Annotated in this window: 96 protein-coding genes (2 of these 96 cut by a window edge); 31 read left to right on the forward strand and 65 right to left on the reverse strand. The window is 73.2% G+C overall.

The window, feature by feature from the left end; all coding sequences use genetic code 11:
* The 9 genes from ACTWM8_RS20395 to ACTWM8_RS20435 all read right to left on the reverse strand — a co-directional run.
* Positions 1-4,924: the 5' portion of a golvesin C-terminal-like domain-containing protein gene (locus ACTWM8_RS20395; protein ID WP_446210444.1), read on the reverse strand. 3,686 nt of this gene lie to the left of the window's left edge; only the first 4,924 of its 8,610 coding nucleotides appear in the window; the start codon lies at positions 4,922-4,924; its stop codon lies beyond the left edge, outside the window.
* Positions 4,925-5,140: 216 nt separating this feature from the next.
* Positions 5,141-5,341: a hypothetical protein gene (locus ACTWM8_RS20400; RefSeq protein ID WP_446210445.1), complete on the reverse strand. Its 201-nt coding sequence runs from the start codon at positions 5,339-5,341 to the stop codon at positions 5,141-5,143.
* Positions 5,342-5,408: 67 nt separating this feature from the next.
* A complete protein-coding gene (locus ACTWM8_RS20405; RefSeq protein ID WP_446210446.1) occupies positions 5,409-5,753 on the reverse strand; it encodes a hypothetical protein in 345 nt (114 codons plus the stop codon).
* Positions 5,754-5,876: 123 nt separating this feature from the next.
* A complete protein-coding gene (locus tag ACTWM8_RS20410; protein ID WP_446210447.1) occupies positions 5,877-6,659 on the reverse strand; it encodes a S1 family peptidase in 783 nt (260 codons plus the stop codon).
* A 186-nt stretch (positions 6,660-6,845) separates the two neighbouring features.
* On the reverse strand, positions 6,846-7,547 hold the full coding sequence (locus ACTWM8_RS20415) for a L,D-transpeptidase family protein (protein ID WP_446210448.1): 702 nt from the start codon (positions 7,545-7,547) through the stop codon (positions 6,846-6,848).
* Between the two features lie 466 nt (positions 7,548-8,013).
* Positions 8,014-8,805 carry a DUF4184 family protein gene (locus ACTWM8_RS20420; RefSeq protein ID WP_446210449.1) on the reverse strand — a complete coding sequence of 264 codons (792 nt, stop codon included), beginning with the start codon at positions 8,803-8,805 and terminating at the stop codon, positions 8,014-8,016.
* Positions 8,806-8,832: 27 nt separating this feature from the next.
* Positions 8,833-9,531, reverse strand: a complete 699-nt coding sequence (locus ACTWM8_RS20425; RefSeq protein WP_446210450.1) for an HAD family hydrolase — start codon at positions 9,529-9,531, stop codon at positions 8,833-8,835.
* A gap of 109 nt (positions 9,532-9,640) precedes the next feature.
* Positions 9,641-10,282 carry a TetR/AcrR family transcriptional regulator gene (locus tag ACTWM8_RS20430; protein ID WP_446210451.1) on the reverse strand — a complete coding sequence of 214 codons (642 nt, stop codon included), beginning with the start codon at positions 10,280-10,282 and terminating at the stop codon, positions 9,641-9,643.
* Positions 10,283-10,328: 46 nt separating this feature from the next.
* Positions 10,329-13,037, reverse strand: coding sequence for an MGH1-like glycoside hydrolase domain-containing protein (locus tag ACTWM8_RS20435; protein WP_446210452.1), 2,709 nt, complete (start codon positions 13,035-13,037; stop codon positions 10,329-10,331).
* A 45-nt stretch (positions 13,038-13,082) separates the two neighbouring features.
* On the opposite strand from ACTWM8_RS20435, the gene ACTWM8_RS20440 reads away from it, so the two are divergent.
* From ACTWM8_RS20440 to ACTWM8_RS20465, 6 genes are all read left to right on the forward strand, one after another.
* A complete protein-coding gene (locus tag ACTWM8_RS20440) occupies positions 13,083-15,023 on the forward strand; it encodes an amylo-alpha-1,6-glucosidase (protein ID WP_446210453.1) in 1,941 nt (646 codons plus the stop codon).
* A gap of 146 nt (positions 15,024-15,169) precedes the next feature.
* The gene (locus ACTWM8_RS20445) at positions 15,170-16,501 is read left to right on the forward strand and encodes a glycosyltransferase family 4 protein (RefSeq protein ID WP_446210454.1); all 1,332 of its coding nucleotides are present in this window, start codon (positions 15,170-15,172) and stop codon (positions 16,499-16,501) included.
* 78 nt (positions 16,502-16,579) lie between these two features.
* The gene (locus tag ACTWM8_RS20450) at positions 16,580-18,559 is read left to right on the forward strand and encodes a protein kinase domain-containing protein (protein WP_446210455.1); all 1,980 of its coding nucleotides are present in this window, start codon (positions 16,580-16,582) and stop codon (positions 18,557-18,559) included.
* An 85-nt stretch (positions 18,560-18,644) separates the two neighbouring features.
* Positions 18,645-20,417: a protein kinase domain-containing protein gene (locus tag ACTWM8_RS20455; RefSeq protein ID WP_446210456.1), complete on the forward strand. Its 1,773-nt coding sequence runs from the start codon at positions 18,645-18,647 to the stop codon at positions 20,415-20,417.
* Positions 20,418-20,518: 101 nt separating this feature from the next.
* Positions 20,519-21,328 carry a metal-dependent hydrolase gene (locus tag ACTWM8_RS20460; protein WP_446210457.1) on the forward strand — a complete coding sequence of 270 codons (810 nt, stop codon included), beginning with the start codon at positions 20,519-20,521 and terminating at the stop codon, positions 21,326-21,328.
* Positions 21,325-22,251: an amidohydrolase family protein gene (locus tag ACTWM8_RS20465; protein WP_446210458.1), complete on the forward strand. Its 927-nt coding sequence runs from the start codon at positions 21,325-21,327 to the stop codon at positions 22,249-22,251. The genes ACTWM8_RS20460 and ACTWM8_RS20465 overlap by 4 nt, the downstream gene beginning before the upstream one ends.
* 61 nt (positions 22,252-22,312) lie before the next feature.
* Here the strand turns inward: ACTWM8_RS20465 and ACTWM8_RS20470 are convergent, their stop codons facing one another.
* The 3 genes from ACTWM8_RS20470 to ACTWM8_RS20480 form a co-directional block, all read right to left on the reverse strand.
* Positions 22,313-22,813, reverse strand: a complete 501-nt coding sequence (locus ACTWM8_RS20470) for a hypothetical protein (protein WP_446210459.1) — start codon at positions 22,811-22,813, stop codon at positions 22,313-22,315.
* A 95-nt stretch (positions 22,814-22,908) separates the two neighbouring features.
* Positions 22,909-23,502: a nucleotidyltransferase family protein gene (locus ACTWM8_RS20475; RefSeq protein ID WP_446210460.1), complete on the reverse strand. Its 594-nt coding sequence runs from the start codon at positions 23,500-23,502 to the stop codon at positions 22,909-22,911.
* Positions 23,503-23,635: 133 nt separating this feature from the next.
* Positions 23,636-25,345, reverse strand: a complete 1,710-nt coding sequence (locus ACTWM8_RS20480) for a bifunctional 3'-5' exonuclease/DNA polymerase (RefSeq protein ID WP_446210461.1) — start codon at positions 25,343-25,345, stop codon at positions 23,636-23,638.
* A gap of 203 nt (positions 25,346-25,548) precedes the next feature.
* Between ACTWM8_RS20480 and ACTWM8_RS20485 the strand changes: the two genes are divergently transcribed.
* A complete protein-coding gene (locus ACTWM8_RS20485; protein ID WP_446214611.1) occupies positions 25,549-27,309 on the forward strand; it encodes an ABC transporter ATP-binding protein in 1,761 nt (586 codons plus the stop codon).
* Entirely contained in the window at positions 27,306-29,036 is a 1,731-nt protein-coding gene (locus ACTWM8_RS20490) for an ABC transporter ATP-binding protein (RefSeq protein WP_446210462.1), read from the forward strand. The genes ACTWM8_RS20485 and ACTWM8_RS20490 overlap by 4 nt, the downstream gene beginning before the upstream one ends.
* A gap of 104 nt (positions 29,037-29,140) precedes the next feature.
* On the opposite strand, the gene ACTWM8_RS20495 is transcribed toward ACTWM8_RS20490, so the two are convergent.
* Genes ACTWM8_RS20495 through ACTWM8_RS20515 form a run of 5 tightly spaced genes read right to left on the reverse strand, consistent with a single transcriptional unit; the run spans position 29,141 to position 34,206 of the window.
* A complete protein-coding gene (locus ACTWM8_RS20495; protein WP_088961348.1) occupies positions 29,141-30,097 on the reverse strand; it encodes a carbohydrate ABC transporter permease in 957 nt (318 codons plus the stop codon).
* 13 nt (positions 30,098-30,110) lie between these two features.
* A complete protein-coding gene (locus ACTWM8_RS20500) occupies positions 30,111-31,052 on the reverse strand; it encodes a carbohydrate ABC transporter permease (RefSeq protein WP_088961347.1) in 942 nt (313 codons plus the stop codon).
* A 23-nt stretch (positions 31,053-31,075) separates the two neighbouring features.
* Complete coding sequence (gene ngcE, locus ACTWM8_RS20505; RefSeq protein WP_446210463.1) at positions 31,076-32,488, reverse strand: N-acetylglucosamine/diacetylchitobiose ABC transporter substrate-binding protein; 1,413 nt, start codon at positions 32,486-32,488, stop codon at positions 31,076-31,078.
* A 24-nt stretch (positions 32,489-32,512) separates the two neighbouring features.
* Positions 32,513-33,262 carry a sugar isomerase domain-containing protein gene (locus ACTWM8_RS20510; protein ID WP_088961345.1) on the reverse strand — a complete coding sequence of 250 codons (750 nt, stop codon included), beginning with the start codon at positions 33,260-33,262 and terminating at the stop codon, positions 32,513-32,515.
* Positions 33,259-34,206 carry a MurR/RpiR family transcriptional regulator gene (locus ACTWM8_RS20515; RefSeq protein WP_346533176.1) on the reverse strand — a complete coding sequence of 316 codons (948 nt, stop codon included), beginning with the start codon at positions 34,204-34,206 and terminating at the stop codon, positions 33,259-33,261. Before ACTWM8_RS20515 ends, ACTWM8_RS20510 begins: the two co-directional genes overlap by 4 nt.
* A 200-nt stretch (positions 34,207-34,406) precedes the next feature.
* Here ACTWM8_RS20515 and ACTWM8_RS20520 point away from each other — a divergent pair, with 200 nt between their 5' ends.
* Entirely contained in the window at positions 34,407-35,396 is a 990-nt protein-coding gene (locus ACTWM8_RS20520; protein WP_446210464.1) for an N-acetylglucosamine kinase, read from the forward strand.
* A 41-nt stretch (positions 35,397-35,437) separates the two neighbouring features.
* On the opposite strand, the gene ACTWM8_RS20525 is transcribed toward ACTWM8_RS20520, so the two are convergent.
* The 6 genes from ACTWM8_RS20525 to ngcE (ACTWM8_RS20550) form a co-directional block, all read right to left on the reverse strand.
* Positions 35,438-35,869: an SRPBCC family protein gene (locus ACTWM8_RS20525; RefSeq protein WP_446210465.1), complete on the reverse strand. Its 432-nt coding sequence runs from the start codon at positions 35,867-35,869 to the stop codon at positions 35,438-35,440.
* Complete coding sequence (locus ACTWM8_RS20530; protein ID WP_154936109.1) at positions 35,862-36,182, reverse strand: ArsR/SmtB family transcription factor; 321 nt, start codon at positions 36,180-36,182, stop codon at positions 35,862-35,864. The genes ACTWM8_RS20525 and ACTWM8_RS20530 overlap by 8 nt, the downstream gene beginning before the upstream one ends.
* Entirely contained in the window at positions 36,175-36,549 is a 375-nt protein-coding gene (locus tag ACTWM8_RS20535; protein ID WP_346533172.1) for a glyoxalase superfamily protein, read from the reverse strand. Before ACTWM8_RS20535 ends, ACTWM8_RS20530 begins: the two co-directional genes overlap by 8 nt.
* A gap of 123 nt (positions 36,550-36,672) precedes the next feature.
* Positions 36,673-37,572, reverse strand: a complete 900-nt coding sequence (locus ACTWM8_RS20540) for a carbohydrate ABC transporter permease (RefSeq protein ID WP_446210466.1) — start codon at positions 37,570-37,572, stop codon at positions 36,673-36,675.
* Positions 37,569-38,477: a carbohydrate ABC transporter permease gene (locus tag ACTWM8_RS20545; protein ID WP_446210467.1), complete on the reverse strand. Its 909-nt coding sequence runs from the start codon at positions 38,475-38,477 to the stop codon at positions 37,569-37,571. The genes ACTWM8_RS20540 and ACTWM8_RS20545 overlap by 4 nt, the downstream gene beginning before the upstream one ends.
* Positions 38,478-38,540: 63 nt before the next feature.
* The gene (gene ngcE, locus ACTWM8_RS20550; RefSeq protein ID WP_446210468.1) at positions 38,541-39,956 is read right to left on the reverse strand and encodes an N-acetylglucosamine/diacetylchitobiose ABC transporter substrate-binding protein; all 1,416 of its coding nucleotides are present in this window, start codon (positions 39,954-39,956) and stop codon (positions 38,541-38,543) included.
* 192 nt (positions 39,957-40,148) lie between these two features.
* On the opposite strand from ngcE (ACTWM8_RS20550), the gene ACTWM8_RS20555 reads away from it, so the two are divergent.
* Positions 40,149-41,600, forward strand: coding sequence for an acyltransferase family protein (locus tag ACTWM8_RS20555; RefSeq protein WP_446210469.1), 1,452 nt, complete (start codon positions 40,149-40,151; stop codon positions 41,598-41,600).
* On the opposite strand, the gene ACTWM8_RS20560 is transcribed toward ACTWM8_RS20555, so the two are convergent.
* Positions 41,572-43,062 carry a CoA-acylating methylmalonate-semialdehyde dehydrogenase gene (locus ACTWM8_RS20560; protein WP_446214612.1) on the reverse strand — a complete coding sequence of 497 codons (1,491 nt, stop codon included), beginning with the start codon at positions 43,060-43,062 and terminating at the stop codon, positions 41,572-41,574. The two genes, ACTWM8_RS20555 and ACTWM8_RS20560, sit on opposite strands and share 29 nt — an antisense overlap.
* Before the next feature lie 74 nt (positions 43,063-43,136).
* Positions 43,137-44,444: an aspartate aminotransferase family protein gene (locus ACTWM8_RS20565; protein ID WP_446210470.1), complete on the reverse strand. Its 1,308-nt coding sequence runs from the start codon at positions 44,442-44,444 to the stop codon at positions 43,137-43,139.
* Between the two features lie 266 nt (positions 44,445-44,710).
* Between ACTWM8_RS20565 and ACTWM8_RS20570 the strand changes: the two genes are divergently transcribed.
* Positions 44,711-45,604, forward strand: a complete 894-nt coding sequence (locus tag ACTWM8_RS20570; protein WP_446210471.1) for a glutamate cyclase domain-containing protein — start codon at positions 44,711-44,713, stop codon at positions 45,602-45,604.
* Between the two features lie 16 nt (positions 45,605-45,620).
* On the opposite strand, the gene ACTWM8_RS20575 is transcribed toward ACTWM8_RS20570, so the two are convergent.
* Both ACTWM8_RS20575 and ACTWM8_RS20580 read right to left on the reverse strand, forming a co-directional pair.
* A complete protein-coding gene (locus ACTWM8_RS20575) occupies positions 45,621-46,511 on the reverse strand; it encodes a hypothetical protein (RefSeq protein ID WP_446210472.1) in 891 nt (296 codons plus the stop codon).
* A gap of 37 nt (positions 46,512-46,548) precedes the next feature.
* Positions 46,549-47,421: a hypothetical protein gene (locus tag ACTWM8_RS20580; RefSeq protein WP_446210473.1), complete on the reverse strand. Its 873-nt coding sequence runs from the start codon at positions 47,419-47,421 to the stop codon at positions 46,549-46,551.
* A gap of 86 nt (positions 47,422-47,507) precedes the next feature.
* Here ACTWM8_RS20580 and ACTWM8_RS20585 point away from each other — a divergent pair, with 86 nt between their 5' ends.
* Positions 47,508-48,476, forward strand: a complete 969-nt coding sequence (locus ACTWM8_RS20585; RefSeq protein WP_446210474.1) for a hypothetical protein — start codon at positions 47,508-47,510, stop codon at positions 48,474-48,476.
* A 51-nt stretch (positions 48,477-48,527) separates the two neighbouring features.
* On the opposite strand, the gene ACTWM8_RS20590 is transcribed toward ACTWM8_RS20585, so the two are convergent.
* Positions 48,528-49,313: a poly-gamma-glutamate hydrolase family protein gene (locus ACTWM8_RS20590; protein ID WP_446210475.1), complete on the reverse strand. Its 786-nt coding sequence runs from the start codon at positions 49,311-49,313 to the stop codon at positions 48,528-48,530.
* Entirely contained in the window at positions 49,310-50,656 is a 1,347-nt protein-coding gene (gene murD / locus ACTWM8_RS20595) for a UDP-N-acetylmuramoyl-L-alanine--D-glutamate ligase (RefSeq protein ID WP_446210476.1), read from the reverse strand. Before murD ends, ACTWM8_RS20590 begins: the two co-directional genes overlap by 4 nt.
* Before the next feature lie 91 nt (positions 50,657-50,747).
* Here murD and ACTWM8_RS20600 point away from each other — a divergent pair, with 91 nt between their 5' ends.
* Positions 50,748-52,097 (forward strand): hypothetical protein, encoded by a 1,350-nt coding sequence (locus ACTWM8_RS20600; RefSeq protein WP_446210477.1) that lies wholly within the window; start codon positions 50,748-50,750, stop codon positions 52,095-52,097.
* Between the two features lie 104 nt (positions 52,098-52,201).
* On the opposite strand, the gene ACTWM8_RS20605 is transcribed toward ACTWM8_RS20600, so the two are convergent.
* The 4 genes from ACTWM8_RS20605 to ACTWM8_RS20620 all read right to left on the reverse strand — a co-directional run bounded on the left by ACTWM8_RS20605 (position 52,202) and on the right by ACTWM8_RS20620 (position 56,082).
* Entirely contained in the window at positions 52,202-53,944 is a 1,743-nt protein-coding gene (locus ACTWM8_RS20605; RefSeq protein ID WP_446210478.1) for a PucR family transcriptional regulator, read from the reverse strand.
* A 72-nt stretch (positions 53,945-54,016) separates the two neighbouring features.
* Positions 54,017-54,595 carry a hypothetical protein gene (locus ACTWM8_RS20610; protein ID WP_446210479.1) on the reverse strand — a complete coding sequence of 193 codons (579 nt, stop codon included), beginning with the start codon at positions 54,593-54,595 and terminating at the stop codon, positions 54,017-54,019.
* Between the two features lie 38 nt (positions 54,596-54,633).
* Complete coding sequence (locus ACTWM8_RS20615) at positions 54,634-55,443, reverse strand: TrmH family RNA methyltransferase (protein ID WP_446210480.1); 810 nt, start codon at positions 55,441-55,443, stop codon at positions 54,634-54,636.
* Positions 55,444-55,512: 69 nt separating this feature from the next.
* Complete coding sequence (locus ACTWM8_RS20620; RefSeq protein WP_446210481.1) at positions 55,513-56,082, reverse strand: dihydrofolate reductase family protein; 570 nt, start codon at positions 56,080-56,082, stop codon at positions 55,513-55,515.
* Positions 56,083-56,202: 120 nt separating this feature from the next.
* On the opposite strand from ACTWM8_RS20620, the gene ACTWM8_RS20625 reads away from it, so the two are divergent.
* Entirely contained in the window at positions 56,203-56,835 is a 633-nt protein-coding gene (locus ACTWM8_RS20625) for a dTMP kinase (protein WP_446210482.1), read from the forward strand.
* A gap of 10 nt (positions 56,836-56,845) precedes the next feature.
* Positions 56,846-57,265 carry a GNAT family N-acetyltransferase gene (locus ACTWM8_RS20630; protein ID WP_446210483.1) on the forward strand — a complete coding sequence of 140 codons (420 nt, stop codon included), beginning with the start codon at positions 56,846-56,848 and terminating at the stop codon, positions 57,263-57,265.
* A gap of 63 nt (positions 57,266-57,328) precedes the next feature.
* On the opposite strand, the gene ACTWM8_RS20635 is transcribed toward ACTWM8_RS20630, so the two are convergent.
* From ACTWM8_RS20635 to ACTWM8_RS20650, 4 genes are all read right to left on the reverse strand, one after another.
* Entirely contained in the window at positions 57,329-59,494 is a 2,166-nt protein-coding gene (locus ACTWM8_RS20635) for a transglycosylase domain-containing protein (protein WP_446210484.1), read from the reverse strand.
* Positions 59,495-59,782: 288 nt separating this feature from the next.
* Positions 59,783-60,574 (reverse strand): hypothetical protein, encoded by a 792-nt coding sequence (locus ACTWM8_RS20640; RefSeq protein WP_446210485.1) that lies wholly within the window; start codon positions 60,572-60,574, stop codon positions 59,783-59,785.
* Between the two features lie 152 nt (positions 60,575-60,726).
* Complete coding sequence (locus ACTWM8_RS20645; protein WP_154936089.1) at positions 60,727-61,833, reverse strand: SPFH domain-containing protein; 1,107 nt, start codon at positions 61,831-61,833, stop codon at positions 60,727-60,729.
* Positions 61,834-61,838: 5 nt separating this feature from the next.
* Positions 61,839-62,312, reverse strand: coding sequence for an NfeD family protein (locus tag ACTWM8_RS20650; RefSeq protein WP_377612117.1), 474 nt, complete (start codon positions 62,310-62,312; stop codon positions 61,839-61,841).
* A 90-nt stretch (positions 62,313-62,402) separates the two neighbouring features.
* On the opposite strand from ACTWM8_RS20650, the gene ACTWM8_RS20655 reads away from it, so the two are divergent.
* Positions 62,403-63,716: a serine hydrolase domain-containing protein gene (locus ACTWM8_RS20655; RefSeq protein ID WP_446210486.1), complete on the forward strand. Its 1,314-nt coding sequence runs from the start codon at positions 62,403-62,405 to the stop codon at positions 63,714-63,716.
* 67 nt (positions 63,717-63,783) lie between these two features.
* On the opposite strand, the gene ACTWM8_RS20660 is transcribed toward ACTWM8_RS20655, so the two are convergent.
* Positions 63,784-64,596 carry a DUF3097 domain-containing protein gene (locus ACTWM8_RS20660; protein ID WP_154936086.1) on the reverse strand — a complete coding sequence of 271 codons (813 nt, stop codon included), beginning with the start codon at positions 64,594-64,596 and terminating at the stop codon, positions 63,784-63,786.
* Positions 64,597-64,969: 373 nt separating this feature from the next.
* Here ACTWM8_RS20660 and ACTWM8_RS20665 point away from each other — a divergent pair, with 373 nt between their 5' ends.
* Positions 64,970-65,764, forward strand: a complete 795-nt coding sequence (locus tag ACTWM8_RS20665; protein ID WP_154936085.1) for a hypothetical protein — start codon at positions 64,970-64,972, stop codon at positions 65,762-65,764.
* 73 nt (positions 65,765-65,837) lie between these two features.
* On the opposite strand, the gene ACTWM8_RS20670 is transcribed toward ACTWM8_RS20665, so the two are convergent.
* The 7 genes from ACTWM8_RS20670 to ACTWM8_RS20700 form a co-directional block, all read right to left on the reverse strand.
* The gene (locus ACTWM8_RS20670; protein ID WP_238450956.1) at positions 65,838-66,617 is read right to left on the reverse strand and encodes an HAD-IIA family hydrolase; all 780 of its coding nucleotides are present in this window, start codon (positions 66,615-66,617) and stop codon (positions 65,838-65,840) included.
* Positions 66,618-66,651: 34 nt separating this feature from the next.
* Positions 66,652-67,683 carry a ferrochelatase gene (locus ACTWM8_RS20675; protein ID WP_446210487.1) on the reverse strand — a complete coding sequence of 344 codons (1,032 nt, stop codon included), beginning with the start codon at positions 67,681-67,683 and terminating at the stop codon, positions 66,652-66,654.
* A 70-nt stretch (positions 67,684-67,753) separates the two neighbouring features.
* Positions 67,754-68,521: an enoyl-ACP reductase FabI gene (fabI, locus tag ACTWM8_RS20680; protein ID WP_358004063.1), complete on the reverse strand. Its 768-nt coding sequence runs from the start codon at positions 68,519-68,521 to the stop codon at positions 67,754-67,756.
* 40 nt (positions 68,522-68,561) lie between these two features.
* The gene (gene fabG / locus ACTWM8_RS20685) at positions 68,562-69,266 is read right to left on the reverse strand and encodes a beta-ketoacyl-ACP reductase (RefSeq protein ID WP_154936081.1); all 705 of its coding nucleotides are present in this window, start codon (positions 69,264-69,266) and stop codon (positions 68,562-68,564) included.
* 678 nt (positions 69,267-69,944) lie between these two features.
* Positions 69,945-70,895, reverse strand: coding sequence for a VWA domain-containing protein (locus ACTWM8_RS20690; protein ID WP_179805714.1), 951 nt, complete (start codon positions 70,893-70,895; stop codon positions 69,945-69,947).
* Complete coding sequence (locus ACTWM8_RS20695; protein WP_446214613.1) at positions 70,892-71,896, reverse strand: DUF58 domain-containing protein; 1,005 nt, start codon at positions 71,894-71,896, stop codon at positions 70,892-70,894. The genes ACTWM8_RS20690 and ACTWM8_RS20695 overlap by 4 nt, the downstream gene beginning before the upstream one ends.
* The gene (locus ACTWM8_RS20700; protein ID WP_377612130.1) at positions 71,875-72,996 is read right to left on the reverse strand and encodes an AAA family ATPase; all 1,122 of its coding nucleotides are present in this window, start codon (positions 72,994-72,996) and stop codon (positions 71,875-71,877) included. Before ACTWM8_RS20700 ends, ACTWM8_RS20695 begins: the two co-directional genes overlap by 22 nt.
* Before the next feature lie 238 nt (positions 72,997-73,234).
* On the opposite strand from ACTWM8_RS20700, the gene ACTWM8_RS20705 reads away from it, so the two are divergent.
* From ACTWM8_RS20705 to ACTWM8_RS20715, 3 genes are all read left to right on the forward strand, one after another.
* Positions 73,235-73,465, forward strand: coding sequence for a hypothetical protein (locus ACTWM8_RS20705; protein ID WP_088961310.1), 231 nt, complete (start codon positions 73,235-73,237; stop codon positions 73,463-73,465).
* Between the two features lie 13 nt (positions 73,466-73,478).
* On the forward strand, positions 73,479-74,006 hold the full coding sequence (locus ACTWM8_RS20710; RefSeq protein ID WP_446214614.1) for a PH domain-containing protein: 528 nt from the start codon (positions 73,479-73,481) through the stop codon (positions 74,004-74,006).
* 401 nt (positions 74,007-74,407) lie between these two features.
* Positions 74,408-75,781 carry a PH domain-containing protein gene (locus tag ACTWM8_RS20715; protein WP_446210488.1) on the forward strand — a complete coding sequence of 458 codons (1,374 nt, stop codon included), beginning with the start codon at positions 74,408-74,410 and terminating at the stop codon, positions 75,779-75,781.
* Between the two features lie 58 nt (positions 75,782-75,839).
* Here the strand turns inward: ACTWM8_RS20715 and ACTWM8_RS20720 are convergent, their stop codons facing one another.
* Positions 75,840-76,946: a phosphatase PAP2 family protein gene (locus ACTWM8_RS20720; RefSeq protein WP_446210489.1), complete on the reverse strand. Its 1,107-nt coding sequence runs from the start codon at positions 76,944-76,946 to the stop codon at positions 75,840-75,842.
* Between the two features lie 160 nt (positions 76,947-77,106).
* Here ACTWM8_RS20720 and ACTWM8_RS20725 point away from each other — a divergent pair, with 160 nt between their 5' ends.
* Positions 77,107-77,511: a thioesterase family protein gene (locus ACTWM8_RS20725; protein WP_154936076.1), complete on the forward strand. Its 405-nt coding sequence runs from the start codon at positions 77,107-77,109 to the stop codon at positions 77,509-77,511.
* A complete protein-coding gene (locus ACTWM8_RS20730) occupies positions 77,508-78,338 on the forward strand; it encodes an MBL fold metallo-hydrolase (RefSeq protein ID WP_446210490.1) in 831 nt (276 codons plus the stop codon). Before ACTWM8_RS20725 ends, ACTWM8_RS20730 begins: the two co-directional genes overlap by 4 nt.
* A 21-nt stretch (positions 78,339-78,359) precedes the next feature.
* Here the strand turns inward: ACTWM8_RS20730 and ACTWM8_RS20735 are convergent, their stop codons facing one another.
* On the reverse strand, positions 78,360-78,806 hold the full coding sequence (locus ACTWM8_RS20735) for a MarR family winged helix-turn-helix transcriptional regulator (protein WP_446210491.1): 447 nt from the start codon (positions 78,804-78,806) through the stop codon (positions 78,360-78,362).
* Between the two features lie 79 nt (positions 78,807-78,885).
* On the opposite strand from ACTWM8_RS20735, the gene ACTWM8_RS20740 reads away from it, so the two are divergent.
* The gene (locus tag ACTWM8_RS20740) at positions 78,886-80,103 is read left to right on the forward strand and encodes a multidrug effflux MFS transporter (RefSeq protein WP_446210492.1); all 1,218 of its coding nucleotides are present in this window, start codon (positions 78,886-78,888) and stop codon (positions 80,101-80,103) included.
* Between the two features lie 185 nt (positions 80,104-80,288).
* Here the strand turns inward: ACTWM8_RS20740 and ACTWM8_RS20745 are convergent, their stop codons facing one another.
* A complete protein-coding gene (locus ACTWM8_RS20745; RefSeq protein WP_446210493.1) occupies positions 80,289-81,221 on the reverse strand; it encodes a PfkB family carbohydrate kinase in 933 nt (310 codons plus the stop codon).
* 337 nt (positions 81,222-81,558) lie between these two features.
* On the opposite strand from ACTWM8_RS20745, the gene ACTWM8_RS20750 reads away from it, so the two are divergent.
* Positions 81,559-82,638, forward strand: coding sequence for a lytic polysaccharide monooxygenase auxiliary activity family 9 protein (locus ACTWM8_RS20750; protein WP_446210494.1), 1,080 nt, complete (start codon positions 81,559-81,561; stop codon positions 82,636-82,638).
* A 109-nt stretch (positions 82,639-82,747) separates the two neighbouring features.
* Here ACTWM8_RS20750 and asnB read toward each other — a convergent pair whose 3' ends face one another.
* Positions 82,748-84,709, reverse strand: coding sequence for an asparagine synthase (glutamine-hydrolyzing) (gene asnB, locus ACTWM8_RS20755; protein ID WP_446210495.1), 1,962 nt, complete (start codon positions 84,707-84,709; stop codon positions 82,748-82,750).
* A gap of 110 nt (positions 84,710-84,819) precedes the next feature.
* On the opposite strand from asnB, the gene ACTWM8_RS20760 reads away from it, so the two are divergent.
* The 3 genes from ACTWM8_RS20760 (at position 84,820) to ACTWM8_RS20770 (ending at position 91,591) form a co-directional block, all read left to right on the forward strand.
* Complete coding sequence (locus ACTWM8_RS20760; RefSeq protein WP_446210496.1) at positions 84,820-86,301, forward strand: aminopeptidase P family protein; 1,482 nt, start codon at positions 84,820-84,822, stop codon at positions 86,299-86,301.
* Between the two features lie 303 nt (positions 86,302-86,604).
* Entirely contained in the window at positions 86,605-88,893 is a 2,289-nt protein-coding gene (locus ACTWM8_RS20765; RefSeq protein ID WP_446210497.1) for a hypothetical protein, read from the forward strand.
* 337 nt (positions 88,894-89,230) lie between these two features.
* Complete coding sequence (locus ACTWM8_RS20770; protein ID WP_446210498.1) at positions 89,231-91,591, forward strand: hypothetical protein; 2,361 nt, start codon at positions 89,231-89,233, stop codon at positions 91,589-91,591.
* Positions 91,592-91,668: 77 nt separating this feature from the next.
* Here ACTWM8_RS20770 and pulA read toward each other — a convergent pair whose 3' ends face one another.
* From pulA to ACTWM8_RS20795, 5 genes are all read right to left on the reverse strand, one after another.
* Complete coding sequence (gene pulA, locus ACTWM8_RS20775) at positions 91,669-97,167, reverse strand: pullulanase-type alpha-1,6-glucosidase (protein ID WP_446210499.1); 5,499 nt, start codon at positions 97,165-97,167, stop codon at positions 91,669-91,671.
* A 163-nt stretch (positions 97,168-97,330) separates the two neighbouring features.
* Positions 97,331-98,014 (reverse strand): cellulose binding domain-containing protein, encoded by a 684-nt coding sequence (locus tag ACTWM8_RS20780; protein ID WP_446210500.1) that lies wholly within the window; start codon positions 98,012-98,014, stop codon positions 97,331-97,333.
* 103 nt (positions 98,015-98,117) lie between these two features.
* Complete coding sequence (locus ACTWM8_RS20785) at positions 98,118-98,786, reverse strand: cellulose binding domain-containing protein (protein WP_446210501.1); 669 nt, start codon at positions 98,784-98,786, stop codon at positions 98,118-98,120.
* Between the two features lie 187 nt (positions 98,787-98,973).
* Positions 98,974-99,363 (reverse strand): hypothetical protein, encoded by a 390-nt coding sequence (locus tag ACTWM8_RS20790; protein ID WP_441146789.1) that lies wholly within the window; start codon positions 99,361-99,363, stop codon positions 98,974-98,976.
* A 37-nt stretch (positions 99,364-99,400) separates the two neighbouring features.
* The gene (locus ACTWM8_RS20795; RefSeq protein ID WP_446210502.1) at positions 99,401-100,057 is read right to left on the reverse strand and encodes a hypothetical protein; all 657 of its coding nucleotides are present in this window, start codon (positions 100,055-100,057) and stop codon (positions 99,401-99,403) included.
* A 69-nt stretch (positions 100,058-100,126) separates the two neighbouring features.
* Between ACTWM8_RS20795 and ACTWM8_RS20800 the strand changes: the two genes are divergently transcribed.
* Positions 100,127-100,306, forward strand: a complete 180-nt coding sequence (locus ACTWM8_RS20800) for a hypothetical protein (RefSeq protein ID WP_179806561.1) — start codon at positions 100,127-100,129, stop codon at positions 100,304-100,306.
* Between the two features lie 15 nt (positions 100,307-100,321).
* Here ACTWM8_RS20800 and ACTWM8_RS20805 read toward each other — a convergent pair whose 3' ends face one another.
* Positions 100,322-100,702 (reverse strand): ArsC/Spx/MgsR family protein, encoded by a 381-nt coding sequence (locus ACTWM8_RS20805; protein WP_446210503.1) that lies wholly within the window; start codon positions 100,700-100,702, stop codon positions 100,322-100,324.
* 101 nt (positions 100,703-100,803) lie between these two features.
* On the opposite strand from ACTWM8_RS20805, the gene ACTWM8_RS20810 reads away from it, so the two are divergent.
* Both ACTWM8_RS20810 and ACTWM8_RS20815 read left to right on the forward strand, forming a co-directional pair.
* Positions 100,804-101,526, forward strand: coding sequence for a hypothetical protein (locus ACTWM8_RS20810; protein WP_446210504.1), 723 nt, complete (start codon positions 100,804-100,806; stop codon positions 101,524-101,526).
* Positions 101,527-102,111: 585 nt separating this feature from the next.
* Entirely contained in the window at positions 102,112-102,774 is a 663-nt protein-coding gene (locus ACTWM8_RS20815; protein WP_446210505.1) for a C39 family peptidase, read from the forward strand.
* Between the two features lie 72 nt (positions 102,775-102,846).
* Here the strand turns inward: ACTWM8_RS20815 and ACTWM8_RS20820 are convergent, their stop codons facing one another.
* Both ACTWM8_RS20820 and ACTWM8_RS20825 read right to left on the reverse strand, forming a co-directional pair.
* Positions 102,847-103,503 carry a DedA family protein gene (locus tag ACTWM8_RS20820; RefSeq protein ID WP_446210506.1) on the reverse strand — a complete coding sequence of 219 codons (657 nt, stop codon included), beginning with the start codon at positions 103,501-103,503 and terminating at the stop codon, positions 102,847-102,849.
* 125 nt (positions 103,504-103,628) lie between these two features.
* A complete protein-coding gene (locus ACTWM8_RS20825; RefSeq protein ID WP_446210507.1) occupies positions 103,629-103,988 on the reverse strand; it encodes a VOC family protein in 360 nt (119 codons plus the stop codon).
* A 160-nt stretch (positions 103,989-104,148) separates the two neighbouring features.
* Between ACTWM8_RS20825 and ACTWM8_RS20830 the strand changes: the two genes are divergently transcribed.
* Entirely contained in the window at positions 104,149-107,001 is a 2,853-nt protein-coding gene (locus ACTWM8_RS20830; protein ID WP_446210508.1) for an aconitate hydratase, read from the forward strand.
* Positions 107,002-107,090: 89 nt separating this feature from the next.
* On the opposite strand, the gene ACTWM8_RS20835 is transcribed toward ACTWM8_RS20830, so the two are convergent.
* The 8 genes from ACTWM8_RS20835 to ACTWM8_RS20870 all read right to left on the reverse strand — a co-directional run.
* Complete coding sequence (locus ACTWM8_RS20835) at positions 107,091-107,693, reverse strand: GTP-binding protein (protein WP_088961285.1); 603 nt, start codon at positions 107,691-107,693, stop codon at positions 107,091-107,093.
* A complete protein-coding gene (locus ACTWM8_RS20840) occupies positions 107,674-108,057 on the reverse strand; it encodes a DUF742 domain-containing protein (RefSeq protein ID WP_154936056.1) in 384 nt (127 codons plus the stop codon). The genes ACTWM8_RS20835 and ACTWM8_RS20840 overlap by 20 nt, the downstream gene beginning before the upstream one ends.
* A 5-nt stretch (positions 108,058-108,062) precedes the next feature.
* Positions 108,063-108,485, reverse strand: coding sequence for a roadblock/LC7 domain-containing protein (locus ACTWM8_RS20845; RefSeq protein ID WP_446210509.1), 423 nt, complete (start codon positions 108,483-108,485; stop codon positions 108,063-108,065).
* Between the two features lie 85 nt (positions 108,486-108,570).
* Positions 108,571-111,096, reverse strand: a complete 2,526-nt coding sequence (locus ACTWM8_RS20850; RefSeq protein WP_446210510.1) for a nitrate- and nitrite sensing domain-containing protein — start codon at positions 111,094-111,096, stop codon at positions 108,571-108,573.
* Between the two features lie 91 nt (positions 111,097-111,187).
* The gene (locus tag ACTWM8_RS20855; RefSeq protein WP_446210511.1) at positions 111,188-112,801 is read right to left on the reverse strand and encodes a prenyltransferase; all 1,614 of its coding nucleotides are present in this window, start codon (positions 112,799-112,801) and stop codon (positions 111,188-111,190) included.
* On the reverse strand, positions 112,798-113,700 hold the full coding sequence (locus tag ACTWM8_RS20860) for a terpene synthase family protein (RefSeq protein ID WP_446210512.1): 903 nt from the start codon (positions 113,698-113,700) through the stop codon (positions 112,798-112,800). The genes ACTWM8_RS20855 and ACTWM8_RS20860 overlap by 4 nt, the downstream gene beginning before the upstream one ends.
* 5 nt (positions 113,701-113,705) lie before the next feature.
* Entirely contained in the window at positions 113,706-115,088 is a 1,383-nt protein-coding gene (locus ACTWM8_RS20865) for a cytochrome P450 (protein WP_446210513.1), read from the reverse strand.
* Positions 115,089-115,269: 181 nt separating this feature from the next.
* Positions 115,270-115,343, reverse strand: the 3' end of a protein-coding gene (locus ACTWM8_RS20870; RefSeq protein WP_446210514.1) for an N-acetyltransferase family protein. Its footprint extends 847 nt past the window's final position; the window shows 74 of its 921 coding nt (coding positions 848-921); the start codon falls outside the window, past its right edge — the gene reads right to left on this strand; it ends in the stop codon at positions 115,270-115,272.

The following is a 115,343-nucleotide window of genomic DNA, read 5'->3' on the forward strand; positions in this document are numbered from 1 at the left end:
TCTGGTCCTTCGGGACCCGGTTCTCCCGCGGACGTCCGAACGTGTCGTACGTCTGCGTGGTCTCCTTGCCGTACGCGTCGGTGACCTTGGTGACCTGGCCGCGCAGGTCGTAGACGAACGTCGTCTCCTTAGTCTTCGCGTCGATGATCTTCTGCGGGTAGCCGTTCGCGTCGAAGAGGTCGTTCTTGGTGGTGTTGCCGTTGGCGTCGGTCGCCGTCAGCATCTGCCCGAACGCGTCGTACGTGTAAGAGGTCTTGTAGTCCTCCGGGTCGGACGTGGTGTTGCCCTTCGGGTCGACCACCCAGGAGAGGTCACCGTCGTTCTCGTAGCCGAAGGTCCACTTTCGCCGTTCCGGGCTGAGTTTCTCGACCAGGTCGGCGACGTACCCGTTCAGCTGGAACTGGTACTTCAGCTCCGTTCCCGGGGTGCCGTTGGCGACCGCCTCGGCGTCCTTGATCAGCGTCGGGTAGCCGGTCTTGGCGTCGTAGACCCAGGTCGATGTGGCGCCGTTGTCCTCGATGAGCGTGGTGACGTTGTGGTCGTCATCCCACCCCAGCGTGGTTTTCTGCTGCTTGGCGTTGGTCGTCTCGATCGGCCGGCCGAAGACGTCCATCAGGTACTTGGTTTCGCGGAGTTCGGCGTCCCTGACCGTGGTCAGGATGTTGTCCGTCGCGTCCGGGTCGGCGTACGTGAAGGTGGTGAGGCGTTCGTCGGTGTGCCGATCGTCGTAGGACTTCGTCCTCCAGTGCCACTTCGGGTCGTCGCCCGCCTGGGGGTAGTAGTACGCCAGCTTGGTGGAGTGATTCCGTGGGTCGGTGACCTGCACCATCTTGACGTTCTTGTTCCCCTGCGTGGCGTCGTAGCGGAACTGGAACTTCTTCTCCAGGCCCATCTCGCCGCTGGAGCCGACGCCGTCGATGAGCTGGGCGAGCAGCCCCTTGTCGGTGTAGGCGAAGGTCAGCTTCCGGCCGGAGATGTCAGTGATCTGTGAGACGTGGTCGATGATGTGCGGGTTGGTGAGGTTAGTCCCGGACCTCGGCAGCCAGTCCGTGTCGTCGATGTAGTCGTAGTCCTGGCCCTTGGCGTAGTAGTCGATGGTCAGGGTGGTCCGCCCGGCCGGGTCGGTGATGTACCGGAGGAACTTGGTCGGCTTGTTGTTCGACCGGCGCTCCTCGTAGGTGAACACCATCTCGTTCTCGTTGTTGTCCACCACGCTGGTGAGGAAACCCTCGCAGTCGTAGTAGAACCGCGTCCGGTCCGGCTTGGTCAGCAGCCAGGCCCGCCGCTCCTGAGTGTTGGGCTTGCAGTCCAGGCTGGTGACCTTCTGCAGGTAGAGGTGGACACCCTTCGGGCTGATCCACTCCCCCGTCTGGTCATTGCGGGTGAACCGGTGGGCGGTGCCGTCACCGTCGGTCAGCGTGACCTTGGTCGGGTTCGGGTTGGGGTGGAAGTCCAGCGGGGTGCCCAGGCGCATCATCGACGACGCCTGCAGCGACCAGCCGTAGCCGGCCACCGAGTCGCTGGTGTCCAGCGAGTTGTACGCCAGCCGGACGAAGGTCGACAGGCCCCGCGACGGGTTGTTGAACGTGTTGTACGACCAGACGGTGTTGCCGGCGAACAGGTTGTTCATCACCGTGCCGCCGGCGCCGGTGTTCTTACCCGCGTAGGAGTAGAACTTCTCCAGGCCGAGCTGGTCGGAGGTGGGCTCCTCCACCGCGATGTCCTGCGCCAGCGCGCCGACGCCGGTCAGCTTGGTGCCGTCGGCCTTGCTCAGCTCCCACTTGAGGGTGTAGTTGTTGCGCCGGTTGCCGTCGGCGCCGGTTGCGGGGGCCTTCACCTGGGCGGTGACGTCCACGCTGCTGGTGCCGGTCTGGCCGATCGGCACCACGTCCACCGGCAGTGCCGTCCGCAGCGAGGTGCCCGCGGTCGGGACCGCCGTGCCGTCCGGCAGCGTCCAGCTGTACGACAGCGCCCAGTCGCTCTTGAGCCAGGTGGCGGACGTCGTGTTGGCGATGGTGACCGGGACGCTGTAGGTGCCGTCGGTGGTCATGGTCGACGGGGTGGTCGGCGCGTAGTAGGTCTGCGCGGCGTCCGGCTGGGTGTAGATCACCTGCAGCTGCGGGCGCAGCGCCTCGGTGCCCTCACTGGAGGTGAAGAGGCTGTGGCCCTTGAGCCGGCCTGGCTCGTCGGTGTACTTGACCAGGAAGCCGTTGTTGGTGGTCGGGTTGCTGATCCAGTTCTGGGCGGCGTCCTTGACCGCCCAGCGCCGCCACTGCGGCGCGTCGTCCACGCCGAAGTTGGCCAGCGAGCTGGCGGGCGTGGCGGAGTAATCACCGCCGGCGGTGGTCCAGTTGGTGGTGCTGGTGGCCTTCACCCAGGTCGCGGCCGTCGGGTCGAACGCCTTGTTGAGGGTGTGCACCGAGTAGCTGGACTGCTGGGATGTGCCGATGACGGTGCTGAAGCCCCACAGGTTCAGCGAGCCGGACAGCACTTTCGCATTCGCCGGGATGGACGAGGTGTCGAAGCGCAGCAGCGACCGGGCGGAGTTGTAATCGACGGAGTTGTTGCCCGCCATCAGCTGCGTCTTGCCATTCAAGGTGTTGAGGTTGGTGGTCTGCTTGTCGGGGTGGGAGGAGAGGGTCACGTCGGCGGCGGCCTGGATGGTCTGCACCACCTGCCCGGATTTCGGCAGCTTGGCCGTTACTGCGGTGGACGGGACGACAGCTCCGCCGGTGGTCTTGACCGCCACCTGGTAGTAGTAGGTCGGCCCGTACGGGTCGGTAGCCGCGGTGGGCGTGGCGGTGGTGTCGGTGAACGACGTGACCGCCTTACTCACCGGCGCGACCAGGGTGGCCGCCGTCGGGGTGAAGTTCGGGGTGGTCGACCGGTGCACCTGGTACTCGGTGATGTCCGTGCCCTGGTACCCCGACCAGCGCAGCGCGGCACCCGTCGGGTAGAGGTTGCGCGGGGTGTCGACGACCACGCCCGGGTTGCCGTAGGTGACGATCAGCTTGGGAGCATTCTCGGTCTCGCCGCCGTAGGCGTTCTCCGCCGCCTGGTAGCGGGGGCCGCCGTGGCCGAGCCGGGCCTCGTCCACCGCCTTGACCATGAAGCCGTTGTTGGTGCCCGAGCCGTTGACCCACTTCTGCACCAGGTTGGTCGCGGCGAAGGAGTGCCAGACGTTGGCTTCCTTGGCCCGCATCAGACCGCCGGACTTGGTCAGCCGCACCGCGTCGGCGATCACCGGGGTGGTGCTGTTCGTGTTGGCGTCGCTGAGCATGACCCGGCCGGTGGTGCCGGCCTTGAACGGGTACTGGCCGAGGCTGGCCCAGTCGGCGTTGGCCGGCAGCTTCTGGTTGATCGTCTTCGAACCGACGCCACCGTCGTGGGTGACGGTGTACTGCGCCTTGTCGGTCCGGTCATTGGCCGGAAGGTAGTGGGCCTCCACGGTGTACGTGCCGTCCTCCGGCACGGCCGGCACCCAGGTGTAGGTGTCCCCCGCGATGGTGTCCCTGTTGTACAGGTAGGTCAGCTTGATGGCGTCCTTGCTCAGGGTGGCGTTGTCCGAGACCGGCCAGGCGCCCTTGGCCGCGACCTTGGCGGTGTCGGTGTCGTCGACCATCTCCACGGTCGCCGCGCCGGAGCCCATGGCGTCCTTGACCTGGGTCCAGTTGACCGTGGACTCGTCCCACGCCGTGGTGACCTCCCGGACCTCGATCGGCACGTCGTACGCGTCCGTGGTGTGGGTGGTGTCGTAGTACATCTGCAGCGAGGCGGAATCGATCGTCGTGTTCGCCGGAATCGAGGCCAGGTTGAACTTGACCAGGCCGCGCGCCGCCCCGAAGTTGGTGGTGCCGACCGACAGGTGCCAGCCGGTGCCGTAGTTGGAGCTCGGGCCATCGGAGACGACCATCGCGTCCTGCGCCCCGGCTTGGTTGTCCGGCTGGACCTTGATGGTCGGGTCGACAGTTACCGGGTACACCCGCTTCGGATCGGCCAGCCAACCCTTGTCCGCCGCCACGTCGATCGCCCACCGGCCGCCGTCGGCCCGCAGGGTCTGCGTCACCTTCGTGCTGTAGGCGAAGCCGTACGGCGAGGACTTGTCGGCCTTGGCGTCGTACATGAACGGCGCCGGCATCACCAGCAGCACCCGGTTGTCCGACGGCGACCGGAACTCGATCGAACCGTCCTTGCCCTGCGCGACCTTCAGCGTGCCCGCGTCGAGGGTGAACCTCATCGCCGCCGCGGCGGACGGGGCGCGCAGCACCAGCCGCTCCTTCAGCGAGGTGGCGGTCACGTCGTACGCCAGGTCCACGCCCTCGGCGATGCCGGGGTAGGTGACGGTGTGGCCGTTCAGCACCGGCTTGAGCGCGCGCGGCGCGCCGGCCAGGCCGAGGGTGACCTGCTGGCCGTCCAGCTCGAACCGGGTCAGCGCGGTGGTTGAATCACCGAAGCGGCTGGTGAAGGTGTTGGTGGTGTTCGCTGCGGCGAACCCGCCGGCTTTCGAGGGCGAGACCGTCGTGTCGATCGGCTTCCAGGCGCCCTTGGCGTCCTGGTAGAACTGCGGCGTCGCCGACACCTCCGCCTGCAGGCGGCCGTCCGACATCTTGTACACCCGGGTGGTCGCCGACCGGCGACCGGTCAGCTCCTTGACCCGCTTCGCGGGCTGCTTCCGCACACCGGCCGGGAGCTTCTGCTCCACGTAGAGCCCGGCGCGGACCGCCTCCGCCGGCGCTTTCGCGGCCCCGCCGCCGACCAGGCCGCGGGCGGCCTTGCCGAGCCGGGTCAGGATGTCGTCGTCACCGGCCGAGGCGGTGGCCGCCGGGTTCGGTTGGTACTGGCGGAGTGTCTCCATTCCGCCGAGCGTCGCCACCAGGGCCAGCACCAGGGCCACGATCAGCGGCCCTCGCAGTCTCTGTCTCACCCGTAACTCCCCGAGGTCAGGTATTCACATGTAGGTAGGAAGCTAGGGACACGGCATACATCAGCGGCTATCGTTTGGATACTTGGCCGCGGTACTGCCGGCGGGCGGGCCGGGGCGCGCACGGCGATTCCGCCGTTCGCGGGCACACTGAACGGCGCTGGCGCCCGGGGGTCACCCCCGGACGCCACCACGGCCTTCGTGAATCAGGACGTCAGATCACGCCGTGGTCTGGCGGATCCAGTCGGCGAGCCGGTCGACCCGCTGCGTGGTCTCCCCCTGCGAGTGCGGGCAGGCCGGCCCGTCCGACTCGATCGAGACCAGGGTCTGTGTGCCGTCCGCGTTCTCGCGGAAGTACGGCGCGCCGGAGTCCCACAGGCAGGCGCTGGTGTCCGCGGCCGGCGCGTAGCCGACGGCCATGAGGGAGGAGCCGGCGACCCGGTTGATCTTGACCTGGCCGCCCTGCAGGAGCTGGTCGGGGTGGCGTTTACCGAACTGGTGGCGCCGGCATCACCAGCAGGACTCGGTTGTCCGGCGGGGACCGGAACTCGATCGAACCATCCTTACGCTGAGCCACCGCCAGGGTGCGCGCGTCCAGGGTGAACGCGAACGTCGAAACGGCGGCGGCGCTGCGCAGCAACATCCGCTCCTTCATCGACGTCGCCGTCACCTCGTACGACAACTCGACGCCGTCGACAATGCCGGCGTACGTGACCGTGTCACCCTTCACCGTCGGCGTCACCCGCCGCGGCGCGCCAGCCAGGCCGAGGGTCACCTGCTGCCCGTCGAGCTCGAAGCGGGCCAGCGTGGCCGTCGAGGCAGGCACATACATCGACAGCTATCTTTTTGATACATCACAGCGGGTACAACGCACCCCTTTTGCCCGCCGCACAGCACTACGCCGGTGGTGTCCGGGCGCTGCCCGGACACCACCGGCGTCAGTGGAGATATGAGGTCAGACGGCGGTCTGCCGGATCCAGTCGGCGAGCCAGTCGACCCGTTCGGTGGTCTCCTCCCGCGAGTGCGGGCACGCCGGCCCGTCCGACTCGACCGACACCAGCGTTTGGGTCCCGTTGGCATTCTCCACAAAGTACGGCGCGCCGGAGTCCCAGAGACAGGCGCTGGTGTTCGCCGCCGGCGCATAGCCGACGACCATGACTGAGGCCCCGGAAACTCGGTTGATCTTGAACTGGCCGGTCTGCAGGCGAGTGGTCGGGGTGGCATTGACGGAGCTGGTGGCGCCCCAGCCGGTCATCCGCACGATCGTGCCGGTCTTCGGCGCGGTGGCGCTGACCGGGAGCGGCGTGATGTCGGTGATCGGGGTGGCCAGCTTGGCGAGCGCCACGTCCTGCCGGGACGCCTGACGGACCTCCACCACGTCGACCACGTACCCGGTGGTGGCGCTCAGGTCCGCTTGGCCGAGGGTCGCGGTGGTCGCGTACGGAACGGCGCCGCTGACCCGACGGCCGGCGGTGTCGTGGAAGCAGTGACCCGCGGTGATGATCCACTGCGGGGCGACGAGCGCCCCGGAACACGCGCTGTCGTAGGTGGTCCCGTCCGAGCGCGGGATGTTGGTCATGGTGAGCTTGGTGGAGAACCGGTACTGACCCTCGGCGACGTCGGTCCCGTTGGCCACGGCGTTGGCGGTGCCGGGGACGGTCAGCACGGCGGACAGGCCCATTACGGCGGTGGCGGCGCAGACCTGGAGGAGGCGCGCGATGCCGGACGAACGATTCATGCGGTGAAGGCTACGAATGGGTGATACTCCGCTGGCTATCGCCGGGCTACTCCGACGGGGACGGTGACCGGCCGCCGGGGACGGTTCAGGACCTTGTCCGCAACTCCCAGGCACCGCGTCGCAGGTCGGAGAACGGAAGGAGCCTCCGGCCGTTCGGCCGGAGGCTCCTGGTGGACCCGGAACCCGCTAGTAGCGGCCCAGGTTCTGCACCGGGCACATGACGATGCGCGGCGAGCGGGCCGGGTCGAGCCAGGTCAGCACCGAGACCAGGTTGGCGTGGGACATGCTCACGCAGCCCGCGGTGGCGTTGCCGCCGGAGGTGCTGTACTCGTGCAGGAAGATTCCGCTGCCCGCCCCGGCGACCGGCGTGGCCACGTTCGGCGGCATGTTGTACGTGATCACCGCGAAGTGGGTGTACGCCGGCGTCTCGGTCCACAGCGCCTCGCTGTAGCCGCCCGGGTTGGTGGCGGTGTGCTGGAACGTGTTGTACGCCGACGAGTTCGGGTTCTCGTTCCACCAGTCGTACTGCACCACCTGGTGGTACGGGTAGCGCACGCCGGGGTTGGTGCCGATGCCGTACATGGTCGGGCCGAACGAGTAGACCCCGGTGGGGGTGGTCGGCACGCCCTCCAGGTGGTTGTCGCTGAAGCCCTTCGAGCCGATCCGGGCCGGCAGCGGCGCCGACACCGCCACCCAGTGGCCGTTGACCTTGTGGAACGTCTCCAGGGTGGCGTAGGTGGTGCTGTAGCCGTCGCCGGTCACGACGACCACCTGCGTGGTCGCGGCGGGCAGGGTGGTCAACCGGGAGGCCCGGTTGGGCGGCGGGATCGGCTTCGCCCGGCCCGTCGTCGTCCCGACGGGGCCACCGGCGATAGGAGTTGGTTCCATTCGCCAGATGATCGCATCCCGGCCGCCTTTCCGGGGTCCCGGAAATGGTGACGGATCTCGTCGCACAATTTCGGCGGGTCGATGTAACGCGGGAGAGGCTCGCGACGCTTTCACTTTCCCGGGAGAAGCGGGAGCGGCGCGTAAACAGTTCTGGTGGCGGGTCAGGACCGGGTCCGCAACTCCCCGGCCCTGACCACCAGCCGTCCGGTGTGGTAGCGGAATCGCCGATGCGAGCACGGCGGGCGTGGCACGCCGCCCACGCCGGGCTCAGCACGGCGAGCCGGCCCGCCTGCACTCAGCTCCACGGTGCCCAACTACCGGACTTCGGTGCGTTCCCGACTCACCCCGAAGAGCCGTGAACGCGGGCCCAGGTTAGGCATCCGGCCGCCGCTCGGACAAGCATTCCGGGGCTCCGCCGAATGTGATTGATACCAATCCTGAAATGCGGCATGTCCGCGTAACGCGGCTACCCGGGTTGACGCTGTTTTTCCTCGAAGCGACCCGTCCGGCCAGGGGACGTCCGGCCGACCGAGAGCGCTCCCGCCGCGCCCGCGCCGGCGACGAGCGCGAGGGCCGCCAGGTGCAGCAGTCGGACCCCGGCGGGAGCGGGCACGGTGGCGGCCGGCAGCAGCGGCAGCACCGTCGCCCCGGCGGCGGTGACCGGCAGGGCCACTGCCCAGAAGACGGCGGGCCGCGCCGGCGGCGGAGGCGGTCGTACCCCTTGGAAGATCTCACCCCGGCGGGCCGCCCGCAGCGCCAGGGCGACCACCACGACGCCGCCGACGGCGGTGCTGACCAGGTCCGAGAAGAACCACCAGTACATGCCGGTGTGCGCGTGGAAGTCCTCGATCCCGACCAGGCGCAGCCAGCGCTCGGTGTGCGTGGCCCGGTCCCAGAGCACGTGACTGGCCGCGCCGATCAGCGCCGAGCAGACCGTGACCTGCCAGGGGTGCCGGACCGCGCCGAGGGCGGCGTGATCCCGCCAGGCGAAGAGCCGGTCGCCGGGCAGGTGCACCGCGATCCCGGCCACCGTGCGGCGGACGATCCAGGCGTAGGCCAGCGCGACGGGCAGGCCCCACCAGAGCACCCCGCCCGCGGTGTGGGTGTGCACGCCCAGCTCGATCCCGGTGCCGGTGAACAGGTAGGCGACGTCCGGCGACACCGCGCCGGTGGCCAGCGCGACCCCGTCGAACCAGCGCGGTCGCCACAGCTTGAGCGGCAGCACCGGCGCCAGGTGCGACGGGAACGTCAGGGGCACCTACCGGACGTTACCGGCCGCGCGCGCTCAGAAGTGCCGAAGCAGGTCGGTGAACTCCGTCAGGCGTAGCACGCCCTCGTCGGCCGGGTCGAGTTCATCGTGCTCCAGCACCCAGGTGTTGTCGTTCGGGATGAACACCGCGTTCATGCCCGCGGCCCGGGCCGGCAGGATGTCGGACTTCGGGGAGTTGCCGATCATCCAGGCGCGGGCCGGGTCGAAGCCGTGCTCGCGGGCCAGCCAGCGGTAGGTGTCGACGTCCTTCTCCATCACGATGTGCGCGGCGTCGAAGTGGTGCAGCAGCCCGCAGGCGTCGAGTTTGCGCTGCTGCTCCTCCCGGTCGCCCTTGGTCAGCAGCAGCAGGTCGTACCGGCCGGCGAGGGCGTCCAGGGTGTCGGCGACGCCGGGCATCAGCTCCACCTGGTGGGCGACGAGCGCGGCGGCCAGCTCGTCGATCTCCCGGCGCTCCCGCTCGGTGGCGGGCCGCTCGCGCAGCCGCTCCAGGCACTCGCCGAGGCTGCGCAGGAAGACCTTGCTGCCGTACCCGTGGGCCACTGCGTTAGCGCGTTCGATGTCGTCCAGCACCGCCCGGATCTGCGCCCGGTCCAGCGTCGGGTGCTCCAGCCAGTCCAGGAAGTCGTCGATCACCCGCTCGAAGACGACATTGTTCTCCCAGAGCGTGTCGTCGGCGTCGAAGACGAGCACCGCCGCGTCCCGGCGCTGTTCCATCGGTTCCCCTCCCGGTCTGGCGTCCGGGACACGCTACTGCGCACCGCCGGCGAAGGTCATCCGGGTTACGCCGCCGCGTGGCGCCCGACACGAGGTCGAGCCCGCCCGGTCAAGGCGCGGCGAACAGCCCGGCCGCGATCAGCTCCTCCCGCTGCTCCTGGGTCTCCGGTCGCAGCCGGCCGCCCCGGGTCAGCATGACCGTGCCGTGCAGGAGGGCCCAGCCGATCTCGGCGAGCGTGTCGGGGTCGCGGCCGGCGGCCAGCGGCGCCAGCGCGGCGCGCAGTTCGGCGAAGGCGGCGCGGGGCGCGCCGGGCGCCGGGTCGCGGCCGAGGGTGAGGTCCGGGGTGTGGGCGAGCATGGCGTCGTACACCTCTGGGTTGGCGTACGCGAAGTCCAGGTACGTCGTCACCACCGCCGGCCAGGCGCCGTCGTCGCCGGCCGCTCCCCGGGCGGCGGCGAGGGCGGCGGCCAGGTCGGCGAAGCCGCGCAGGGCCACGGCGGCCACCAGCGCGGCCGGATCGGGGAAGCGGCGGTACAGGGTCTCGATGTCGATCCCGGTCCGCTCGGCCAGCCGGCGGCGGGTCACCCCCGCCCACCCCTCGGCCTCGGCCAGCTGCCGGGCGGCCGCCACGACCCGGGCCGGCTCGGCCGGCTCGTTCGGACCAGCCGGCTCTGTCGGCTCGTTCGACTCGGCCGGCTCGGCGTGCGGGCCGTCGGTGGGCGACACCCGGTCGATGCTAGCGATGGTCACCTCTGGTCACCGTCCGGTGACGGATTGGCGACTCTCCCCCGGCCGATCAGCGTCGCAGGGTGAGGATGAGGTCCGCGACCAGCGCGGTCCACCCGGTCTGGTGCCAGGCCCCCAGGCCGGCGCCGTTGTCGCCGTGGAAGTACTCGGGGAAGGAGATCAGGTCCCGCCAGTCGGGGTGGGTCTGGAAGAGCTGGGCGGCGCCGTAGATCGGCCGTCGCCCCCAGTCGTCCCGGGTGAACAGCGAGATCAGCCGGGCCGACAGGTCGTCGGCGATCTCGTCGAGGGTGCACTTGCGCCCGGAGCGGGTCGGGTACTCCACCTGGAGGTCGTCGCCGAAGAACGCCGCGTAGTCGCGCAGCGCGCTGATCAGCAGGAAGTTGGTCGGCATCCAGATCGGGCCCCGCCAGTTGGAGTTGCCGCCGAACAGGCCGCTGGTCGACTCGGCCGGCTCGTACCCGACGGCGAACTCCTGCCCGCCCAGGGTCACCGAGAAGGGCTTGTCCAGATGGGCGCGGCTCAGCGTGCGCAGGCCGTAGTCGGAGAGGAACTCGTCGGGGTCCAGCATCCGGGCGAGCAGCCGGACCACCTGGTCCGGGCCGACCATGGAGAGCAGCCGCTGCTGGCGGCCGTCCGGGCCGAGCCGGCGGGCGCCGATCACGTCGGCGTACTCGGGGCGGTGGGTGAGGAACCAGCGCAGCCGGGCGCCCAGCTCGGGCAGGCGTTGCAGGGTGCGCGCGGTGAGCCGGGTGGTGGCGGCCAGCGGCAGCAGGCCGACCACCGAACGCACCCGCAGCGGCACCTGGCTGCCGTCGGCCAGCCGGAGCACGTCGTAGAAGAAGGCGTCCTCGTCGTCCCAGAGCCCCTGCGAGTACGCGGCCGCCGCGATGTACGCGAAGTGCTCGAAGAACTTGGTGGCGGTGTCGACGTAGGCGTGGTCGTGCTCGGCCAGCACGATGGCCATGTCCAGCAGGTTGAGCGCGTACATCGCCATCCAGCCGGTGCCGTCGGACTGCTCCAGCACCCCGGCCACCGGCAGCGCGGCGGACCGGTCGAACGGGCCGACGTTGTCCAGCCCGAGGAAGCCGCCCTCGAAGACGTTGTTGCCGCCGGTGTCCTTGCGGTTGACCCACCAGGTGAAGTTGAGCAGCAGCTTGTGCATCACCCGGGCCAGGAACTCGTGGTCGCGCCCGCCGTCGATCTCGAACACCTTCAACGCCGCCCAGGCGTGCACCGGCGGGTTGACGTCGCCGAACGCCCACTCGTACGCCGGGATCTGCCCGTTGGGGTGCAGGTACCACTCGCGGAGCAGGAGCAGCAGCTGGTCCTTGGCGAAACCCGGGTCGACCCGGGCGATGCTGACGCAGTGGAAGGCCAGGTCCCAGGCGGCGTACCAGGGGTACTCCCAGGGGTCGGGCATCGAGATCACGTCGAAGCTGTTCATGTGCCACCAGGCGCTGTTGCGCCCGTGCCGGCGACCGGCCGGCGGCGGCGCGGAGCCGGGATCGCCCTCCAGCCACCGCTTGACGTCGAAGTGGTAGAACTGCTTGCCCCACATCAGCCCGGCGATGGCCTGCCGGGCGATCAGGGCCTCGTCGGCACTGGCCGCCGCCGGGATGACCCCGGCGAAGAACCGGTTGGCCTCGGCCCGGCGGGCCCAGAGCACCGCGTCGAAGCCGTCGCGCAGGTCCGCCGGGGGCGGCGGGGCGGTGCCGGGCGGCGGGGCGGTGCGGGTCAGCCGCAGCCGGATCTGCCGCTGGCCGCCGGCGGGCACGTCGAGGACGTAGTGCAGCGCCCCCTTCGTCCCCTCGCGCGCCGGGTTGACCGTGGCGGCGCCGGTCACGACGTGGTCGTTGATGCCGTCCTTCGGGTACGGCGACCGCCCCGGCAGCCCCCAGAGCCGCTCGGCGTTGGTGTCGTTGTCGCAGAGCAGCGGGGTCGGCGCGCCGTCGCCCTCCAGCAGGACCTGGCCCAGCACCCAGTGCTCACCGACCAGCCGGGAGCCCTCACCGGCCAGCCGGGGCACCCGGTCGGCGCCGGGCAGCCCCCAGGCCCAGGTGTTGCGGAAGAACAGGTGCGGCAGCACGTGCAGGGTGGCCGCCTCGTCACCCCGGTTGGCGACCGTGACGAGGATGCACATGTCGGTCGGGGACGCCTTGGCGTAGTCGACGGTCACCGCCCAGTACCGGTCGTCGTCGAAGATTCCGGTGTCGACCAGCTCGTACTCGGTCTCGTCCCGCGCGCGCAGCGCGTTGACCGCGACCAGCTCGTCGTACGGGAAGGCGGCCTGCGGGTAGTGGTAGCGCCAGCGCATCCAGGAGTGGGTGGGCGTGGAGTCCTCGTACCACCAGTACTCCTTGACGTCCTCGCCGTGGTTGCCGCCGTCGCCGCCGAGGCCGAACATCCGCTCCTTGAGGATCGGGTCGACGCCGTTCCAGAGCGCGAGGGAGAAGCAGAAGGTCTGCCGGTCGTCGCAGACGCCCGCCATGCCGTCCTCGTTCCACCGGTAGGCTCTGGACCGCGCGTGGTCGTGGGGAAAGTAGTCCCACGCCGTACCGTGCTCGCTGTAGTCCTCCCGTACCGTCCCCCACGCCCGCTCGGACAGATAGGGACCCCATGCGCGCCAGTCCTGCTCCCCGGCGTCGGCCTGGGCCAGCCGGAGCCGCTCAGGGTCGGGGGACGGTGCGTCGGAGGGCGACCTGTCGGTGAACACGTGCACATCTTCGACGCCGCCGGGGTACTTCACCACAAGGGCCATTGTCGTCGTGGCGCGTCACACCTCGCGGCCGCAGGAGGAAAGTAGTTGATCGAGATCGGTTTCGGTCCGCAGGTCTGCGGCGAACTGGCCGGCGGGGCAACCCGGGAGTGGCTGGTCACCGACGGCCTGGGCGGGTACGCGATGGGCACGGCGAGCGGGTTGCGCACCCGGCGCTACCACGGCCTTCTGGTGGTGGCCGGCGAGACGCCGGCATCCCGCCGGGTGGGGCTGGTGAGCCTCGACCCGGCGGTGACCCTGCCCTCCGGGGCGCGGGTACGGCTCGGGGCGCACGAGTGGTCCTCGGGCGTGGTCGACCCGCGCGGCTTTGAGCTGCTGGAGCGCTTCGAGCTGGTCGACGGGCTGCCGCGCTGGCGCTGGCGGATCGGCGACGTGGTGATCGAGCGGGAGCTGGCGATGACCCACGGCCGCTCCGGCGTGGCGGTGGTGCACCGGCTGATCGCCGGCGGCCCGGTCCGGCTGGAGCTCGCGGCGGCCTGCACCTGGCGGGACGCGCACGGCGAGCGCCGCGCGGACGGCCCGGCGCCCCGGATGGAGCCGGTCGACGGCGGCGCGGTGGTGGAGGGCTCGTTCCGGCTGGCCGGGCCGGACTGGACGCCCGCGGGGCAGTGGTGGCTCGGCGTGCACCACCGCGAGGAGGCCGCGCGCGGGCTGCACCCGGAGGAGGACCTCTGGTACGCGGGCCGCTTCGCCGGCGCGCTGGACCGCCCCGGCGAGACGGTGTCGGTGCTGGCCTGGGCCGGCGACCTCGCCGACCAGCCGCCCCCGGCGACCGAGGTGATCGCGGCGGCCCGGCGGCGGCACCGGGCGGTGGTGGCGGCGGCGAAGCCGGCCGACCCGGTCGAGGCCACCCTCACCCTGGCCGCGGACGCGTTCGTGGTGCGCACCGGCGCCGGGCCCGACGTGGTGGCCGGCTACCCCTGGTTCGGGGCCTGGTCGCGGGACACGATGACCTCGTACGAGGGGCTGTTCCTGTGCACCGGGCGGGCCGACGAGGGGCGGGCGCTGCTGCGGTCGTACGCGGCCACGCTGTCGGAGGGGATGCTGGCGAACACCGCCGACACCGGCCGGGTGGAGTACAACACCGTCGACGCGACGCTGTGGTTCCTGCACGCGGTGAGCCGGCACGTCACGGTCACCGGCGACACCGACCTGGGCGACGAGCTGCTGCCGGCGCTGCACGCGGTGGTCGAGGCGCACCTGGCCGGCACCCGGTACGGCATCGCGGTCGACCCGGCCGACGGCCTGCTCACCCAGGGCGGCACCCCGGGCACCGCGCTGACCTGGATGGACGCGCGGGTCTACGGAGTGCCGGTGACGCCGCGCACCGGCAAGCCGGTCGAGGTCAACGCGCTCTGGGTCAACGGCCTGGCCGGCCTGGCCGAGCTGACCGAGCTGGCCGGCCGGGACGCGGCCGAGCTGTGGCGGCTGCACGCCCGGGCCCGGGAGGCGTTCGGCAAGCGGTTCCCGTCGCCGGCCGGCTGGCTGCACGACGTGGTGGACGCGCCGGCGCCGGCCTATCCGCTGGGCGGGGCGGCGTACCACGACGACGACCTGCTGCGCCCCAACCAGCTACTGGCCTGGTCCCTGCCGTACGCCCCGCTGGAGCCGGACCCGGCGGTGCTGCACCGGGTGGCGGCCGGGCTGTTCACCCCGCTCGGCCCGCGCAGCCTCTCCCCCGACTCCCCCGACTTCGCCGCCCGGCACCGGGGCGGGCCGGCCGAGCGGGACACCGCCTACCACCAGGGGACCGTCTGGCCGTGGCTGATCGGACCGTTCGTCGACGCGTACCGCAAGGCCGGTCTACCCACCGATGACCTTTTAGTCGGACTTGAGGGCCATTTGGGCGATTATGGCCTGGGATCGGTCAGTGAGACGGCCGACGGCACCCCGCCGCACGCCGCCACCGGCTGCCCGTTCCAGGCGTGGTCGGTGGCCGAACTGCTGCGGGTCCGCCGGCGACGATAGGCACGCGTTACACACCGGCAACGACGGCGTCTCCGCTGGTTATCCAGCGGGCGGCAGGATGGGCCCCAACCCAGGCGAGACGGCGGGCACCCCGGTGGGGGGTGCCTTCCGCCGCACGTACGGGCGACAACTCCAAGGGGGCCTTCATGTCACCTGACGCCGACGTGATCGACATCCACCCCGCCCGGCACCAACGGGTGCTGATCCTCTCCTGGGAATACCCGCCCGTGCTCGTCGGTGGACTCGGCCGGCACGTGCACGCACTGTCGGTGGCCCTGGCCGCCGCCGGGCACGAGGTCACCGTCGTCACCCGGCACGCCGAGGGCGCACCCCTGGAGGAGTACGCCGACGGCGTGCGCGTGCTGCGCGCCGCCGAGGACCCGGTGACCTTCCCGCTGGCCACCGGCTCCCTACTGGCCTGGACGATGGCCTTCAACCACACCCTGACCCGCGCCGCCCTGCGCGCCGCCGAGTCCGGCTCGTACGACGTGGTCCACGCCCACGACTGGCTCGTCGCGCACACCGCGATCACCCTCGCCGAGCACCTCGACCTGCCCCTGGTCACCACCATCCACGCCACCGAGGCCGGCCGGCACCAGGGCTGGCTGCCGGCGGAGATGAACCGCACCATCCACGGCGTCGAGCACTGGCTCAGCAACGCCTCCGCCCGGGTGATCGCCTGCTCGGGTTACATGCGCGACCAGGTCACCCGGCTCTTCGAGGTGCCGGCCGGGCGGGTCGACGTGGTGCCCAACGGCGTCGACGACCGGGCCTGGCACGCCCGCCCCCGGGCGGTCGCCTCGGCCCGCGCCCGGTTCGCCGGGGACGGCCCCCTGGTCGGCTACGCCGGCCGGCTGGTCTACGAGAAGGGCGTCCAGCACCTGGTGCACGCGGTGCCGCACCTGCGCCGGCGACACCCCGGGCTGCGGGTGGTGATCGCCGGCGACGGGCCGTACCGGGAGGAACTGGTGGACCAGACGCGGCGGCTCGACCTGGGCGACACCGTCCGCTTCGCCGGCTTCATGGACGCCACCCAGCTCCCGGCGGTGCTGGCCGCCACCGACGCGACCGTGGTGCCGAGCCTCTACGAGCCGTTCGGCATGGTGGCCCTCGAAGCCGCGGCGGCCGGCGCGCCGCTGGCGGTCGCCAGCACCGGCGGGCTGGCCGAGATCGTCGAGCCCGGTGTCACCGGGGTGACCTTCCCGCACAGCGACCCGGACGCCCTCGCCGGCGCGGTGGACCAGCTCCTGCGGGACGAGGTCTTCGCCCGCCGGGTGGCCCGCCGCGCCCGCACCATGGTCAGCCGGCGGTACGGCTGGGCGACCATCGCGGCCCGCACCGCGGGCAGCTACGCCGCCGCCCAGCGCGAGCACGGCACCTTCCAGGCGCGGCGGGCCGCCGCGCTGCTGGCCGGCGGGCGAGCACGGATCGCCATCCCGGAGGGCAACCTGCTGGCGATGGACGGGGCGGCCTGCTGAACCACCGGATCCCGACGACGGATAGGTCTCCCCCGATCCATTGGCTACGGTGTACGTCGGCCAACGGTGAGGAGAACGGTGCAGCAGGAAGTGATCGCCGGCCGGTACCGCTTGGTGGAACTGGTGGGCCGGGGCGGGATGGGCCGCGTCTGGCGGTCCCGGGACGAGATCCTGCACCGCGAGGTGGCGGTCAAGGAGGTCGTCCCGCCGCACTGGCTGGCCGAGGCGGAGCGCGACGAGCTGCGGCTGCGGACGCTGCGCGAGGCGCGCACCGCGGCCCGGCTCAACCACCCCAACGTGGTCCGCGTCTACGACGTGGTCCAGGTCGACGACCGCCCCTGGATCGTGATGGAGTACGTCCCCTCCCGGACGTTGCAGGCCGTCCTGGAGGACACCGGCCCGGTCGATCCGGTGCGCGCGGCCGGCATCGGGCGGGCGCTGCTGGCCGCGCTGCGCGCCGCGCACACCGCCGGGGTGCTGCACCGCGACGTCAAGCCGCAGAACGTGCTGATGGCCGACGACGGGCGGGTGATGCTCACCGACTTCGGGCTGGCCACCTTCGACGGTGGCGACGGGTTGACGACCCGGCCCGGGATGGTCCTCGGCTCGCCGCAGTTCGTCGCCCCGGAACGCGCCGCCGAGGGCGTGTCCAGCGTGGAGGCCGACCTGTGGTCGCTCGGCGCCACCCTGCACGCCGCCGTCGAGGGGCGCTCGCCGTACGCCCGCAGCACCGCGATGGCGACCCTGGCGGCGCTGGCCACCGAGCCGCCCGACCCGGCGCCGCACGCCGGCCCGCTCGGGCCGGCGCTGGAGGGGCTGCTGCGCCGGGACCCACGCCGGCGGATCCGCCACGACGAGGCCGACCGGCTGATCGCGGCCGCCGCGCACCCGCCGGCCACCGAGCCGCCCGCCGTGGTGCGCCCCGGCGCCCGCTCGGCGGCCATCGTCACCCCACCGCCGCCCTGGCCCGGCGTGCCGGACCGGTCCGGAGCCGGCAGCGGCGGCACGGGACCGTCCGGCGGACTGTCGTCGCCGTACGCCACGCCGGGCCGCTCCCGCGCCGCGCTGCCCACCGCCGATGAGAGTCCGGCCGGGTCCGACGAAGCGGAGCGCGGGGCCACCCGCGCCGCCCGGGAGGCGGCGGCCGCCGACCCTGCGCCCTGGGCGACCGGCTCCGGGGAGGCGGAGCGCCCAGCCACCCACGCCGCCCGCACCGGCCAGGCCGCCGCCACGGCCGGCGACCGTCCGGCAGCGCGGGCCGACCTCGGCGCCGTGCTCGCGCGCGTCCTGGGCTGGCTGCGGCTCACCCCGCGCCGGGTGGCGCTGGTGGTGACGGCACTGGGCGTGGCGGCGGCCACCGGGATCGGCACCGCCTTCGCGATCGTCGACGACCAGCCGGGCGGCTCGCCGACCGCGACGCCGCCCAGCGGATCCACCTCCACTGCGGACGGCGGGCCGGACCGACCGTACGGCCGGGAACCGGACCGACCGCCGCCCCCGGACGGCGGCCCTCCGCCGAACCCCCCGCCCTTCCCCTGCCTGCGGCCCCACCCGGTCGGCGAGCCGATCGTCGCCCGGCCCGGCACCGCCGACGGCGGCTTCCGCCCGCCGGCCGGCTGGACCTGGTACGTGCAGGAGGGCTGGCGGGTCACGGTGCCCGTCGGCTGGCTCCGGTTCACCCACAACGGGGTCGCCTGCTTCCGGGACCCGTCCAGTCGACGCACGCTCAGCGTGGAGCCGGTCACCGCCGAGCACCCCGACCCGGTCGCCTGGCTGCGGTCCGAGGAGCGCCGGCTGGTCGACGCCGGCACGCTGCCGAACTACGCCAAGGTGCGGATCGGCACGGCCGGCGGCCGGGGCGCGCAGTGGGAGTGCCGCTGGACGGCCCCGTTCGGCGAGCGGCAGCACGCGCTGCGGCTGCTGCCCGGCGACGACACCGGCGGGTGGCTGCTCGGCTGGAGCACGGCGGACGACGACTGGGCCGCGGCGACCGGGCAGTTAACCGTGGTGCGCCAGAGCTTCAACGGCCGGGTCACCGAGGTGGTCTCGCCGACCTGACGGCACCCCCGGACCGGACCGCGCTGTGGATGAGAAACCGCAGGCCGCTGGATATCGTGTATCGGGGTAGCCGAGGGGGAACGTCGTGCAGCAACTGCTGGTCGCCGGGCGGTACCGGCTGCTCGACCTGGTCGGCAGCGGCGGGATGGGCCGGGTCTGGCTGGCCCGCGACGAGATGCTGCACCGGGACGTCGCGGTCAAGGAGGTCGTCCCGCCCAACTGGCTCGACGAGGCCGAACGGGACGAGCTGCGACTGCGGACGCTGCGCGAGGCGCGCACCGCGGCCCGACTGAACCACCCCAACGTGGTCCGGCTCTACGACGTGGTGCACGACCGGGACAGCCCGTGGATCGTGATGGAGTACGTGCCGTCCCGCTCGGTCCAGCAGATCCTCACCACCGATGGACCGCTGGAGCCGCGGCGGGTCGCGGGGATCGGGCTGGCGGTGCTGGCCGCGCTGCGCGCCGCGCACACCGCCGGGGTGCTGCACCGCGACGTCAAGCCGCACAACGTGCTGGTCGCCGACGACGGGCGGGTGATGCTCACCGACTTCGGGCTGGCCACCTTCGACGGTGGCGACGGCCTGATGACCGGCCCGGGCCTGGTGCTCGGCTCACCGCAGTTCGTCGCCCCGGAACGGGCCCGGGAGGGCGTCTCCGACTCGCGCACCGACCTGTGGTCGCTGGGCGCGACGTTGTACGCGGCCGTGGAGGGCCAGTCCCCGTACGCCCGGCCCACCGCGATGGCGACGCTGAGCGCGCTGGCCACCGAGCCGCCCGACCCGGTCCGCCGGGCCGGGCCGCTCCGGCCGGCGCTGGAGGGGCTGTTGCAGCGCGACCCGTGGCGGCGGCTAACCGCGGTCGAGGCCGAACGGCTGCTGCGGGCGGCGCTCGCCGCCGCCGACGCCGGGTCGCCGCCGGCGGGCCGGCGCCCCGAGGCGATCGACCGGCCGGCGTCCCACGACACCCGCCCCGCCGCTCCGGACGCCCGGACGCGGCCGGGGGGCGTCCCGGCCGCCGCGCTGCCCGGGTCGTGGGCCGCCGGCCGGCCGGCGGCGGGCGACGCACCGACGCCGACGGACACGCCGGTCGGGGACGGCGAGCGGGCGGCGGGCCCGGCACCGGGGGACGCCGTCGTGCCGTGGGCCGCCGCCGTACCGGCCCCGGTCGTCCCGCCGCGCCGGGGCGGCGCGCGCCGTCGGCGGCAGGGGCTGGTCGCGGTGGCCGTGGCGAGCACGCTGCTGGTCGCCGCCGGGGTCGCGGCGGCGCTGCGCGGCGGCGGCGACCGGGCGTCGCCCTCCCCCGGCGGCGGCGGGGGCGCGACCGCCGTCCGGCCCGTCGCCTTTCCCTGCGGCACGCCCGCCCCGGCGGACGCCACCCCGGTCCCCTCCGTGCCACCGCCGACCGGCGAGCCCGCGCTGGTTGCGGGGTGGACCTGGTACGAGGACGCGACCGGCTTCCGGATCGCCGCCCCGGCCCGCTGGCTGCGCTTCACCGACGGCCCGGTGACCTGCTTCCGGGAGCCGGGCGGCGGACGGGTGCTCAGCGTGGCCCCCGGCGTCGCGCCGGCGGACCCGGTCGCCCACTGGCGGGCCGAGGAGCGACGGTTGACCGGCGACGGGGCGCTGCCCGGCTACCGCCGGGTCGACATCTCCCGGCTGGACATGTTCCGGGGCGGGGCGCTGTGGGAGTGCTCCTGGCTCAACGCCGCGGGCGTGCAGGTGCACACCGCCCGGTTGATCGTGGCGGTCGCGGCGGGCCGGGCCTACACCGTCTCATGGTTGACAGAAGAGTTCGACTGGCAGGTCAACGCGACATACTTCCTGATGATCCGGCAGAGCTTCCGGCCCGCCGCCTGACGCCCTCCCCTGTGGACCGTCCGGGTGATTGCCCCGTCGGCGGGGGCTCTGACACAGTGGCGTAGCTTTGTCGATCAAGAACCTGGGGAGGGCGACGCGACATGATGGGACCGTCCCACGCGCTGTCCGGCGCGGCGGTGTGGCTGACCGGCTCGTGGGCGCTGGACCAGTTCGCCGACTACCACCAGTCGCCGCTGGCGCTGGCCGTCGGCACCGCGGTCTGCGCCGGCGGGGCGCTCTTCCCCGACCTCGACCTCTCCGGCAAGGTCACCCGCAACCAGGGTGGCGCGACGGTGGCCCGCACCTTCGGGGTCTTCTCGCTCTTCATCGCCGAGGTGATGGAGAAGATCTCGCTCGGCGTCTACTACGCCACCAAGCTGAGCCGGGACCCACGCCGCAACAACGGCCACCGGACGCTGACCCACACCCTGCCGTTCACCGCCCTCGTCGGCTGGGGCACCACCGCGCTCTGCGCGGCGTACGGCAAGTGGGCCGTGGTGAGCATCCTGTTCTTCATGATCGGTCTGGCCCTGCGCGGGCTCTTCGACGAGTGGGCCGAGCGCGCCGGCTGGGTCATCGTCACGCTGGCCTCGGCCGCCGCCGCCTGGTTCACCTTCGCCAACCTGCCCGGCGACCGGGGCTATCCGATGATCGGCCTGGCCGTCGGGGTGGGCTGTTTCGTGCACATCCTCGGCGACATGATCACCAAGGCCGGGGTGCCGATCCTCTGGCCCATCCCGATCAAACGGCGGATGTGGCTGATGGTCGGCCTGCCGAACGGCATCGCGCTGCGGACCGGCAGCAAGGCCGAGGTGATCGTGCTGCGCGCCGCGCTGACCGTGCTCTCCGTGCTCGCCGCGGTCGGGCTGGTGGCGCCGTCGGTGCTGCACCGGTTCAATATCGAGGTGTGACCACCAGCGGGCCGGTGCCGGCCGACGACGACGATGTCCCGGCGTTCTGCCGGCACCTGGGCATTCCCGGGTTGGCCGACGTGCACGTGCACTTCCTGCCGCCCCGGCTGCTGCGCCGGGTGTGGGCGTACTTCGACGCGGCCGGGCCGCTGGTGGGCACCGAGTGGCCGATCCGGTACCGGTGGAGCGACGACGACCGGGTGGCGCACCTGCGGCGGATGGGCGTACGGGCGTTCAGCGCGCTGGCGTACCCGCACCGGCCCGGCATGGCGACGGAGCTGAACCGGTGGACGCTGGACTTCGCCCGGGCCACGCCGGAGTGCCTGCCCTCGGCGACCTTCTTCCCCGAGCCGGACGCGCCCCGGTACGTCGCCGAGGCGCTGGACGGCGGCGCCCGGGTGTTCAAGGTGCACGTCCAGGTCGGCGGGTTCGCACCGACCGACCCGGCGCTGGACAAGGTGTGGGGGCTGCTCGCCGACGCGGCCGTGCCGGTGGTGGTGCACGCCGGGCACGCCCCGGTCGGCACCACGCACACCGGGCCGGCGGGCTTCGCGGCCCTGCTGGCCCGGCATCCGCGGCTGAGCGCGATCGTGGCCCACCTGGGCGCGCCCGACTACGCCGCGTTCCTCGACCTCGCCGAGCGGTACGAGCGGGTGCGGCTCGACACCACCATGGCGTTCACCCCGTTCTTCGACCGGTTCGTGCCCTTCCCCGCCGGTGAGCTGCCCCGGCTGCGCGAGCTGGGGCTGGCCGGCAAGGTGCTGCTGGGCAGCGACTTCCCGAACATCCCCTACCCGTACGCCGAGCAACTGGCCGGGCTGGCCCGGCTCGACCTAGGCGACGACTGGTTGCGCGCGGTGTGCTGGGACGGCGCCGCCGCCCTGTTCGACCTGGACCGAACGATGGTGCCACCCGTCTTGTGATCCACTCCGGATCGCTGAGGCGGCGCTTATCCGGCGAGTGGACCGGCGGGGCGCGGAGGCGTCAGCGCGTGGCGACCGGCGGCGGCTCGGTGCCGGCCGCCCCGGTCCGGCGGAGCCGGGCCAGCAGTCGGGGCACCTCCCGGGCGCCCCGCACGATGCCGACGTGCGTCAGGGTCGGCGGGAGCACCAGCAGCACCCCCACGGCGCAGGCCACCGCGAAGCCCAGCGGTGAGCCGCGGTCCACGAGTGCGACACCGACGACGGCGAGCAGGGTGAGTACGCCGGCCACGCCGGCGGCGGCCAGCGTCCCGGCCAGGCCGCCGCGACGGCGCCCGGTCAGCTCGGCGACCACCCCGGCCGGCACGACGACCAGCGGCACCACGACCAGGCCGGCCAGCGCGGCCACCAGCACCATCACCGGCCCGGCCAGCGGGCCACCGGCGCCAGCGTCGGTCACCAGGGCGTAGCCGAGCAGCAGGAGGTAGCAGGCCAGACCTTCGACGGTGAACACGACCCAGGCGACCACCGCCCCGGCGATGTGCCGGCCCACCGCAGCGACCATCGACCGCACCTCCCCCGCGCCGCGCGCCCACCGAAGGGGCGTCTCGTGCGGCGAACCGTAGCGCAGCGGGTGGCGTGCCGGTTGCCGAGGCTGGCTCAGACGCCGACGCGCTGCGGCGGGACGGTCAGGCCGTAGAGCGCCATCAGCTCCGGGGTGTCGACCCGGCTGCCGTCGGCCACCGAGTCGCACGCGATGTCGACGATCTGGTCCTTGTGCGCCAGCAGGTACGGCCGGGCGCCGACGTCGGCGCTGGCCAGGGTCGCGATGCCGGACCAGTGCCGGCGGCCGAAGAGCATCGGGTAGCCGCGGAGCCCGTCGTAGGTGGCGCAGACCAGCACGTCCGGGTACGGCAGCGCGGCCACCCGGCGTACCGCGGCGGGCGTGAGGCCCGGCATGTCCACCGGGACGACCACCACCGCCTCGACCTCCTCGTCGGTGAGCGCGGCCAGGCCGGCACGGATCGAGGAGCCGACCCCGGTGCCCCAGGCACGGTTGACCACCACCGTGACGCGGCTCAGGTCGGCGGTCTCCCGCACCTGGTCGGCGGCCGCGCCCAGGACCACCACGATCTGCTCGCAGCCCGCCTCGGTCATCGTGTCGATCATCTGGTTCACCAGGGGCGTGCCACCCTGGTGCAGGAGCGCCTCGGGTCCGCCGATCCGGCGTCCCCCGCCCGCTGCGATGATCATCCCTGCGATCCGGTTCAGCTGCGCCACCTCCGTCGTGAAGACGGACCGAGCAGAGCTGCCCGGCCCGTTGCGCACACCGGACCCAACGAGCGCCCCCGGCGCCGGGTAGCGGGGCAAATGGGAAAATTGTGCGCTATGCCGCGTCGGCGTAGCAGTCGACGATGGACAGATCCAGCGGGAACCGGACCGGAGTGTCTCCGAACAGCAGCGCCGACGCCCGCTCGCCGGACCGGCCGACCGCCGCGGCGACCGCCTCGGCCTGCTCGGCCGGGCAGTGCACCATCACCTCGTCGTGCTGAAAGAACACCAGCTCGGCGGCGGTGCCGGCCAGCTCGCCGCGGAGCGTGGCGAGCAGCGTCGAGGCCCACTCGGCGGCGGTGGCCTGGATGACGAAGTTGCGGGTGAACCGCCCCCGGGACCGGGCCGCCCGGGCGCGCGGGGACTGCGGGTCGGCGCCGGCGTCCGGGTCGACGGCCGCGTCGTCGCCGTCGACGAACCCCGCCGTGCCGGGCGGGCAGGTGCGCCCGAGCCAGGAGCGGACCAGGCCGCCCGCCTCGCCGGTGCGGGCCGCCGCCTCCACGTAGCCGAACGCGGTCGGGTAGCTGCGCTTGAGCACCGCCAGCGCGGGCACGGCCGACCCGCCGGTCTGGCCGTACATCGCGCCGAGCAGGGCCACCTTGGCCCGGGCCCGGTCACCGGCGAAGGAGTCCTGGGCCAGGGCCGCGTAGAGGTCGCCCGCCCCGCCGGCCGCGGCGAGCCGGGCGTCGCCGGAGACCGCCGCGAGCACCCGGGGCTCCAGCTGGCCGGCGTCGGCGACCACCAACCGCCAGCCCGGATCGGCCACCACCGCCCGCCGGATCACCTTGGGGATCTGCAACGCGCCACCACCCCGGGTGGCCCACCGGCCGGAGACCACCCCGCCGGGGACGTACTCCGGCTGGAAGCGGCCGTCCCGGACCCAGGCGTCCCGCCAGGCCCGGCCGTGCGCCGTCCAGATCCGGTAGAGCTCCTTGTATTCCAGGACCAGCGGCACCGCCGGATGGTCGACGCCGCGCAGCACCCAGGCCCGGGTGTTGGGCAGCTCCACCCCGGCCCGGGCGAAGGCCCGCAGCAGCTCCGCCGGGGAGTCCGCGTGCACCTGACGTACGCCGAAGGCGTCGGCGATCCGGGCGGCCAGCTCGGCGAGCCGGCGGGGCGGCCCGCCGACCGGGGACGCCTCGCCGAGCAGCTCGTCGAGGATCGCGTCGTGCACGTCGACGCGCCAGGGCAGGCCGGCGGCGCCCATCTCCACCGCGATCAGCGCGCCGGCCGACTCGGCGGCGACCAGCAGCCGGAACCGGCCCGGGTGCTGCGTGGCCGCGATCCGGGCGAGCTGGTCGGCGTACACCTCGACCAGGGCGTCGATGCCCGGGCCCGGCGGCCCGGGGACGGCGTCGAAGAGTGCGCCCTGGCCGTGCCCGGGCGGCGCGGGCGCCCGGGGCGGCGGGTCGGGCGGCACGGCGGCCCCGGTGAGCCGGGCGTGCGCGGCGGCGAGCGAGCGCGGCTCGCCCCAGCGGCCGGCGTGGCCGAGCAGCAGGGCCTCGGTCAGCTCGACGTCGTGGCAGCGCTCCACCCGCACCCCGGCGCGCAGCAGCGCCGGATAGAGCGCGACACCCGAGGCCCAGACCCAGCGCGGGTGCTCGGCGGCCTCCCGGGCGGCGATCGCGGCGGCGAGGTCGGCGACGGCGCCGGCCGCGCCGGCGGGACGCCCATGGGCGTCGAGGGGCTGGAGGACTCCCCCGCCCCGCTCGTCCGCCACCACCGCCACCAGCACGGATGCGATTCTGCCTCGCCCGTGTGACACCGACCGATCCGCACGCCCGCACCGCTGCCCCCGGCCCTCGGCGAGCCCCGCCCCCGGCCGGCCGGAGAGGGCCGGCGATGCTGGCCGGGAAGCCGACGGACGGGTCAGTGGATCATCGGCGCAGTCGGTAGCGTGGGCGGGTGCCCCCGCAGATTCCTCATTCCGAGCCTGGCACTCCGGACACCAGGGGGCCGTTGCGCTACATGTGGTGGCTGGTCCGCTGCCAGCCCTGGCGGGTGCTGCGCGGCAGCCTGCTCGGCACGGCCTGGATGATCGGGCTGTCGGTGCAGCCCTGGCTGGTCGCCCGCGCGGTCGACGACGGGTTGCGCGCCCACGACAACCGCGCCCTGTGGCTCTGGGTCGCGGCGATCGTCGTCGCGGGGGTGGGCCTGTCCTACCTGGGCATCATGCGGCACCGCACGATGACCTTCATCCGGGAGGACGCCAAGGCCCGCTCGGCCGCCGTCGTGCTGCGACAGCTGTCCCGGATCGGCGCGGTGCTGCCGCGCCGGGTCGCCGCGGGCGAGGTGGCCACCGTCGGCGGCTCCGACATCGACTGGACGGCGCAGGTGCTGACGCTGACCGGCCCGGGGGTGGGCGCGGTCGTCGCCTACGCGGTCATCGCCGTGGTGCTCTGGTCGATCTCCCCCTTCCTCGCCCTCTGCGTGCTGGTGGGCGTGCCGGCGGTCGGGCTGGTGGTCGGGCCCATGCTGCGCCGCCTCGACCGCGCGGAGTCGGTCTACCGGCAGCAGCAGGGCGCCCTCACCGCCCGCTCCGGCGACATCGTCGCCGGGCTGCGCGTCCTCGCCGGGGTCGGCGGCCGGGACCTGTTCGCCCGCCGGTACGCCGCCCGCTCCCGGGACCTGCTCGCCGAGGGCTACCGGGTCGGCGCCGTCAGCAGCTGGATCGACGCGGCCACGGCCGCCATCCCCGGGCTGTTCCTCACCGCGGTGGTGTGGCTGGCGGCCCGGATGGTGGTCACCGGCGAGATCAGCATCGGCGAGCTGGTCGCCGTCTACGGATACGTGGCGACCCTCGTCGTACCGGTCTGGTTCCTGCTGGAGGGCAGCCACGAACTCATCCGCGGCCGGGTTGCCGCCCGCCGGATCGTCGCCCTGCTCGACCTGGTCCCGGACGACGTCGGCGGTCCCCGGACCCCGCCCGGTGAGCGGGGTCGGGTGCCGGCGGCCCGCCGGCGTGAGGCGGTGCCCGCGCCCGGTGGTCCCGCCGACCTGCACGATCCGGTGACCGGGCTGACCGTGCGCGCCGGCCGGCTGACCGGGGTCGCCGCGGACGACCCGGCCGAGGCGCTGGCGCTCGCCGACCGGCTCGGCCGGTACGTCGCCTCCGACGTCAGCTGGGGTGGCGTGCCGCTGACCGGGATCGGGCTGGACGAGGTCCGCGCCCGGATCCTGGTCGCCGACCACGACTCGTACCTGTTCGCCGGGGCGCTGCGCGACGTCCTGCGCCCCCGACCGGGCGAGGACGACCGGGGCGGGCCGGGGACCGACGACGAGCGGGTGGTGGCGGCGCTGCGCGTCGCGTCCGCCGAGGACGTCGCCGAGGCGCTGCCGGACGGGCTCGACACCCCGCTCGACGCCCGGGCCCGTACGCTCTCCGGCGGCCAGCGCCAACGGGTGCGCCTGGCCCGGGCGCTGCTCGCCGAGCCGGAGGTGCTCATCCTCGTCGACCCGACGTCCGCCGTGGACGCGCACACCGAGGCGCGGATCGCCGAGCGGCTGCGGGCCGCGCGGGCCGGGCGGACCACCCTCGTGCTGGCCACGTCGCCGCTGCTGCTCGGCCGGGCCGACACGGTCGCCCACCTGCAGGGGGGCCGGATCGTCGGCACCGGCGGCCACGCCGACCTGCTCGACCGGGATCCCGGCTACCGGCGGCTGGTGGCCCGGGACAGCGCCGACCCGGACGTCGACCGGCCCACCGACGCCGAGGGAGCCCTCCGGTGAGCCGACTGCCGGTGGCCGACCGCGGCGCCGTCCGCCGGGCGCTGCGCGACCTGATCGGCCGGCACCGGCGCGCCGTCGTGGGCGTGCTGGCGCTGCACAGCGCCGCCGCGGTCGCCGGGCTCGCCCCGCCGTGGCTGCTGGGCCGCATCGTCGACCGGGTCACCGGAGGTGCCGGGGTGGCCACCGTCGACCGGCTGGCGCTGGCCATCGGCGGGGCGGTCCTGGTGCAGGCGGTGCTCTCCCGGTACGCCCAGTACGCGGGCCACCGCTTCGGGGAGCGGGCCGTGGCGGAGCTGCGCGAGGACTTCGTCCACCGCACGCTCGAGCTGCCCGTCTCCGTCGTCGAGCGGGCCGGCTCCGGGGAACTGGCCACCCGCAGCTCGGTCGACGTGTCCACCGTCGGCACCACCGTCCGCGACGTGGTGCCCACCATGGTGATCGCCTCGGTGCAGCTGGCGCTGCTGTTCGGGGCGGTCTTCCTGCTGCACCCGCTGCTCGGCCTGGCGGCGCTGGCCGGGCTGCCGTCGATCGGCGCGGCGCTCCGCTGGTACCTGCGGCGGGCCAGCCCCGCCTACCTGGCCGAGGGCGCGGCCGCCGCCGCGCTGACCGAGACGCTGACCAGCACCGCCGAGGGCGCCCGGACCATCGAGGCGTTCCGGCTCGCCGACGAGCGGATCGGCCGCGGCACCGCACGGATCGCCCGACTGTGGGCCGCGCGGCGGGCGACGCTCGGGCTGCGGACGGTCTTCTTCAGCGTGGTGGAGGCCAGCTATCCGCTGCCGGTCGCCGCGGCGCTGCTCGTCGGCGGGTACCTGCTCGCCCGGGGGGACGTCTCGCTGGGTGCGGTGATCGCCGCCGCGCTCTACCTGCAACAGGCCGTCGAACCGCTGGACCGGCTCCTGCTCTGGACGGAGCAGGCGCAGCGGGGCTTCGCCTCGTTCGCCCGGGTGCTCGGTGTCGGCCTGGTGCCGCCGGAGGCGCCCGGCAGCGCGCGCACCCCCCGCGACGAGCGACTCGTCGTCCGCGGGGCCCGCTTCTCCTACGCCGCCGGCCACGACGTGCTGCACGGCATCGACCTGGAGGTCCGGCCCGGCGAGCGGCTGGCCGTCGTCGGCCCGTCGGGGGCCGGGAAGTCCACCCTGGCCCGGCTGCTGGCCGGGATCGACGCGCCCCGGCAGGGCGTGGTCAGCATCGGCGGCTGCCCGGTCACCGACCTCGACCCGGCCGAGCGCCGCCGCCGGATCGCCCTGGTGACCCAGGAACACCACGTCTTCATCGGCTCGGTACGCGACAACCTCGCCTTCGCCGCGCCGGACGCCACCGACGAGCAGATGCGCTCCGCGCTGCGCAGCGTCGGCGCCGACTGGTACGCCGCGCTCCCCGACGGCCTGGACACCGCGCTCGGCGACGGGGCCCGGCAACTCGGCGCGGCCGAGGCCCAGCAGCTCGCCCTCGCGCGGCTGGTGCTCGCCGACCCGCACACGCTGATCCTCGACGAGGCGACCGCCGCCCTCGATCCGACCACCGCCCGGCGTACCGAGCGGGCCCTCGCGGCCGTGCTCACCGGGCGCACCGTCATCGCGATCGCGCATCGGCTCAACACCGCGCACGACGCCGACCGGGTCGCCGTGCTGTCCGACGGCCGGATCACCGAGATCGGCAGCCACCACGACCTGGTCCGCGCCGACGGCGCCTACGCCGCGCTCTGGCGCTCCTGGCACCCCTGACCGCTCACCCCGGCACCAGGCCCCCTTTTTCACGGAAAGAGTGGCTATCCGCGGCGGGATAGCCACTCTTTCCGTGAAAGTGCGTCGAGACCGGAGGTGGGGGGTTACTTGCTGACGCCGGCGGTGAGGCCGGACTGGACCTGGCGCTGGAAGACGATGTAGACGATGAGCACCGGCAGCATCGCCATGGTGACGCCGGCGAACAGGCCGGACCAGTCGGACTTGTAGCCCTGGTTGACCGAGAGCTCGATGAGCCCCTGGGCGATCACCTGGTGCTTCGGCTCGCCGGCGACCGATTGCATGAGCAGGGTCGGCAGGTACCACTGGTTCCACTGGCCGAGGACGTTGAAGATGCCGATGCTGATCAGGCCCGGCTTGGCCATCGGCAGCATGACGCTGAAGAAGGTCCGGGTGTGCGAGGCCCCGTCGACCTGGGCCGCCTCGGCGATCGAGTTAGGCAGCGTCCGGAAGAACGAATGCATGAAGAAGACGGTGAACGACAGCGACCAGGCCACATAGACCAGGATCAGCGTAAGGTGCTTGTTCGGGCCGAGCAGCGGGAACACCACGTTCATGTTGTAGACGCCCTTGAACAGTGGCACCGCGGCGAGGTAGATCGGCAGGGTCAGCCCGGACAGAAACATCCAGTAGATCAGCCGGTTGCCCCGGAACTCGTAGCGGGCCAGCGCGTACGCCGCCATCGAGCCCAGCAGCATCGTCAGGGTCACGCTGAAGACGAGCACCAGCAGCGTGTTCAGGAAGAAGCTGTCGATCCCGGCCGTCCAGGCCCGGGCGAAGTTGTCCCACTGCAGCGACTTGGGGAACAGCGACAGCGGCTCGCGGATCACCTCGGAGTCGGTCTTGAGTGCGGACATCACCACCCAGAGCAGCGGGTAGATCACCATGATCGCCCAGACCGCGAGGAACAGGTGCGAGAAGCCGTTGAATATCCGGCCGCCGACGCTCTTGGCGGCGGCTTCCGCCCGTCGGCTCGCTGCCGGACCGGCCGGCGGCACCGCATCGGGTCGCGGCTGGCCGGAGGTGTGGGTCACCGTGCTCATCGTCCAGGCCTCCTCAGAACTCGATCCGCTCACGGCGGGTAATCCTCAGCTGGAGGGCGGCCAGCAGGATGGTGAAGATGGCCAGCGCCACGGCGATCGCGCAGGCATAGCCGAACTGGCCCTTCTGGAACGCGTTGAACTGGATCACCGAAGCGAAGATCTCGCTGGCGTGGTTCGGGCCGCCCTGGCTCGGCGTCATGACGAAGACCAGGGCGTACATGTCCAGGGCGATGAAGCCCAGGTAGACCCAGGCGACCGAGATGGTGTCCCGGAGCAGGGGCAGGGTGACCCGGAAGAAGGTGTGGAAGCGGCCGGCGCCGTCGAGGAGGGCCGCCTCGTAGATGTCCTTCGGGATCGACTGCATCGCCGCGGAGAAGAGCACCATGTAGAAGCCGGCACCGCTCCAGACCGCGATGAGCAGCAGCCACCAGAGCACCGCGGGGATGCCGAGGAACGGCTCCGGGTCGGCGGTGAAGGCGATCGGGTTCTGCGGGTCGACCAGGCCGACCTTGGTCAGCAGGCCGTTGATCAGGCCCTGCTGGTCGGACCGGTAGATCTGCTGCCACATGACGGCGATGACCACCAGCGACAGCACCTGCGGGAAGAAGAAGATGACTTTGTAGACGGCGGAGCCGAACACCCCGCGGATGCCGGCCCTGTCCTCGCGTCCGCCCACGTTGAGCAGGAACGCGAGGAACAGGGCCAGCGCGATGGTGAACAGCGGCACGGTGACCAGGAAGAAGACGTTGTGCCAGAACGCCTTCCGGATCAGCTCGTCGGAGAGCAGCCGGACGTAGTTGTCCAGCCCGACGAAGCGCTGCGAATCCGAATACCCACCCCAGTCGGTCAGCGAGTATCCCGCCGCCTGCGCGAACGGCCACACCACGTAGAACAGGTACAGCGCGACGGGCAGGGCCAGGAAGCCCGTGACGAAACGCGCGACTCCGTGCCGCATTGGACTCAACTCTCTCCGTGGGATCAGGCGGTGCGGGTCTGCTTCTTGATCGACGAGTCCTTGGCGACCTTGTCGGCGGCCGCCTGCATCTTGTCAACGAACTGCTGCGCGGTGAGTCGGCCGGCCATGAGCTCCTCGGAGAGGTTCTGGCTCTCCTTGTCCAGGTCGGCGTAGAAGTCCTGGAACTTGACCGAGATCAGCTCGCTGCCACCGTTCTTCATCAGCGTGTTGGCGCTGGAGAGCGCGGTGTCCTGCACGTTGTCGCCGGAGCCCTTGGTGGAGGCCAGCGACTTGGTCAGCTCGGCGAACTTGGCGGAGCCGGCCTTCGACAGCATCGCCCGCAGGAACTCCTTGGCGGCCTCCTTGTTCGGGGCCTTGCTCGGCACGACGAAGCCCTCGCCCGACGCGGCGAACACGTCCTTCGGCGCCTTGTCGTCGGCGTTGTGCCAGTAGTCCGACAGGGTCATCTCGAAGCCCGGCGGGATGGTGGCGGACATCTCGTTCTTCAGCCAGGTGCCGACCTGGATGAACGCCGCCTTGCCGTCGAGCCAGGCCTGCTGCGACTGGGTGTGGTCGAGCTTGCCCGGCAGGAGCAGCCGGTCCTTGACCAGCTTCTCCCACGGCTCCAGCGCCTTGAGCACGCCGTCGGCCTTCCAGGCGTTCTCCTTCAGGTTGTCGATGTCGATGACGACCTGCTTGCCGGCGGTCTTCCAGATGCTGGCCATGAGCGCCCAGCGCGGGTAGTAGCCGTGCACGGCGTCGTGCACGTACGGTGCCATGCCCTTGGCCTTGATCTTCGGGGCCAGGGCGAAGAACTCTTCCCAGGTGGTCGGCGCCTGCCAACCCTCCTTCTTGAACAGCGCTGCGTTGTACCAGTTGCCCCACACCGTGTACGCCACGTTCACGACGTAGAATTTGCCGTTCTGGGTGCCGTCGCCGACCGTGCCCGGCAGGAGCGAGTCCGCCACGGTGCCCTCGCTGTCCCAGGCGGGTGCGGTGAGCAGGTCGTCGAGCGGCTCGATGGCACCCTCGTTGATCAGCGTGCTGCGGTCCATCATGTCGGCGCCCGAGTTCATGACCAGGTCACTCGGCTGCGTCGCCATCTTCGGCTGCTCTTCGGTCTTGATCTTCTGGGTGGAAGACATGTTGACCGTGATGTTCGGGTGCTTGGCGTTGAAGAGGACCTTGTCCTCCTTGGCCCACTGGTCGCCGAGGCCGCCGTTGAAGACGACCACCTTGACGGCACTGCCGTCCTTCACGCCGAACGGGTTGTCCTTGCTCTTCGCCGTGCCGCCGTTGTCGGACTTCTCCGGCTCGCTGCCGGCGCAGGCGCTGAGCAGGCCGGCGGCCGGGGTGACCAGAAGGCCCGCCGCGGCGGCCCGCCGCAGCAGGGTCCGGCGGCTGAGGTCGCCGGGGTTTTCGGGGGTAATCGACATCGTCGTCTCTCCTTGTGTGTCGGGTCAGGCGGTTCGCCGGAGACGCCCGGCGTACCGCGACTCGAGGGCGAGGTTGTGCTCGTCCCCGCCGGGGACGTTGGCGGAGAGGTAGATAGGGGGTACCTCTCCGGCCTGGTGGAACCGTCGTACGACCTCCGCGGTCAACAGCTGCGCCAACAGCGCAGTGGTGACCGAGGAGACCGCACAGACCGCGCCGCCGCCCTCGAGCGGCAGCAGTGCGTCGCCGTACGGCGCGCCGTTGTCCAGCACGACGTCGGCGAGATCGGCGAGCCGGTGGCCGGACGGGTGGCGCGGGGCCACCCGTGCGGTGTGGGCGACCGAGGTGACCGCGATCAGGGGGTGGCCGCCCGACTTGACCAGCAGCGCCAGCTCGACGACCGAGCCGTTGATGCCGGACTGGGAGGCGACCACGAAGACGTCGGCCGGATGCGGGTCCGCGAGGGCGTACAGCTGGTGGGCGACGGCCGGGTCGCGCTCCAGCTTCGGGTCGGCGAGCAGGTCGCGGGGCGCGTCGCCGTGCAGCACCAGGTCGTGCAGGGAGAGCCGGTTGGTGGGGACCAGCCCGCCGGCCCGGGCGACGAGCTCGGCGGCGAACGCCTCGGAGTGCCCGGCGCCGAAGGCCTGGAGCACCCCGCCGGCCCGCAGGCTGGCCACGATCAGGTCGGCGGCCCGTCCGATCGCCTCGGTCTGCGAGTCGACCACCCGGTCGAGCACCGGGCGGACCGCCTCGGCGTACCCCTGTGCGCTGATCATGAGGCGGCCCCCTTCGCGGCCTTGTGCCCGTCGACGGCCTGGGCGGTACGCCGGAAGGCCGCGTGGGCGCGGTCGTGGGTGCGCTGCGCCACGGCGATGTAGAGCAGGTCGAGCACGACGAGCTGCGGGTGCCGGGCCGAGAGCGCGTCCGGCCGGAAGGTGGTGGCCTGGCTGGCGGTGACCAGCACGATGTCGGCCAGCTCGGCCAGCGGCGAGCGCGGGAAGCCGGTCAGCGCCACGGTGGTCGCGCCCCGGCTGCCGGCCTCGGCGAGCATCTCGATGGTCTCCCGGGTCTGCCCGGTGTGCGAGATGCCGAGCGCGACGTCGCCGACGCCGAGCAGCGCCGCGCTGGCCAGCCCCTCGTGCACGTCGCTCCAGGCCCAGGCGGCCACGCCGATGCGGTGCAGGCTGAACTGCATCTCCTCGCCGACCAGGGCGCTGCCGCTGGCGCCGAAGATGTTCACCCGGGACGCCCCGGCGATGGCCACCGCGGCGCGTTCCACCTCGGCGAGGTCGAGCAGCGTGGCGGTGTCGTGCATGGCGCGGGTGTCGGCGGCCATGATCTGGTCGAGCACCCGCTCCAGGGGGTCGCTGGGCTGGATCTCGCGTCCGATGTCGACGGTCCACCCGGCCGACCGGGCCCGTCCGGTCTCGGAGGCGATGCCGAGCCGCAGGTCGGCGTAGCCGTCGAAGCCCATGGCGCGGCAGAACCGGGTGATGGTGGCCGGCGAGGTGCCGCTGCGCTCGGCCAGCTCGACGATCGTGGCCCGGGCGGCCGCCTCCGGGTCGCTGAGCACGTGCTCGGCGACCCGGCGCAACGCCCCCGTCAGCTCTCCGGCGCCGGCCCGGACTCGGGCCAGCACCCCGTCGGCGCCCCGCCGGTCGACCGTGTCGGCGTCGACCACCGCGGTCCCCGCGGAAGTGTCCACCTCATGATCCACCATCGGAGCGCCTTTCGGAAAAGAGTGTTAACTGTTAGTGGTAAAAGTTCTTACTGAAGGCCCCTCCGTGTCAAGAGTGTGGGCGAAGTTTTCAAACTGTTACCTGGCGCACACCGGCCGCGCCGACGCCGATCTTGCCTTGCCGGCCCGGATCGGACCAGCATGAAACCCGCCCGTACCGCCGCACCGGGAGGCCCGTGAGCATGTCCGACACCGTCGTGGTCGGTCTCGACGTCGGAGGTACGTCCACCCGCGCGACCGCGCTGACCCTGGCCGGCGAACGCCTGGGCACCGGCCGGAGCGGCGGCGGCAACCCGACCAGCCACGGCGCCGACCGCGCCGCCGCCGAACTGCTGACCGCGCTGCGCGGCGCGCTCACCGGGGTCGATCCGACCCGGGTACGCGCCGGCACGATCGGCCTCGCCGGCGCCGCCCGCCTGCTGGCCGACCCGGCGGGGCGGGCCGCCTTCGACCGGGTCTGGGCCGAGGCCGGCCTGCGCTGCCCGTACGCGGTGCACGGCGACGCCCTCGTCGCGTACGCCTCGGGCACCGCCGCCCCGGACGGCACCGTGCTGATCGCCGGCACCGGCGCGATCGCCGCCCAGGTACGCGACCTGCGACTGGACCGGGTCGCCGACGGTCACGGCTGGCTGCTGGGCGACGCCGGCTCCGGCTTCTGGCTGGGCCGCGAGGCGGTCCGCCGGCTGCTGGCGACCCTGGACAGCGCCGGGGCGCCCGGCCCGCTGGGCCGCCGGCTGCTCACCGAACTGCTCGGCACCGCCGAGGTGGCGGAGCGTCCCCGCAACACCGTCGACGCGCTCATCCAGGCGGTGACCCGGCGGCCCCCGGTCGAGCTGGCCCGGCTCGCGCCGCTGGTGGTGGCCGCCGCCGTCGAGGGCGAGCCGGAGGCGGTCGCGCTGATCGAACGGGCCGCCGCGCACCTGGTCGACAGCGCCGGGCGGATCCGGCCGGACGGCGCGGGCACCCCGATCGTGCTCGGCGGTGGGCTGCTCACCGGGGACATCCCGCTGGCGGCGGCGGTCCGCGCCGAGGCGCACCGGCGCTGGCCGGACGCCCCGGTGTGCCCAGCCGGCGACGGGGCGGCCGGGGCGGCCTGGCTCGCCGCCCGGGAACTGCCCGAGGTGACCGATCCCGTCGCCCTGCACGCCCTGCTGGTCCCCGCCACCGACTGACCCCGCCCACCTCGGATCGGCGCGGGCCGGAGCGATGCCCGTCAGTCGGCGGCCAGGATCTCCTCCAGCCGGCGCCAGACGTGCGAGCGCCAGCCGCCGCCGAGCAGGGCGGCCGTGCGCTGCTGGACCGGGTCGTCGGGATCGAAGCCGCTGTGCTCCAGGAAGAGCCGGGTGCCGCGCCCCTCCGGGGCGAGGGTCCAGCTCACCTCGGTGTCGAGTTGCCCGCCGCGCCAGGCCCAGCGCAGCCGGCGCGGCGGGTCCACCTCCAGCACCTCGCAGTGCACCACGCCGTCGAAGCCCTGGGCCGGCCGCGGCTCGGTACGGAAGGTGAACCGGTGCCCGACGACCGGCACGACGTCGTTCGGCATCAGCCAGCGGGCGAGCAGGTCGGGCTCGGTGAGCACCCGCCACACCTTCGCCGGCGGGTGCGGCAGGAACTGGTCGACCCGGATCGTCGTGGTGGGCTCAGTCATCGGGCATCCCGTCGAGGACGTCCCGCAGCTCGGCCAGCTTCGCCCGCCAGAACCGCTCGTACGGGGTGAGCCAGTCGGCCACCTCGCGCAGCGGTTCCGGGCGCAACGCGTAGAGCCGCTGCCGGCCGACGGGTCGCTCGGTCACCAGGCCGGCGTCCTTGAGCACCCGCAGGTGCTCCGACAGGCTGGGCCGGCGCATGTCGAAGTGCGTGGCGAGCCGCTGCACCGGCTGCTCGCCACGCTCGCGCAGCAGCCGGAGCACCTCGCGGCGGGTGGGGTTGGCCAGCGCCGCGAAGACGTCGGCCTCAGACACGGGTGGACTGGAGCACGATGCCGTTGCCGTCCGGGTCGTGGAAGGTGGCGTAGCGCCCCCACGGGGCGACCTGGATGCCGTCCTCGGCGAAGACGACGCCCCGGTCGCGCAGGGCGGCCACGTCGCCGTCGAGGTCGTCGGTCTCCAGCACCAGGCCCTTGAGCGAGCCGGGCGGCATGGTCGGGAACCAGGTGACCAGGGTGAGGGCGGTGGCGGCGCCCTTCGGGGCCACCTGCACCCAGCGCCCACCCGGGCCCATCGGGTTGTCCCAGACCAGGTCGAAGCCGAGGACGTCGACGTAGAAGTCACGGGCCCGGTCCTGGTCGCTGACGGGCACGGAGAGCAGCTGCACATGGGTCACGGTCATGCGCCCACCATAGGTAGGAGTTTTCCTACCGGTCAAGCCGGGGATCGGGAGGGGGCGGCGGCGACCGCGCCGCGCACCCCCCGCCGAGGGTGGCCGCTCATGATGATCGGGATCGGACAGGCGTCACTTGAGCTGACCGGCGGTCAGACCGGACTGGACCTGCCGCTGGAAGGCGACGTAGACGGCGAGCACGGGCAGCACCGCGATGGTGAGGCCGGCGAAGAGCCGAGCGTAGTCACCGGCGTAACCCTGGCTGACCGAGAGCGCGAAGAGCCCCTGGGCGAGCACCCACTTCGACTCGTCGCCCTGCATCAGCACCTGCGGCAGCAGGAACTGGTTCCAGTGGCTGAGGAAGTTGAAGATCGCCACGCTGATCAGTCCCGGACGTGCCATCGGCAGCATCACCCGGAAGAAGAGCCGGAAGTGACCGCAGCCGTCGACCAGCGCCGCCTCCGCCACCGAGGTCGGCAGGGTGCGGAAGAAGGCGGTCATGAAGAAGACCGTGAACGGCAACGAGTACGCCGCGTACACCAGGATCAGGCCGGTCCAGGTGCCGAAGAGCCCGGCGTTGCGGACCACGAAGAAGAGCGGCACCAGGGCGAGGAAGACCGGGAACATCAGGCCGCCGACGAAGAGGTAGTAGACGAACTGCCGGCCCCGGAACTCGTACCGGGCGAAGACGTACGCGGCGGTGGCGCCCATCAGCATGGTCAGGCTGACCGAGCCGGCCACCACCACCAGGCTGTTGAGGAAGTACCGGCCGATGTGCGCGCCGGTCCAGGCCCGGGCCCAGTTGTCGAAGCGCAGCGTCTCGGGCAGCCCCCACGGGTCGGCGAGGATCTCGCCGTTGCTCTTGAACGAGCTGACGAACATCCACAGCAGCGGCAGCACCGTCAGCGCGGTCCAGACCAGCAGGAAGCCGTGCGAGAAGACGTTGGCGACGCCGAGTTCGCGGCGGACCGGGCGGTCGGCCGAGCGCGCGGTCGTCGCGGCGACCGGGGCGGCCTCGTCCAGGGTGGTCACGAGTACTCGATTCGGTCACGTCGGCCGGCGCGCAGGGACAGCACCGCCACCGACAGGGTCAGGAAGAACATCACCACGCCGATCGCCGAGGCGTAGCCGAACTTGGTCTCGCTGCCGAACGCGGTGTCGTACATCCGCACACCGATCACGTCGGTGGAGAAGTTGGGGCCGCCGTTGGTCATCAGCTGCACCAGGATGAACCCGTCGAGGGCGAAGATGGCCAGGTAGACCCAGGCGACCTGGACGGTGTCCCAGAGCAGCGGCAGGGTGACCCGGCGCAGGGTGGTCAGCCGGGACGCCCCGTCGAGCATCACCGCCTCGTAGATCTCCTTCGGCACGGCCGACATCGCGGCGCCGAAGAGCACCACGTAGAAGCCGACGTTGCTCCAGACCATCACGGCCAGCACGCACCAGAAGGCGGTCCGCGGGTCGCCGAGCCAGGTGGGCGATCCGAGCCCCACCGCGTGCAGCGCGCTGGTGAGCAGGCCCTTGTTGGGGTGGTAGACCTCCTTCCAGAGCAGCGCGATGATCACCACCGAGAGCACCTGGGGGAAGAAGTAGACGGTGCGGTAGAGCGCGCTGCCGCGTACCCCGCTCACCCCGGCCCGGCCCTTGCGCCCGCCCATGTTGAGCATGGTGGCGAAGAAGAGCCCGAGGACGATCGTCAGCACCGGCACCAGGGCCAGCAGGATCGCGTTGTTCTTCAGCGCGTTCCAGACGTAGTCGTCGTGCCAGAGCGTCCGGAAGTTGGCCAGCCCGACGGAGTTGGCGTCGGCGGAGTAGCCGAGCCAGTCGGTGGTGGAGATCTGGAACGCCTGCAGGTACGGCGATACGACGAAGATGACGTAGAGCAGCACCGGCGGCATCAGGAAGGTGACGATCAGCGGGTACTTGCCATGTTTCACGGTGGGCCCCAACTCCCGGCGGTCGGCCGGTGGGGACCTCGGGGGTCCCCACCGGCCGGGTTGTCACGCGGTGCGCTTGTACTTCTTGATCGAGCTGTCCTGGGCGATCGAGTCGGCGCCCTTCTGGCACTGGTCGAGGAACTCCGCCGGGCCGATCCGGCCGCTGAAGAACTCGCCGCACGCGGCGTCGACGAGGTTGCGCTCCAGCTTGCGGTAGTAGTTGTTGTAGACCCAGTTGAAGCCGTTGGTGCCGGAGGCGTCCAGCGCCTTGACCACGGTGCTCAGCCCGTACGGCAGTTCGACGCCGTCGGTGGCGCCGGCGACCACGGTGAGGCTGGAGACCTTCTTCGTGAAGTCCTGGGCGCCCTTCTTGGACAGCATGGTCCGGAAGTACTCCAGGCCACCGGCGACGTTCTTCGCCTTCGCCGGCACCATGAACGGCTCGCCCGCGGTGCCCCGGATCGCCTCGAACGGCAGCTTGTCGCCACTGCCCAGGCTGGGCGTCGGCTGGACGGTCATGTTGAACCCGGCCGGCGTGACGTCCTTCTGCTCGCTCTCCAGCCAGGAGCCGCAGGAGATGAAGGCGGCCTTGCCCTGGCACCAGGCGGTCTGCGACTGCTTGTGGTCCAGGCCGGGCGAGCCCTCCAGGATGTACTTGTCCTTGACGATCTGGTGCCAGGCGTCGGCCGCCGCCTTCATCGCGTCGGACTTCCACGCGTTCGGCTCCAGGTTGTCGATCGCGGTGGCGACCGACGGTCCGCCGAACTTGATCGCGGTGGCGATCAGCGGCCAGCTCATGTAGCGCGGGTGCAGGCCGGCGTACGTCCAGGGGGCGATCCCGGCGGCCTTGATCTGCTTGCAGAGCGCGATGTGGTCGTCCCACGTCTTCGCGTACGACCAGTTGCGCTCGCCGAACAGCTTGGTGGAGTGCCAGATGCCGTAGGCGGTGTAGGTGTAGTTGAACACCAGGAACTTGCCGTCGTACGAGCCGACCTCGACCGCGCCGGGCAGCAGGGTGTCCTTGACGGTCTTGCCGGGGATGTCGAGGCTCGGGGCGGCGAGCAGCTCAGCGAGGTCGGCGAGGGCGTTCTGCGAGACCAGGCCGTTGAAGTCGATCTGGCCGGCGCCGGAGTTGTTGACCACGTCCGGCGGGGTGCCGTCGACGAAGCGCGGCTGGAGGGTCTTGCCGATCTCCTGCGTGGACGAGTGCTTGATCTCGGCCTTCGGGTACTTCTCCTTGTACATGGCCTCGTGGGCCTTGGCGTACTCCTCGCCGAAGCCGCCGTTGAAGATCACCACCTCGAGCGGCGCGTCCTCCTTGACCCCGAGGGGGTTCTGCTCGCTCTTGGTGCCCTTGTAGGTGCCGCCGTCGGCCTTGTCGTCGCCACCGCCGGTGGCGCAGCCGGCGAGCAGGCCCGCCGCGGGGGTGGCCAGCAGGCCGGCGGCGGCGGTGCGCCGCAGGATCTCACGCCTGTTCATGAGCTCTCCTCGGTTCGGGTGGGGCGGATCGCCGATGACATCCGGTGGCGTCCGCCGGTCGAGGCACGTTGATTCTCTTCAGTTTGCCTGTTGTTGCTGAAGAATTTCTACGGCAGGAGCGCGCCGACTTCAAGACCCGGCGGCCGATCCGTTATCACCACCGGCCGCACCGCGCTGGCATAGCCTGAGCGCATGCGCCGCCTGGGCCAGCTCGCGGAGCGGACCCCGGCCGGGCGGGAACGCTACGTCGACCTGCTCCGCGCGCTCGCGATCACCATGGTCGTCGCCGGCCACTGGGGCGTCACCGTGATCGGCCGGGACCAGGCCGGCCGACCGACCGGGCACTCCGCGCTCGCCGACCTGCCGTGGGCGTACCCGCTGACCTGGCTGGCCCAGGTGATGCCGGTCTTCTTCCTGGTCGGCGGCTACGCCAACGCGGCGTCCCTGACCCGCCACCGGGCCCGCGGCGGCGACGCGGCCGGCTGGCTGCTGGACCGCAGCGCCCGGCTGATCCGCCCCACCAGCGCGCTGCTGCTGGTGCTCACCGTCGCCGCGGGGCTGGGCCGGCTGCGCGGCACCGACCCCACCCACCTGCGCACCGTGATCTGGTTCGCCACCATCCCGCTGTGGTTCCTGGTCGCCTACCTGCTGGTCGTGGCCCTCACCCCGCCGATGTACGCGCTGCACCGCCGCTACGGGCTGGCCGTGCCGCTGGCGCTCGTCGCCCTGGTGGCGCTGGGTGACCTCGGCCGGCTGACCGGGCCGGCGACGCTGGCCGACGGCAACTACCTCTTCGGCTGGCTGGCGGTGCACCAGCTCGGTTTCGCCTGGTACGACGCCCGCACCCCCGCGACCGGACCACCGTCCGAGCCATCCGGGCCGTCCGGGACCGCACCGCCCGACCGGGCAGGGACGGCCGCCCCGCACCCGCCGTCGGGGTCCGACCGGCGGGGCGTACGCCGGCGACGGCTGCCCACCTCCCGGCCGACGGCGCTGGCGCTGCTGGCCGGCGGCCTGGCCGCGCTGATCCTGCTCACCGTCGTCGGGCCGTGGCCGGTGGCGATGCTGAACGTGCCCGGGGAGCGGCTGGACAACGCCTCGCCGCCGAGCCTGGCGCTGCTCGCCCTCGCCGCCGCCCAGCTCGGGCTGATCCTGCTGCTGCGCGCCCCGGCGCGGCGCTGGCTGCGCCGGCCCCGACCGTGGCGGGTGGTGATCGCGGTCAACCTGGTGGTGCTGACCGTCTTCCTCTGGCACCTGACCGCCGCCGTGCTGCTGATCGGGCTGCTCGACGCCGTCGGACTGCTGCCCACCCCACGGGTCGGCTCGGCCGCCTGGTGGGGCTGGCGGGTGCCCTGGCTGCTGCTGCTCGCCGTGGTCCTGGCCGTGCTGGTCGCCGTCTTCGGCCCGATCGAGTCGCGCAGCGCCCGGCACCGCACCGGGCGGCGGGGCGGCCGGGGCGGCCGGGTCCGCACGGCGCTGACCGTCGCCGGGTACGCCGCCGTCATCGGCGGGCTGCTGGTCAACAGCACCACCCCGAAGGACGCCCCGGAGCCGCTCGGCACGCCCGTCCCGGCGCTGGTGGCGTACCTGGCCGGGGCGGGCGTGCTGCGGCTGCTCAGGTCTGGGTGGGGAAGCCGAGGTTGACCCCGCCGTGGCGCGGGTCGAGCCAGCGACTGGTGACCACCTTGCCCCGGGTGAAGAAGCGCACCCCGTCCTCGCCGTGCGCGTGCAGGTCGCCGAAGAGGGACGACTTCCACCCGCCGAACGAGTAGTACGCCATCGGCACCGGGATCGGCACGTTGATCCCGACCATGCCGACCTCCACCTCGTGCTGGTACCGGCGGGCGGCGCCGCCGTCGTTGGTGAAGATCGCCGTGCCGTTGCCGTACGGGTTGGCGTTGACCAGCTCGACCGCCTCGTCGTACGAGCCGACCCGGACGACGCTGAGCACCGGGCCGAAGATCTCATCGGTGTAGATCGACATGTCCGGGGTGACCCGGTCGAACAGGGTCGGGCCGAGCCAGAAACCGCCGGACTCCCCGTCCGGGGTGACCTCCCGGCCGTCGACCACCGGCACCGCGCCGGCCGCCACGCCCGACTCCACGTAGGAGCGGACCCGCTCGGCGTGCGCGGCGGTGACCAGCGGACCCATGTCGCAGCCGCGCCGGCCATCGCCAGTGCGCAGCCCGGCCATCCGTTCGGCGATCTTCGCGACCAGGGCGTCGGCGACCGGCTCGACGGCGACCAGCGCCGAGATCGCCATGCACCGCTCCCCCGCCGAGCCGAAGCCGGCGTTGACCGCCGCGTCCGCGGCCAGGTCCAGGTCGGCGTCGGGCAGCACCACCATGTGGTTCTTCGCCCCGCCGAGCGCCTGCACCCGCTTGCCGGCCATCGCGCCGCGCTGGTGCACGTACCGGGCGACCGGGGTGGAGCCGACGAACGACACCGCCCGCACCGAGGGATGGTCCAGCAGCGCGTCGACCGCCTCCTTGTCGCCGTTGACCACGTTGAGCACGCCGCCGGGCAGGCCCGCCTCGGCGAACCACTCGGCCAGCAGCAGCGCGGCGCTCGGGTCCTTCTCGCTCGGCTTGAGCACCACCGCGTTGCCGCAGGCCACCGCCACCGGCACAAACCACAGCGGCACCATCACCGGGAAGTTGAACGGCGAGATCACCGCCACCACGCCCAGCGGCTGCCGGATGCTGTACGAGTCGACCTCGGTGGAGACGTTCTCGCTGAACCCGCCGCGCAGCGCCGACGGGATGCCGCAGGCGTACTCGATCACCTCCAGGCCGCGCTGCACCTCGCCGGCGGCGTCCGCGAGCACCTTGCCGTGCTCGGCGGTGATCACCTCGGCGAGCCGGTCGCGGCGGGCGTGCACCAGCTCCCGGAAGGCGAACAGCACCGCCGTGCGCTTCGCCAGCGACGCGTCCCGCCAGGCCCGCGCCGCGCGCTCGGCCGCCTCCACCGCGACCGCGACGTCCCCGGCCGAGGCCAGCTCCACCTCCCCGGTACGCCGGCCGGTGGCCGGGTCGAAGACGTCCCCGCGCCGCTGGGAGCCGCCGGAGACCCGCTTGCCGTCGACGAAGTGCCCGATGACCGCCACGTCGTCCACCCCACTCACTGGACCACCCTCCGTTCGCGACTGCGGGGCTCGCAGGACCGGCTCACTCCTCGCGCTCACAGGGTCACCTCCGCCGCGGCGCAGGAGCGGATGGCGTCGACGAGGATGGCCAGCCCCTCGCGGGCCTCGTCCTCGGTCAGCGTCAGCGGCGGGCCCATCCGCAGCACGTTGCCGTGCAGGCCGCCCTTCCCGGCGAGCAGCCCACCGGCCCGGCACGCCTCGAAGACGCGGGTGGTCAGCGCCGGGTCCGGCTCGGTGCCGCCCCGCCGGACGAACTCGACGCCGAGCATCAGCCCCTTGCCGCGTACCTCGGCGACGCAGTCGAGGCCGGCCACGGCGGCGCGCAGGCCGTCGGCGAGGATCGCACCGGTGCGGGCCGCGTTGGCCTGCAGGTCGTGGTCGCGCAGGTAGTCCAGGACGGCGTTGCCGGCGGCGGTCGAGATCGGGTTGCCACCGAAGGTGGAGAAGCTGATCGCCGGCACCGACTCCAGCACGTCGGCCCGGCCGACCACGCCGGCGAGGGCGAAGCCGTTGCCGACGCCCTTGGCGAAGGTGAGCAGGTCCGGGGTGACGCCGTGCGCCTGGTAGCCCCAGAAGTGCTCGCCGGTACGCCCCCAGCCGGTCTGCACCTCGTCGGAGATCAGCAGGATGCCGTGCTCGTCGAGGACCTTCTTCCAGGCGGCGAAGAGCCCGTCCGGCGGGGCCACGAAGCCGCCCACGCCCTGGATCGGCTCGGCGATCAGGCAGGCCACGTCGCCGGCGGTCTGGGTGGCCAGCACCTCGCGCAGATCCTCCACCGCCGCGTCGATCCGGTCGCTGGCGTCGAGCCGGGCCAGGAGGCCGCGCAGCCGCTCGCCGGAGTGCAGCCAGGCCACCTGGAGCGGGTTGAGCGCGCTCGCCGACCAGCTGCGGTTGCCGGTGACGCCCATCGCCGCGTACGACCGGCCGTGGTAGCTGTTGCGCACCGCCAGGATCTGGTGGGAGCGGCGGTGGTTGGTGGCGACCAGCAGGGCGGCCTCGTTGGCCTCGGTGCCGGAGTTGGTGAAGAAGACCCGGGCGTCCGGGATGCCGGAGAGCTGGGCGATCTTCTCCGCCAGTTCCACCTGCTGGCGGACCAGGTAGAGCGTGGAGCTGTGCACGATGCCGGTACGCAGCTGGCGCTCCACCGCCTCCCGGATCTCCGGGATGTCGTAGCCGATCATGTTGGTCAGCACGCCGCCGAAGAAGTCCAGATAGGTCCGGCCCTGCGCGTCGGTCACCCGGCGACCCGAGCCGGACACCAGCTCGATCGGTTCGGCGTAGTAGAGCGGCATCCAGGACGGGAGCACGGCCCGGTGTCGGGCCAGCAGGTCGTCGGAGGTCATCGTCGCACCCTTCAGCGGCGGCGGATTCGCGTTCCTCGCACGCTTCCAGCACCCGGCGACAGGGACAACTGTCACTGTGTAGCGCAGCCGGGGTGGCGGCCTGACAGCGCGTCAACCCGCTCGATGCGGTTTTCGGGGCCGACCGCCTCCTTTGCAATCCTTTCCGGTGGACATCCGACCGATCCGCGACTCATTCCGCACGGCGGCGGCCGGCTGGACCGCTCGCCCTACGCTGGGCCGGTCCCCCGGGTTGCAGGAGGTCCGACATGCGGCTGGCGCAGACCATCGCGGAGCTGGAGCGGACGGCCGCGCGGGAGGTGGGCCGGGGCAGCGAGCGGCTGGCCGTACCGGCGGCCGGCGGCCTGCTCGCCGCCGCCCGCTCGCTGGTCGCGGCACCCGACGCCGCCGTCCTCACCGGGTTCTACATCCCCGCCGCCGACCCGCCCGCGGCCGAGACCGACGGTCCGATCGGGGCGGTCCAGCTCGCCGCCGCGCTGCGGGCGCTCGGCGGCGAGGTCCGGCTGGTCACCGACGCGCCCTGCGCGCCGGTGGTCGCCGCCGCGCTCGGGGCCGGCGCACCGGACGTGCCGCTGGACGTAGCGCCGGTCCAGGGGTACGACGACTGGGCCGGCACCGTCCTGCCCCGGTACGCCGCGCTGTCGCACCTGATCGCCTGCGAGCGGGTCGGCCCCGCCGTCGACGGCCGTCCGTGCAACATGCGGGGCGAGGACATCGGCGCCCACACCGCGCCGCTGGACCGGCTCTACGCGACCGGTTCCGCCTACCGGATCGGCATCGGCGACGGTGGCAACGAGCTCGGCATGGGCCGACTGCCGGCGGAGCTGGTGGGCCGGGTGGTGGACCGGGGCGAGCGGATCCACTGCGTGGTCGGCTGCGACGCGCTGCTCGTCGGCGGCACGTCCAACTGGGCCGCCGCGGCGCTGGTGGGCGCGCTGGCACTGCTGCGCCCCGAGGTGCCCGCCCTGCGCGACCTGCTGCACCCCGACTGGTCGTACGGCGTGCTGACCGAGATGGTGACCCGGGCGGGCGCGGTGGACGGCGTACGCCGGCGGGCCGAGGTCAGCGTCGACGGCCTGGACTGGCCCGCGTACGCCGAACCGCTGACCCGGATCGCGGAGCTGGTCGCCGCGGCGGGTTGACCGGCGGGCGTCGGTCTCAGGTGGTCGCGCGGCGCTCGGCGGCCGTCGGACGCGGCCGGGGCCGGGTGCGCGGGGCGCCGGCCGCATCCTCCGGCGCGGGCCGGGCCGAGTCCGGCGCGGGCCGGGTCGGCGCTGCCGGGGCGGGGCCGGCCGACGCGTCCGGGAGGGCGCCGGCCGGGGCCGGTTCGGCGCGGCGGCGGCGCGGCAGGTGCAGGGCGGTGGCCAGCAGCGCGAAGGCGGCCCAGCCCCCGGTCAGGGCGACGACCGGCGACCCGTCCTGGAGATAGTGGTAGGCGGTGAGGAACCCGACCAGCGCGAGGCTGTTGCGGGCGAAGTGCCGGCTGAAGTCGACCAGTTGGCGACGGGCCTCGACGGCGACCAGCACGCCGGAGTAGGGGAAGGTCACCACCATCCCGCGCAGCAGCTGGCCGAGCAGGCCGGTGAGCACCGCCCCGGCGAAGATCACCGCCAGCTTGGCCGGGGCGGGAAGGCTGTCCCGACGGGCGTCGACCGGCCGCTGCGGTGCCGCGGCGACCGCCCGGGCGCGGCGGCGCAGCACCACCATGGCGAGCAGCCACAGCGCCATCGTGCCCGCCAGGGCCGGCCCGAACGGCACCGGGACCGCCAGCAGGCCGGCGCTCAACGCCACGTAGGCGGCGATCCCGGCCAGGTCGGCCAGCAGGATCGGCCAGCGCAACCGGTGGTGGGTCAGCGCCACGGTGACGAAGAAGAGGTTGAGGCCGAGCACGCCGAGCAGCTGGGCGCCGTCGACCCGGTGGCCCGTGGTGACCAGGGCCAGCGTCATCGGCAGCGGCAGGCTGTAGACGAACGCCCGCAGCCGGACCGAACGGATCACGCTGACCGCCCAGACCACGGCGGTCACCAGGAGCACGGCACTCCACGTCATGGCTGGCCCATCTCCGCTCCACCGCCGGCCGGCACGGTCAGTCCTGGAAGGTCGCGACGTTCGCGCACAAATCGAACACCCGGGTGAGCCGGTCGATGTCGGCGCGGTTGACCGAGAACTGGTTCTCGCTGATCTCCCCGTGCGCGCTCATCCTGGCCTCCCAGCAGCTCGAGCCGTCCCAGAGTGTCAGATTGACGTGCAGGTGGGGGCTGACGACACCCAGTGGCAGCAGCCCCACCCGGACCCCGGCCCGGCGCTGCTTCTCCACCAGCTCGACCAGCTCGTCGGAGAGCGTGGCGTAGGCGAAGACCCGGGTGATCCGCACCCCACGCGCCAGGGCCGCCAGGTTCGCCTCCCAGTAGCGCCGCCCGATCTCGCTGCGCCACCAGCTCAGCTCGCCGCTGGCTCGCGGCGTCAGGTTGGTCAGCCCCTGCAGGCTCCGGGTGCAGTCCCGGGTGGCGCCGATCAGGTCCTCGTCGTCGTCGCCCCGCCGGACCACCCGCCCCACGGCGAGCTGCTCGGCCTCGATCCGGAACTGCTCGTAGCGGCGCTGCGCCTCCTCGGCGACCCGGGTGCCCGGGTGCCGCTCAACCGCCTCCCGGACGGCGACGACGATCTCCGGCGCGCCCTGCACCAGCCAGGGTGGCCCGTCCAGCAGCGTACGCAGGTGGAACCGGCGCTCCGCGCGGGCCAACGAGTCCACCAGCAGCGAGATGGTGATGCCCATCAGCCCGGCCAGCAGCGACTCGACGCCGCTGGCGGCGTTGGTCAGGTCGAGCGTGACGGAGAGCGCGATCGACAGGGTGATGCCGATCAGCGCCACCGGGTCGGTGTGCGCCACCAGCCGGACCAGTCCACTGGCCGACCCGGTACGCCCGGTGGAACGTCGACGGAGCACGTCGCCAGTCATCGCAGCCCCCGATCTCGTCAATGCGCCCAGCGTAGTGCCGATCCACAATGGCCCCTCCTGGCCACGGCCGTCGGTACGATGCGCATGTGCGGATCGCGGACGTGGCGCTGCCGAACTGCCCGGCGGACGCGTCGCCCGCGCAGCTCGCCGGAGGGGTGCGGGCGTGGGTGGAGTCCTCGCCGTTGCGGGCGCTGGTCGCCCGGTTCGGCGGCGAGTGGCCGACCGGCGACCTGACCGCCGTGCTGACCGGGCTGGACGACTTCTCTGCCCGGCACTGGGATTTCCGGGGCGGTCGGGAGCGCCCGGAGGCGCGGGAACCGACCCTCGACCCGACCACCGCCGCGCTGGTGCTCACCACCGCCGAGGCGCTCGGCCTGGTCCGCCCCGTCCGACCGGCCCACCCCCGGTACGCCCACCTGGTGGTGCTGGGCGGGCTGGCGCACGCCTGCCTGCGGCGCGTGGCGTTCGCGGCCCACCTGGTGCGGCACGGGCCGGCGGTGGACGGGGAGGTGGCCGTGCTCGGCAGCTTCCGGCCGCTGTCCGAGGTGGAGCGGGACGTGCTGGCCGGGGCGGGGATCGCGGCCGACACCGAGGTGGAGGCCCTCGACGCGGCGGTCCGCGCGGTCCTCGGGGTCGCCGCGCCCGACGAGGAGGACGGGCACGACGCCGGCCACCCGCACCACTCCTGGTCCGCGCGGACCTACCGGTCGGACGGGCTGCCGCCGGTCCGGGTGCTCGCCGCCCCGTCCAGCGAGCCGGAGCGGCGGCGCGCGCACACGGCGGACACCCAGCGGTTCTGGGCCGGGCACGTCCGGCTCTCCCCCGGCGACGCGCTGCTGGTGGTGACCGCGCCGATCTACGTGCCGTTCCAGCACTGCGACGCCCTGCGCACCCTGGCGGTGCCGTACGGCTGCGCGATCGACACCGTCGGCGTCGACCCGGCCCTGCCCGACCTGGTCCGGCTGCCCGAGCCGACCCTCACCCCGGGGCGCTACCTCCAGGAGATCCGCTCGGCGATCCGCGCGATGCGGGCCCTGCACGAGGTGCTCGGCTGACCCACGCCGCGCACGGGCCGCTCGGGTCAGGGGCCGCTCGGGTCCAGGGCGTCAGGCGTCGGCATGCCGCGCGAGTGCCGTCCGGGTCGCGGAGACGAAGTCCCAGAACAGCGGCCAGGTCGTCTGCTTGCGTCCGTCCCAGGTGTTGGTGCCGAACATCGCCGCGCGCAGCGGCGTCGTCAGCTCCAGTTGCGCGCCCGCCCTCGACGCCGTCCGGTTGCAGATGTTGCGCGGGCTGGTCCCGTCGATGGCCCGGTTGACCCGCCGGGCGACGGTGATGTTCACCTTCGCCAACTCCCGGCGCAGCAGGTCCCGCAGCCTGGCGTCCAGCCCGCCGATGACGACCGCCTCGGTCCCGTCCGGCTCACCGGCCTGCCGGGTCGTGCAGCCGTGCAGGGCGACGGCGTGGCGGACCCCACCGCAGATCGACTCCGCCCACGGGTCGTCGCAGTTCACCGAGGTCACGTGCAGGGCGGCGTTGCCGGAGCCGAGCAGCCCCTCGAACATCCAGTAGTGGTGCAGGCCCTTGCCGTCGGTGCTCGGCTCCAGGGTCGCCGGGTGGTAGCCGGCGACCGCGAGGCACAACTCCGACGTGCCCACCTCGATGCCGCCACCGTGCGGCGCGAGGACCGCCGTCCGCGTCGTCCCGGTCGTGCAGTCTGGCTGCTCGTCCGGGGCGCATCGATGGCAGCAGCGCAGGGCGTACTCGACGCCCTCGACGAGGCCCGCGGTGGCGTACAGCTCGGTGTTGGAACCGTACCGGTCGGTGGGGTGCGCGCGGTGCCGGCTCGGGCGGGGACCCTCGGGATCCCCGGCCCGATCCTCGGCGGAGGTCACCGCGCGGTGTCGGCGACCGCTTGGGCGAAGACCTCGGAGCGGTGCTCCCAGTTGCGGAACCGCCCGTAGCTGGGCGCGGCCGGCGAGAGCAGCACCACCCCGCCGGGCGGGGTGAGCTTGCGGGACAGCCCGACCGCCGCGACCAGGTCCTCGGCGAGTTCGGTACGCACCGCCGGCAGCCCGGCCAGCGCCTCGACGATGCGGGGGCCGCTGTCCGGGATGCCGATCACGGTGATCTCCCGCTCGGCCAGGTGCGCGGCGAGCGGGCTGTAGTCCAGCCCCCGGTCGGTGCCGCCGACGATCACCGTCAACGGCCGCCCCTCGTACGCGTCGATCGCGTGCATGGCCGCGTACGGGCTGGTGGCGAGGGTGTCGTCGACGAAGGTGAGCCCGGACGGGTCGGCGATCTCAGTGAGCCGGTGGGCCAGCCCCTGGAACTCGGCGACCGCCACGGCCAGGGTGTCCTTGCGGGCCACCACGTCCACGTCGAGCGCGTCGAGCGCGGCCAGCGCCACGCAGAGGTTGCCCTCGTTGTGCCGGCCGACCAGCGGCAGCACGGCGCGCGGGAAGAGCGGCTGCTCGGCCAGGTGGAACCAGGGCGTGCCGTCGGGGCCGGTGGCCACGTTGGCGGTGTCCGGCCGGCCGGCACGCACGGCGGCCCGGTCGCCCAGTTCCACGGCCAGCCGCGGGTCGGCGCCGTTGACCACCACGGTCCGCGGGCCGTACGCCAGCAGGTTGAGCTTGTCCCGGTAGTACTCCGCCTCGCCGCCGTGCGCGTCGAGGTGCTCGGGGAAGAGCGCGGTGACCACGGCGACGCGCGGCGAGTCGGTCAGGTCGGTGCACTGGTAGCTGGAGAGCTCCAGCACGTACAGGTCCGCCTCGGGCAGGTCCAGGGTGGGCACCCCGATGTTGCCGCCGAAGACGTTCGGCCGGTCCACCGCGGCGAGCAGGTGGCTGATCAGGCTGGACGTGGTGCTCTTGCCCTTGCTGCCGGTGACCCCGACGGTCCGCTCGGCGTGGTCGGCCATCCAGAGCGCGGTGCCCTGGGTGATCGTGGCCGCCCGCGCCCGCAGCTCCACCATCCACGGGTGGGTGTTCGGCACGCCCGGGGAGCGGACCACCACGTCGGCCGCGGCCAGCCGGTCGAAGCCGGCCTCCCCGGTGATCAGGGGCGCGGCCTCCGCGAGCGGACCCTCCCAGGGCAAGGTGAGGAAGTTCGCGCTGTCGTCCACGGCGACCAGGCCGGCGGGGCCGTGCGCGGCGATGGCGGTCACGGCGGCCCGGCCCTCGCGGCCGGCCCCCCAGACGGCGACGGTACGTCCGCGCAGGTCAGACAGGCGCACGGGCTCTCTCCTCGGGGCTCTCGACGGCGTGGCACGGGCACGGTCCGGCACAGCCGGACACGGCCGGACGAACCAGGGCCTAGTATGGCGTGTGCCCAACGAGCAGCTCCGGCGGATGGACGCCTTCACCTTCCCGTCCTACTCGATCGACCTCGCCACCGGCGAGGCGTTGTTCGACTACAAGCTGACCGGTCCCGACGGCGAGCAGCGGTTCACCGAGGTGATCACCCTGCCGCTGCCCGCCGACCCGCCGTCCGACGAGACCGTGGCCACCCTGGGCCGGGTCCTGGAGCTGCTGCACGTGGTCGCCGGGGTCAGCTACTACAAGGCCGCCGCGCCGCGCCGGCTGGTGCTGCCGGCGCCGCTGGGCGCGGCCGCCGCCGAGCTGGTCACCGCCGTCTACACCAAGGGCCTGGCCGAGTACGCCTACCGCAACCAGCTGCCGCACGTGCTCGAGCTGCGCCCGGAGGTGCCCTCCGGCACCGTCTCCCCGGCCCGCGAGTACGACGACTCCGACCGTCGTCCGCTCTCGGCGGTCGGCGGCGGCAAGGACTCCATCGTCAGCCTGGAGGCGCTGCGCCGGGCCGGCTTCGACCCGGTGCCGTTCTCGGTCAACCCGAACCACGTGATCGTCTCGGTGAACGAGGCGTCCGGGCTCACCCCCCTCGCGGCCCGCCGGCGGATCGACCCGGTGCTGTTCGACCTCAACGCGGCCGGCGCGCTCAACGGCCACATCCCGGTCACCGCGATCAACTCGCTGATCGCGGTCGCCACCGCCGTGCTGCACGGGCTCGGGCCGGTGGTGATGTCCAACGAGCGCTCCGCGTCGGACCCGAACCTGATCTGGAACGGTCACGAGATCAACCACCAGTGGTCCAAGGGCGTCGAGGCGGAGGGGCTGCTGCGGGCGGCGCTGGCCGAGCACGCCGGTCTCACCGAGCCGTACTTCTCGCTGCTGCGCTCGCTGTCGGAGCTGCACATCGCCCGCCTCTTCGCCGGGATCGACCGGTACGACGCGGTGGTGACCAGCTGCAACGCCGCGTTCAAGCTGCGCGACGCGAGCGAGCGCTGGTGCCGCGACTGCCCGAAGTGCCGGTTCGTCTTCCTGGCCATGGCGCCGTTCATGCCGCGCGAGCGGGTGGTGCGCATCTTCGGCGGCGACCTGCTGGCCGACCCGGCGCAGATCCCCGGCTACCGGGAGCTGCTCGGCGTGGACGGGCACAAACCGTTCGAGTGCGTCGGCGAGGTCGAGGAGTCGGTGGTGGCGCTGAGCCTGCTCGCCGAGCAGGAGCAGTGGCGCGACGCTCCGGTCGTCCGCGCCCTGGTCGACGCGGTCCCCGAGACCGCCTGGTCGGCGGCGGCGGCCTCGGACGTCTTCACCCCCGGCGGCCCGAACTTCGTCCCCGCCCCGTACGCCAAGGCCCTCACCGCCCTCACCTGACCCCCGTCCCGTCCCCGTTGATCATGAGTTTGGCGGGGACAGAACGGGCGGATTCGCGGTCAACCTCATGACCAACAGCGTCGCCGGCGGCCCGGGCACGCGCGTCAGGGGGTGCGGATGGCGTCGAGGGCCAGCAGGGCGACGTGCAGGGAGAGGCAGGCCTCGACCGAGTCGAGGTCGACGTCGAGGATGCGGGCGATGCGGGCCAGCCGCTCGTAGAACGCCGGCCGGGACAGGTGCGCCGCCGCGGCCGCCGCCGACTTGTTGCGGCCCTGTTCGAGGTACGCCCGCAGGGTGCCGAGCAGTTGGTCGCGGGGGTGCCGGGCGTCGTGGGCGAGCAGCGCGCCGAGTTCCCGCTCGACGAAGGTCTGCACCCGGGGCTCGTCGCGCAGCAGGTGCAGCAGCCCGGCGAGCCCGACGTGGGGTAGCCGGAAGATGGGCAGGTTGCGGCGGTCGCGGCGGGCCGCGTCGGCGATCTGCCGGGCCTCGATCAGCGACCGCCGGGCCTCCCGCAGGCCGCCCACGCCGGAGCCGGCGGCGACGATCACCGCGTCCGGCGGTACGGCGCCGGCCAAAGCGGGACGGGCCGGGGCGGCGTCGAGCCGGATCCGGCGCAGGGCGGCGGCGAACGCGGTCAGCGCCCGCTCCTCCGCGGCCGGATCGGGCAGGGCGAGCAGCGCGCCCACCGCCTGGTCGTCGACGGCGCTGGTCAGCCCGGTCAGCTTCGCCTCCCGCAGCGCCTGCCCCACCGCCTCGGCGAGATCCCGCAGCCGCGCCGGGCCGGCCTCCGGGGCCGCCTCGGCCGCCACCGTGCTCTCCCCGGCGGCGCCCTCGGCGGCGGGGTCGTCGAGGCGGTGCCGGACCACCACCCCGACCAGGTGCCGGCGTTCCAGCGTGACGCCGAGCGCCCGCGCCCGCAGCGCGACCTCGTCGACCGGGCGGGAGTGGTCGAGCAGGGCGGTGAGCAGGGTGCGGTGGATCTGCCGTTCCAGGCCCTCGGCGTCGCGCCGGATCAGCCGGCCCAGCGCCAGGGTGGAGGCGGCCCGCTCCACCAGGATCGTCAGCCGGGTCGGCGGGGTGCCCGCCGGTCGCCCGCCCAGCGTGGTCCCGGCGGCCAGATCGCCCCCGCCGGGCCAGCGCAGCAGCAGCCGACCCCAGTCCTGCCCCCGCGCGCCGACGGTGGTCACCAGCCAGCCACTGTCGGAGTCGTACGCGGTGCGCCCGGCGGGACGGATCCGTCGGGAGTGCTGCTCCCAGCCGTCCAGCAGCAGCTCGGCGCTCTCCCCCGCCGGGTCGTACGCGAGCACCTGCCGGGACAGGTTCTCCAGCACCACCGGGCAGCCGGCCAGCTCGGCGGCCTGCCGAACCACCTCGGCCGGGCCGGCGCCCTCGACCGACAGCTCGGTGAAGCGCTGGTGGATCTCCTCGGTGGCCCGCAGCTCGGTGAGCTGGGCGTCGACGATCAGCGCGTGCACCGCCTCGGTGATCCGGACGAACGGGGTGGCCCGGCGCAGCTCGACCAGGGGCAGGCCGCGCCGCTCGGCGGCGGCCGCCATCACCCGGGGCACCCCGCTGACGTACCGGCGGCCCAGCTCGACCACCAGCCCGGAGACGCCGACGTCGGCCAGGTCGCCGATGAAGGCGCGCAGGCCGGCGTCGTCGGCGGGCAGCCCGATGCCGGTGGTGAGCACCAGCTCGCCGCCGCCGAGCAGGGTGGCGATGTCGGGCACCTCGGCGACGTGCACCCAGCGGACCGGTCGGTCCAGGCCGGCGTCCCCGGCGACCAGGCGCGGCGCGCCGTGGCGGACGGGATCGAGGGCAAGGACCTCACGGACGGTAGGGAACACGCGCGACACGCTACCGTCCGTGACCCCGGTCCCGATACCTGCTGCTCAGTGGGGGCGGCACGCCCCCGACGGTCACCAGCTCGCGGTCCAGCCGTACCAGCCAGCGCCGAGGGGCCAGAACATGGGCGACTCGAAGGAACCGTTGTGCAGGGAGGGGCTGGGGCCGCCCGGCAGGTAGGCGAAGCCGGCGTCGTTGAAGATGGCCCCATTCTTCTCGTAGAAGATGACCCCGCCGGGCACGAGATAGGCGGTGGTGATCCGGTAGCTGCCGATCCGGGCCGGCGCCTCCACCCGGTCGAACCTCGTCGCCGCAGTCGGCTCGGGGAGGCGGGCCACGACCGTCTCGAACGCACCCCGGCTCAGCTCCCAGCGGGAGTGCAGCGGGGCCCGCGTCACCAGCAGCGCCAGGGTGACGGCCGCCATCACCGGGGCGACGAGCAGCCACCACGGCCACGTCCGGCCGGCACGGTGTGACAACTGCGCCCCGACGGTCCAGAGCACTGCCGCCACGGCGAGCACGGTGAGGCCGATCAACGCGACGATCACCGAGAAGCCAGGAACGCTGAACGCCCAGAGCAGGACCAGCGCCCCGCAGCCCCCGACCGCGTGGGCGGCCCACACCACGCGACGGATGCTCGCGGCCAGGCTCACGCCGCGACCCTACCGGCCCGGTGGCCGGCCGTGAGGGCTCAGAGCGGGTCGTCGCGGCCCAGCTCCCAGCAGGCCACCGCGGTGGCGGCGGCGACGTTGAGCGAGTCGACGCCGCGGCGCATCGGGATGACCACCCGGGCGTCGCTGGCCTCCATCGCGGCCCGGGTCAGCCCGGCGCCCTCCGCGCCGAGCAGCAGCGCGGCGCGGGCCCGCTTGGCGGCGTCGAGGCGCTGGATGGGCACCGCGTCCGGGGCCGGGGTCATCGCCAGCACGGTGAAGCCGGCCGCCCGTACCTCGGCGAGCGCGTCGGGCCAGGGCTCCAGCTTCGCGTACGGGACGGCGAAGACCTCGCCCATGCTGACCCGTACGCTGCGCCGGTAGAGCGGATCGGCGCAGGTCGGCGAGAGCAGCACCGCGTCCACGCCGAGCCCGGCCACCGCCCGGAAGATCGCGCCGAGGTTGGTGTGGTTGTTGACGTCCTCCAGGATCACCACCCGGCGGGCGGTGGCCAGCACCTCGGCGGCGGCCGGCAGCGGCTTGCGGCGGAACGAGGCGAGCACGCCCCGGTGCACGTGGAAGCCGGTGGCCCGCTGGAGCACGTCCGGGGTGGCGGCGTAGACCGGCGCGTCGCCGGTGTCGAGGTCTGCGAGCTGGTCGACGCGCTTGGCGTCCACCAGGTACGACCGGGCCGGGTAGCCGGCGCGCAGCGCACGCCGCAGCACCAGCTCCCCCTCGGCGATGAACAGCCCGTGCGGGGGCTCCCAGCGGGTACGCAGCTCGACGTCGGTCAACGCGCGGTAGTCGGCGATCCGGTCGTCGTCGGGGTCGGTGATCTGGTGGACGGGCACGGCGACGATTCTGCCGGGTGCCCGCGGCGCGGCGGCCGGGGCGGGTCGCCGGGGCGACCCGGGCCACCCTCACCCCGCCGCAGGCTCATAGCGCAGCAGCACGGCCCGGCCGTCGAAGACGCGCGACCCGGCCAGCCGCAGGTCCAGCCGCTCCGGGCCGCCGGGGAAGACCGGCCGGCCGCCGCCGAGCACGACCGGGTGCACGATCACCTGGTACTCGTCGATCAGGCCGAGCGCGGTCAGCGCGGCGGCGGCGCCGGAGCCGCCGGTGAGCAGCAGGTCGCCGCCGGGCTGCTCCTTGAGCGCGGTGAACTCCTTGGCGAGGTCGTCGCCGCCGACCACCTGCGCGTCCCACTCGGCCCCGGTGAGGGTCCGGGAGACGACGACCTTCGGGGTCCGCCGCCAGATCGGCGCGAAGGCCAGGTCGTGCGGGTGCGTCGACGTCGACTCGGCGCGCGGCCAGTACCAGGACATCATCTCCCAGACCTTGCGCCCGTAGGCGAAGGCGCCGGCCCGCTCGGTCAGCTCCAGGGAGTACGCGGACAGCTCCGGCCCCATCGACGGCCAGTCGAACTCGCCGTTCGGGCCCTCGATGAAGCCGTCGAGGGACTGGTGGACCCAGTAGACGACCTTGCGCATGATCTCTCCTCACGCCCGGGCGCCTCCGGTGGGCGCTCTCACCGGTGGGTCGGAGCGGGGCGCCGGTTCCCGACAGCTCGGCGGAGATTTTCTTGCCCGGGCCGGCTAGCGTGCCAAGGCATGGCCCGTCCCATGATCATCGCGCTGCTCGGGGTCGACGGCTCCGGCAAGTCGACGCAGGCCCGGGCGGTGGCCCGGCGGCTGTCCGAGCGGGGTGTCCCGGCGACGTACTTCGAGAACGCCGGCGGCCGCCCGCTGTGGAACCGGCTCGCCCACCGGCTGGGCCGGCGCGACGGCGTGCACCTGTTCGGCCGGCGCCTCTACCCGGCGCTGGAGGCGGCGGTGCGCTGGCTGGCCGTGGCCCGGGCGGTCGCCGGGGTCCGGCTGACCGGCCGGGTGGGCGTGATGGACCGCTGGACCTGGTGCCAGTACGTGATCATGCGAGCCCGTGGCGACCGTGGGGTTCGGCTGGTCCGGGCGGCGTACGCGCTCTTCCCCCGTCCCGACCTGGTCTGCTTCCTGGCGGTGTCGCCCGCGCTGGCGCAGCGGCGGGTGCACGAGCGGGGCATCGACACCGAGGAGCTGGGCCACCTGGCCGCGCTGGACGCCGCCTACCGGGCGCTGCCGGAGTTCGCCGACTTCCGGGTGCTCGACGGCGAGGCCGACCCGACGGCGGTCGCCGCGGCCCTGGACCGGCTGGTCCGGCCGGTGGTCACCGGCAGGTCCGGAGATCGGGCACGATCGGACGGCTAGGGTTTCGATCATGGAGTACCGACTGGTCGACCGGCTGCCCACCGTCGAGGAGTTCGTCGCGGTGACCCGCGCCGTCGGCTGGGCCGACGCGTACGACCCGGCGGCGATCCCCGCCTCGCTGGCCGCCTCGCTGCACGCCGTGGTGGCGGTGGAGGGCGACCGGGTGATCGGGCTGGGCCGGCTGATCGGCGACGGGGCGATCTACTACTACCTGCAGGACCTCGCCGTGGTGCCGGAACGGCAGCGCCGGGGGGTGGGGGCCGCCATCCTCGGTCGGCTGGAGGAGTGGATCGCCGGCCGCGCCTCGGCGCGCACCTTCGTGGGGCTCTTCGCCGCGGGCGAGTCGGTCGCCCTCTACCGGCGGTTCGGCTACGCCGTCCACGACGACATGACCGGCATGTTCCGGGTCGGCCCGCGCCACCCGTCCTGAAACGGCGACGGTCACCGTCCCCGAGCGGGGAACGGTGACCGTCCACGATCGTGCGGCCGGGCGTCAGCCCCGGCGGTTCTGCAGCCAGCGCAGGATGTCGGAGGGGATCTCCTGCTCGCGCCGCGGCTCCTCCGGGCGGGGCGCCGGCTTCGGCTCCGGGCGCTGCGGGTTGCCGGCCAGTTCGCGGCTCGGCGCGGTGAAGTCGCGGACCGGCTGGCCGTCGACCGCGGTGCGGATGATCCGGGCGACCGCGTCGATCACCTTGCTCTGCACCGCGGCGCCGACGGCGTCGCTCGGGTCGTCCGGGTTGGCGGCGATCCCGGCGACCGCCACCTGCGGGGTGAACCCGACGAAGGTCTCGGTGGCGTTCTTCTCCGAGCTGCCGGTCTTGCCGGCGACCGGGCGGCCCACGATCCGGTCCACCCCGCTGGCCGTGCCGCCGTTGCACTGCCCGTACGCGGACTGCTGCCCCACCGGGCAGCGCGCCGCGTCGGTCGCGGCGCGGGCGACGTCGGCCTCCAGCACCCGCTTGCAGGACGGCTGGCCGACCGGCACCTTCGTGCCGTCCGGCGCGGTCACCGACACCACCGGAGTCGGGGCGCAGTACGTCCCCTCGGCGGCCACCGTGGCGTACGCGTTGGCCAGGTCGAGCGGGGTGGTGGCGGCCACGCCGAGGGTGAACGCGCCCCAGTCGGCGGCGTCGTTTGCGGCGAAGGCGGCGTCGGCCTCGGCGCGGAAGGTGATGCCCAGCCGCTGCGCCATCTCCACCACCTTGTCCTCGCCGACCTGCTCGGCCAGCCAGACGAAGTAGGTGTTCACGGAGCGGCCGAAGCCGTCCCACATCATCCGGTAGCCGTCCATCCGCTCCGGGTTCGCGTTGGCCGGGCACCACCTGCCGTCGCAGCTGCCCTCGCCCTCGGCGGCGTACCGGGTGGGCAGGCGGCTGGGGGCGTCGAAGCCGGTGGCGAGAGGCTTGCCGGCCTCCAGCGCGGCGAGCATGGTGAACATCTTGAACGTCGAGCCGGCCTGGTAGCCCTCGACGCTGCCGCCGCCGGAGATCAGCGGGTTGACCGTCTCGTTCTCCGCCACGCCGTACCGGCGGTTGACCGCCATCGCCAGCACCCGGCCGGTGCCCGGCTCGACCGCCGCGATCGGCAGCGCCCGCGCGTCGTCGTCGGCGTAGACCTTGCGGGCCTGGCTGACGGCGGTGGCCTGCACGTCCGGGTCGAGCGAGGTGACCACCCGGTAGCCGCCCCGGCGCAGCGCCTGCTCCCGCTCCTCGGCGGTGGCGCCGAAGGCGGGCTGCTCCAGCCACCACCGGCGCAGGTAGTCGCAGAAGAAGCCGGCGTCGTCGGTCTGGGTGGCCACGCAGCCGTTGGGCTGGGCGGTCGGACGCAGGGTGGGCTTCTCGGCCCGGGCCTGCGCCGCCTGGGCCTCGGTGATCGCGCCGGTGGCGACCATCGCGTCGAGCACGTACCCGCGCCGGGTCAGCGCCGCCTCGGCGTCGCCGTCGATCGGGCTGTACTCGTCGGGCGACTGGACCAGGCCGGCGAGCAGGGCGGCCTCGCCGAGGGTCAGGTCCGCCGGGGCCTTGCCGAAGTAGCGCTGGCTGGCCGCTGCGACGCCGTACGCCCCGGAACCGAAGTACGCGATGTTCAGGTAGCGGTTGAGGATCTCGTCCTTGCTGAGGGAGTCCTCCAGCGCGGTGGCGTACCGGATCTCCTGGAGCTTGCGCCCGACGGTCTGCTCGGTGGCGGCCTGCCGCTCCTCGGCGGTGCGGCTGGGATCGGTCTTGAGCACGTTGCGGACGTACTGCATGGTCAGCGTCGAGCCGCCCTGCGCCGAGCCGCCGGTCAGGTTGGCGACGACGGCGCGGGCCAGGCCGCGCAGGTCGGCTCCGCCGTGCGAGTAGAAGCGCCGGTCCTCGGCGGCGACGATCGCCTGCCGCATCACCGGGGCGATCTCGGCCAGCGGCACGTCCGTGCGGTTCACGTCGTAGAACGTGGTGAGCAGCGTCGTGCCGTCGTTGGCGTAGAGGTAGGACCGCTGCGGGGTGGCCGGCGTGCGCAGGGCCGCCGGCAGCTCGTCGTACGCCCCGAGGGCCGCCTTGGCGGTGGCCCCGGCGAGCAGATTGCCCGGCAGCGCGGCGACCGCGAGAACGAGGCCGGCCAGCAGGCCGGCGAGCAGCACGGTGAAGAGCCGCGACAGCGGCGACCGGGGTCGGGGCATGCTGTCCAGGATTGCCAGCAATTCGTGAAGCGGGCCACCCCGGCACGCGATTGTCAGCTAACTCACCGTGACCTGCCAGCCATCTCCCCGCCCCACACCCCTCCCGTCCCCAATCCGTCCCCTCGCCCGCTCTGCACCGCCACGCTCCCCGCGCCCCTTCACGGCCCTCCTGCCCCCTCCTGCCTCCCTGACTGGCGTTGATCAAGAAGTTTGCGTCGGCCGGCGGCCAGTTCCCGACGCAACCTCTTGATCACCCCGCCGAGGCTCGCGGGCGCGGGGGCGGGAGGGTCAGGCGGCGGGGAGGGGGCCCTGGGGGCCGCCGGTCGAGGTGGGGACGCTGGCGGTGGCGGCGTCGCGGGCGATCGCGGCGGGGACCAGCCGGCCGGAGCGGTAGCCGATCCCGATGCCCGAGATCAGGACGAAGATGGCGCCGAAGGTCTGCAGCGAGCCGATCAGCGCGCCGCCGAGGCCGACCAGCGGGGCGGCGATCATGAGCATCACGCCGTCACCGATGGAGAACATCCCGGAGCGGGCCACCGACCAGCCGGCGAACAGCCAGCCGGCGCTGTAGAAGGTGGCGCCGACCAGGACCAGCATCCGGGCGGTGGTGCCGAAGACCGGGGTCTGCTCGGCCAGCCCGGCGAAGGGCAGCATCAGTACGGTGCCGGCGATGCTGACCAGCAGCCCGGTGACGGCCACCTTGCGGTCGCGGGTGGCGGCGAGCAGCCCGGTCAACGCCAGCAGGGCGAGCAGGCCCAGCCAGACCGCGGCCACCCAGCCCACCAGGTACAGCGGCCGGCCGTCGGCCGGGTACGGGTCGTTGCCCACCCCGCCGTCGCTGGCCATCGCCACCACGCCGTACAGCACCGCGTACGCGGGCAGCAGCCACACCGACGCGCGGGCGAAGCGCCGCAGCGACCAGGCCCAGCTCGCGTTGGTGGCCGGCGCCGCGGGGCCCGGGTCGCCGACGAAGGGCAGCACCCCGAACCCCCCACCGGTACGGCGGGTGCCCAGCGGGCCGGCGGGATCGTGCGCGCCGGGGACGGGGGTGGTGGAGAAGAGCCGCTTCGCCGGGTCCATGGTCACCTCGCTCGCTCCGACGGGCGGCGCGGGGACGCATCCGGCGCCCCGGCTCCTGGCCACCACCCGTCCGTCAGACCGATCGTGGCAGGCGCCGGGACGCCGTATGAGTGTTTCTCGCATTTGCCGTCCGAGGTCGGACGGCGGCCGGATCAGCCGCGGGCCCGCTGGTCCGACGGGTCGTTCACCAGGCTCTCCGGCGAGACCGGCTCCGGGGCGGGCAGCCCCTGCGGGGCCTTGCCGCCGGTGGCCTGCGCCTCGGCGACGCGCACCTCGTCATGGATCTCCTGAGCGGCGGAGGCCGCCGCCCGGGCCGCCTCCGCGGCCTCGCGCTCGACCTGGCTCGCGTGGTCGGCCGCCTCCGGCGCGGGAAGGTCGCCCACCATCCCGGCCAGCCCGCCCAGCGCCCCGCCCATCCCTTCCAGGGCCTTGGTCAGCTCGGCCGGGACGATCCAGACCTTGTTGGCGGTGCCGTTGGCGATCTGCGGCAGCGCCTGGAGGTACTGGTAGGCCAGCACCTTCTGGCTCGGGTTGGCCTGGTGGATGGCGTCGAAGACGGTACGGATCGCCTTGGCCTGACCCTCGGCCTGGAGGATCCGGGCCTGCCGGTCACCGTCGGCGCGCAGCACCGCGGACTGCTTCTCACCCTCGGCGGTGAGGATCTGCGACTGCTTGTGCCCCTCCGCGGTCAGGATCGCCGCCCGGCGGTCCCGCTCGGCGCGCATCTGCTTCTCCATCGAGTCCCGGATGCTCGCCGGCGGCTCGATCGCCTTGATCTCCACCCGGGTGACCTTGATGCCCCAGCGTCCGGTGGTCTCGTCCAGCACCCCGGAGAGGTGCCGGTTGATCTCCTCGCGGCTGGTCAGCGCCCGCTCCAGGTCCAGCGAGCCGATCACGTTGCGCAGCGTGGTGACGGTGAGCTGCTCGATGGCCTGGATGAAGTTGGCGATCTCGTAGGTGGCCCGGACCGCGTCGACCACCTTGTAGTAGAGGACCGTGTCGATCGACACGACCAGGTTGTCCGAGGTGATCACCGGCTGCGGCGGGAAGCTGACCACCTGCTCGCGCATGTCGACCTTGGTACGCACCGCGTCGATGAACGGGACCAGCAGGTTCAGGCCCGGGTTCAAGGTGCGCTTGTACTTTCCGAGCCGCTCCACCACGTCCTGACGCTGCTGCGGCACGATGCGTACCGCCTTGACCAGCGTCACCACGACGATCAGGGCCACGGCCACCAACAGGACCGCTGCAAACTCCATACCGCTCACCTTTTCGCTTCCGGCAGCTCGCCGGGGGAGGAAATGTCGTCCTGCCACACCAGGGCGGTGGCGCCCCGGACCTTGATCACCTGCACCCGCTCACCGGGCTCGAACGACTGCGTCGCGTCGTACGCCCGGGCGCTCCACAGCTCACCGTCGATCTTGACGAGGCCGCGCCCGTCGTCGACCCGCTCCAGCACCAGCGCGGTGGCGCCCTCCAGCGCCTCCACCCCGAACGCCTGCTCGCCGCTCTCCAGCGCGCTGCGCGCGTGTCGGGCGATGACCGGCCGGACCAACGCCACCGAGAGCGCCGACACGGCGGCGAACACCAGCGCCTGCACCGGGACCGGGGCGCCCAGCGCGGCGGCCCCGGCGGCGGCGAACGCGCCGGCCGCGAACATGATCAGAAGAAGGGTCGTCGTGAAGATCTCGGCGACGCCCAACAGCACACCCAGCACGATCCACACCACGGCGTCCACCTATCAATCGTGACACGCCGACGCACGCCGCGCCGTCCCCCATGATCAGTAAGCTCGCCGGGTAGGCCGCGACCGACCGAGGAGAACGCCGTGCCCCTGCTGCCCGAGACCGTCCGCCGGGCCGATGCGCTGGTCGCGCAGGCACAGTCCACCGGCCGCGCGCCGTCGCTGGCTCTGGGCGTCGTCCGCGACGGGACGCTCGCCCACCTCGCCGCCGCCGGGGACCACCCGCGTCCCGACGCCGACCTGCAGTACCGGCTCGGCTCGATCAGCAAGACCATGACGGCCACCCTGGTCATGCAGCAGCGCGACGCCGGTCGGCTCGCCCTGGACGACCCGCTGGAGCGGCACCTGCCCGGCACGCCGGTCGGCGCGCTGACCCTGCGCCAACTCCTCGGGCACGCCGGCGGGCTGCAACGCGAACCGGACGGGCAGTGGTGGGAGCGGACCGAGGGCGGCGACCTGGCCACGCTGGTCGCCGGGCTGACCCCTGAGAAGATCGCGTACCCGCCGCACCGGGCGTACCACTACTCCAACCTGGCGTACGGGCTGCTCGGCGGGGTGCTGGAACGAATCACCGGCACGCCCTGGGCGGAGCTGACCCGGGAGCGACTCCTCGCCCCGCTCGGCATGCACCGGACCACCTACGACGCCACCGAACCGTACGCCCGCGGCTACGTGGTGCACCCCTGGCACGACACGCTGCGGGAGGAGCCGCGTACCGACACCGGGGCGATGGCGCCGGCCGGGCAGCTCTGGTCCACGGTGACGGACCTGGCCCGCTGGGCGGCGTTCCTCGCCGATCCCACGCCGGCCGTGCTCGCGCCGGAGACGCTGACCGAGATGTGCGTGCCCGTGGTGATCAGCGACCTGGACTCGTGGACCGGCGGGCACGGCCTCGGGGTGGAGCTCTACCGGGAGGGCGACCGGGTCTACGTCGGACACGGCGGCTCGATGCCCGGGTACGTCGCCGCGCTGGCCGTGCACCGGCCGAGCCGTACCGCCGTGGTCGGTTACGCCAACGCGTACGGCCTGCGCTCGGCCCACCTCGGCGGGCTCGCCCGGCAGCTGCTCACCCTGGTGCTCGACACCGAGCCCGAGCCGGTGACGCCGTGGCGGCCGGCCGCCGCGCCGCCGGCCGGGGAACTGGCCGAGCTGACCGGCCGCTGGTGGTGGATGGGCGTCGAGTTCGAGTTCCGCACCGACCCGGCGGGCGAGCTGTGGGCCGGCCGGGTCGGCGAGCCGGTGCTCCGGTTCACCCCCGAGGGCCCGGACCGCTGGCGGGGCCGCACCGGCGCCCAGGACGGCGAGCTCCTCACCGTCGTCCGCGACGAGGCCGGCCGGGCGGTCGCCCTCGACATCGCCACGTTCGTCTTCACCCGCACCCCCGACCAGGAGCCCTGAGCTCTTCTGGTCCGCCGTCGCCGGCCCGGCGACACCGACGGGCGGACGGGTGGGAGCCGGCGGGCGGTCAGCCGGGCTCGGTGACGAAGTCGATCAGGCGTTCCATCGCGTTGATCAGCGGCGTCTCCACGTCGGCGAAGCTGTCGACGCGGGACAGGATGTGCCGCCACATGTCCGCCGGCTCGGCCACCCCGAGCGCCGCGCAGACGCCTTCCTTCCAGGGCCGCCCCGGCGGCACCACCGGCCACGCCGCGATACCGAGCGCCGCGGGCTTCACGGCCTGCCAGACGTCGACGTACGGGTGGCCGGTGACCAGCACGTGCGGCGAGGTCACCTTCGCCACGATCCGGCTCTCCTTGGAGCCGGGCACCAGGTGGTCGACCAGCACCCCGAGCCGCCGGGTCGGTCCGGGGCCGAAGTCGCGCACCTCGGCGTCGAGGGCGTCGATGCCGTCCAACGGCTCGACCACCACGCCCTCGATCCGCAGGTCGTCACCCCAGATCCGCTCCACCAGGGCGGCGTCGTGCACGCCCTCCACCCAGATCCGGCTCGCCTTGGCCACCTGCGCCCGGACGTTGTCGAGCGCGATCGACCCGGAGGCGGTCCGCCGGCGGGCCGCCGGCACCGGGGCACGGGTCGGCCGGCGCAGCGTCACCGGCCGGCCGTCGAGCAGGAACGCCGCCGGCAGCAACGGGAAGTTGCGCCGCCGACCGTGCCGGTCCTCCAGCACCACCGCACCGGACTCGAACCCGACCACCGCGCCACAGAAGCCGGAGTCGGCGTCCTCGACCACCAGGTCCGGCTCGGCGTCGACCTCCGGGGTCACCTTCCGCCGCCGCCAGTCCCCCGCCAGCACGTCCTCGCCGTATCGCCGCGCCATGTCGATCAAACTAACCGCCGCCCCGGCGCGCCGCCCGCCGACGCGCCGCCGCACCGCTCCGTGGCAGCCCCGCCCCCGACGAGGCCTCATGATCGGGTCGCAATTTCCCACCCGACACGCCGACGAACGTGTCGGGAAATGCGACCCGATCATGGGACGGGAGTGCGGCGCGGCAACTGCGCCGAGGCCGTGGCGACGGAGTGCGAGTCGGGTGGACCGACCGGTGCCGGGAAGCCGGCGCGCCCGAGGCGGAGGAAGCGCCAGGGCGGCGGCGGAGCCGGGCGGGCGGGGGCGAAGCGGGCAGTTCGGGGCAGGTGACGCGGCCGGAGCGGCAGTCGAGACAGGGCAGGCGGGGACCACGTACCCTTTCGGCATGTCCTCCCCCGCAACGGGCGCGGCCACCCTTGCCCCGCGCCGGTCGAGCCGGTTCGTTGCCTGGGTGCGCGCCTGGCGCGCCGGCCTGGTGCCGTACGACGAGGTCGCCGAATCCATCGCCGGCGACGAGGAGCACCTGGTCGCGGACGCGCCCGGCACCTGGACCGACGTCCCGCTGCGCGACGCGCTACCCAGCCTGGCCAAGCTCTCGCCCGACGAGATCCGGTTGGTGCTGCCCGCACCCGGCGACCCGCGCGGCCTGCCCGGTCCCGGCGACTTCGCCGGCGCGGCGCTGCTCGCCGGCGAGGCGGTGGTCGCCGGGCCGCTGGGGCTGATCCCCGAGGTGCGCACGCACACGTCCGGTTCCGGGATGACCTGGGAGACCGTGCTCTGGCGGGTGTACCCGCTGCCGGCCGACGCGCCGAAGGCGTCGCTCGCGGCGCCCGGCGCGGCGGAGGCCGAGGCCGAGCTGGCCGCCGCGCTGGCCGAGACGACCGCCGCGCTGACCCGGCTCGACGTGGCCCAGTGGCGGCCCGAGCTGGCCGGGGCCCTCGCGGCGCTGCGCCGCCCGGACGGCGCCACCGACCTGCCGCCCGGCTTCGACCCGCGCGCCCGGCGGCTCTTCGCCCGGGCGGCCGTGCTGGACCGGGTGCTCGCCCTGGCCGGGCACAGCGCGCCGGGCGGGGCGATCAACAACTACGAGGCCCAGCAGCGCGACGCCGCGCTGCGCCCGCTCACCACCGCCTGCCGGCAGGCGCTGGTCGCCGCCTGCAACGCTCCGCTGCGCCCCTGAGGGCGTACCCGTGCCGGCCGGCCCGGGCGACGGACGCCCGGCCGGCGCGCGGCCGGCCCACGACGCCGGCCGGTCAGACCTCGTCGATGAGGTCGGCGACCGAGTCGACGATCCGCGACGGCCGGTACGGGTAGCGCTCGGCCTCGACCCGGCTGCTGATCCCGGTGAGCACCAGGATGGTCTCCAGCCCGGCCTCCAGGCCACAGAGGATGTCGGTGTCCATCCGGTCGCCGATCATCGCGGTGGTCTCCGAGTGCGCGTTGATGGTGTTGAGCGCCGAGCGCATCATCATCGGGTTCGGCTTGCCGACGAAGTACGGCTCCACCCCGGTCGCCTTCGAGATCATCGCGGCCACCGAGCCGGCGGCGGGCAGCGCGCCCTCCACCGACGGGCCGGTGACGTCGGGGTTGGTGCAGATGAACCGGGCCCCGTCGTTGATCAGCCGGACCGCCTTGGTGATCGCCTCGAAGCTGTAGGTGCGGGTCTCCCCCAGCACCACGTAGTCCGGCGCGAAATCGGTCAGCACGTAGCCGACCGCGTGCAGCGCCGTGGTCAGCCCGGCCTCACCGATCACGTACGCGGTGCCGCCCGGCCGCTGGTCGGCGAGGAACTGGGCGGTGGCCAGCGCCGACGACCAGATCGCCTCCTCCGGCACGTCGAGTCCCATCCGGACCAGCCGGGCCTGGAGGTCCCGCGGGGTGTAGATCGAGTTGTTGGTCAGCACCAGGAACGGCTTGCCGGAGGCGCGCAGCCGCTTGACGAACTCGGGGGCACCCGGCACGGGCTGGCCCTCGTGCACCAGCACGCCGTCCATGTCGGTGAGCCAGCTCTGCACCGGCTTGCGGTCCTGCATCGTCTCGTCCCAGGGGGTGTCGGAGTGGGTGGTCTCAGGGGCGGCGGGCGGCCGGCACGCAGCACGGCGTGGGACAGGTGTCCCACATCGGCAGCTCACCGAGGCGGCGGCGCAGCCGCTCCCCGTCGGGCGTGGTGCGCTCGGCCACCAGTTCGCGGACCATCGCCACGAAACGCGGGTCGGTGCCCGGCGTGCCCGCCCGGACGAAGTCCAGGCCGAGCCGCTTGGCCGTCTCCAGCGCCTCGGTGTCCAGGTCCCAGACCACTTCCAGGTGGTCGGAGACGAAGCCGATCGGGCTGACCACCACGCTGGTCACCCCGGACTCGGCGAGCGCGGTCAGGTGGTCGTTGATGTCCGGCTCCAGCCACGGCACCTGCGGCGGGCCGGACCGGCTCTGCCAGACCAGGTCGTACGGCAGGTCGGGCGCGGCGGCGGCGTGCACCAGCCGGGCGACCTCCGCCAGCTGCGCGGTGTACCGGCCGCCGTGCGGGCCGGCGGTGGCCGCCGCCGAGACGGGGACGGAGTGCGCGGTGAAGACCACCCGGGTGGTGTCCCGCTGCGCCGGGTCGAGCTGGGCCAGCGCCGCCTGCACCGCGTCGACGTGCGGCTCGACGAAGCCGGGGTGGTCCCAGAACTGGCGCAGCTTCTCGATCACGGGGGCGTCCGCTCCGACCGCGGCCCGCGCTGCGGCGATGTCCTCCTGGTACTGCCGGCAGGACGAGTAGCCGCCGTACGCGCTGGTGACGAAGGCCAGCGCCCGGGTGACCCCGTCGTCGCGCATCCGCGCCACCGTGTCGGCGAGCATCGGATCCCAGTTGCGGTTGCCCCAGTAGACCGGCAGGTCGACGCCGTTGGCGGCGAAGTCCGCCCGGATCGCGGCGAGCAACTCGCGGCACTGCTGGTTGATCGGGGAGACCCCGCCGAAGTGCAGGTAGTGCTCGACGACCTCTTCGAGCCGCTCCGGCGGCACGCCCCGGCCCCGGGTCACGTTCTGCAGGAAGGGCAGCACGTCCTCGGGACGCTCCGGGCCGCCGAAGGAGACCAGCACCAATGCGTCGTACGCCATGGTCCCATTCTCCCCCGACGGCCGTGCCGGCCCGGCGGCCACCCCGCGGGCACCGGCTTACGCCGGTGGCTCAGGCGCCGATCGCGTGGTAGCCGCCGTCGACGTGGACGATCTCGCCGGTGGTGGCCGGGAACCAGTCGGACAGCAGCGCCAGGCAGGCCCGGGCGGCCGGCTCCTGGTCGGTGAGGCTCCAGCCGAGCGGGGCGCGCTCGGTCCAGGCGTCCTCGAACTGCTCGAAGCCGGGGATCGACTTGGCGGCGATGGTGCGCAGCGGGCCGGCGGCGACCAGGTTGCTGCGGATGCCCTGCTTGCCCAGGTGCAGGGCGAGGTAGCGGGAGGCGGACTCCAGGCCGGCCTTGGCCACGCCCATCCAGTCGTAGACCGGCCACGCCTTGGTGGCGTCGAAGGTGAGCCCGACCACGGCGCCGCCGGACGACATCAGCGGCAGCGCCGCCATGGCCAGCGACTTGTACGAGTAGGTGGAGACCTGGAGCGCCGTGGCCACGTCCTCCCACGGGGCGTCGAGGAAGCCGCCGCCGAGGCAGCTCTGCGGGGCGAACCCGATCGAGTGCACCACCCCGTCCAGGCCGTCGACGTGCTCGCGCACCTTGTCTGCCAGGCCGGCCAGGTGCTCCGGGTTCGTCACGTCCAGCTCGATCACCGGGGCCGGCTCGGGCAGCCGCTTGGCGATCCGCTCGACCAGGGAGAGCCGGCCGTAGCCGGTGAGCACGACCTGCGCGCCGTTCTCCTGGGCGAGCTTCGCCACCGAGAAGGCGATCGAGGCGTCGGTGATGACGCCGGTGACCAGCAGCCGCTTACCGGCGAGCAGTCCGGACATTCGGGGATTCCTCCGTACGTTTTCTCGGGTGGGGCGGTCGTCAGTGGCCCATGCCCAGGCCGCCGTCGACCGGGATGACGGCGCCGGAGATGTAGCCGGCGGCGTCCGAGGCCAGCCAGGTGACCACGCCCGCGACCTCGTCCGGCTCGGCGAACCGGCCGGCCGGGATGGCCTTGCGGTATTCCGCGCGACGCTCGTCGGGCAGCTTGGCGGTCATGTCGGTGTCGATGAAGCCGGGGGCGACCACGTTGGCGGTGATGTTGCGGCTGCCCAGCTCGCGGGTGATCGAGCGGGCCACGCCCACCAGGCCGGCCTTGCTGGCCGCGTAGTTGACCTGGCCGACGCCGCCGTAGAGGCCGACCACCGAGGAGATGAAGATCATCCGACCCCACTTCGCCCGGAGCATCTTCGTCGACGCCCGCTTGGCGCAGCGGAAGGTGCCGGTGAGGTTGGTGTCCAGCACGCCGGTGAACTGCTCCTCGGACATCCGCATCAGCAGCGTGTCGTCGGTGATGCCGGCGTTGGCGACCAGCACCTCCACCGGCCCCAGCTCCGCCTCGACGGCGGTGAAGGCCGCGTCCACCGACGCGGCGTCGGTGACGTCACACCGGACGCCGAAGAGCCCGGCCGGGGCGTCGCCGCTGCGGTGGGTCACCGCCACCCGGTCGCCCTGCTTGGCGAACGCCTGCGCGATGGCCAGGCCGATTCCCCGGTTGCCGCCGGTCACCAGCACGGTACGGGCCACGGGTCCCCCTCTGCTCAGCTGATCTCTGCGTCGGTCGGAGCCTAGGCGTTACCGACAGGTAAGCGCTAACGCCCGGACCGCCCGGGACCCTGCCCGAGGGGTCCGGACGCCCTTCACGGCCCCTCCTCGCCGACCCTTCGGCCGGGTCGGTCGGGACGCTCGGCCGGGTGCGCGGCGACAGCGTCCCCGTTGTACGATGATCGGCGTTTGCGGGTCGGCGTCCGGCCCGCGTTCCGGGCCCCGCCGACCGCAGGAGGTGATCGCTGTGCGAGATAGCGATCCTCCCAGTCGTGGCCGGGCCCTCCGTCAGCCCCGCTGAGCCACGACTCAGTCGGTGAGCTGACCCAGCTCCCGCTCCCCGCACCGCCCGCTCCGGTCACCGCCGGGGTGGCCGGCCCGCGCCGTCCCGCTCCCGGGACGGCCCACGGTGGAGCCGCCCGGTCACGACTTCGTGTGCGCGTCCTGCTCAACCCCTGCGGTCCGCCCCCGCACGCGCGGACCGTCCAGCCGCCACCCGGAGCCGTCCATGAGCCGTTATGTCGCCCCGCTGGGCTTCACCCTCGCCGCCGTCTGGGTGGCCGTCGTCTTCGTCCTGGCCGGCGGCGGTCACTGACCACCGCCGGCCGTACGGCCACCCGTCCCGCCCGGGACGGCGCCCGCTCGCACTCCTGACCGGTCTCAGAGCATCCGGGACGACCAGAGCAGGCTCAGCCCGCCGGCGCAGAGCGCGAGCAGCAGGGCCACCCCCGCGTACCACTGGGTGATCTCGCGGGGCTCGGTGCGGAACCCGATCGAGCTGCCCATGTCCTGGTAGACCTGCTTCAGCTCGGAGACCGAGGCCGCCTCGTAGAAGTAGCCCTCGGTGGTCTCGGCCAGCTGCGCCAGCGCCAGCCGGTCCACCGGCACCCGCTGCGGCTGGCCGTTGATGTCGACCTGCCCCGAGTCGGTGCCGAAGGCGATGGTGGAGACCGGCACGTTGGCCGCCTGCGCCGCCGCGGCGGCCTCCTCCACCGACCGGCCCGACGTGCGGAAGCCGTCGGAGAGCAGCACGATCCGGGCCGGCGGAATGCCGGCCGCGCCGTCGGCCGGGACCGAGCGGATCGCCTCCAGGCAGGTGAAGACCGCCTCGCCGGTGGCGGTCGCCTCGGCCAGGGTCAGCCCGTCGATCGCCGCCGTCACCGCCTCCCGGTCCTTGCTGGGGGCGACCAGCACGTTCGCCGACTTGGCGAAGGAGACCAGCCCGAGGTTGTAACTCTCCGGCAGCTCCCCGACGAACTGCTTCGCCGCCTCCTGCGCGGCCTCCAACCGGTTCGGCGCCACGTCGTCGGCCTGCATGGACAGTGAGACGTCGATCGCCAGCATGACGGTGGCCCGCTCCAGGGGCTCCCGGGTGTCCATCGCCGGGCGGGCCATCCCCGCGGCCAGCGCCACCAGGGCGAGCAGGAACGCGGTGGCCGCGGCGTGCCGCCGCCAGCCCAGGCCCTTCGGCGCCAGGGTCCGCAGCAGGTCCACGTTGGTGAACCGCATCGCGTACGCCCGGCGGTGGCGCTGCCGCCAGACGTAGAGCGCGGCGAGGGCCAGCACCGGCAGCAGGGCCAGCAGCCACCACGGTTGCAGAAAACGGATCATCGCGTCGTCCCCCGGGTGCGCGCGTGCCGCTGCGCGGCCACGAATCGCACCATGTCCAGCAGCCAGTCTCGATCGGTACGCAGGCGCAGGTGCCCGGCGCCGGCGGCGCGCAGCTCGGTGGCGATCGCCTCGCGCTGGGCGGCCGCCGCCTCGGCGTACCGCTGGCGCAGCCGGGGATCGGCGGTCTGCACCTCGTGCAGCTCCCCGGTCTCCGGGTCGACCACCGGCAGCACCCCCACGTCCGGCAGCTCCAACTCGCGCGGGTCGACCACCTCGATCGCCAGCACGTCGTGCCGGACCCGCAGCTTACGCAGCGGCCGACCCCACTGCTGCGGCGGCGCGAGGAAGTCCGAGATCACCACCGCCAGGCCCCGCCGCCGCGGCGGGCGGTTGAGCAGGTCGACCAGCGCGCCCAGGTCGCTGCGCCCGGGCCGGACCGGGGTGTGCGCGACGGCCCGCAGCAACGCGTGCGCCTCCCGGCGACCCGAGCGGGCCGGCACCCGGGTGAGCACGCCCGGCCCGACGGGCGGCGGGGGGGCGGCGCGCCAGCGGCCGGCGGGCGCCGCGGTCTCCGCGCCGGTGCCGATCACCGCGCCGATCCGATTGCCGCCGCGCACTGTCAAATGGGTCAGGGCGGCGGTCGCGGCGATCACCACCTCCCGCTTGAGCCAGCGCCCGGTGCCGAAGTCGAGGCTCGCCGACAGGTCCACCGCGAGCCAGGTCTCCAGCTCCCGGTCGGCGACCGTCCGCCGCACGTGCGGCATGGTGGTCCGGGCGGTGACCGGCCAGTCCATCCGGCGTACGTCGTCGCCGGGCCGGTACTCCCGCGACTCCCCCGCCTCGCTGCCCGGGCCGGGCAGCAGTCCGGCGTAGTCGCCCTGGAGCAGGCCGTCGAGCTTGCGGGTGACCAGCAGCTGCAACCGGGACAGCACCGCCTCGGTCCGCTCGCCGCCGGCGTCGGCCGGGCGCTCGGGTGAGGTCACGGCCGCTGCCCGGGCCAGCCGGCGCCGGGCGGCGCGCTGACCGGCGGCACCGGGGTCGCCTGCTGGCGGGGCGCCACCGAGGGCAGCGGGATCGTCGACATGACCCGGTGCACCACGTGGTCGGCGGGCACGTCGTCGGCGAGCGCGTCGTAGCTGAGCACCAGCCGGTGCCGGAGGATGTCCGGCGCGATGTCCTGCACGTCCTGGGGCAGCGCGTAGTCGCGGCCGCGCAACAGGGCCAGCGCCCGGGTGGCCCGGACCAGCCCGAGCGAGGCACGCGGGCTGGCGCCGTACTGGATGAGCCGGGCGACGTCCGGCATCCCGTGCTCGGCCGGGGTCCGGGTGGCCAGCACCAGCCGGACCGCGTAGTCGACCAGCGCGTTGTGCACGAAGACCTGGTCGGCCTTCTGCTGCAGGGCGATCAGGTCGTCGGTGGTGAAGACCTGCGCCGGCTCCGGCGGGGCGACGCCCATCCGGTAGACGATCTCGCGCTCCTCGGCGTCGGTCGGGTACCCGACCACGATCTTCATCAGGAACCGGTCCCGCTGCGCCTCCGGCAGCGGGTAGACGCCCTCCTGCTCGATCGGGTTCTGGGTGGCCATCACCAGGAACGGGTTCGGCACCCGGTGCGTCTCGCCGCCGATGGAGACCTGCCGCTCGCTCATCACCTCCAGCAGCGCGGACTGCACCTTCGCCGGAGCCCGGTTGATCTCGTCGGCGAGGAGGAAGTTGACGAAGACCGGGCCCAGCTCCACGTCGAACTTCTCGCTGGACTGCCGGTAGATCCGGGTGCCCATGATGTCGGCGGGGACCAGATCCGGGGTGAACTGCACCCGGGCGAAGTCGCCGCCGACGACCTTGGCCAGGGTCTCCACCGCCAGCGTCTTGGCCACCCCGGGTACGCCCTCCAGCAGGCAGTGGCCCCGGGCGAGGAGCGCGACGAACATCCGCTCCACCATCCGGTCCTGGCCGACGATGACCCGTTTGATCTCGAACAGCGCCCGTTCCAGCAGGCTGGCATCCTCCGCCGGCGTGCTCACCGGTGTGCTCACCGGCGTGGGCGTCTCGGGGGCCGCCCCGTTCGGGGTCGGGGCGTCGGGCGTGGTCGGCTGGGCCACCGGTCCTCCACAGCATGATCGGTCGTCGCGGCGTGGTGCGTATCAAGACTCCCATGACTGGCTGAGAGCCGATGGAGGGAGAAGCCGATTTCCGCCGCGCCGTCCCGTTCGCCGAATCGCTGAACGAGGGTGGACATACAGGGGTACGGCGCGTGTACGATTCACCCCGTCGCCGGGCGGCTCCCCCCGTGGTCGCCCGGCGCTCAAACTTCCGGCGCCCCGGCCTAGACTGCCCCGGGTGACCGACTCCAGCACCGCCGACGAGGCACCGATCTGTTCGGCCCGTGGCTGCCGCGCTCCCGCCGTCTGGGCGCTGCGCTGGAACAATCCCCGCCTGCACGACCCCGAGCGGCGCAAGACCTGGTTGGCCTGCCCGCAGCACCGGACGTCCCTCGGCGACTTCCTCGACGCGCGCGGCTTCCTGCGCGAGGTCGCACCACTGCCGGGATCGCATACGCTCGAACGGTGAGCGCGCAGAGCGGATCTTCCCGGTGACCGGCGCCGAGCCACCTCAGCGTCCGGTCAGCGCCCTGGAACCCTGGCCGGACACCGTCCGGTGGCAGCGGATCTCCGGCGACCTGATCTGGGTGGAACTGCTCCGGCTCGCGCTGCTGCTGGCCGTGGTGCTGGCCGGTCTCGGCCTCGGCTGGGCGCTCAGCGGTCACTGGGCCTTCGGCGTCGCGTTCGGGCCGGTGCTGCTGCTCGGCGCCTGGCGGGCGGTGGCGATCGTCCGGGCCGTCCGCGCCTGGGGCTACGCCGAGCGCGAGAACGACCTGCTGGTCCGGCACGGGCTGCTGGTCCGGCGGCTCTCCATCGTGCCGTACTCGCGGATGCAGTTCGTCGACGTCAGCGCCGGTCCGCTGGAGCGGGCGTTCCGCCTGGCCACCGTGCAGCTGCACACCGCCGCCGCAGCCAGCGACGCCCGGGTGCCCGGCCTGCGGCCGGAGGAGGCGGCCCGGCTGCGCGACCGGCTCACCGCGCTGGGCGAAGACCGCGCGGAGGGGCTGTGAACGACGGGCCGCGCGGGCCGGAACCGGCCCGGCCCGACACCGGCCCCGCGCCGGCCCCGTCGGAGCCGCCCGCACCGGCCGCCCCACCCGGGCACGAGCCGGTCTCCGGCCCACCCGGATACGGCCCCGTCTCCGGCCCACCCGTCCACGGTGCTGTCTCCGGCCCACCGGCGCACAGCCCGACGTCCGGCCCGCCGGTCCACGGCCCTACGCCTGGCCCACCGGAGCACGGTCCGACATCGGGCCACCCCGGATACGGCTCCACCTTCGGCCAACCGGTGCCCGGCCCGGCACCCGGCCCACCCGGACCCGGCCCGGCGCCCGCGCCACCCGGATACGGCCCACCGCCCGGATACGGCCCACCGCCCGGATACGGTCCCGTGTCCGGGGGCCACGGCCCCGTGCCCGGCACACCCGCCTACGCCCCGCCGCCCGGCACGCCCGGGTACGCCCCCGCGCCCGGCCCGGCCGGGGAGGAGCCGCGGCAACGGCTGCACCCGCTCAGCCCGGTGCTGCACGGGGCGAAGTCCCTGGTCGTGGTGATCGCGGGCCTTTCCTGGTCGACCCTGTCCCGGGTGGGCTTCGGGGTGTTCGCCGTGATGGTGGTGGTGCTCGCGCTGGGCGCGACCGTGCTGGCGGTGATCAGCTGGTGGAACACCGGCTACCACATCGTGGGGCGGGAGCTGCGGGTGCACGAGGGGCTGCTCTGGCGGCGTACCCGGGCGATCCCGCTGGAGCGGTTGCAGGCGGTGGAGGTGGTCCGGCCGCTGCTCGCCCAGCTCACCGGCCTGGCCGAGCTGCGGCTGGAGGTGGTGGGCGGCGGCAAGACCGAGGCGCCGCTGGCGTACCTCGGCGTGGCCGAGGCGGAGGCGTTGCGGCAACGGCTGCTCGCCGTGGCGGGTCGGGCCGCCGGCGGGGAGGTCGCGCCGGCCGCTGCACGCGCCGGGGTGCCACCGGAGCCGGCCGGCCGGCCGCTGCACTCGGTCCGCAACACCGACCTGCTGGTCAGCCAGCTGCTCACCCCGCAGGCGTTCCTGCTCCCGTTCGGCCTGGCCTTCGTGGCGGGCCAATTCCTCTCCGAGGGCTCCTGGTCGTTCATCGCGGTGGCCAGCACGCTGACCGCGATGGCCGGCGTGATCCTGCAACCGGTCCGCCGGGTGCTCGACGACTGGAGCTTCCGGCTGGACCGGGAGGAGGACCGCCTGCGCATCCGCAACGGCCTGCTGGAGACCCGGGTGCAGACCGTGCCGCTGGACCGGGTGCAGACGGTCGGGGTGACCTGGCCGCTGCTCTGGCGGATGAAGGGCTGGCTGCGGCTGCGGCTGGAGGTGGCCGGCTACTCCGGTGGCGAGCAGGACGACCGGAACCGGCCGGACCGGCTGCTGCCCGTCGGCGACCTGCGTACCGGCGAGGAGATCGTCGCCGAGGTGCTGCCCGGGGTGCGGCTGGCCGCCCTGCCGCTGACGCCCCCGCCGGCCCGGGCCCGCTGGCTGCGGCCGCTCACCGTACGGGCGCTCGGCGCCGGACTGGGCGAGCGCGTCTTCGCCGTCCGCTCCGGCCTGCTGACCCGGCAGCTGGCGATCGTGCCGTACGCCCGGATCCAGAGCGTGCGGGTGGTGCAGGGACCGGCGCAGCGGCGGCTGCGGCTGGCGACGGTGCACGCCGACACCGCGGGCGGTTCGGGCGCCGCGGCGCACGACCGGGACCTGGCCGAGGCGTGGGCGCTCGCCGCGGAGCTGATCGCCCGGGCGCACGCCGCACGGCGCGCCCGCTGACGGCCCGGCGCGTCCCCGCTGACGGTTCGGCCAACGGCGGGGCGGATTCGCCGACGGTTCAGCGGGCGGCGCGCTGCTCCGCCGGCTGCCCGGGCGCGCCAGCCGGCTCGGCGACGACCGACTCGACGGCGACCGGCTCAGTCGTGCCCGGCTCGGTCGTGGCCGGGGAGACCACCGCCGGGGAGATCGTGGTCGGCGGGGCCGCCAGCGGGCGGCGGGCCCGGTGGGCCGCCCACCAGCGCTCGGCGAGCCCGACCACCAGGAAGGTCATCCCCACGTACGCCCAGCCGACCAGCACGTCGATCACGTAGTGCTCGCCGCAGTAGACCAGGGTGAAGGTCATCGCCAGCGGGTACGCCAGCAGCAGCGGCCACCACCGCTTCCGGGTGGCCCGGAGGAAGAACAGCACGACGAACAGGGCGAACGCGGTGTGCAGCGACGGCATCGCGGCGACCGGGTTGCTGGCGATCTGCCCGGCGTTGAGCAGGTTGCCGGCGCCGTGCATGCCGAACGCCTTCCAGCCCCGGGTGGAGATCCGGGCGACCTCGGTGAGCAGGCCGTTCTGCGCCGCCCACCAGGGCGGGGCGGCCGGGTAGAGGAAGTAGGTGACCAGCCCGGCGGCGCAGAGGAACCCCCAGCGCCGCATGAACGCCGCCCACCGGCCCCGGTCGCGCAGCCAGAGCACCGCGGCGGCGGCCAGCGCCACCACGAAGTGGGAGAAGTAGACCCAACTGGCCAGGACGTCCCACCAGTGCACGTCGGGCCGGTAGAGGTGCTCCTGGAGCCAGATCGTCGGCACCTCGCCGCCGGTGGCCCAGCCGAACATCACCCGGTCGGCGACGACCAACTCGTAGGCGTGCGGGGTCGCCCCGTTGTCGGCGAAGCCCCGGGAGAGGTTGTACGCGGCCAGCAGCAGCACCACCGGCACCCAGTCCCGGGCGAAGTACAGGTGGCTGCGCCACGGGCGGGACGAGTTCCAGGCGATCGTCGCCGCCCAGATCCAGACGAACGCGTACGCCGGGTCGGTCGGCAGGCCGATGGCCAGCCAGGCGACGACGAAGGCGGCGCCCCAGACCGCCATCGCGATCACGCGGCGACGCCCGCCGTCGGCGGACGCGATCGGTCCGGTGGGGGCGGGGGGCTGGGGGTCAGTCACGACGGCCATCGCGGTCAAGGTTAACGGCGGCTGACGGGGACCACCGGGCCGGCTGCCTCCCCCTGCCCGACCCGGCCACCGCGGGCCGCCGCGCCGGCCGCCCGGCGGCGGGTGGTCCGGTTCGCCGTCGTCGTGGCCGGGGCCGCCGCCGAACACCTACGCTGAGCCCATGCAGGAGCAGTCGGACACCCCCTTCCCGACCGGGCTGACCGCCCGGGTGGAGCTGACCGTCACCGACGCCGACACCGCGCAGGCGGTGGGCTCCGGCGACGTGCCGGTGCTCGGCACGCCCCGGTTGCTCGCGCTGGCCGAGGCGGCCACCGTCGCGGCCACCGCCACCCACCTGCCGGCCGGCTCGACGACCGTGGGCAGCCGGGTGGAGCTGGAGCACCGCGCGGCCACGCCGGTCGGGCGGACGGTGGTGGCGCAGGCCCGGCTGGCCGAGGTCGCCGGGCGGCGGCTGGTGTTCGAGGTGACCGTCACCGACGGTGGCGAGACGGTGGCCGAGGGTCGGGTGGAGCGGGCGCTGGTCGACCGGCAGCGTTTCGTGGCGCGTGCGGCGCGGGTGTCATGACCCTCCGGTTCGTGGAGGTCGCCGACCGGGTCCACGTGCTGCGCGAGCCGGTGCTCGACGTCAACGTCACCCTGGTCGTCGGTGACGGGGAGGCGTTGCTGGTGGACAGCCTCTCCACCGCCGGGCAGGCCGCCGAGCTGGCCGCGGCGGCCCGGGCGGTCACCGGCCACCCGTGGACGCTGGTCAACACCCACCACCACTACGACCACTGCTTCGGCAACGCCACCCTCGCCGCCGACCCGCCCCGCCCGGTGTACGCCCACGAACTGGCCGCCGCCGCGCTGCGCGACCGGCCGGACGCGCTGCGCCGGGAGGCGTACGAGGAGCTGCGGGGCGAGCGGCCGGAATTCGCCGCCGAGGTGGCCGGGACGGAGCTGCTCGCCCCGACGCACACCGTGCTCACCGAGGCGGTGCTCGACGTCGGGGGCCGCCGGGTGGTGCTGCGCCACCCGGGGCGCGGGCACACCGACGCCGACCTGGTGGTGCACGTGCCCGACGCCGACGTGCTGGTCGCCGGGGACCTGGTGGAGCAGAGCGGGCCGCCCGCCTTCGAGGACTCGTACCCGTTGCAGTGGCCGGACGCGGTGGCCGAGCTGCTGCGGCTCACCACGCCCGCGACGGTGGTCGTGCCCGGGCACGGCGACCCGGTCGACGCCGAGTTCGTCCGGGCCCAGCACCGCCAGCTGGTCGACCTGGCCTGGCTGATCCGCGCCGCCCACACCGGCAGTGCCCCGCCCGAGCGGGTCGCCGCCGAGGCGCCCTTCGGCGCCCGACCCGCCCTGATCGCCGCCCGCCGCGGGTACGCCGAGCTCAACGGCACCCCCTGACGGCTCACCGCCGGGCGCCGGTCAGTCCGTGGCGCGGAGGGTGGCCAGGAGGCGGTCCAGGGCCGGAACGGCGGCGCGAACGGCAGCGCGGTCGGCGGGGTCGAGAGCGGCCAGGGCGGTGGTGAGCAGGTCCGTGCGGTGCCGCGCGTGGTCGGCAATCCGGGTGCGGGCCGCCTCGGTGAGGTGGAGCCGGACCACCCGGCGGTCGGCCGGGTCCCGCTCCCGCGCCAGCAGGCCGGCGGCGGTCAGGTCGTGGACCAGGGTGCTCACCGTGTTCGGCGCGGTGCCGAGCCGTCGGGCGGTCTCCCGGCCGCTGATCCCGGGGTGGTCGCGGACCAGCAGCAGCAGCTCGACCTGCGCCTCGGGCAGCACCGTGCGGTTGGCGCGGCGGGTGGCCGACCTGCGCAGCAGCCGGTGCAGCTCGCCCACCAGCGCGCCGAGGCGCGCCGTGCCCTCGTCGGTCGACATCCGGGTCACCCACCTCACAGGGCAATAGTTCTGAGTACAGAGCTAAGGTTACCGGGCTGCCGAGCCGTCCGGGGGGACCGTGACACACACCGCACTGCCGACCACGCCCGCCACCGCCGCACCGAGCCGGCGCGAGGGCGCGACCCTGCTCGTGCTGCTCGGCACGCTCACCGCCATCGGCCCGCTGTCGCTGGACATGTACCTGCCGGCGTTCCCGGCGATGACCCGGGAGCTGGGCGCCACCCAGGCGCAGGTCCAGCTCTCGCTGACCACCTGCCTGATCGGTCTGGCCCTCGGGCAGCTGGTCACCGGGCCGCTCAGCGACCGCTACGGTCGACGCCGGCCGGTGCTGGTCGGGGTGCTCGCGTACGCGGTGCTGGCGCTGGTCTGCGCGATCGCGCCGAACGCCACCGCGCTGGCCGCGGCGCGCTTCGCGCAGGGCTTCGCCGGCGGCATGGGCGTGGTGGTGGCCCGGGCGGTGGTCCGCGACCGCTACGCCGGCCGGGCCGCCGCGAAGTACTTCTCCCGACTCACCCTGGTCTTCGGCGTGGCACCGGTCGCCGCGCCCAGCGTTGGCAGCCTGGTGCTGCACGTCGGCTCCTGGCGGGCGGTCTTTGTCACCCTGGCGGTGATCGGGCTGCTGCTCGCCGCCGCCGTGGCCTGGCGGCTGCCGGAGACGCTGCCCGCCGAACGGCGCAGCACCGGGGGCCTGGCCAGCACCGCCCGCACCATGCGGTCGCTCTTCGCCGACCGGGCCTATCTCGGGTACGCGCTGACCCAGGGCTTCGCGTTCGCCGGGCTGTTCGCGTACATCTCCGGGTCGTCCTTCGTCTTCCAGGACGTCTTCGGCCTGTCCGGGACGGCGTTCAGCCTGCTCTTCGGGCTCAACGCGCTCGCCCTGGTGGCGATGGGCCAGGCCAACGCCCGGCTGCTCGACCGGTTCAGCCCGCGCCGGCTGCTGGTGACCACCCTGGTGGTCGGCGCGGTGGCGGCGGTCGGCGTGCTGACCGGCGCACTCGCCGGCAGCCTGGTGCTGGTGGCGGTCACCCTCTTCGTCTTCGTCGGCTCGCTCGGCATGGTCATGCCGAACAGCACCGCCCTGGCGTTGGACTCGCACGCCCGGCACGCCGGCACCGCCGCCGCGCTGATGGGCGGCGTCCAGTCGGTGGTCGGCGCGCTCGCCGCGCCGGTGGTCGGGCTCGGCGGCGAGGGCAGCGCCCTGCCGATGGCGGCGGTGACCGCCGGGGCGGCCGCCCTGTCGCTCGGCGCGGTGCTCACCCTGACCCGCTCCCGCTGAGCCAGGGTCGGTCCCACCCGAGCACGACGGCCGGCCCGACGGCGGCCGGGGCCGACCCGGCGTCGGGAGTCCGCGCGGCGTCGGGCGTCCGCGCGGCGTCGGGCGTCCGCCCGGCGTCGGGCGTCCGCCCGGCGTCGGGCGTCCGCCCGGCGTCGGGCGTCGGCGCGGCGAGCAGCACCACCGGCTCAGTCGACGAAGCGGGCCAGCACCTCGGCGCGGGTGGGCATCGACACCGCCCCGCCGGGCGACTCGCAGACCAGGCCGGCGACCCGCAGCGCGAAGGCCACCCGCTGGTGCCAGTCGGTCGGCTCGGCCGGCTCCCCGTCGACCAGCAGGTCGGCGATGAGCGCCGCCATCACCGAGTCACCCGCGCCGGTGGCGTCGACCGCGCGTACCTTCGGCGCGGGCACGCGTACCGGGTCGGGGCCGGCCGCGACGATCGCGCCGGCCGCGCCGAGGGTGACCACGACGGTGCCCGCCCCCAGCTCGCGCAGGTACGCCGCGACCCCCTCGACCGGCTCGCGCGGGTAGAGCAGCTCGGCGTCGGCCTCACTGAGCTTGACCAGGTGCGCCCCGGCGGCGAACTCCGCGACCACCTCCCGCAGCCCGTCCAGCGTCGACGGCCCGTCCAGCAGCCGGGGCCGCACGTTGGGGTCGAACACCCGCAGGCCGGTGGCGAGCGACCAGGCGTGCCGCGCGGCGGCGAGCACCGGCGGGCAGAGCAGCACGACCGACCCGCAGTAGAGCACGTCGGCGCCCTCGATCAGGGCCAGGTCCAGATTGTCGGCGGTGAGCAGGCCGTACGAGGGCGGCTCGCCGTAGAAGCGGAAGTCGGGCTCGGGCCCGGCGTGCGTGGTGACCGCGAGGGTGGTGGGCACCCCGACGGCGACCGCGCCGGCCAGCCCGACGCCGGCGTCGGCGAGGAAGGCGCGGATCCGGCCGGCCAGCACGTCGTCGCCGAACGACCCGACGAACTCGGCCACGCCGCCGAGCCGGGACACCCCGACGGCGACGTTGAGCGGGCCACCGCCGATCTCCTGCCGGAAGACCGGCCGGCCCTCGCACTCGGCGTCGAGCAGGTCGACCAGCGCCTCACCGAGCACCACCGCGTATCCCACGTCGCCTCCCAGCGTCCGTCGCTTCGTATCAGGCTGGCACAGTGCCCGCCACGGCGGGCGCGAAGCCCCGTCTCCACGCATCGAGCAATGACTATTGCGCGGGGTCGCCGGGGCGTGGTGGGATGACCGTGCCGGACCGGTGCGGGGGCTGCCGCACCACCGGCGCCGAGCTGGAGCCGACGCGAGGGCACCGGTCCGCGGGACGCGGACCGAGGGCGGTGCGCGGCCATCCGGCCCTCCCCGACTCCCGGGCCGCCGGCCGTGGCGCCGCGATCGTCGCATCCGCTCGTCACAGCGGGGCCGGCCGTCGCGCCGCCCCGCGGGTCAGGAGAACCTCGTGATCCGTTCCCGTACGGCCGCGCTGCTCACCGCGGCCGCCACCCTCGCCCTGGGCGCCGTCGCCCTGACCTCCGGCGGAGATCCGGCCGCCGCGCACGGCGCGGCGATGACTCCGGGCAGCCGGACCTACCTGTGCTGGAAGGACGGCCTCAGCCCGACCGGCGAGATCAGGCCGGTCAACCCGGCCTGCTCGGCGGCGGTCGCGCAGAGCGGCGCCAACCCCCTCTACAACTGGTTCAGCGTGCTCCGCTCGGACGCCGGCGGCCGGACCGTCGGCTTCATTCCCGACGGCAAGCTGTGCAGTGGCGGCAACCCCGGTTTCGCCGGGTACGACCTGGCCCGCACCGACTGGCCGGTGACCCATCTGACCGCCGGGACGCGGCTGGACTTCCGCTACAGCAACTGGGCCCACCACCCGGGCACGTTCTACTTCTACGTCACGAAGGACAGTTGGAGCCCGACCCGGCCGCTGGCCTGGAGCGACCTGGAGGAGCAGCCCTTCTTGACGGTGACCAACCCGCCGCAGAACGGCTCGCCCGGCACCAACGACGGGCACTACTACTTCAGCGGCAACCTGCCCTCCGGCAAGAGCGGGCGGCACATCGTCTACTCCCGCTGGGTCCGCTCGGACAGCCAGGAGAACTTCTTCGGCTGCTCGGACGTCACCTTCGACGGGGGCAACGGCGAGGTGACCGGAGTCGGTTCCGGCGGCGGCACGACGCCTCCGCCGAACCCCACCACGCCGCCGCCGAGCCCGACCACGCCGCCGCCGGGCGGCGACTGCATGGCGGTCTACAAGGTGCTCAACTCCTGGCCCGGCGGGTTCCAGGGCGAGGTCATGATCATGAATCACAGCGCCCGGACGTACGGCGGCTGGGTGGCCGGCTGGACGTGGCCCAGCGGTCAGTCGATCAGCAGCCTCTGGAACGGCACGGTGAACTCCTCCGGATCGGCGGTGACGGTCGCCAACGCGGCCTGGAACGGCACGATCGCCCCCGAGGGCACCACCACGTTCGGCTTCACCGCGACCACCACCGGCGCCAACACCCTGCCCACCGTCACCTGCTCCGGCCGCTGACGGGCCGCTGAAACGATCAAGAGGTTTGCGTCGCCGGAGCGGACTCCGGTCGACGCAAACCTCTTGATCAACGGCGGTGGCGGACGCGGGGCGCGCGGGCGACCGGCCGTCAGCGGACCATGGAGCCGACCACGGGCTTGGTGAGCAGGGCGGACTGGTTGCGCTGGATGCCGGGGTCGAGGGTCTTGGCCACGAAGATGGCGTGCCAGATGCAGAAGATCAGCACGGTCCACACCTTGCGCGAGTGGTCCGCCTCCTCCCGCTTGTGCTCGTCCAGCAGCCGCATCGCGTACGACAGGTCGATGAGGTCGCCCGCGCCGGAGGTGGCCAGCACGTGCCGGGCCCACTCGTACATCTCGCCGCGCAGCCAGACCCGGGTCGGGGTCGGGAAGCCCAGCTTCTTCCGGTTGACGATGGCCGGCGGCACCACGCCCTGCAACGCCTGGCGCATGGCGTACTTGGTGGCGTCCGAGCGAGGCGGGAGCTTCAGGTCGACCGGGATGCCGGCGGCCACGTCGAAGACCGCCCGGTCGAGGAAGGGCACCCGCACCTCGAGCGAGTGGGCCATCGAGATCCGGTCGGCCTTGACCAGGATGTCGCCACGCAGCCAGGTGTAGAGGTCGACGTACTGCATCTTGGTGACGTCGTCGAGCTCGGTGCACTCGGCGTAGATCGGCGCGGTCACGTCGGTGTAGCGGACCGAGGGGTCGTAGCGGCGCAGCAGGTGCTGCTTCTCCTCCTCGGTGAACATCCGGGCGTTGCCGTAGTAGCGCTGCTCGATCGGGGTGGTGCCGCGCTCCAGGAAGCTCTTGCCCTTGACCCCCTGCGGGATCGCCTTGGAGACCGCGCGCAGGCCCTTCTGCACCCCGTCCGGCAGGCCGTTGACCGCGCCGAGGGAGAGCGGCTCCCGGTAGATCGTGTACCCGCCGAAGAACTCGTCCGCGCCCTCGCCGGAGAGGACCACCGTGACGTGCTCGGCGGCCTTCTTGGCCACGAAGTAGAGCGGCACCAGCGCCGGGTCGGCCACCGGGTCGTCCAGGTGCCAGACGATCTTCGGCAGGGCGTCGATCATGTCCTGCGGCCCGATCTTGGTCGGGATCGTGGTCACGTCGAGGTGCCGGGCCGATTCCTGGGCCACGTCGATCTCGGAGTAGCCGGGCACGTCGTACCCGACGGTGAAGGTGAGGATGTTCGGGTTGAACTCCCGGGCCAGGGCCACCACCGCGGTCGAGTCGATCCCGCTGGACAGGAACGAGCCGACCGGCACGTCCGAGCGCATGTGCATCCGGACGCTCTCCCGCAGCGTCTCCCGGATCTCCTGGTAGAGCCGCTGCTCGTCGGCGACCGGGGCGGGGTGGAACACCGGCCGGTACCACCGGCGCACGTCGATGCGCCCGCCCGGGCTCCAGGTCAGGTACTCGCCCGAGCCGATCCGCCGGATCCCCTTGTGCAGGGTGCCCGGCTCCGGAACGTACTGGAGAGTCAGGTAGTGGCTCAGGTTGGCCGTGTCGATGCCGGCGTCGCCCTCGTAGTTCGAGTGCGCGAAGGGCAGCAGCGCCTTCTTCTCCGAGGCGAGGTAGAGCCCGTCGGCGGTCTCCAGGTAGTGCAGCGGCTTGATGCCGAAGTAGTCGCGGGCGCCGAAGGCACGCCGCTCCTGCCGGTCCCAGATGACGAAGGCGAACATGCCGCGCAGCCGGGTGAGCACCTGCTCACCCCAGTAGTGGTAGCCGGCGACGATCACCTCGCCGTCGCCGGCGGTGGCGAACTGGGCGCCGTAGGTGCGCACCAGCTCGTCGCGCAGCTCGATGTAGTTGTAGATCTCACCGTTGAAGGTGAGCAGGTAGCGGCCGTCGGCGTACGGCAGCGGTTCGTGGCTGGAGGCCACGTCGATGATCGCCAGGCGCTTGTGCGCGAACACCCCGTCCGCGTACCGGCCGGAGGCGTCCCCGACCACCTCGACACCGGTCTCGTCCGGGCCGCGGTGGTGCAGGCATTCCAACGCCCCGGCGATGTTGTCGCGGTGAGCGGCGGCGTCGCCGCGCGCACTGAAGAAGGCCAGGAGTCCGCACATGGTGGTCATCTTTCCACGCGCGTGAAGCGGCCGTCGCGGCACCGCAGGCTCTTCCGCCCGGGACCGGGCGGGTACCGTCTGGACCAGCGACGAGGCGGAGGGAGCGGACCATGACCGAGGACCGGACGAGCGGAAAGCCGGCGGACGGCACCGAATCGCACGACCCGGACTTCCCGCAGGCGTTCCTGGACTTCATGCGCCAGGGCTGGCGGGACACCACGCTGCCGGTCGGCCCGCGCCCCGAGGTGCCCAACCACGCCAAGCGCCGGGCCGCGCTCTCGGCGGCCTTCCCGGGCGAGACGCTGGTCATCCCGACCGGCACCGAGAAGGTACGCGCCAACGACACCGACCACCCGTTCCGGCCGGGCAGCGACTTCGCCTACCTGACCGGCGACCACGACCCGGACAGCGTGCTCGTGCTGCGCCCGAACGGCTCCGGGCACGACGCCACGCTGTACATGCGTCCCCGGTCCTCGCGGAAGACGGACGAGTTCTTCCGCAGCCGGCACGGCGAGCTGTGGGTGGGCCGGCGGCACACCCTGGCGGAGAAGTCGACCGAGCTGGGCCTGCCGACCGAGGACCTCACCGAGCTGGACGCGGCGCTGGCCGGGCTGGCGCCGGGGCGTACCCGGGTGTTGCGCGGTTTCGACGCCCGGGTGGACGCGGCCGTGCGGCCCTGGGACGGCCCCCGCGCCGAGGGCCAGCCGGCCCGCGACCGCGAGCTGGCCATCGCGATCTCCGAGTTGAAGCTGGTCAAGGACGAGTGGGAGATCGCCCAGCTCCAGGAGGCCGTCGACGCGACCGTACGCGGTTTCGAGGACGTGGCCCGGGCGCTGCCGGCCGACCGCGGGGTCTCCGAGCGGCTGCTGGAGGGGATCTTCGCGCTGCGCGCCCGGCACGACGGCAACGACGTCGGGTACGGCTCGATCGTCGGCGCCGGCGAGCACGCCACGATCCTGCACTGGGTGCACAACCACGGCGCCACCCGCCCGGGTGAGCTGCTGCTGATGGACATGGGCGTGGAGAACCGCAACCTCTACACCGCGGACGTCACCCGGGTGCTGCCGGTCGACGGCCGGTTCACCCCGTTGCAGCGCCAGGTCTACGACGCGGTGTACGCCGCCCAGCAGGCCGGCATCGACATCATCAAGCCCGGGGTGGCGTTCCGGGAGGTCCACCTGACCGCGATGCGGGTCCTCGCCGAGGCGCTCAAGGACCTCGGCCTGCTCCCGGTGAGCGTGGACGAGGCGATGGACCCGGCGTCGACGGTCTACCGCCGGTGGACGCTGCACGGCACCAGCCACATGCTCGGCATCGACGTGCACGACTGCGCCAACGCGCGCAAGGAGCACTACCGCGACGGCCCGCTCGGCGAGGGCTACGTGCTGACCGTGGAGCCGGGGCTGTACTTCCAGCCCGAGGACGAGCTGGTGCCCGAGGAGCTGCGCGGCATCGGCGTGCGGATCGAGGACGACATCCTGGTCACCGCGACCGGCGCGGTGAACCTCTCGGCCGGTCTGCCCCGCCGCTCGGACGAGGTGGAGACCTGGCTGGCCGAGCAGCGCGAGGCGGGTCCGCGCCTGCCCGGCTGACCCGGTACGCCCCCCGGCGGGCCCCGCCGCCGGTGTCTGCGACGTTTGCGTCGTCGCGGCACCGCTGGCGGGGCCCGCCGCTGTTTGCCGCTGCTCACCACCTTCTTCGCCTTCTTCACGACCTGCACCCCGCTGCGCCCGCCTGACCGATGTGAGGGAAATGCGGGCTTTTCTCGGATACGTCCGCGTCGCGAGGATCCTTCTCATACGGTGTGGATAACAGGCTGCAACCCATTTGTAGCTGCTCGTGCCGCTCAGGTTGGTACGAGCCCGTCTGGTAGCAGGAAAGGGCGGAAGGCTCTGATGTCCAACGACCTAACGACTCCCGACGGCGGGGCCCCTTCGGCCCTGTCGTCGACTAGGCGACGCAAGCTGTGGGTCGCCACCGGCGTGGCCGGCCTGACCGGCGTCGTCGGCCTGGCGGCACTGGGCGGACTGGCCGCCCGCAACGACAACTCCGACGACCCGCAGCGGGCCAGCGACTCGCAGGCGGCGCCGAAGCAGAACGTCAGCGATGCCGGCCCGGCCGCGGGCCAGGACTCCGACAAGGGCGAGGACCGCAACGACCGGGACAAGGGCCGGGACAAGGGCCGGGACAAGGACCGGGATCGTGACGAGCACGGTCGGGTGCGGGAGGTGCCCTGTGACGACGAGAAGCTGATCGAGGCTGTCGATCTGGCGAACCGGGATCACGGTGGCACGTTGAAGCTGGCCAAGGACTGCACCTACGAGCTGGACGGGCACGACCGCAAGTCCGGCACGGGCCTGCCGACGATCAAGCAGGAGATCACCATCAAGGGTGAGGACTCCACGATCAAGCGGGACTCCGAGCAGACGTTCCGGCTGTTCCGGGTCGCCGACGGCGGCGACCTGACCCTGAAGGACCTCACGCTCAAGGGCGGCAACGCCTCCGAGTTCAAGTACGGCAACCAGGGCCCGGGCGGACCGGGTGGGCCGGGCGGACCGGGCGGACCGGGCGGACCGGGCGGGCCCGGTGGACCGGGCGGACCGGGCGGACCGGGCTGGCCCGGTGGACCGGGCGGACCCCAGGTACCGGCCGCCCCGGCTGCGGCCGGCGCCCCGGCCGCGAACGGGGTCACCATGGCTCCGGTCGCGGACGCGGCCCCGGGTGGCCCGCAGGGCGCCCCGGCTGCGCAGGGCGGGCAGGGAGCCCAGGATGCCCAGAGCGCGCAGGGAGCCCAAGGCATGCAGGGCGGGCCGTGGGGCAAGGACGGCAAGGGCGGCAAGGACGACAAGGACGACAAGAACGGCAAGGACGACGACCGCAAGGACGACGACCGCAAGGACCTCGAGGCCGATGGTGGCGCTCTGCTGGTCGAGCGGGGCGGTAGCGCGCACCTGAAGGACGTCACGCTGACCCGCAACAACGCCGAGGGCAACGGCGGCGCCATCGCCAACTTCGGCCGCGTCGACCTCGAGAACAGCGAGGTGGAGAACAACCACGCCCAGGAGAACGGCGGCGGCATCTTCAACGTCGGCGTCCTCAAGGTCACCGGGTCCTCGGAGCACAAGGACTGGTTCTCCGACGACAAGGACCGGCACGACGACAAGGACCGGGACAAGGACCGGGACAAGGACAAGGGCGAGTCCGCCCGGGACGAGGACAAGGACAAGGACCGCGACAAGGGCGAGTCCCGCGACAAGGACCGGGACAAGGACAAGGACAAGGACTGGTCCTCCCAGGGTCAGGGTGGCTCCGACGACGGCAGGGACAAGGACGAGGACGACGAGTCCCGCATCGCCAACAACACCGCAGGCAAGAACGGCGGCGGCATCGCCAACGGCCGCGGCAAGGACAAGGACCACGACAAGGACAAGGAACACGGCAAGGACAACGACTCCTGGCCGCGCTTCCAGGGCCGCGACGAAGCCGGCACCGTGGAGATCTTCAAGACCTCCATCGAGGACAACAAGGCCGGCGAGAACGGCGGCGGCGTGTTCAGCTCCGGCGGGTTCGTCAAGATCGTCCTGTCGGTCATCAAGGACAACACCGCCTGCGACAGCGGCGGCGGCATCTACGCCAAGGACACCAACCTCGACCTCGAGAAGGTCATCGTCGCCAAGAACCACGCCGACAAGGACGGCGGCGGCATCGTCAACACCGGCGGCGAGGACAAGAAGAACAACGGTCACGACTGGGACAAGGACAAGGACGACAAGGACAAGGACAAGGACAAGGCCACGGCCACCGTGTCCGACAGCAAGATCCTCGACAACACCGCCGGCCGCTTCGGTGGCGGCATCTTCAACGGCGACCAGGACGTCAAGCTCAAGGAAGGCTTCGAGGACCCGTCCAACGGCGAGGACGACAACGCCAGGCTGACCCTGCGCAACACCGAGATCAAGGGCAACACCGCCCTCAACGGCGGCGGCATCTTCAACAACAAGGGCAAGGTCACCCTGACCAAGACCCACGTCACCAAGAACACCGCCACCGACGCCTCCAAGACCCACCGGGTCGCCGGCGGCATCCTCAACAACGAAGGCACGGTCAAGCTCGACGACAAGTCGACCGTGACCAACAACGACCCCACCAACTGCGCCGGCACCGTCAAGGACTGCTTCAACTGAGCCGACGCACGACCAGGGAGTCCCTTCCCGCCCCGGCGGGAAGGGACTCCCCACCCCTACCGGTACGCGTCGTCGCCCCCGACGCCGAGCGCCCGTCACGCGCTTTCGCCCTCCGCGACGCCCTTCGCCCACCGGTGACACCTCTGCTGCACCCCCGTCCGCCCTGCTGTCGGCTGCACCGCCCACATACCTAATGTGGGCTTTTTTCGTATACGCCCACGAGGTGAAGAAGGTTCTCATACGTTGTTGTTCAGCAGCTACAACCGATTTGTAGCGAAGGCCGCCTCGCCGTGGCGAAGCGACCTTGTCGGGTACAAGGAGAGGGCAGAGAGCTCCGATGTCCAACTACCTTCGCAATAACGATGACGCCACCCGTGAGACGGCCTCCCCGTTCCGTCGTCGTCGGCTCTGGCTCGCCACCGGCGTCATGGGCCTGACGGGAGCGGTCAGCCTCGCGGGTGTGGCCTACGCGACCACCGGGGTCACCGGCTCCCACCGGCTCGCCGATGTGAAGTGGTCGACCGCCCAGCAGCTCACCAAGGACGACGCCCGGGGCGAGGACCGGGACCGGGACCGGGACAAGGACCGGGACCGGGACAAGGACCGGGACCGGGACCGGGACAAGGACCGGGATCGTGACGAGCACGGTCGGGTGCGGGAGGTGCCGTGTGACGACGAGAAGCTGATCGAGGCTGTCGATCTGGCGAACCGGGATCACGGTGGCACGTTGAAGCTGGCCAAGGACTGCACCTACGAGCTGGACGGGCACGACCGCAAGTCCGGCACGGGCCTGCCGACGATCAAGCAGGAGATCACCATCAAGGGTGAGGACTCCACGATCAAGCGGGACTCCGAGCAGACGTTCCGGCTGTTCCGGGTCGCCGACGGCGGCGACCTGACCCTGAAGGACCTCACGCTCAAGGGCGGCAACGCCTCCGAGTTCAAGTACGGCAACCAGGGCCCCGGCGGACCCGGCGGACCCGGCGGACCCGGTGGATCGGGCGGACCGGGCGGACCGGGCGGACCCCAGGTACCGGGCGGCCCGGCTCCGGCCGCCGCCCCGGCCACCGCCCCGGCTCCGGCCGCCGCTGCGGCTCCCGGTGGCCCGCAGGGCCCGGGTGGCCCGCAGGGCCCGGGTGGCCCGCAGGGCCCGGGTGGCCCGCAGGGCCCGGGTGGCCCGCAGGGCCCGGGTGGCCCGCAGGGCCCGGGTGGCCCGCAGGGCCCGGGTGGCCCGCAGGGCCCGGGTGGCCCGCAGGGCCTGGGTGGCCCGCAGGGCGCCCCGGCTGCGCAGGGCGGGCAGGGAGCCCAGGATGCCCAGAGCGCGCAGGGAGCCCAAGGCATGCAGGGCGGGCCGTGGGGCAAGGACGGCAAGGACGACAAGGACGACAAGGACGACGACCGCAAGGACCTCGAGGCCGATGGTGGCGCTCTGCTGGTCGAGCGGGGCGGTAGCGCGCACCTGAAGGACGTCACGCTGACCCGCAACAACGCCGAGGGCAACGGCGGCGCCATCGCCAACTTCGGCCGCGTCGACCTCGAGAACAGCGAGGTGGAGAACAACCACGCCCAGGAGAACGGCGGCGGCATCTTCAACGTCGGCGTCCTCAAGGTCACCGGGTCCTCGGAGCACAAGGACTGGTTCTCCGACGACAAGGACCGGCACGACGACAAGGACCGGGACAAGGACCGGGACAAGGACAAGGGCGAGTCCGCCCGGGACGAGGACAAGGACAAGGACCGCGACAAGGGCGAGTCCCGCGACAAGGACCGGGACAAGGACAAGGACAAGGACTGGTCCTCCCAGGGTCAGGGTGGCTCCGACGACGGCAGGGACAAGGACGAGGACGACGAGTCCCGCATCGCCAACAACACCGCAGGCAAGAACGGCGGCGGCATCGCCAACGGCCGCGGCAAGGACAAGGACCACGACAAGGACAAGGAACACGGCAAGGACAACGACTCCTGGCCGCGCTTCCAGGGCCGCGACGAAGCCGGCACCGTGGAGATCTTCAAGACCTCCATCGAGGACAACAAGGCCGGCGAGAACGGCGGCGGCGTGTTCAGCTCCGGCGGGTTCGTCAAGATCGTCCTGTCGGTCATCAAGGACAACACCGCCTGCGACAGCGGCGGCGGCATCTACGCCAAGGACACCAACCTCGACCTCGAGAAGGTCATCGTCGCCAAGAACCACGCCGACAAGGACGGCGGCGGCATCGTCAACACCGGCGGCGAGGACAAGAAGAACAACGGTCACGACTGGGACAAGGACAAGGACGACAAGGACAAGGACAAGGACAAGGACAAGGCCACGGCCACCGTGTCCGACAGCAAGATCCTCGACAACACCGCCGGCCGCTTCGGTGGCGGCATCTTCAACGGCGACCAGGACGTCAAGCTCAAGGAAGGCTTCGAGGACCCGTCCAACGGCGAGGACGACAACGCCAGGCTGACCCTGCGCAACACCGAGATCAAGGGCAACACCGCCCTCAACGGCGGCGGCATCTTCAACAACAAGGGCAAGGTCACCCTGACCAAGACCCACGTCACCAAGAACACCGCCACCGACGCCTCCAAGACCCACCGGGTCGCCGGCGGCATCCTCAACAACGAAGGCACGGTCAAGCTCGACGACAAGTCGACCGTGACCAACAACGACCCCACCAACTGCGCCGGCACCGTCAAGGACTGCTTCAACTGACCGACGGTCGGTAACCGCATCAGCGCAGACGCCGGCCCCCTGCCACCTCGGTGGCAGGGGGCCGGACGGTCGTCGGGTCAGCGCTGGACGAAGACCGCCACACTGCGCGCCGGCACGGTGAACGTGCCGGCCGCCCGGTCGAACGAGGCCGTCCGGAGCACCGGGTCGGCCGAGTTCACCAGCACCGGGTGCAGTGCGACGTCCGCGCCCCGCAGGCCGGTCACCGTCTGCTTCGCCGTCTCCGGCGTGCCGTTGAAGACGACGGTCAGCGACTTCCACTTCCCGTCCAGCCCGCGGGCGTCGAGGGTCATGGTCAGCACGCCCGGCGTCTCGTTCTCGCCCGAGAGCGGGAAGGCGACGCGCTGCTGCACCTGGCCGGCGGTGGCCAGCCCGAACACCGGCGAGGACTCCCGGATCCGCAGCAGCTCCGCGTACCGGGCGTCGGCCAGGTTGATCGCGGCGCAGTCCGGCACCAGCTTCGGATCAGCCAGCAGCGGCTTCGCGTACGGCCACTTGTCCTTGTTGTCCTGCTCCGGCGGGAGGCCGGCGCCGAACCCGTTGCCCTGCGCGCAGTCCCAGCGGATCTGGTTGAACCAGTCACCGGAGTTGTACGAGTTACGGTCCAGCGACTTCGAGCGCAGCCGCTCGGAGCCGGCGGTGACGAAACCCGCCCCCTGCCCGAAGGTGGTGGTCGCCAACGCCAGCACCTGCATCCGCGACCGGTCCGTCGCCGAGGTGCCCTGCGGCAGCTTGTACGCCAGCGCGTCGTACAGGATCTCGTTGTCGTGCGCGTCGACGTAGGTGACCGCCTCGCCCGGCGCGGCGGTGTAGCCGGCCGGCGAGCCGTTGTAATCCACCTGGGCGCCGGTGACCTGCCGGCCCGACGAGTCGGTGAACCGGTAGCCCCGCAGGTTGCCGGCGAGCCCCACCTTGATCAGGTCCTGGTAGTGCAGCAGCCGCGCCTTCTGCTCGGCCGCCGTCCCGTTCACGGTGTCGCCGTTGGGGTCGGTGTAGAGACCGGAGGCAAAGCCCTGGATGCGCGGGTTGCCGTCGAAGGGACCGCCGCCGCGCACCGCGTCGCGGAGCCGGTCGTTGAAGGTGCCGATGCCGGTCCCGGCCATGTTGGCCTGGGTGGCCTGCACGAACCGGGCGTCGTTGGCGACCTCGCCGAAGTTCCAGCCCTCGCCGTAGAGCAGGATCTTCTTCCCGTCCACGCCGTCGCGGGCCGGGGTGAGCTGGTCCAGCGCGGCCCGCACGGCCAGGATGTTCGCCTTCGGGTGGTGACCCATCAGGTCGAACCGGAAGCCGTCCAGCTTGTACGCCCTGGCCCACGTGACCAGGGAGTCCACCACCAGCTTGCCCATCATGGCGTGCTCGGGGGCGGTGTTGGCGCAGCAGGTCGAGTTGGCGACGCTGCCGTCCTCCAGCAGCCGGTGGTAGTAGCCCGGCACCACCTGGTCGAGCACCGACTTCGGGTCGGTGCCCGAGGCGGAGGTGTGGTTGTAGACCACGTCCAGCACCACGCGCAGCCCCGCGCCGTTGACTCCGGCGACCATCTGCCGGAACTCGGTCGTTCGCTTCGCCCCGGCCGGGTCGACGGCGTAGCCGCCCTCCGGCACGGTGTAGTGCAGCGGGTCGTACCCCCAGTTGTAGCCGTCCTTCTCGGCGATCTTCGCCACGCAGGCCTGCTGCTGCTCGGAGTCCGGCGGCAGCTTCGCCAGGTCGCAGTCGGGCTGCTGCTGGGCGGCCCGCTGCTCGGGAATGGTGGCGAAGTCGAACGAGGGCAGCAGGTGCAGGTAGTTGACCCCGGCGTCGCCGAGCGCCTTCAGGTGCTTCATGCCGGCCGTGTTCGGGTCGGTGAAGGCGAGGTAGGTGCCCCGCTTCTCCGCCGGCACGGTGGCGTCGGCCATCGAGAAGTCCCGTACCGACAGCTCGGAGATCTGCGCCTTGGACGCCGGCACCGCCGGCGGCTTACGCAGGTTGGCCCAGCCGGACGGGGCCAGCGCCTCCTCGGACAGGTCGACGATCTGGCTGTGCGTCGAGTCCGGCGCGAGCGCCACCGAGTACGGGTCCGTCACCGCGGCGGTGACCACCTTCTGCGCCGCCGGCTGCCACGCCTCGACCTGGTAGCGGTAGTACTTGCCGGCCCAGGCCTTCGTGCCGCGCACCGACCAGACGCCGGTGCGGTCGTTGCGGCTCATCGCCACCGTCCTCGGCTCGGCCGTGGGCGAGTCGAAGAGCTGGAGCGACACCGTCCGGGCGGTGGGCGCCCAGACGGCGAGGGTGGGCACCCGGCCGGCGAAGGTGGCGCCCAGCCGGGCCTCGGTTGCCCGGGCGTAGACGTCGTCGAGCACGCCCGGGATCTGCACGCCGGTCGCGCCGAGCAGCACGCCCTCGGCGTCGCGCTCGGTCACCACCAACTGCCCGCGCAGCGCCGCCGGGACCTTGGCCAGGTCGGCCCGGTCCAGGCTGAACGTGCGGTAGGACCACAGGTGCGGGAAGGCCGCGCGCTGGGCCTCGGTGAGCCCGTTGCGCTGCGCCCGCAGCGGCAGCGAGGTGTACGTCCCGGCCAGCTCGCCGTCGGCGATGCTCAGCCCGCCGGCCGGGGCGGCCACCAGGGCGTACTGCTTGCCGTCGGTCGGGCCGGTCAGCCAGGCGACGGTGGACCGGTCGATCCAGTGCGCCTTCTGCTTGGTGATGTCCAGGTCCCGGGCGGGGCCGGACGAGCTGGGCGGCAGCAGCCGGCCCTTCACCCCGGCGAGCAGCCAGACCTCACGCCCGGCGCTGGCGAAGTCCAGCCGCTGGTCGTCGGGCTGATCCTTGGTGTCACCGGAGTGGATGATGTAGTTCAGCCCGGTCGCGCCGGCGGCCAGCGGCACCCGGAAGACCGCGCCGTAGGCGTCGATTCTCTCCGGCTTGAGCGGGTTGGACCAGTCGGTCGGGTTGGCGGCGCCGTCCCAGAGGTGCAGCCCCCAGCCGGCGTAGTCGTTGTCGGCCTTGCGCCAGTGGATGACCGCGGTGCTCTCGTCGACCGCCGGGTCGGGCTCGCCGGTGGCGGCCTGCCGGGTCGGGTAGAGCGTCGGGTCGCCCTGCTTGACCCAGACCTCGCCGGTCTGCGTCACGTCGATGGTGCGGTCGTTCGCGACGTCCTTGTTGCCGCTCTTGTCGACGACCAGGAAGCCGACCGACTTCGCGCCCGGCTTGAGCTTGACCCAGGCGAACCGGCCGTAGGAGTCCTCACCGGCGAACGGCTGCCCCTTGGGCCACTCGGTCGCGTACGCCGGGTCGATGTCACCCCAGGTGTAGAGGCCCCAGTCGTCGTACCCGCCGGCCGGGCGCTGGTAGTGCACCACCGCCCAGTCCCGAGCGGCGCTCTGCGCCGGGGTGCCGACGACGCCGGTGGCGCGGGTGCCGGCGGTCCGCCCCTTGCCGTCGCGGACCACGGCCTTGTACTCGACCCTGGTCCCGCCGGGCAGGCCGGTCAGATCGTGGTGGACGGTGTACGGGGCGGTGTGCGCGCTGCCCAGCAGCGTCCACCTGCCGCCGGGCACCCGGGCGGCGAAGGTGACGGTGGCCAGCGGGTCGCCGGTGACCTGGGCGGTGACGGCGGCCCGGGTGGCGACCGGGTCGGCGCCGGGCGCGGTGAGGGTGACGCTCGGCGCGGCGGTGGCCTGCGGGATGGGCCGGTCGGCCCTGAGCACCACGGCCGCCATCGGCGGCACGGTCAGGTTGAGCTTGCCGTCCGCGCCGGCGGTGACGGTGGCCGCGCCGCCGTAGATGCCGGTGAAGGCGGTGCCGGCGGACCAGGTGTCGACGGAGACGGACTGCGTGGTGGCGGCGTTGTTCACGGCCACCACGTACTCGGTGCGGTCGGCCGGGGCGATCCGGGAGAAGGCGAAGACGCCGGCGCCGTCGGCCGCGTACCGGGTGACCTGGATGCCGTCGCGCAGCGCCGGGTGGGCCTGGCGCAGCGTGCCCAGCTCGGCGATGGTGCGGTAGAGCGGGTGGCCGGTGTCGTACTGGTCGTCGGCGTGGGTGCGGGTGGTGCCGATCAGGTCGTCGTCGAGGTAGTCCGCCACCTTGGTGGCGAACATGTCCTGCCGGGCGTCCTTGTCGCCGCCGGGGCCGGTGAAGCCCTGCTCGTCGCCGGAGTACACGACCGGCTGACCCCGGGTGAGGAACATCAGCTGGTGGGCGAGTTGGTCGCGGCGCAGCTGGGCGGCGTCGTCGCCGCCGGAGGCGGCGATGAAGGAGCCGATCCGGCCCATGTCGTGGTTGCCGAGGAAGGTGGTCAGCCGGTTGGCCCCGGTGTCCCGGGCGGCGTACAGGTCGTCGCGGGCGTAAACGTCGGCCAGCGCCTTGGCGGAGCCGTCGGCGGCGGTGTAGCCGCGCGCGGCCTCCTGGAAGGAGAAGTCCAGCGTGGCCGGCAGGCCGCCGCGCCGCACATAGGTCGAGGTGACCTCCTGGTCGGCGCTGTAGACCTCGCCGAACATGAAGAAGTCCTTCTTGCCGGCGGCGTCGGCGGCCCGCTTGATGCCCCGGCTGAACTGCGGCCAGAAGTCCAGGTTGACGTGCTTGACGGTGTCGAGCCGGAAGCCGTCGACGTCGGTGCTGGCGATCCAGTCGCCGTAGGCCTTGGTCAGGCCCCGCACCACCTCGGGACGCTCGGTCCACAGGTCGTCCAGGCCGAAGAAGTCGCCGTACTCGCTGTTCTCGCCGGCGAAGGTCGAGTCACCCCGGTTGTGGTACATCGTCGGGTCGTTCAGCCAGGCCGGCACCTTCACCTTGGCGTCGGCGGGGGTGGCGAAGGTCGGCGTGTACGGGCCCGCGTCCGCGGTGACCGTCGGGAAGTCCCGGGTGCCATCGGCGTAGTTGCGGTCCTCGAAGGCGCGCCCCTGCGCGTCGGTGTACGGCGAGGTCTTCTTGTCGACGTACGCGTACTTGTCCTCGCCGTACTTGATGACATCGGCGGTGTGGTTGACGATGACGTCAAGGTAGACCTTGATGCCGCGCTGGTGGGCGAGCTTGACCAGCTTCCGCATCTCCTCGTTGGTGCCGAAGTGCGGGTCGACCTGGGTGAAGTCGGTGATCCAGTAGCCGTGGTAGCCGGCCGAGATGTCCGCGCCGCTGCCCTGCACGGGGCGGTTCTTGAAGATCGGCGCGAGCCAGATGGCGGTCGTCCCCAGGCCCTGGATGTAGTCCAGCTTGTCGATGACGCCCTTGAGGTCGCCACCGTGGTAGAAGCCCTTGTCCTTCGGGTCCAGCCCGGTGCGCAGGCGGTCGCCGGTGAGTCCACCGGAGTCGTTGCGCTTGTCGCCGTTGGCGAACCGGTCCGGCAGTACGAAGTAGAACTGCTCGGCGCGTCCCGTGCCGGCGCCTGCCTTCAGCAGGGCCTCGGTCGAGGGCTCGGCGCCCCACTGGGCGGCGCCGGCCGCGGCCAGGGTGTCGACGGTGAGCGTCCGGTCGGTGGCGTCCGCGCCGAGCTGGTTGACGGCGACCGGGACGCCGACGAGGGCGAGGGTGAGGGTGGAGACCAAGGCGAGCAGTGCCTTGCGAGATGTCGGCGGGGGTTTCATCGACGGCCTTCCTCTGGTCGCTGATTCGCCCGCACGCTAGCTCTTGCCGAAACATTCTGCAATACCTTGCAAACATGGTCGCAACAAAGCAGCCTCCTTGCGAAACGCGCCGTCGTTCCGCCGCACGGGAAGGTCACCCCGCGCCACCGGACAAGAGGATGTGTCAGAGGCCGGCGCAGGCGGCGCCGTCGACGGCGCATTCGCTCGGGCGGGTGTTCTCGCCGGTGTGTTCGAAGTGGATCCGCAACGCCACGGACGCGCCGCCGTCGAGGTCCACCCCACTGGTGTACGTGAAGACGCCGTCGGACATCCGGGAGGTGCCCTGCGGCGCACCCTCCACCCAGGAGCTGGCCACGCGGCTGCCGGCCGGCGGCACCAGGCGCACCGTCCAGGGGCGGGGACCGGCGGCGGCGTTGGCGAGCAGCACCTCGCCGATGAAGCCGTCGTCGAAGGAGTTCACCACCCGGTACCGCCCGGTGACCGGCGACGGCGGCGGGGGCGGCGGGGCCGACTCCGGTCGCGCGTCCCGTCCCGCGGCGGAGGACGCGGGGTGCCGGCTGGGCGTCGGGCCGGGCGGCGGATCGCTGCGGCGCGGGGTGAGCTGCGGGGCGCCCGGAGCGGGCAGGGCGACCGGCGCCCGCGACGGCGGACTCGACGGCAGGTCGGGCAGCGCCACGGTGGCGGGCAGATCAGCCGGCCGGGCGGTCTCCGGCTCGCGGCCGCGGGACGCCGCCAACGCGACGACCAGCAGCACCACCATCACCACGACCCCGGTGGCCACCAGCAGCCAGGGCGAAGAGGCGAGCGCCGTGGCGGCCCGGGACGAGCGGCGACGCGTGCCGGACATGCCCCTCCCTCGTCCGTGCCGTTCGGCGAGCGTAGCCATCATCGGCAGGGCCGGAAAGTCTGCGGCGCGGGCACCGTCCTGATGGTACGGACGCGTCCGGCGCTCAGCCGATGGTGCAGTCCGCCCCGTTGACGGTGCACTGGCCCGGCCGGTCACCGGTGCCGGTCCGGCCGAACGTCATGGACACCACGGCGCTCTCCCCCGCCGGGAGGGGCCTGCTGCCGCTCAGCACGAACCAGCCACTGCCCTCGGTACGCACCGACAGCCCCGAGTCCGACGACGCCTGAATCGACTTGACGTTGCCCGTGAACAGCAGTTCCACCTGCCACTCGCGAGCCCCGCCGGTGGTGTTGCGCACCGTCAGCCGGGCGGAGAACGAGTTCCGGTCGCTGGAGGTGGCCTGGTAGTCCGCGCTCACCCGGCCGGAGCTGGCGGCCGGTGCGCGGGTCGTCGGCGTCGCGGCCGGCCGGCGGGTGCTGGCCCGCGGCGACGGGGTGGCGCTGGCCGTCCGCGACGGGGTGGCGTCCACGGCGACCAGCGGGGCGTCGGCGGGGGGCGTCACGGACGACGTCACGGAGGGCATCCTCGGCAGGTACATCGGCGGCGCCGGCTCGGGCGCCGCCGCGTGCTCCGGTCCGCGGAAGGAGAGCAGGGCGAACACCAGCAGGACGGCGAGCAGACCGACGCCGAGCAGCACGACGATCCACGGCATCGACGCCAGCACGGCGGGTGCGGATCGCGCCCCCGGCCGTGGGGCCGAGCGGTCGGACATGAGGTCCCCCTTGTCGGAGCAGACGCGCCAGCCTAGCCAGCAAAGATGTCGGACAGCAGAGGGCCCGCCCGGTACGGTCCGTCCGGCCGGTACGGGTCGGAAAACGGCTGGCCGCACGAAACCGATTCGGGTCCGGTCGGGTCAGCCCCGCATCGACGCCGCCCACCGAACGGCTGCCCGACAGGCGTCACGCCGCGCGGATGACGGTGCAGATGGCCGGACCGTCCTCGGTGGTGCGCAGCAGATAGCGGTACCGCTCGCCCGGCACCGCCCGACCCTGGCTGTCCAGGAACTCCCACTGCACGGCCACCTCGGTCAGCAGCGCGGAGACCGGCTGCACGTCCTCGATCAGCGCGTTCGCCGCGACCAGCTCCCGTTCCTGGTAGTCCGGGGCGGCGCCGACGAAGGAGAGCGCGACGGCGGTCAGCGTGCTGAAGGAGAAGCTGTACGTGTCGGCGACCACCAGCCCGGGCAGGGCGTAGCAGCCGGCGAGGGCGGGTACGTCGCCGGCGGTGAGCGCCACGCCGTACCGGTCGAAGAAGTCGGTCAGCGTGTCGAGATCGGTGGAGGCTCTCACGGCGTCACCAATTGCCGCCGACGGGCGCCGGCAAACCTCAGCGCGGCGGGATGTGCACCTCGATCTCGGCGCCGAGCTTGGCCCGACCGGCCAGGTCAAGGTCGTCGCCGCTCCAGAACCGACCCGGGTCGTACCAGTTCGGACGGCGGCCGGCCGGCAGCAGCCCCATCGCCTCGTAGGTCACCGCCACCACCTCGGCGCAGTACGCCGTCTCCAACGCCCGGTCGGGCACCGGCACCCCGGAGCGGTCCCGGCGGCCCGGCAGCCGCACCTGCGGCACGCGGCCCCGCGCCCAGCGCCACGCGAGCTGGGCGGTGGAGGGGAAGGGCGTGCCGTCGAGCCGGGCGACGGTACGCAGCACCGCCTGCTCCATCGCCGCGTCGGCCGGCGGGTCGAGCTGGCGCAGCCAGGCCCGCTGGCCGTACCGGTTGGCCCAGACGCAGACCGCGTCGCGCAGGTCGTGCAGCTGCACGCCGCGCTGGTGACTGCCGGTCCACATGTCCGGCAGCGAGCGGCCCAGCTCGGCGTGCCACATCAGGGGCGGCATGTCGTCCAGCACGACGGCCATGCCGACGTGGTTGACCGGGCTGTTCGTGGTGAGCTGGATGGCGCGGTCGGGCACGCTCCGGCCACGGAACACCCACACGTCTCCGGTACGGGTCAGGTCGACGGCCTCGTCCAGGCTGATGCTCATGCCCTCGCCCCGGTGTTTCGCTCGCTGCGGTCGCTCATGGGCCACTACCCTAGGCCGATGCGGCAACGGATGCGGTGGTGGAAGGTACTCGGTCTGGCCGGCCTGGCCGGCGTCGCGGCGTCCGGCGTGGTCATCGCCCGCGCCGAGCGGCGCCGCCGGTCGTACACGCCGGAGGAGATCCGGGACCGGCTGCGCGAGCGGCACGCGCAGGCCGCGGGGAACGGCACGCCGGCCGGCGAGCAGGCCTGACCCGGCGGGCGCGGCTCAACTCTCGGGCTCGGCCCCGGCGCGGCGCAGCGCCTCGTCGAGCGCTCCGGGGGTACGCCCGAGCACCGCGCTCCCGTCGTCGAGCAGCAGGATCGGCCGCTGGATGAGCTCCGGATGCGCCACCATCGCCTCGATCCAGCGGGGCTCGGTGGCGTCGTCGCGGGGCCAGTCGGCCATGCCCCGCTCCACCGCGGCCGGCTCCCCGGTGCGGCAGATGTCCCACGCGCGCGCCTCGAGCCGGCGCAGCACCTCGGTCAACTCGGCCGCGCTCGGCGGCTGCTCCAGGTACGCCCGCAGCCGGTACGGCACCCGCGCCTCGTCGAGGGTGGTGCGGGCACAGGTGGACTTCGAGCAGGACGGGTTGTGCCAGATCTCCATGACCGACATGGTGACAGACGACCTGCCGACCTGTCCCATTTCATCCAGAGTGGACGGTCGACGGGGCATCGGAGCAGGGGCTTGGTGGATACCATCCCGGAATGGCGACGCCCTTCGACCGGACCCCGTTCGTCCTGTCCCCGCCGGCCGCCCCCGTCGAGCGGCACGGCCAGGTGGACGTGCACCTGCCGGCGGGTGACGGGCCCCGGCCCGCCGTGATGCTGGTCCACGGCGCACCGCTGCCACCCGGCGCGTCCGATCCGCGCGACTGGCTCCTCTACCGCGGATACGGCGCCCTCCTGGCCGACCAGGGCCTCGTCGCCGCGGTCGTCAGCTACCGGGTGGACGAGCTGACGGGCTTCCCGGCCGCGGCCGAGGACGTCGCGGCGGCCGTCGCGCAGGTTCGCGCCGATCCCCGGGTCGACGCCGACCGGCTGGTGCTCTGGTTCTTCTCCGGCGGCGGCCTGCTGCTGAGCGACTGGCTGCGCGCCGCACCGTCGTGGCTGCGCGGGCTGGTCGGCACCTATCCGCTGCTGGAGCCGCTGCCCGGTTGGGAGGTCGAGGCCCGGTTCCACCCGGTCGACGCCGTGGCGTCCGCCGGCGACCTGCCGATCCTGCTGGTCCGGGCGGGTCGGGACATGCCGCCGGTGCTGGCCGGGATCGAGGCGTTCACCTCGGCGGCGGCGGCGAGTGGCCGGTGGGTGCGGGTTCTCGACGTACCGGACGGACGGCACGGCTTCGACGCACTGGACCACACCGATCAGTCCCGGGACGCCGTGCGCGCGGCCCGCGACGCGGTGGTCGCGCTGCTGCGTGACGCCTAGCGCGGCCGGGTCGGCGCGCCTCGGCGCGGGCGGATCGGCCGCGACACGCCGCAAACCGTGCAAGCCGATGACGGCGGGTCTCATGGCGGACCCCAGCGCAGGCCGGAGGGGCAGTTCGCTGCCGGATGTCCGGTTCCGGGTTGGTGGTCGTCGCCCGGATGTCCGGTCTGACCTGCGGTGTCGGGTGGGCGGGGTCGGCCCGGTGGTGGAATGGTCGGCGGGCCGGGGTCGTTATACATGGCAGACCGCGGTGGCCCCCGGCCCGGACGGGAGTACCGGAGAGTCAGGCCCGGCGGAATGCCGGCCCACCCCGGTTGGTTACATCCCCCGGCACCACCCCGAGCAGGCCCCCGGGCCGAGGCCCGTGGAATGCGGGACCACCCGGGTTGGTTACATCCCCCGGCACCATGGCCCCCGGGCCTGTGGAATGCGCAGCCCGCCGGGACGGTTACATCCCCCCGGACACCCCGAGCAGAGCCCCTTTGTGTGGCCGCCGGGCAGATCCCCTTCCTTTGACTTCCCTCTCACGCGCCGCCGTCTCCCCCGACGACGGTTGCGTTTCCCCCGATCGAAAGGTGCACCCTCATGCGTACCGATCTGATCCGCAAGACCGCCCTGACCGCTGCCGGCCTCGCCGCCACCGCCGGTGGGATCGCCGGCCCCGCCGTCGCCGCCTACGCCGCCCCCACCCACCAGGGCACCAGCACCTCGACGCAGGCCGACCGTAAGTCGCACGGCGAGCGGGAGCTCAACGTGCGCTACCAGGCCCAGCCGAACTTCTACTACTGCGGCCCCGCCGCCACCCGCAACGCCCTCTCCGTGCAGGGCAAGAACATCGACGTCGACGCCATGGCCAAGGAAATGGGCACCACCGAGGACGGCACCAACAGCATCAACGACATCACCCCCGTCCTGAACAAGGAAACCGGCAAGAAGGTCTACCGGTCGGTGGAGATCCGCGACAACAAGGCCGACCGCAAGCAGACCGACAAGCTGCGCACCGACATCGTCCGCACCATCGACGACGGCCGCGCCGTGGTCGCCAACATCGCCGGCACCACCACCGACACCGACGGCACCACCCACTCCTTCGAAGGCGGGCACTACATCAGCGTCGTGGGCTACACCGACAACGGCAAGACCGTCACCATCGCCGACTCGGCCAACCCCGACCAGGCCTCCTACCGAATCAGCGTCGACAACCTCGCCGACTGGATCGCCACCCGCGGCTACTCCGCCGCCTCCTGACCCACCAACACCACCGACAAGGGCCGGCCCCACCCGGGGCCGGCCCTTTCGTCGTCTCTGGTGGGACCGGGGTCAGCCGTCGCGGCCGGCCCGGACCGGCTCGGCCGGCTCTGACGCGGGCTCCTGGTCCAGGTGCCGGGCCCGGCGCCGCAGCCACCAGGTGCTGCCCAGCCCGGCGAGCACCGCGAGGACCAGGCCCGCCCAGGAGATGTCCTTGAGCCAGTGCTCGGCGGCCCGGCCGACGGTGTAGAGCAGGTAGGTCGTGCCGAAGGCCCAGACCAGGCCGCCGGCCGCGTTGGCGGCCAGGAACCGGCGGTACGGCACGTGCAGCGCGCCCGCGAGGGGCCCGGCCAGGATGCGCAGCAGCGCGACGAACCGGCCGAAGAAGACCGCCCAGACGCCGTGCCGGGCGAAGCTCTGCTCGGCCCGGGCGAGCTGCGCGGGGCCGAGGTGTCGGGGGAAGCGCCGCCCCAACCGGGCCAGCAGCGGACGGCCGCCGCGCCGGCCCACCGCGTACCCGATGGAGTCGCCGAGGATGGCGCCGAACGCCGCGGCGCAGGCCACCCACTCCGGCTCGACCACCCCGGCGGCGGCCAGCAGGGCGGAGCTGACCAGCACGATCTCGCCGGGGAGCGGGACACCCATGCTCTCGACACCGATCACCCCGGCGACGATCAGATAGACCGCGACCGGGGGCAGCGCGGAGAGCCAGTGCTGTACGTCGACCACCCGCCACCCCTTCCGATCCGACCTCGAACCCTACCCCCGCCGCCGGGGCCGGGTGGGCTGCTCGGCGGCTCGGCCGTCCCGCTCACCCCCGTCGGAGCGGGACGGCCGACGCGGACCGGCGGCGGTCAGCCGGTGATCGGGGCGACGAACTCCAGCCGGTTGCCGTGCGGGTCCTCGGTGTGGAACCGCCGCATCCCGGGCAGCTCGTCGTCACCCCAGGTGACCGGGTGTCCGGCGGCGGCCAGCCGGGCGGCGAGGTCGTCCAGGTCGGGGCGGAGCAGGGCCGGGTGCGCCTTGCGGGCGGGGCGGAAACCGTCCTCGACGCCCAGGTGCAGCTCCGCGCCGTACCCGGTGAACCAGCAACCACCGCGGGCGGCGAGGGCCGGCGGTTTGGGCTTCTCGACCAGGCCGAGCAGGCCGGCGTAGAAGGCCCGGGAGGCCTCCTCGGAGCCGCGTGGGTAGGCGAGCAGGACGTGATGGATCATGGTGGCACCTCCTCGTCCCGAACCCTGGCACGAGGTTGCGCGAATAGCAAGACGGACGTACGGTTTTGTTGACGACGAGAATCGGCGGTAAGTGTCACCTAACCTGGGCGGCGCTCCGACCGGTGCGACAGACTGCTCAGGACTACTCACGGTCGCTGGTGTGAAGGAGTACGACGTGGCGAGCCTCGACACCTTCGGTGCGAAGACCCGGCTACGCGTCGGAGACGCGAGCTACGAGATTTTCAGGATTGACAAGGTGGAGGGCCACGACCGGCTGCCCTACAGCTTGAAGGTCCTGCTGGAGAACCTGCTGCGGACCGAGGACGGCGCGAACATCACCGCCGACCACATCCGCCAGCTCGGCGGCTGGGACCCGACCGCCGCCCCCAGCGTGGAGATCCAGTTCACCCCGGCGCGGGTGCTCATGCAGGACTTCACCGGCGTGCCCTGCGTCGTGGACCTGGCCACCATGCGGGAGGCCGTCCGCGACCTCGGCGGCGACGCCACCAAGGTCAACCCGCTCGCCCCGGCCGAGCTGGTCATCGACCACTCCGTCATCGCCGACCTGTTCGGCCGCGAGGACGCCTTCGCGCGCAACGTCGAGCTGGAGTACGAGCGCAACAAGGAGCGCTACCAGTTCCTGCGCTGGGGCCAGACCGCGTTCAACGAGTTCAAGGTCGTCCCGCCGGGCACCGGCATCGTGCACCAGGTCAACATCGAGTACCTGGCCCGCACGGTGATGGAGCGCAACGGCCAGGCGTACCCGGACACCGTGGTCGGCACCGACTCGCACACCACCATGGTCAACGGCCTGGGCGTGCTGGGCTGGGGCGTCGGCGGCATCGAGGCCGAGGCCGCGATGCTCGGCCAGCCGGTCAGCATGCTGATCCCCCGGGTCGTCGGCTTCAAGCTGCACGGCGAGATGCCGGCCGGCACCACCGCCACCGACCTGGTGCTGACCATCACCGAGATGCTGCGCAAGCACGGCGTGGTCGGCAAGTTCGTCGAGTTCTACGGCCCCGGCGTCAGCGCCGTGCCGCTGGCCAACCGGGCCACCATCGGCAACATGTCCCCGGAGTACGGCTCGACCGTGGCGATCTTCCCGATCGACGCCGAGACCGTCCGCTACCTGGAGCTGACCGGCCGCGACCCGCAGCAGGTCGCGCTCGTCGAGGCGTACGCCAAGGAGCAGGGCCTCTGGCACGACCCGAACCACGAGCCGGAGTACTCGGAGCGACTGGAGCTCGACCTGGGCACCATCGAGCCGTCCCTGGCCGGCCCGAAGCGTCCGCAGGACCGGGTGCCGCTGGGCAGCGCCAAGACGCTGTTCCGCTCCGCGCTGACCGACTACGTCGCCGACGACTCCGCCGGTGCGCGTGACCTCAAGCCGGGCGTCGCCCGCGAGCAGCTGCCGCGCGGCGCCAACGGCCCGGCCGACGAGGCCAGCGCCGAGTCCTTCCCGGCCAGCGACCCGCCGGCCAACGAGTTCAGCGACCCGGCCGACGAGCCGCGCGACCTGGAGACCGCCGCGGCCGGCGCCGGCGGGCGCGCCACCAACCCGGTCCGGGTGACCAGCGCCGACGGCGTCGAGTACGAGCTGGACCACGGCGCCGTGGTGATCGCCGCCATCACCTCCTGCACCAACACCTCCAACCCGCAGGTGATGATCGGCGCCGCGCTGCTCGCCCGCAACGCGGTCGACAAGGGCCTGACCCGCAAGCCGTGGGTGAAGACCACCCTGGCGCCGGGCTCCAAGGTCGTCATGGACTACTACGACCGCGCCGGCCTCACGCCCTACCTGGACAAGCTCGGCTTCAACCTGGTCGGCTACGGCTGCACCACCTGCATCGGCAACTCCGGCCCGCTGCCGGAGGAGGTCTCCGCCGCGGTCAACGAGGGCGACCTCGCCGTCGTCTCGGTGCTCTCCGGCAACCGGAACTTCGAGGGCCGGATCAACCCGGACGTCAAGATGAACTACCTGGCGTCCCCGCCGCTGGTGGTCGCGTACGCGCTCGCCGGCACGATGGACATCGACCTGGCCAACGAGCCGCTCGGCGAGGACAGCGAGGGCAACCCCGTCTTCCTGCGCGACATCTGGCCGAACAGCGCCGAGATCCAGGACGTCATCGCCCAGGCGATCGGCGCCACCGGCTTCAGCGCCGCGTACGCCGACGTCTTCGCCGGCGACGAGCGCTGGCAGTCGCTGCCCACCCCGACCGGTGACACCTTCGCCTGGGCCAACGAGTCCACCTACGTCCGCAAGCCCCCGTACTTCGAGGGCATGGAGCGGGAGCCGAAGGCCGTCGTGGACATCAGCGACGCCCGGGTGCTGGCCAAGCTGGGCGACTCGGTGACCACCGACCACATCTCCCCGGCCGGCTCGATCAAGGCCGACTCCCCCGCCGGTAAGTACCTCGCCGAGCACGGCGTGCCGCGCCACGAGTTCAACTCGTACGGCTCGCGCCGGGGCAACCACGAGGTGATGATCCGGGGCACCTTCGCCAACATCCGGCTGCGCAACCAGCTGGTCCCGGGCGTCGAGGGCGGCTTCACGGTCAACCACCTGACCGGCGAGCAGACCTCGATCTACGACGCCTCGATGGCGTACCAGGAGGCGGGCGTCCCGCTGGTCATCCTGGCCGGCAAGGAGTACGGCTCCGGCTCGTCGCGCGACTGGGCGGCCAAGGGCACCATGCTGCTCGGCGTCAAGGCGGTCATCGCCGAGTCGTACGAGCGGATCCACCGCTCCAACCTGATCGGCATGGGCGTGCTGCCGCTGCAGTTCCCGGTGGACACCACCGCGGAGTCGCTCGGCCTCACCGGCACGGAGACCTTCTCCATCACCGGCGTGACCGCGCTCAACGACGGCGACACCCCGCGCACGGTGAAGGTCACCACCAACACCGGCGTGGAGTTCGACGCCGTGGTCCGGATCGACACCCCGGGCGAGGCGGACTACTACCGGCACGGCGGCATCCTGCAGTACGTGCTGCGCCGGATGATCGCGAGCTGACGTACCACGACGACAAGGCCCCTTCCCGCGCTGGCGGGGAGGGGCCCTGTCGTGTCGGTGCGGATGCCCGATGCTCGCGGCGGGGACGGTCAGTCCTCGCGGCGGCGGGCCTCCCGGGTCTTCATGGCGTGCTCCATGAGCGTGACCAGCACGTCCCGGCTGGACTCCCGCTGCCGGGCGTCGCAGAGCAGCACCGGCACGCCCGGGTCCAGGTTGAGCGCCGCCTGCACCTCGTCCAGCTGGTAGCGCCGGGCGTCCTCGAAGCAGTTCACCGCCACCACGAACGGGGTGCCCCGCTCCTCGAAGTAGTCGATCGAGGGGAAGCAGTCCGCCAGTCGGCGGGTGTCCGCCAGCACCACCGCCCCGATCGCGCCCAGGGCCAGCTCGTCCCAGACGAACCAGAACCGGTCCTGGCCGGGAGTGCCGAAGAGGTAGAGCACCAGGTCGTCGCTGATGGTGATCCGGCCGAAGTCCATCGCCACCGTGGTGGTGGTCTTGTCCTCCACGCCGGACAGGTCGTCGACCCCGATGCCCGTCTCGGTCAGCACCTCCTCGGTGCGCAGCGGCCTGGTCTCGCTCACCGAGCCGACCATGGTGGTCTTGCCCGCGCCGAAGCCGCCGGCGATCAAGATCTTGATCGCGGTGGGCAGCGGCGGCGCTCCCGCCGGCCGGTCAGAGTGCCCGTAGTCCATTGATCACCGCCTCGAAGACGCTCTCGTCAGGTAGGCCGGCGCTGCCGCGCGGCGGCCGCACCATCACCAGTTCGCGGGCCATCAGGTCGCCCAGGAGGACCCGGACGGTCCCCACCGGCAGGTCCAGATGGGCGGCGACCTCCGCCACGGACTGCATCCGCTGGCAGAGCGCGACGATCGCCAGGTGCTCCGGGCCCAGCCCGGACTCCGCGCCGGCGTCCGCGCGGGTCGCCGTCACCAGGGAGATGAGGTCGAACGTGCCGGTGACCGGGCGGGCCCGGCCGCGGGTGACCGCGTACGGCCGGACCACCGGCCCGGCGTGGTCGTCCACCCACCTGTCCTCGGAACCGCCCTCGACCCTCATCGCCGCTACTTCCCGCCGGCCGGCTGGTCGATCCCCCGGGTCGGCGACGCGACGAACTTGCCCACCCGGGTCACCAGCATCGCCATCTCGTAGGCGATCAGTCCGACGTCGGCGTCCTCGGCGGCGAGCACCGCCAAGCAGGCGTTGCGCCCGGCCGCCGTGACGAACAGGAACGACGACTGCATCTCGATGATGGTCTGCTGGACCTGCCCGCCGCCGAACCGCTTGCCCGCGCCCCGGGCCAGGCTCTGGATCCCGGCCGCCATCGCCGCAAGGTGCTCACCGTCGTCCCGGCTCAGCCCCCGCGACGAGGCCATCAGCAGGCCGTCGGAGGAGAGCGCCACGGCGTGTTCGGCCTGCTTCACCCGACCGACCAGATCGTCCAGCAGCCACGTCAGGTCGGCACTCGAAGCCGTCTTCTGCCCCACTCGTCGTCCTCTTCTCCCCCGGCTGGTGTCGCCGTACGTCGGTGTTGCCGTGCCCGTCGCGCGGTCGCTTCTCCTCGCGCCGCCGTCAGGTCGCCTGACCGTCCCCGTCCTCCGGCCCGTCGCCGGACCGCGCCCCGGTGGCGGCGCCTCCCAGCAGGCGGGCCGCATCGGTCCGGCCACGCCGGGTGCCCGTCTGGTAGGAGCTCATCCTCTTGCGCACCTGCTCCGGCAGGCGCGCCGCCTGCTCGTCGGACTCGTCGTCGTCGGCCGCCTGCTCACCGCGCAGCTCCGGCACGATGTTGGCCTGCCGTACCCGCACCGGCAGCCCGGAGTCCGTCACCCGGGCGTCCGTGCCGGCCGACGTCTGGTCGTCAGTGGGCGCTTCCGCTACGGCCGGGTCCGGCACGGCCGCGGCGACCGGCGTCGGGACGGTCGCGGGCCGCTGCGGCGCGGCGGGCCGGGCCACGGTGGTCGGCAGGCCGGTCGGCACGGTGGGGCCGGTCAGGGCACCCTGTCCCGGCCCGGTCCGGGACCGGGTGGGCAGCCCCGACGCAGCCGGCGACGGCGCGGTCCCGGCCCAGACCGGCAGCGCCGGAGTGTCCACCGGATCGCCGTCCGCGGCGGTGTCGCTGCCGGCCGCCGGGACCCCGGCCGGCGGTACGCCCTCGGCGGCGGCGATCGGCGGGACCGACCCGGTACCGACCGGGAAGCCGCCCGAGGTGTTCGCGTCCTGGCCGGTCTCCACCAGGTCCAGGGGGATCAGTACGATGGCGGTGGTACCGCCGTACGCTGACTCCTTGAGCTGGACCTTCACCCCGTGCCGCTCGGTCAGCCGGCTGACCACGTAGAGGCCCAGGCGGGCGGCGTTGGCCAGGTTCAGCTCGGAGCGGTCCGCGATGCGGTCGTTGGCGGCGGCCAGGTCCTCCTCGGTCATGCCGAGGCCGCGGTCCTCGATCTCGATGGCGAAGCCGTTGGCGACCAGCTGGCCCCGCACCTCCACCGAGGTGTGCGGCGGGGAGAAGGCGAGCCCGTTCTCGATCAGCTCGGCCAGCAGGTGGATCACGTCACCGACCGCCCGGCCGGCCAGCGAGACGGGCCCCAGCGGCAGCACGTTGACCCGGGTGTAGTCCTCGACCTCGGCGACCGCGCCGCGCACCACGTCCACCATGGGCACGTTGCGTCGCCAGGCGCGGCCCGGGGTCGAGCCGGAGAGCACGATCAGGTTCTCGGCGTTGCGCCGCATCCGGGTGGCCAGGTGGTCCACCCGGAACAGGTCCTCCAGCTCCTCCGCGTCCTGCTCGCGGCGCTCCATCGCGTCGAGCAGGGTGAGCTGGCGATGGACCAGGGCCTGGGTGCGCCGGGCCAGGCTGAGGAAGACCTCGCGGACGTTGCGGCGCAGCTCGGCCTGCTCCACCGCGGTACGCACGGCGGTCTCCTGCACCACGTTGAAGGCCTTGCCGACCTGGCCGATCTCGTCGTCGCCGAACTCCAGCGGCGGCGCCTCCGTGGCCACGTCGACCTCCTCGCCGTGACCGAGCCGCTCCACCACCCCGGGCAGCCGCTCGTTGGCCAGCCGGAAGGCGGCCTCGCGCAGCCGTTCGAGCTGACGGACCAGGGCGCGGGCGGTGGTGATCGAGACGATCACCGAGGCGATGACGGCGATCAGGCCGAGGCCGGCGGCGAGCACCATCCGGACGATCACCCAGATCGCCACCGGGGTGGCCCGGTCGACCAGCGCGTCGCCGCTGGCCAGCACCGTGGCCTCCTGCTCCTGCAGTGCCGGGGCGATGGCGGCCTGCCAGTCGTCGGCCTCGACGGGCAGGGGCGCGTTGGGGCGGCCGTCACGGACCAGCCGGTCCTCCATCGACCGCAGCCGGACGAAGGACTGCCCGTCGGTCATCCGCACGTAGCGTTCGCGGTCGGCGTCGGGCAGCTCGGCCAGCGCCTCGCCGGCGAGGAACCGTTGCGCGCCGACCAGGTGGGCGAACTGGGCGTACTCCCGGTCGTTGATCCGGCCGGCGGCGGCCACCCCGGCGAAGAGGGCGTCCTCCTGGGACATCAGCTCCCGCACCCGGACCAGCTGGGTGAGCGTGGCGGTGTCCTTGGCGATCTGCTCGTCGTCCAGTTTGCCCAGGGAGGCGTACACCCGGAACAGCGAGTCGAGCACCCCGGTGTACGAGTCGACGGCGCCGGCCCGGTCGACGGACCGGGTGGCGACCGCGTCCCGCACCGCGCCCAGGGCGTCCAGCCGGGTGACCACCTCGTCGATCCGCTCCACCAGCTCGTCGCTCGAGGCGAGCCGGGCCCGCGAGCTGCGGGCCGACTCGGCGAAGTCGGCGGCCCGCTCCTCGCTGCGCCGGCGCTGCTCACGCAGCTGCTCCGCCTGCTCCGGACTCGGGCGGCCGAGGTAGGCCGCCGACATCCGCCGTTCCCGCTGGAGTTCGGTGAGCAGCGACTCACTCGGCTCGGCGACCTGCGCGTCGAGCGTCTGCACGCCGAGCACGTTGAGACCGTCGCGCAGGGTCACCCAGGCCGCGAAAGCCCAGAGCGCGGCCAACGAGACCAGCAGGGCCACAACCTTGGTGCGCAGACTTGCACTGCGGGAACCCATCACACCCGTCCCTCGCCGGTCCTCATTCACGTTTCGGATTGGCCGAAAAGCGCGACCCCGGCCCCGGCGCACGCTAGCAGTGTCCGGAAGTTCACTCAAGCAGTGCAGACCAGGGGTCTGTCGGGGTATGAGCGCCACCGCGCAGCCGGTCGCCCGCCGCCTTGCGTGCGGCGATCACGGCCGCCCGTACGATCTGTCCAGGATGGTACAGGTCCTTGTCGTGCCACAGTGGAGGGCCGTCCCGCTCACCGTCCATCACGGACAACCGACCGGCCGCCGCGGCCACAGCCGCGTCGAGCGAGGGCGAGGGCCGCCCCGCCAGGAGCACGAGCAGGCCGTACGCGGTCTCCTCCGCCGTGCCGGCCCACCGCCCCCAGGAGCCGTCGGACTGCTGACTGTCGAGCACCCAGCCGACCGCCCGCTCCACCGCCGGCCGGGCCGACGGACCACCGTGGTCGCGCAGGGCGAGCACCGCGCAGCAGGTGGCGTAGTAGGGCGAGGCGTGCCAGCGGTCGGACCACCGGCCGTCGGCCTCCTGCCGGTCGAGCAGCCAGCCGGTGAGCCGGCGCACCACCCCCGCCGCCCGGGGGCCACCGTCGCCGAGTTGCCGGCCCAGCGCCTCCAGCACGTGCGCGTTGGTGGTCACCGACGCGCCGTTCTCCCCCTGCCAGGTGCAGAAGTGCTCCCCGGTGTCGTACCCGGCCAGGCACGCCGGGTCGGCCGGCTGGCCCAGCCGCGCCAGCGCGTACAGGGTGACCGCGGTGGTGTCGGCGTCGGTGGGCAGGCCCGGCCCGGTGGCGGCGCCGTCCGGGCCGAGCGCGGCCCGCAGCTCGGCGAGGACTCCGGCCGGCACCGACAGGGGTACGCCGACCCGGGCCAGGGTGGCGAGCACCCAGGAGCGTTCGAAGACAGTGATCGGGGTGGCGCAGGGCACCGGTCCCCCGTGGTCGGCGATCGCCTGGCGCAGGTAGTCCACGGTGGCCGGTGGGCTCCCGTCGGGGCCGCCGAGCCAGGCGGCGGTGGCGGCCGGGGAGGCGCCGACCGCGCCCGACCCGGTGGGGGTCACGGTGGGCAGCCGCCGCGCCGCCGGGCCGAGCACCTCCAGCGCGTGCAACAGCTTCGGCGGCATCGGACGGCCGGACCGGGCAAGCAGGCGTACCCGGTCGAGGCGCTGCGAGTCCATGCCGGCCGGCAGCGGCGGCGGGCCAACGGCGCGCCACTCGGCGAGCGCGGTCGGCGACTCGGCCAGCCGGTCGCCGATCCGCTCGACCAGCGCCGGAACGATCAGGTCCACGGCCGGCAGGTCCGGCACGGGGTACGCCGCCGGGCCGGCCGCCCGGTCGTACAGCAGGCGCAGCGCCCGGTCCACGGCGTTGCGCACGCCGTCGTGGGACCAGCCGACCGGGATGTCCCACTCCAGCGCGGCGAGCAGCCCCTCGACGGCGCTCAGCGTGGGCACCAGCGCGTAGCCCTCCGGCCCGCCCCAGCCTCCGTCCGGGCGCTGCCCGGCGAGCAGGAAGCGGATCCGTTCGGCGTGCTGCGGCAGCCAGGGCGCCAGGGCGACCAGCCGACCGGTCTCGTACGGCGACGGCGACGTACGGCCCGCCGGACGGACGGTCAGCCCGGCGACCAGCTCGCCCGCCGCCACCGCGTACCCGGGATCCTCCGGTGGTGCGGCGTCCCGGGCCAGAGCCTCCGTGCTCACGCCACCCCCCAGAAGTCGGTCGACCGGTAGAAGCCGCTGGTGTAGCCGAGCTGCCGGGTCAGGTAGGCCGTCTCCCGGGGGCAGTCGGCGCGCAGCTCGTCGAGGAGTTCGGTGGCCCGCGCGAGAAGGCCGGTCAGCTCCCGCTCGACGACGGCCCGGTCCTCGACCAGCATGATCGCGTTGAGGTCGCCCCAGCGCAGGTCCCGCTCGTAGGTGGCCAGGTCGTTGACCAGCCGCAGGGCGCGTTGCACCGCGTCGCTGGCGGCGACCAGCCGATCGAGCCGGTCGGGTGCGTCCGGGCCGCCGGTGGAGATCCAGTGCCCCAAGTTCACCACGGTGCAGGCCAGGTTGTCGGCGTTGGCCAGGTAGTCGGCGAGCGACGGCAGCGGCAGCAGGCCGTCGCGGCCGGCCGTCCGCCAGTGCCATTCCCGCCGCATCGCCTCCAGCGTCCGGCGCACCGCCTTTCGCCACACCCCGCCCAGCGTCGCGAAGGCCGGCGCGGCGGCCAGTTCGGCCCGGAACTCGGCCAGGAACCGGCCCAGCGGGTCGTCCGCCGTCGCGGGCGCCCCGGCGGCGACCGCGAGCTGCCGGCGCACCAGCTGGTCGACTTCGGCGGCCGAGGTGGCCAGGTGGTCCACCTGCCAGTCCAGCGCGAACCCCCAGAGCACCGCCCGGTTGGTCAACCGCAGCTCGGCGGCGTCGCACCAAGGGGCGCTGAACGCGATGGCCAGGGCGACGCTGCTGGCCAGGGCCGCGTCGAAGGGCCCGGCGGCGAAGAGGTCCGGATGAGCGGCGAGGCAGCGTTGCAGGTCCCGCTGGCCCTGCGCGGCGAGGGCGCAGATCCGTCCGTGCTCGGCGGCCTCCCGCAGCTCGTCGACCGCCCGTACGTCAGGTGCCACGGCGGTCAGGCCAGGGCCGGTTGCCGGTGCGGGGTGAGCATCAGCGGCACCGGCCCCCCGGCTCGCAGGGAGGCGGCGAGCTGCGGGGCCGGCATCCCGGGCTCGCATAGCCGGTACCGGAACCGGCTGAACAGGGTCGCCAGGATCAGCGTCGCCTCCAGCTGGAACAGGTACTGCCCGATGCACTGGTGGGCGCCGCCGCCGAACGGGAAGTAGGCGTACCGGTGCGCGCGCCGGGGCGCGTCGGGGGCGAAGCGCTCCGGGTCGAAGACCTCCGGGCGGTCCCAGAACCGGGCCAGCCGCTGGGTGACGTAGGGGCTGAGGGCGATCGTCGCGCCGGCGGAGATCCGGGTGCCGCCGATGACGTCGTCGGCGACCGCCGTCCGCGGGACCAGCCAGCCCGACGGATAGGTGCGAAGCAGCTCGTCCAGCACCATCCGGGTGTAGCGCAGCTCGCCGACCTGCTCCCGGGTGACCACCTCGCCGGGGCCGACCACCCGGTCGATCTCCTCGTAGAGCCGGGCGGCGACGTCGGGCACCTGCTCCAGCAGCGGGAAGAGCCAGGTGAGCACCGTGTACGTGGTCTCGGTGGTGGTGGCGAAGGTGGACACCACGTCGTCGCGGACCCGCCGCTCGTCCAGCTTGTTGCCGTCGGCGTCCCTGGCCCGGGCCAGCGCGGCGAGGATGTCGTCGCCGCCCTGGGGCCGGGCCCGCTCGGCGCGGACCAGCGGGAGCAGGATCTCGTCGATGTTCCGGACGGCCCGACGGAAGGCCCGGTCGCCGGGCATCGGCACGGCGTCCGGCAGGAACGGGGCGAGCAGCCGGAACCGCAGCGCGGTCGCGACGGTGTTCTGCTCGACGACCACCCGTCTGGCATCGGCAGTGTCGATCTTGGCGCCGAAGAAGACCCGGCTGACGGCCGCGCAGATGATCCGGGAGACCTCGGCGGCCGCGTCGACCGGGGTGCCGTCGCGCGCCGGGCCGGCCAACTCGTCCACGGCGTCGCTGATCGCCCGGCTCATGTCGGCCACGGCGGCGTCGAGCCGCTTGGGCGTGAAATGCGGCTGGAGCCGCCGCCGGCTCGCCTCCCACTTCGGGCCCTCGGAGAGGATCCCGTCGCCGCCCAGCTTCCGGACCGACCGCCACAGCATGCTGTCGCCGGCCCGGGTGTAGTTCGCGGCGTTGTCCCGCAGCACGTGCTGGACGTGCGCCGGCTCGGTGACCAGGTACGGCCGGATGGTGCCCAGGTTCAGCCGGACGACCTGCCCGGGCGTCGCGTCGGCGAGTCCGACCAGGGTGCCCAGCGGGTCGCGGAGCAGCTTGGGCACCGTGCGACGCAGGGTGGCGACGTGCGGCTTGCGGTGAACCGGGGCGGTCGACTCAGTCATGGCTCACCTGCACGGGTCCTCCTCCGGTGCTGCACCGCCTCGCGCTGCGTGGTGCTGTGGTGATGGCGCGTGACGGTTGCGGTGAGCATGTCACTGATGAAAGGGCTTTTCCAGATTTTGCGTCCGGAGAAATTCTCACAGTCAACTAAGGTCGTCCACTGTGCACGGTCGCTTCCGGACGCTAGCCCGACAGATCGCGCAGGTAGCGCCACTCCGCAGCCACCGGCCGGTAGCCTAATCCGCGGTTCAGCGTGA

Source organism: Micromonospora sp. IBSANI012 (assembly GCF_052814045.1).

Excerpts from the sequence above, each read along its gene's own strand:
- ACTWM8_RS20815 (WP_446210505.1), top strand. The coding sequence starts at position 102,112 with ATGCGTACCGATCTGATCCGCAAGACCGCCCTGACCGCTGCCGGCCTC.
- ACTWM8_RS20825 (WP_446210507.1), bottom strand. The coding sequence starts at position 103,988 with ATGATCCATCACGTCCTGCTCGCCTACCCACGCGGCTCCGAGGAGGCC.
- ACTWM8_RS20810 (WP_446210504.1), top strand. The coding sequence starts at position 100,804 with ATGGCGACGCCCTTCGACCGGACCCCGTTCGTCCTGTCCCCGCCGGCC.
- ACTWM8_RS20575 (WP_446210472.1), bottom strand. The coding sequence starts at position 46,511 with ATGACGTGGAGTGCCGTGCTCCTGGTGACCGCCGTGGTCTGGGCGGTC.
- ACTWM8_RS20865 (WP_446210513.1), bottom strand. The coding sequence starts at position 115,088 with ATGACTGAGTCGACCGCCCCGGTTCACCGCAAGCCGCACGTCGCCACC.
- ACTWM8_RS20725 (WP_154936076.1), top strand. The coding sequence starts at position 77,107 with ATGCAGGAGCAGTCGGACACCCCCTTCCCGACCGGGCTGACCGCCCGG.
- pulA (WP_446210499.1), bottom strand. The coding sequence starts at position 97,167 with ATGAAACCCCCGCCGACATCTCGCAAGGCACTGCTCGCCTTGGTCTCC.
- ACTWM8_RS20500 (WP_088961347.1), bottom strand. The coding sequence starts at position 31,052 with ATGCGGCACGGAGTCGCGCGTTTCGTCACGGGCTTCCTGGCCCTGCCC.
- ACTWM8_RS20780 (WP_446210500.1), bottom strand. The coding sequence starts at position 98,014 with ATGTCCGGCACGCGTCGCCGCTCGTCCCGGGCCGCCACGGCGCTCGCC.
- ACTWM8_RS20485 (WP_446214611.1), top strand. The coding sequence starts at position 25,549 with ATGTGGTGGCTGGTCCGCTGCCAGCCCTGGCGGGTGCTGCGCGGCAGC.
- fabI (WP_358004063.1), bottom strand. The coding sequence starts at position 68,521 with ATGTCCGGACTGCTCGCCGGTAAGCGGCTGCTGGTCACCGGCGTCATC.
- ACTWM8_RS20640 (WP_446210485.1), bottom strand. The coding sequence starts at position 60,574 with ATGGACCCGGCGAAGCGGCTCTTCTCCACCACCCCCGTCCCCGGCGCG.
- ACTWM8_RS20510 (WP_088961345.1), bottom strand. The coding sequence starts at position 33,262 with ATGATCAGCGCACAGGGGTACGCCGAGGCGGTCCGCCCGGTGCTCGAC.
- ACTWM8_RS20565 (WP_446210470.1), bottom strand. The coding sequence starts at position 44,444 with ATGACCTCCGACGACCTGCTGGCCCGACACCGGGCCGTGCTCCCGTCC.
- ngcE (WP_446210468.1), bottom strand. The coding sequence starts at position 39,956 with ATGAACAGGCGTGAGATCCTGCGGCGCACCGCCGCCGCCGGCCTGCTG.
- ACTWM8_RS20850 (WP_446210510.1), bottom strand. The coding sequence starts at position 111,096 with ATGGGTTCCCGCAGTGCAAGTCTGCGCACCAAGGTTGTGGCCCTGCTG.
- ACTWM8_RS20760 (WP_446210496.1), top strand. The coding sequence starts at position 84,820 with ATGACCGAGGACCGGACGAGCGGAAAGCCGGCGGACGGCACCGAATCG.
- ACTWM8_RS20665 (WP_154936085.1), top strand. The coding sequence starts at position 64,970 with ATGTCCTCCCCCGCAACGGGCGCGGCCACCCTTGCCCCGCGCCGGTCG.
- ACTWM8_RS20515 (WP_346533176.1), bottom strand. The coding sequence starts at position 34,206 with ATGGTGGATCATGAGGTGGACACTTCCGCGGGGACCGCGGTGGTCGAC.
- ACTWM8_RS20415 (WP_446210448.1), bottom strand. The coding sequence starts at position 7,547 with ATGGAACCAACTCCTATCGCCGGTGGCCCCGTCGGGACGACGACGGGC.
- ACTWM8_RS20435 (WP_446210452.1), bottom strand. The coding sequence starts at position 13,037 with ATGGCCCTTGTGGTGAAGTACCCCGGCGGCGTCGAAGATGTGCACGTG.
- ACTWM8_RS20445 (WP_446210454.1), top strand. The coding sequence starts at position 15,170 with ATGTCACCTGACGCCGACGTGATCGACATCCACCCCGCCCGGCACCAA.
- ngcE (WP_446210463.1), bottom strand. The coding sequence starts at position 32,488 with ATGTCGATTACCCCCGAAAACCCCGGCGACCTCAGCCGCCGGACCCTG.
- ACTWM8_RS20625 (WP_446210482.1), top strand. The coding sequence starts at position 56,203 with ATGGCCCGTCCCATGATCATCGCGCTGCTCGGGGTCGACGGCTCCGGC.
- ACTWM8_RS20770 (WP_446210498.1), top strand. The coding sequence starts at position 89,231 with ATGTCCAACTACCTTCGCAATAACGATGACGCCACCCGTGAGACGGCC.
- ACTWM8_RS20555 (WP_446210469.1), top strand. The coding sequence starts at position 40,149 with ATGCGCCGCCTGGGCCAGCTCGCGGAGCGGACCCCGGCCGGGCGGGAA.
- ACTWM8_RS20425 (WP_446210450.1), bottom strand. The coding sequence starts at position 9,531 with ATGGAACAGCGCCGGGACGCGGCGGTGCTCGTCTTCGACGCCGACGAC.
- ACTWM8_RS20795 (WP_446210502.1), bottom strand. The coding sequence starts at position 100,057 with ATGAGCATCAGCCTGGACGAGGCCGTCGACCTGACCCGTACCGGAGAC.
- ACTWM8_RS20735 (WP_446210491.1), bottom strand. The coding sequence starts at position 78,806 with ATGTCGACCGACGAGGGCACGGCGCGCCTCGGCGCGCTGGTGGGCGAG.
- ACTWM8_RS20645 (WP_154936089.1), bottom strand. The coding sequence starts at position 61,833 with ATGGAGTTTGCAGCGGTCCTGTTGGTGGCCGTGGCCCTGATCGTCGTG.
- ACTWM8_RS20800 (WP_179806561.1), top strand. The coding sequence starts at position 100,127 with ATGCGGTGGTGGAAGGTACTCGGTCTGGCCGGCCTGGCCGGCGTCGCG.
- ACTWM8_RS20660 (WP_154936086.1), bottom strand. The coding sequence starts at position 64,596 with ATGGCGCGGCGATACGGCGAGGACGTGCTGGCGGGGGACTGGCGGCGG.
- ACTWM8_RS20720 (WP_446210489.1), bottom strand. The coding sequence starts at position 76,946 with ATGGCCGTCGTGACTGACCCCCAGCCCCCCGCCCCCACCGGACCGATC.
- ACTWM8_RS20730 (WP_446210490.1), top strand. The coding sequence starts at position 77,508 with ATGACCCTCCGGTTCGTGGAGGTCGCCGACCGGGTCCACGTGCTGCGC.
- ACTWM8_RS20835 (WP_088961285.1), bottom strand. The coding sequence starts at position 107,693 with ATGGACTACGGGCACTCTGACCGGCCGGCGGGAGCGCCGCCGCTGCCC.
- ACTWM8_RS20475 (WP_446210460.1), bottom strand. The coding sequence starts at position 23,502 with ATGATCATCGCAGCGGGCGGGGGACGCCGGATCGGCGGACCCGAGGCG.
- ACTWM8_RS20765 (WP_446210497.1), top strand. The coding sequence starts at position 86,605 with ATGTCCAACGACCTAACGACTCCCGACGGCGGGGCCCCTTCGGCCCTG.
- ACTWM8_RS20840 (WP_154936056.1), bottom strand. The coding sequence starts at position 108,057 with ATGAGGGTCGAGGGCGGTTCCGAGGACAGGTGGGTGGACGACCACGCC.
- ACTWM8_RS20620 (WP_446210481.1), bottom strand. The coding sequence starts at position 56,082 with ATGCGCAAGGTCGTCTACTGGGTCCACCAGTCCCTCGACGGCTTCATC.
- ACTWM8_RS20570 (WP_446210471.1), top strand. The coding sequence starts at position 44,711 with ATGCGGCTGGCGCAGACCATCGCGGAGCTGGAGCGGACGGCCGCGCGG.
- ACTWM8_RS20635 (WP_446210484.1), bottom strand. The coding sequence starts at position 59,494 with ATGCCCCGACCCCGGTCGCCGCTGTCGCGGCTCTTCACCGTGCTGCTC.
- ACTWM8_RS20805 (WP_446210503.1), bottom strand. The coding sequence starts at position 100,702 with ATGGAGATCTGGCACAACCCGTCCTGCTCGAAGTCCACCTGTGCCCGC.
- ACTWM8_RS20690 (WP_179805714.1), bottom strand. The coding sequence starts at position 70,895 with ATGATCCGTTTTCTGCAACCGTGGTGGCTGCTGGCCCTGCTGCCGGTG.
- ACTWM8_RS20785 (WP_446210501.1), bottom strand. The coding sequence starts at position 98,786 with ATGTCCGACCGCTCGGCCCCACGGCCGGGGGCGCGATCCGCACCCGCC.
- ACTWM8_RS20460 (WP_446210457.1), top strand. The coding sequence starts at position 20,519 with ATGATGGGACCGTCCCACGCGCTGTCCGGCGCGGCGGTGTGGCTGACC.
- asnB (WP_446210495.1), bottom strand. The coding sequence starts at position 84,709 with ATGTGCGGACTCCTGGCCTTCTTCAGTGCGCGCGGCGACGCCGCCGCT.
- ACTWM8_RS20405 (WP_446210446.1), bottom strand. The coding sequence starts at position 5,753 with ATGTATGTGCCTGCCTCGACGGCCACGCTGGCCCGCTTCGAGCTCGAC.
- ACTWM8_RS20580 (WP_446210473.1), bottom strand. The coding sequence starts at position 47,421 with ATGACTGGCGACGTGCTCCGTCGACGTTCCACCGGGCGTACCGGGTCG.
- ACTWM8_RS20400 (WP_446210445.1), bottom strand. The coding sequence starts at position 5,341 with ATGGCCGTCGGCTACGCGCCGGCCGCGGACACCAGCGCCTGCCTGTGG.
- ACTWM8_RS20675 (WP_446210487.1), bottom strand. The coding sequence starts at position 67,683 with ATGGCGTACGACGCATTGGTGCTGGTCTCCTTCGGCGGCCCGGAGCGT.
- ACTWM8_RS20410 (WP_446210447.1), bottom strand. The coding sequence starts at position 6,659 with ATGAATCGTTCGTCCGGCATCGCGCGCCTCCTCCAGGTCTGCGCCGCC.
- ACTWM8_RS20525 (WP_446210465.1), bottom strand. The coding sequence starts at position 35,869 with ATGACTGAGCCCACCACGACGATCCGGGTCGACCAGTTCCTGCCGCAC.
- ACTWM8_RS20520 (WP_446210464.1), top strand. The coding sequence starts at position 34,407 with ATGTCCGACACCGTCGTGGTCGGTCTCGACGTCGGAGGTACGTCCACC.
- ACTWM8_RS20670 (WP_238450956.1), bottom strand. The coding sequence starts at position 66,617 with ATGCAGGACCGCAAGCCGGTGCAGAGCTGGCTCACCGACATGGACGGC.
- ACTWM8_RS20630 (WP_446210483.1), top strand. The coding sequence starts at position 56,846 with ATGGAGTACCGACTGGTCGACCGGCTGCCCACCGTCGAGGAGTTCGTC.
- ACTWM8_RS20535 (WP_346533172.1), bottom strand. The coding sequence starts at position 36,549 with ATGACCGTGACCCATGTGCAGCTGCTCTCCGTGCCCGTCAGCGACCAG.
- ACTWM8_RS20495 (WP_088961348.1), bottom strand. The coding sequence starts at position 30,097 with ATGAGCACGGTGACCCACACCTCCGGCCAGCCGCGACCCGATGCGGTG.
- ACTWM8_RS20470 (WP_446210459.1), bottom strand. The coding sequence starts at position 22,813 with ATGGTCGCTGCGGTGGGCCGGCACATCGCCGGGGCGGTGGTCGCCTGG.